Origin of the sequence: Streptomyces sp. NPDC002838 (assembly GCF_040295365.1) — a bacterium.
Lineage (GTDB): Bacteria > Actinomycetota > Actinomycetes > Streptomycetales > Streptomycetaceae > Streptomyces.
On sequence record NZ_JBEOVF010000009.1, the window covers coordinates 111,119 to 226,461 of the forward strand.

The window sequence follows — 115,343 nt, forward strand, 5'->3', positions numbered from 1 at the left end:
AGTCGGTGCACGAGCGCGGCCGTGCGCGGGTCGGCGAGCTGCTCGCAGGCCGCGTCGGCGGCCTCGGGCAGTCCGCCGAGGACGGGATCCGCGCCCCGCGCGACGAGGTCCAGCCGGGTCGGCTCGTACGGCGGAAGCTCGGCGTCGAGAGCGAAGATCCGGTGCAGGGGGTCCGGGTCGGGCACCTCGTCGCGGGTGACGAGGGTGGGGATCTGTGCCGCGTAGGCGCGCAGGTTGGCCAGCGGGCTGGCGTCGATCACCCGGACCACCGCCGTGTCCCGCTGGAGTTTCTGGAACAGCCCGCCGCCCGGCGCCTGTTCGCGCAGGACCGAGCGGGTGGCGAGCACGGTCGCGCAGCGCCGGACCAGTTCGTCGCTCGCCTCCGCCACCACGTGCTTGGCGGCCAGGGCCCACACACTGAACACCTCGGGTACGACGTGGACGCCCCGGGCGGCGGCCAGCGCGACCGCGTCCGCCGCCAGCAGCGCCGCCGAGGCGACGGCCAGTTCGCGGCGGGCGTGGGGGGTCTCGGCCAGGGGCGTGCCGGAGGTGCGGCGCCCTTCGGTGAGACGACGTTCGTGGGCGAAGCCCAGGGTGAGGCGCAGCGCGCTGTCCGCGATGCCCAGGCTGCCGGCCATGCTCATCAGACGGACGGCCTGCTGGGCGAGGATGGCCACTTCCAGGCCCTCGCCGACCTTGCCCACCAGAGCGTCCTCGGGCACCGGAAGTCCGGTGAAGCGCAGCCGCGCGGTGTCCACGCCGCGCATGCCTCCCGTGCGCGGGGCGGGTTCGCGGAGCAGCCCGTCCGCTTCGGGATCCAGAAGGTACGCCGAGAAGGCGCCCGGCCCGCGCTCACCGGTGCGGGCCACCACGTAGACGGCCTCGCAGCGCATGCCGTTGCCGACCATCCACTTCTCGCCGTGCAGCCGCCCGTCCTCGTCGAGACGCACCTCGCCCGCCAGCAGATCGCTGCCGTGCGCGGCCTCGGTCAGGGCGAACCCCACCGAGCCGCCACGGGTCAGGATCTGAGCCACCCGCCGACGCTGCTCCTCGCTGCCGTGCAGCTGGAGGCAGGTGGCGGCGATGATGCTGAACATCGTGCCCGGCATGACGTTCACGTCCCGGCGGGCCGCCGCACGCACCAGCGTCAGGCTGCGGTCGAACGAGTCGAACACCCCGCCCCACTCCTTGGGCAGGTAGTTGAGGTGGAAGCCCGCCGAGACCAGCGCGCGGCACAGGTCGTCGGGGTGGGCGTCGGCCTCGTCCCGGGCGACGGCGGCGGCGAAACCGTACGGGTTGCCCGGGTCCCCGGGATCCCCGAGCAGCCTCTCCACGTCCTGCGGTGTCAGCCCGCTCATCCGGCGGCCTCCATGAGGGCGGCCGGCTCCAGCGGCACCGGGCGGTAGTCCGCCGCGTACGCCGGGATGGTCACGCCCGCGGTGGCGAGCTGGGCGATCCGGGTGTGGAAGGCCGCGCCCCGCATCAGATGGTGCGCAACATCGGCCACCGTCCTGTTCCCGGGGGTCTTGAGGTAGCTGCCGGAGACCCAGGCATTGAAGCTGCCCATCGCCGGACCGCACCAGATCTGGTAGTCGGCCTTCCGGTCGGCCTGCCCGGTCACCGCCCAGCGCGAGGCCATGCCCAGGTACCAGCGGAACACCAGCGCCATCTTCCGTTTGGGGCTGTCGCCGGCCCGGCGCAGCTGGTCGGGGTCGCGCCGGCCGAAGTACTCGACGCACTCCTTCCAGACCTCCTCCAGTGGACGCCGGAAGACCTGGGACTCCAGCCGCTCGCGCTCCTCGCCGGGCAGTGCGTGCAGGCCGTCGTAGGTCTGGTACAGCCGGTACAGCTGCTGGGCCCGCATCGCGAACATCGAGCCCCGGCGCAGGACTTGGAGTTCCACGCCCATCTCGAACATGTCGGCCGCCGGCGCCATCACGCAGTCCGTGACGTCCGCCTGCGCGAGCAGCGCGCGGGCGGCCGGGGAGGTGCCGGACTCCAGACAGGACTGGTTGACGGAACCCGTCACCACGTAGGCGGCGCCCATCGCGAAGGCCGCGGCGATGGCGGTCGGAGTGCCGAGGCCGCCGGCCGCCCCGACCCGGATCGGGGTGGTGTAGCGGTGCTCGTGCTGGATGTGGTCGCGCAGCCGCAGGATCACCGGGAAGAGCGCCGGGAGCGGACGGCGGTCGGTGTGACCGCCGGAGTCCGCCTCCACGGTGATGTCGTCGGCGAGCGGCAGGTGGTGGGCGAGCCGCGCCTGCTCATGGGTGATCAGACCGTCCCGCAGCAGGGTGTCGACCAGCGCGGCCGGTGCCGGACGCATGAACCGCTCGGCGGTCTCGGCCCGGGACACCTTGGCGACGACCTTGTGGTCGGCCACGATCCGGCCCGAGGGGTCCCGCCTGAGCCCGGCCAGCCGGTAGCGGACCAGATGCGGGGTCAGACCGAGGAACGCGGAGGCCTCCACGCACCGCACGCCGTGCCGCAGGAACAGCTCGACCGCCTCCCGCTCCAGCCGTTCCTCGCTGGGGCTGTGGATCAGGTTGACGGCGTACGGCAGCCCGGGGATCTCGGCGGCGAACCGGGCCAGCGTCTTCTCGATGGTCCGCGGCAGCAGGCCGGCCGCGCCGAAGGAGGCGAGGAAGCCCTGCTCGGCCAGGGCGATCACCAGATCGGCGGAGGCGATACCGCCGGCCATCGCGCCGGCCATGTAGGACTGCCGTACTCCGTGCGCGGCGCGGAACTCGGCCGAGCCGAGCCGGTTCGGGGGCAGGGCCGGCGCGGCGGCCAGGACGCCCGGCCCTTCCCCGCCCGCGGCCGCCGTGCCTCCGGCGGCCGCGCCGATGCCCTGCGCCGTGGACACGATGAAGCAGGGCTGCTCGACCTGGGACAGGACCTGATGGATCCCGGCCGGATCGACGCTCGGGTACCCGTCTCCGTACCAGCGGAGCGGGGCCTGTGTCGTGCTCATGGGTAGACGATCTCCTCGGCTCTGCCGGACGTCAGTCGGCTTCGGGGCGGACTTCGATGGCCACGTCGGTGAGTTCGTAGATGCGCAGGCCCGGCTTCCACAGGTCCGCGTCGGCGATCAGCAGCAGCCGGTCCGCCTCCTTGCGGACCTCCTTGACGTGCACGTCGAAGAAGAGCTCGCGGTCGTCGCGCAGGATCTGCCCCCGGTACTTCCAGGACATCTCCACGTCGGTGGCCATGGCGAAGCGGGGCCGGGGCATGCCCTCGGCGAGGTTCTGCTCCAGGGCGAACAGGCGCAGCGCCTGCAGCACCGCCTCGACCCCCAGCGAGCCGGGCATCACCGGGTCGCGGTGGAAGTGGCAGTCGAAGTACCACTCGTCGGGGCGGATGCCGCGGTGCCCGTGCAGGTAGCCCGCGCCGTGGCGGCCTCCGTCCGCCACCAGGTCGACCCGGTCCACCAGGTCGAACCGGCCGCCGGGCAGGCGGAGTTCGCCGCCCTCGGTGTCCCGGAAGGCGGGGGAGTCCTGGGACAGGTCGATCCGCTTCACCCGGCCCGCCGCCGGCTGCTCCGCCTCGATCCACGGCTGGACATAGGTGCCGTTGTCGAGGCCCACCTGGTGGGACAGGGCGGCGGCGCTGAAGTACCCGAAGAGCGACTCGCCGGAGTAGAAGACCTCGCCGTCGGCGGACAGCTCGTAGGAGAAGTTCTGCAGCACCGCTCCGGACACCACGCTCGTCATCAGCAGCTTCGAGTGGTGGCGGATGGTCTTGCCGCGCAGGTCGATGTCCTTGACCAGCGCGGCGCGGCCGTCGAGGTTGCGGATGGAGTACTCCTCCTCGGGCTCGCGCAGGGTGGCGCCCAGGTAGTAGCCGAGGAAGATGGCGGCCTGCAGCGAGCTCTCCATGTACACGCAGTTCGGCATGTACGGCGAGGAGTTCTCGCGGTAGTACCAGGCGTCGTCCGGCGAGTCGTACTCGGTGACCATCTCCGAGCCGGGGCCCAGGTCGCCGCGCGTGCCCTTGAGGGACATGACCCGGTCGACGAACTGGAAGTCGCCGTTGGGGATGTAGGGGGCCCGGGTGGTGCGGTAGACCTCGAACTCCGGGCCCATCGCCATGTCCAGCAGGCCCTTGGCGGAGTGGGCCAGGTGGAGTTCGTTGATCATGGCGGGCTCGCCGTCGCGGTTGCGGCGGCCGAGGAACTCCGGGACGCCGCCGGTCTCCGGCCGGTACGGCGTGCCGGGCTTCTCCACGATCTGCAGGCCGAGGTTCTGCATCCGCACCACCGGCTTGTCCCCGAGGTAGACCAGGACGTCCGCGATCACCGTGGGCCGCGGCAGCAGGGTCAGCTCGGTGACCTCCACCTCGTAGCGGATCTCGGCGTCCTTCGGGGTGACCTGGCCGCGCACCTGGACGTCGATGCGCCGGTCGGTCACCGTCTGGAAGCGCGCGTCCGGCAGCGTGAGGTGCATGCCCTGGTGCATCAGGTAGATCTGCAGCAGCTGGACGGCTCCCTCGGCGATCAGGGAACCGGCGAGCACCGGGTCGTCCGGGAAGTGGCAGGTGAAGTACCAGCCGTCCGGCTGAAGGTGCTTCACGGCGCTGAGCGAGCCCAGCTCGCACGGTCCGCCCTTGCGGTCGATGGTGACCTCGTCGACCATGCGCAGCCGCTCGTCCGGCAGGCGCAGTGCCGGGTTGATCCCCGGGTCCTGCGCGTGGTCGGGGCCGAAGACCTCGCCGGGCTTGCCCTGCGCGAGCAACTCCAGGTCGGTGGCGTCGAGTTGGTGCTTGCGGGCGTAGGCGAGGGGCTTGAAGGTGCCCTTGGGCAGGGCTGCGCGGCGGGCCCGGTCCTTGTCGGTGAGGACGATGCCGAGCGGGGTGTCCAGCTCCTGCTTGCTGAAGAAGCCGGCGCAGGCGTCCCTCAGTTCGAGGATCAGCTCGTCGTCCGCGTAGCAGTCGTAGCTGAAGAAGAAGATCGTGGTGTCGCCCTGGTGGACGAACCGGTCGATCGAGATCTCGTAGCGCAGTGTCTGCCCGGTCGTGGGCAGCCCGCCGCGGAAGGTCAGCGAGCTGTCGAGCAGCCGGTAGACCCGCTCGCCCTTGTTGCGGAAGTCGATGCCCAGATAGCTGACGAGCAGCAGGTCGCACTGCCCGGACTCCACGGTCACGGCCGGCGGCACCCCGCCGTCGACGGCGTACCAGGCGTCCTCGGGCACGACGTACTCGGTGGTGATGCGGGAGGGTTCGAGGACACCGGGCTTGGCGTCCAGCTCGGTGACCCGGGTGACGAAGTGGTACGGCGGTGCCGGCAGCCGCACCCGGGCCCCGAAGGTGTCGATCTCGGCGAACTCGGGGCCGAACACCTTGGCCAAGGAACCGGTCGCGAACTCCAGCAGGTCCGCTTCGTCCCAGATGACGCCCTCGACCACGCCGTCGCGAGCCTCGCCCCGCGGAGGTGCGGCGGGCGGCGGGGGCGTCGTACCGGACCCGACGGGCAGCTCTGCGGGACGGTCGGCGGCCGCAGGGGGCACGGCTGCGGGGCGGTGCACGGTCACGGGCGGTGTGGCGGCGGGCCGGGCGTCGGCCGACTGCGCGTCGAGCAGGGCCTCGGCGCGATCGAGGGTCGCGGACTGCAGTACGCGGTGCGTCTCCATCACGACGCCGTGGGCGGCGAGCATGCCTTGGCGTAGCTCCCGCACCAGGTCGGCGGCGGGCCTTCGGCCAGGGCCGGCCGACGGCCCGGCGGCCGGGGCGGTTGCGGGCGGGGTGCTCGGGGACGGGCTGGTTGAGGTCGGGATGGCCGAGGTCGGGGTGGCCGAGGTCGGGGTGGCCGCAGGCAGGGCGCCGGCCACCGGTGGCTGCGGGCTGCCCCAGGGAAGCGCCGTGACGGGATCCCCGTCGAAGGTGATCACCTCGGAGACCTCTAGCGTCGGATCGGCGGGCATGGCGGGTGGCTCCTCCGGCGGAACGGACAGGGCGGGGACGGGGGTGGGGACGGGTGCGGGTGCGGCGGGATCGGCAGGCCCGGTGGGGCGGGTGGGCCCGGCAGGCCCGGTGGGCGGCGCCGTGGCCGACGTGCAGGCGACGGGCTGGGGAGTGGCTGGTTGGGGGTGCCGGGTGTCCGGGGGCGTGGCTGTTTCGTGGGGTGTGTGGGTGGGGGTGGCTGGTTGGGGGTGCCGGGTGGTTGGGGGCGTGGTGGTTTCGTGGGGTGTGTGGGTGGGGGTGGCTGGTTGGGGGTGGCCAGTGTCCGGGGGCGTGGTCGTTTCGTGGGGTGTGTGGGTGGGGGTGGCCGGTTGAGGGCGGCCGGTTGTCGGGGCGGCGGCCGTCTCGGGGGGCCTGTGGGCCCGGGCGGTCGTTTCGGGGCGCCCGGGGGCCAGGGCCGCGGCGGCCTCGCGGGCGATACGGTCCGGGATGGGCTCGCCCTGGCCCACCCGGGTCGTGGGCAGGCGACGGGCGGCCGGTACGGCGGCGGAACGCTCGCCCTGAGCCGTCCCGAGCAGGGCCGCCAGGTCGACCGGCAGCCCGTGCCCGACGAGCCGGGCCATCAGATGGGCGAGCGGTGTCGTCGCCGGGACGCCGCGGCGGTCCACGCAGGCGGCCACGTGCGGTGCGTCACCGAGCGTCTCCCGTATCCATCGGGAGCAGGTGGCGCCCGGCCCCACCTCGATGAAGTAGCGGTAGCCGCGCTCGTACGCCGCGTTTACCAGACGTGGGAAGTCGATCGTCGAGCGCAGGGTCGTCGCGATGCGCCGTGGGGACTCGCCGAGCCGCTCGGCGGGCAGCGGCAGGTAGTCGTAGGCGCTGAACAGCTCCAAGTCCCCGAAGGAACCGGTGGGGTAGTCGTTCAACCGGGCCAGGCCGTCGAACTCGGCGTCCACCACCGGGCAGTGCATGACCACGTCGACCGGTGAGCGGGCCGCGCGGCAGCCCAGTTCCCCGATCAGCGCCCGGCACTGGGCCGGGTCACCGGCGATCACCAGTTCCTGCGGCGTGTTCACATGGGTGAGGTGAACCCGGTCGTAGCGGGCGAGCGCCTCGCGCACGGGGTCGGCGGGCGAGAGGAGTACGTGGGAGGCCCACACCTCCTCGTCGGGGACCTCGTCGGCCAGCCCCCACAACTCCCGCACGGTGCGCCGCGGCCCGCACAACCGATCCTGGAAGACCGGACTGTCGCTGATCAGCGAGTCGCTGCGGCCGGCCGGGTCCCAGCCCCCGGAAGCGAACAGCATGCTGGACTCGCCCAGGCTGTAGCCGAACCCGCCGTGCGCCGTGATGCCCAGCACCTCCCGCACCAGCGCGGTGTACAGGATCGCGAAACTGGTGCCGGTGGCGAGCATGAACGGGACGTCGTCGCCGAGCCGCTCCTCCAGCCGCATCAGGCCACGCCGGTCGAGGGCCTCGCGGGTGCGCGGATACAGGTGGGCGGCGCGCAGCATCCGGGCCGGCTGGGCGGCCTGCCGCTCGAAGCGGTCGAGCAACCCGGGGAAGGCCCGGAAGAGGTCCGCGCCGAGTCCCGGATAGCTGTTGAAGGCCCCTGGGTAGACCAGGGCGACCCGTCCGTCGGGCCCGATGGGCCGTGGGGTGAAGAAGGAGCCGGCCGGGGTGGCCCACTCCTTGCCCTGGGCGTGCGCTCCGGGCACGTCCCGGGCCGCCAGCTCCAGTTGCCGTGCCAGCCCCTCGCGGTCCTGGCCGACCAGGACGGCGCGCAGGTGCTTGTCGCCGAGTTCACCGGCGGCTTCCCGAGCGAGGGCGTGCGGGTCGGCGCCGTCGTCGAGCAGCGCGCGGTACCGGTCGGCCTCCGCGGCCAGCCCGTCCGGCGTCCCGGCGCCGAGCGCCAGCAGCACGGGACCGCCCGCCCGGTACCAGTCGGCCTTGCGGCGGGGGCGCTCGGCGTCCGGTACGGAGGAGAGGACCACGTGGGCGTGGGAGCCTGAGGCGCCCAGCATGTCGACGGCGGCATGACGGCGGCTGTCCGCCTCCTCACGCAGCCAGGGGCGCGAGGCGTCCGGTACGTAGAGCGCGGAGGCGGCGAAGGCGTCGGCGAGATCGTCGGCGGGGCGCTTCCAGCCGGGGGTGCCGGGCAGGTACGCGTGCCGTACACACAGCACGGCCCTGATCAGGCCGGCCAGCCCGGCCGCGCAGCCGGTGTCGCCGATCTGCGCCGTAACGCTGCCCAGCGCCGTACTGCCGGTGGCCGGCGTCGCACTGCCGGCGCTCGCGGCGGTGGTGCCGGTGCGGAGGGCGGTGCCGGCGGCGTCCACTCGGCGGACCCCGGAGGCGGGACCGGTCGCGTTCGCCCGGCTGAGCCCGGTGGCGGTGGCGGTGGCGTCCGCCTGATAGACCCGCGCCAGGGCGGCGATCTCGGCCCGGTCCGCCTCGTCGGTACCGGCCGCGTGCGCCTCGACATAGCCCACGTCTTCGGCCGCGACGCCCGCCTCGTCCAAGGCCGCCCGCGCGGCCTCGGCCAGCTGTCCGGCGGCCGCGGCGGGCATCGAGCCGGTCGCCGGGGCGTAGCGCACGGCCACCCCGTCGAGGCGGGCGTACACCCGGCCCCGGGACGCGTCGGGACGGGTGACGACCAGGGCGCCGGCGCCCTCGCCCACCCGCCGACCGCGGGCCCCGTCGTTGAACGACAGCCCCGCCTCCGCCGCGAGCCCGGGCCCCACGAGGAGGTTCTCCGCAGAGCCGGCCAGATCGACGGCGGCGACCAGCACCGCCTCCAGATCCGGGTCGAGCAGCAGCAGCCGCGCGACCTGAAGAGCTTCGGCGGTGCCCGCGCCGTCGGCGGAGAGGGTGAACGACGGGCCGGTCAGGTTCCAGCGGGAGGAGATCCGCCCGGCCATCACATTGCCGATATAGCTGAGGACTTCGTTGGCGCCGATCGGGTCCACGACGGCGTCCCGGGACACCTTGGCGAGCGCCGCCCGCTGCTCCTCGGTCAGCTGGACGCCGGCCTTGTCGAACTCGCGGCGCAGGAACGCCCCCAGCCCGTACCGGCTCAGCCGGGCGTGCGTGTACGGCTCGATCTCGGTCACCGCCACCACCGCGACGCGCCGTGGGGCGGGGGTGTCGCGCGCCCCGGCGCCCAGCCGGTAACCGGCGTCGCGCAGCGCCTCATCGGCGACCTTGGTCACCAGCGCGTGCTGCGGGTTGTAGATCCGCAGGTCGGACGGTGGAACCCGGAGCTGGACGGGATCGACCTCCACGCCGTCGACGAACGCTCCGTGCGGCGCGCCGCCGGTCAGCCCGGCCTCCTCGAGGGTGCCGCCGTCGGTGCGGTCCAGGCCCCGCCACCGCCGCTCGGGCAGCGGCCGCAGGTCGGGCTCGCCCCGGTGGACGGCCCGCTCGAAGGCGTCCAGGGTGTCCAGCGACCCGAAGTGCGCGCCGAGCCCCACGACGTCCAGCGCGGGCAGTGCGACGGGGGCAGGTGCGGGGCCGGACGTGGTGGCCGTCTCCCGCGCGGAGGAGAGCACGACGTGTGCATTGGTCCCGCCGAAGCCGAAGGCGGAGACCGCCGCCCGCCGCGGCCCCGGCCCCTCGGGCCAGGCCCGGGCGGAGCGCACCAGGGCGTCGCTGCCGACCCGGCCGTCCGGGGAGGAGATCGGCTGATCCACGCCGATGGTCGGCGGAATCGCGCCGTCGTCCATGGCCAGTACGACCTTGAGCAGACTGCTCAGACCGGCCACGGTCAGCAGATGCCCGATGTTGCCCTTGACCGAGCCCAGCAACGGCACCTTGCCGTGCGGACCGAAGAACTCGGCAAGGGACTCGGCCTCGGTCGTGTCCCCGATCGGCGTGCCGGTGGAATGGCACTCCACGTAGTCGATGTCCGCCGGGTCCACACCGGCGTCGGCGTAGGCGCGGGCCAGCGCGTCCAGCTGTCCGCTCTTGCGCGGTACGAGCGGGTGGCGTCCGGCACCGTCGTTGGACAGCCCGACGCCGTCCACCACGGCGTGGATGCGGTCGCCGTCGCGCAGCGCGTCCGCCAGGCGCTTCACCGCGACCATGCCGGCGCCCTGGCCGGTGACGATCCCGCCGGAGCGGCTGTCGAAGGGCTGGCTGAACCTGTTCTCCGGATAGGCGTGCAGATCGGAGAACGACAGGTGGATCAGTGTCGGATCAGGGGCGCAGACCCCGCCCGCCAGTACCAGGTCCGCCTGTCCCGAGGCGAGGTGGCCGCACGCCAGGCCGAGCGCGTACAGCGCCGACGAGCAGGCCGCGTCCAGGCAGTAACGGGGGCCGCCCAGGCCCAGCGCGGCGGCGGTGACCGCGGCGGGCGATCCGCTCACCCGCAGGTTCTCCGGGACGACCGCCCGACGGTCGATCAGCGGGCGCGCACCCGGCAGTGCGGCGAGCTCGGGCAGGCCCGCGCGGCGCAGTCCGGCGAGCACGGCCTCCTGCGCCAGCGGAACGCTGACCTCGGCCGACGTCGGCGTCGGGAAGGAGTAGTTGCCCATCACCAGGCCGGTGCGGGCGAGTTTCTCGGGCCGGTTTGCCAGGCCGCAGTCCCGCAGCGCCTCCCGGGCCGCGTACATCGACCAGTGGAAGATCCGGTCAAGGCCAGCCAGGTAGCCGGCGTCCAGCCGGTAGCCGCCGGCGTCGAACTCGAAGTCGGTGACGAACCCGCCGCGCCGGGAGGTGATGCGGTGGCGGGGGTCGAGGTCGCGCTCGTCGAGCGCCGCCCCGAAGACCTCCTCACCGCCGTCACGGCGGCTGTCGATGCCGCTGCGCAGGTTCTGCCGGAACTGCTCGGGCGTCCGGGCGTCGGGGAACAGGCAGGAGATCCCGACGATCGCGAACTTGCTCATGGAACTTGGTCCCTCCAGGGTTCCGGGGACCCGGCGGGGCCTCAAGGAGGCCACCCGCCGGGCCCGCCAGTCCGGATGTCGGCTCAGCGGCTCGCGAACTTGGCGGCCAGCTGCGGGGTGGACACGAGGGACAGCCCCGCGAACCGGAGCAGCACCCTGCCGTCCGGGGCGCACGCCGAGACGTCGACCGTGGCGGACGTACCGTTCGCCGAGACCGGCTCCACGACCACGACGAACGGCTCGCCGTCCGGCAGCGCCTCGTACAGGTCGGCCCGCGCCACCGACATCGGCAGGCTCGCCGTGTCGCGGTGCCGGCGCATCCACACCAGCGCGGCCTGCAGCAGCAGGTCGGCGGTGCCGGGCGCGTACCGGCTGCTCGCGAACGCACCGCCCGCGGGCCGGTGTTCCGGCAGCGCGCACTCGACCACAAGGCGCGATTCGTCGTCCCGCAGCACCCGGCGCAGACCGCGCAGCGACTCGCCGTGGAAGAGGGTGCCGTCGGAGTAGAAGGCCTGCGCGTCGCTGCCGCCGCCCAGAGCGGGCAGCCCGGTCACGCGCTGCGGCTGCGGCCGTGCGCCGCCGCCGAGGAGCACTCGCGCCGCGTAGTGCGGACGGACCGTCCCGTCGGGGCCGGCCGAGCGGATCGCGACGTCGGCCTCGGCGCCGTCGGGCGTCGGGTCGAAGGAGAGCTGGAACCGGCTGCCGTCGAGAGAGTCGTCGAAGATCACACCCTTGTGGACCGCGAAGTCCCGGATCTCCGCGACGCCGCCGCCGGTCAGCCGCTCGACGGCGCCCGCCGCCCAGCCCAGGGCCGCCGCGGCGGGCAGCACGGGTGCGTCCCCGATGACATGGTCGGCGACGATCGGCTCGCCGACGAGGGACGCCAGGTCCCGCTCCAGGAGGACCGGCGACGCGGGCGCGGCCTGCTCGCGCTCGGACAGGGGCGTGGTCGGTCCGAGGACCGTGACCACGTCACCGCTCCGCTCGGGCGCGAACTGCTCGGTGAAGAGCCGGACTCCGGTGTCCTCAGGAATGAGGCTGATCCCGCGCTCCTCGAAGACCGCCTTGATCTGCGGCGACACCATGCCGCTGTCCCAGGCGCCCCAGTTGAGGGACGTCACGTGGGTCTGCGGGTGGCTCCGCTTCCAGGCGACCGCCCAGGAGTTGAGCACCTCGTTGGCCATGGCGTAGTCCGACTGGCCGCGGTTGCCGAAGAATCCGGCGACCGACGAGAACAGCACGACGTGCCGCAGCCGATCGGCGGGCAGCGCGGCGACGACCGAGCGCAGACCGCCCAGCTTGACGGAGAAGACACGCTCGATCTCGGCCGCCTTCTTCGCGGAGATCAGCTGGTCCGCGAGGACGCCGGCGCCGTGCACCACACCGGTGATCCGCTCCTGGTACGGCGCCAGGGCCGCGGCGGTCGCGGCGGCGTCGGTGATGTCCACCGCCAGGTACTCGACCTCGCTGCCCGCGGCCCGGACCGCCGCGAGGGTCTGACGCACCTCGCGCTCGCCGACGACCGCCTGGTAGAGCTGCTCCACACGCTTGGGGGTCGGCTTCTCTCCCGCCTGCTTCAGCTGCTCGACGGCGGCGGCCTTCAGAGCGCCCTGGTCGGTCAGCCCGCGGGCCCACTCCGGCTCCTCACCCGGTGCCGTACGGCCCAGGAGCAGCAGCCCCGGACGGTGCGCGGCGGCGAGAGCCTCGGCGCAGCGGGCGGTGATGCCGCGTCCGCCGCCGGTGACGACCAGCAGGTCGTCGGAGGTGAGCGGCACGGCGTCCGCGCTCGCGGCGGCCGGCTCCTCGCCGAGGGCCAGCGCGACCCGGCGGACCCCGTCACGGCCCACCTGCACCGGCCCGGCCGAGGCGTCGTACACCTCGTCCAGCACCAGATCGGCGGCCACCCCGGCACCGAGCGCGGGCGTCAGGTCCAGGGCCCGGCAGAAGAGCTCGGGCGCCTCCACCGCGAGGGTCTTCACCAGACCGCCGACGCCTCCGGCGGGCACCGCGTCCTCGGCGACCCCGCCGAGACCGAAGGTCCCGTCCAGCCGGGTGACCGTGACGAACGCGGCCCGCTCACCCGTCGCCGCGGCGGCCGTCAGCGGGCCCATCACGTGCTTGGCGATCAGCAGGGTGTGCGCGAGCCTGCGCACACCGTCGGCCCAGGCGAGAGAGTCCGCGGCGGCGAAACCGAGGACCAGGTGCACTCGGTCCGTGCCCAGCTCCTCGATGCGCGAGGCGAGTTCGTTGGCGCCCCAGCTCATGAGCGCGCCGTCCGCACCGCCGCTGATCCGCCGCCCCACGCCGGGCAGCCGCAGCACCCGCAGCTGCCAGCCGGCGGCGACGAGCCGGCCCGCCGTGGCCTCGGCGACCGCACTGCCGTCGTCGACGATGATCGCGGCCGCACCCTGCGGATACGCCGCCACCAGCCGGTCCGGCACGGGCAGGTCCACCAGCGTGGCCTGACCCCGGCCGAGCGCGGCGGTGGCGGGAGCCGCGGCGGAGGTCGGCTCGGTGGCGGTCGGCTCGGCGGCGGTCGCCTCAGGAGCACGCCGCTCCCCGGACGCGGCACCGGAGAGCCCCCTGACGAAGCCGACGATGTCGCTCAGGGTGCGGAGTTCGGCGAGTTGTTCGGGGCCGACGGGGGTGGGGCTGGGGAAGTTTTCCTGGAGGACGCCCATGATTTCGACGCGTTTGATGGAGTCGATGCCGAGGTCGGCTTCGACGTCCATGCCGAGGTCGAGCATGTCGGCGGGGTAGCCGGTCTTGGTGGCGACGACGTCGAGGAGGACGGCGCGTACGTCGTCGGCGGAGGGCGTGGGTGCCGACATCGGGCTGGGTGCGGCGGCGGACGTGGTGCTCTGGGCGGCTGCGGAGGCGGCGCCCGGCTCGCGGAGTTCGAGGACGAAGCCGACGATCTCGTTCAGGGTGCGGAGTTCGGCGAGTTGTTCGGGGCCGACGGGGGTGGGGCTGGGGAAGTTTTCCTGGAGGACGCCCATGATTTCGACGCGTTTGATGGAGTCGATGCCGAGGTCGGCCTCGACGTCCATCCCCAGGTCGAGCGTCTCGGCCGGGTAGCCGGTCTTCTCCGACACGATGCCGAGCAGAGCGGCGGCGACGTCCTCGGTGTTGACGACCTGGACCGGGGCGGTCCGCGTCGCCGTCGCGGTGGCCGAGGCCTGCGGACAGGCGCTCGCTCCGCCGAGGCTGAGGACGAAGCCGACGATCTCGTTCAGGGTGCGGAGTTCGGCGAGTTGTTCGGGGCCGACGGGGGTGGGGCTGGGGAAGTTTTCCTGGAGGACGCCCATGATTTCGACGCGCTTGATGGAGTCGATGCCCAAGTCCGCCTCCAGGTCCATGCCGAGGTCGAGCATTTCCGCCGGGTAGCCGGTCTTCTCCGAGACCACCGCGAGCAGCGCGGCCTCCACGTCGGCGGCCGATGCCCCGGACGACGCCGGCGGCGGCTCGGGGGCGGGGGCGGGAGACACGGCCGGAGCGGGATCGGCCGCGGGCATCCCGGCCGCGGTCTCCTCCGGGTGGGTCGGAGCGGGCGGCTCGACGGCCGGGGCCGCCGGAGCGGGCGGGACCGCCGGCGCGGTCAGAGCAGGAGGGGCAGCCGGAGCGGACGGAGCAGGAGGGGCAGCCGGAGCGGACGGAGCGGACGGAGCCACGGGCGACGCGGGAGCCGTCGGCGCGGTGGGAGTCACCGGCGTGGACGGTGCCGCCGGCGCCGACGTGCCCAGCTCCATGGCCGCCAGGTCCCGCAGGATCTCGTTGGCCCGCAGATGTGTGCGGCCGATGGCCAGCCCGTGCTCCTTGACGGTGGCCACGCCCGGGAACACCTCGTGGACACGGCCCTGCTCGTCGGCCCGCTCGAGAATTCCCATCAGGCGCTGCGCGCCGGCCAGTTGACCGTTGAGGTAGTCGTCGTGCAGAGCCAGGTGATCGGCGATCACCTCGGACAGCCGGTCGTTGCCGGGGGCGGGTGTCGTCTGGCGTTCTTCTTCCACGAGTTCGCTCTCCAGGACATCTTCGGGAACGGGCGGCGCCGCGGGCACCGCCTCCGGTACGGCGGGACGTACGGCGACAGCGGTCGCGGCGGGCACCGGGACCGGCACGGACGCCGCTGCCGCCGTCGGCGCGGACGACACCTCTGCCGCGGACGACACCTCTGCCGCGGCCACCGCCGCGGCGGGTACCGCCTCGACGGCCTCCGGTCGAGCCACCCGGTAGCCGTTCTCCAGCGCATCGCGGTACGCCGCCTTGCGCGCCTGAGGCACGTGGTTGATGCCGTTCAGCGGTACGGTCATGCCCTTGACCGGCTCGGTGACCGGCGGCGCGGCCACATAACGGTCCTCGGTGGTCAACGGCAGCCCCAGCACGGCCAGTTGGGCCACGGCACGCTTCAGCGAGAGGTCCGCGTCACCCTTGGGGCCCGGGTCGAGCTGCACCGCGAAGTGCTCGCGCTCGCCGAGGATGCGGCGGACCAGCTGGGTCAGCACCCCCTTCGGACCGAACTCCACGAACGTGCGGAAGCCCGCCGCGTACATCTCCTCGACCCGCTCGGCGAACTGCACCGGCTTGACGAGCTGGTCGACCAGGGTCCGCCGGTTGGCGTCGACGTCCGAACCGTACGAGGCGCCGGGCGAGTTGGCGTACACCGGCTGCCGCGGTTCGTGGATCTCCGCGTCGGCCACACGCTGCCCGAACGCCTCCACCGCGTGCGCGACGAACGGCGTGTGGAACGCCGCCGACACGGGCAGCCGCACCGCCCGTACGCCGGCCGCGCCCGCCGCCTGGACCAGCCGCTCCACCGCGTCGGTGGCCCCGCCGAGCACGACCTGGTCGGGGGCGTTGCGGTTGCAGACCGTCAACTCGGGGTGCTCGGTGAGCAGGTGCCCGACCCGCTCCGCGGAAGCGGTGACCGCGGCCATCGCCCCGGCGTCGAAGTCCGGGTCGGCGGGCGGTGCCATGGCGGCACCCCGCGCCCGGGCCAGAGTGACGTACGTGTCGTCGTCGATCGCGCCGGCGGCCCACAGGGCGGCCAGCTCACCGAAGCTGTGCCCGAGAAAACCGTCGGCGGCGAAGCCCAGTTCACTCAGGTAACGGAAGTGGCCGGCCGCCAGGGCGCCGATCGCGGGCTGTGCGTATTCGGTGCGGCGCAGCTCGCTCTCGTACGCCGTGCGCGTGGCCTCGTCGAAGGCGGGCGGCGGGAACGCGACGCGGGACAGCGGGAGTTCGTGGTCCGCGAAAGCCGCGTTCGCCCGGTCGAAGGCCGCCCGCAGCACAGGCAGCGCGAGCACCGCGGTCCGGCCGGGGTCGACGTACTGGCTGCCCTGACCCGCGAAGAGCGCGCCCACCTTGCCGGTGGGGGCGGCGCGGCGGCGGAAGAAGACGCCCTTGGGGTGGGACCAGGCTTCCTCGGCGGGCTTCGCGCGCAGTTCGGTCACGGCTAGGGCGCGCAGCTCGGCGAGCTCGGCGTCGGAACGGGCGACGAGAGCGAGCCGTGGATGGCCGGCCGGAGCGGGCTCGGTGCGCGGCTCCGCGCCGCCTTCGAGTGCCCGTACCAGGGCGTTTATGTCAGGTTCATGCCATACATATACCTGGCTCACAGGGGACATGACCCGCAGATCGTCCCCGTCGCCGTGCTCCTGAAGCACCACGTGGAAGTTGGTGCCGCCGAAGCCGAACGACGAGACGGCCGCGCGCCGGTGGGGCCTGTGCGGGTCGCGGATCCACGGGCGGGCCTGTGCGCTGACGTAGAACGGGCTCTGTGCCCAGTCGATCGCCGGGTTCGGCCGGTCCACGTTGATGGTGGGTGGCAGCACCTTGTGGTGCAGGGCCAGGGCCAGCTTGATCATGCCGGCCGCGCCCGCGGCCGCCTTGGTGTGGCCGATCTGCGACTTCACGCTGCCGACCGCGGCGAACTGCCGGTCCTCGGTGTACTCCGACACCACCTCCGTCAGCGCCGACAGCTCGGTCGCCTCGCCGACCGCTGTGCCGGTGCCGTGCGCCTCGAACAGCTCGATCGTGTCGGGGGAGACGTCCGCGTCCTCGTACGCGCGGCGCAGCGCCGCCATCTGCCCCTCCTTGCGCGGGGCGTAGATGGACTTGAACCGGCCGTCGCTGGAGGAGCCGATGCCGCGCAGCACCGCGTAGATCCGGTTGCCGTCCCGCTCGGCATCGGCGAGCCGACGCAGCGCCAGCATGCCGATGCCCTCACCGATGAGGGTGCCGTCGGCGTTCTCGTCGAAGGGGCGGATGCGGCCGGTCTTGGAGAAGGCGGGCGTCTTGCTGAAGCACAGGTACATGAAGATGGTGTTCTCGGCGTCGCAGCCGCCCACCAGCATCGTGTCGGAGCGCCCCTCCAGCAGATCGCTGACCGCCGACTTCACCGCGCCCAGCGAACTGGCGCAGGCCGCGTCGATGGTCATGTTGGTGCCGCCCAGGTCGAGGCGGTTGGCGATACGGCCGGCGACGACGTTGCCCAGCATGCCGGGGAAGGAGTTCTCCTCCCAGGGTGCGAAGGCCAGCTTGAACTTCTCCGCGATCTCCTCGGCGTCCCGCTGCGACAGGCCGCAGGAGCGCACGACCTCCTTCAGGACGGGTGTCTGCAGGCGGGCGGTCAGCGGCTGGGTGAGCTGGTTGGCGCCCGTCACACCGAGGACCACGCCGGTGCGGGAGGCGTCGTACCACTCCTGGTCGGCACCGGCGTCCTTCAGCAGGTCGCGGGCCACGACGAGGCTCAGCAACTGCAGGACGTCGGTGACTTCGAGGGTGTTCGGGGGCAGCCCGAACTCGAGCGGGTTGAAGGGGACGGTGGGGATGAAACCGCCGCGCTTGGAGTACGTCTTGTCGGGGGCGGCGGGGTCGGAGTCGTAGTGCTCCGAGACGTCCCAGTGGGTGGCGGGCACGTCCTCGATGCAGTCGGCGGCGGAGACCACGTTGGACCAGAACTCGCGCAGATCGCGCGACTTGGGGTAGAGGGCGGACAGCCCGACGATGGCGATGGGGTCTCGGGCGAGCCGGCGGTCGAGGTCGGATGGGGACGAAGCGTTCACGGCGAGGCTCTCTTGGTCGGACGGCGGGGCCTGGTGTCGGCCCGGGTCGGTTCGGGGCCCTTCGGGTGACGCGCAAGGGTGGGGAGTGGGCAATGGCCGTTCAGGCGACGCCCAGCAACGGGGCGATCACTCCGAGGGAGTCGGGGCGGCTGAGCATCGTGTAGTGGTCGCCGGGGCAGCTGTGCAGGGTCAGGCCCCGCGGGGCGAGCTGCCGCCAGCCGAGCGTGGGGTCGTCGGGGACCAGGCTCCGCTCGGCCTTGACCAGCACCAGGGGGAGTAGTGCGGGGCCGGGCCGGTGCGGGGCCGTCAGGCGGTTGTTGCGCAGCAGCCCGTCCACGTACGTGTCGTAGAGCTTGCGCAGGCCCGGCAGCGGGGTGTCCGGGTGCAGGGCCCCGGCCGCGATCGCCGCGTCGAGTACGACGGTCAGGCCGTCGTCGACCCCGCGCCCGGCGAGCCGGCCGGGGGCCAGTTCGATCGGGCGGCCCCGCTTCGCCCCCAGGTACATGGCGAACCAGCCGAGAAGCAGATCGGGTTCGAGGGCGTCATCGGGCTGCTGGTACTCCTCGGTGGGTCCGATGCTGTCGAGGAGCACAAAGCGCTCGGGACGCCGAACGGCGGGCGTCTTGCGGCTCATCGCGAGCGCCAGTACGCCGCCGAAGGACCAGCCGACGAGGGTGTACGGGCCTTTGACCGGCCCCATCGCGGTGAGCAGCCGGTCCGCCAGGGCCTCGACGGTCGTCGCCGCCCTGCCCCCGGTCAGCGCCGCCTCCGCGTACTCGGGGACGGCCCCCAGATCCAGCACGGTCAGTCCGTCGCCCTCCGGCAGCGCGTCGGCGAGACCCCGGTAGACCTGGGCCGGGAGTGCGCCGGGGTGGACGACGTAGACGGTCCGGCGGCCGGGCGCGGCGGCCCGGAACGGTCGGGCGACCGGCGGCCGCGCGTCACGCGGCGGCCGCACGCCGATCGCTTTCCTCGGCCAGGTAGGCCGCCAGGTCCTTGACCGTCGGGTGGTACCAGAGGGTCGTCGTGCTCAGTTCGAAGCCGAGCCAGTTCTCCAACTCGCCCGCGAGGATGAGCGCTTCGGTCGAGTCCAGGTCCAGCTCGTCGAAGTACACCTCGCGCGAGACCTCTCCGGTTGCCACGCCCAGGCGGTGGGCGATCTTCTCGATCAGCCAGTCCTCGGCGTCACGCGTGGTCACTTTGGGCATGGTGTGTCGTCCTTCCTCGAGGAGGGTGTGCGCAGGTCGTCGCAGCCCGGCCCGGGCAGGCGGGCAGCGGACATCTCGGCGCCGGTCTGTCCCGGCTGACGTGCGACATCGCACGGGGAATCAGGCCGGGTCGAAAGGGTGGGAGTGAGCGGGAGTCCGTTCTTGGTCATCGGCGCCGGGCGTGGCGCACGAACAACTGTCGATGAGCCGACGGGGCTCGGAGCCTGCCCAATGGTCCAGACGATTCGAGCCGTTGGCGTTGGTTGGTGCCTTCGGAGTGGCCGCCCGAAGCACGCGGGTCACAGTCTTGCCACGTGGAGTAATCCTGGACAACCGTTCTTTCGGAGAGTGGAAAGAAAACTGCGTTACAGGCGTTGGTCCATGTGGCGAAGGCGTCACGGAGCCGGCGAAGCCACCTCGCCGGCTCCGTGCTTTGCGGTCGCGTTACGGCTGATTACGTGCCTTTTCCGACTGCCGGAACGCGCCGGGTGACATATTGACGCGGCGTGTGAAGAACTTGCCGAAGTTGGTGGCCTCGGAGAATCCCAGCTGACGGGCGATCGCGCTGATGGGCAGGTCGGTGTGGACGAGCAGGCGGCGGGCCTCGAGCGCGACCCGGGCGTCGATCAGGTCCTTGGCGGAGGTGTCGGCGACGGCGCGGCATGCGCGAGACAGGGCGCGAGGACTGCAGTTCAGCGCGGCGGCGTAGTCCTCCACCAGCCGGGTGGAGGGGAATGAGCGGTCCAGTTCGCGGCGGAACCGCAGGAAGAGCTCGCCGTTCTTGTCGCTGAGGGCGGGGGCCGTGTCGTCCTTGTGGCGCAGACGGCACATCTGGTCGATGCGCAGGAGTGTCACAGCCAGCAGATGCTTGAGCAGTTCCTCGCCCCGACCGTCGTCGGGCTGCTGGAACTCCACGTGCAGCAGATCGACGACCCGCCGGAACGAGCGCAGTTCATGGAGGGAGAGCTGCCAGTGGGAAGGGCGCAGCACATCGTCCAGCATCCCCATGTGGGCGCTCATCCGCAGGGGAAACGCCTCGGTGAACATAATGATCTCGGCGTCCATGTTGGGCCGGGGGAATGACTGGACCACCTGATTGGGCCGGGTCCACACCAGCGTGCCCGAACGGCACGGGAAGGGGCTGGAGTCGACCGAATATCTGCCGGTTCCCTTCGTGACCAGCATGATCTGATGGAAGTCGAGCCGGTGGGGCGAGGCAAGGGCGTCCGAGGAGACGCCCTCGATCAGTTCCCTCAGGGTCGCCATCGCCATGCCGATGCCCGGCCTACAGATGGGTCTGTAGGGGACGACGGGGATCGGTAACGATGCGAAATCGACCATGAGCGTTCCGGAACTAACCTTTCAGTTGCCACTTGAGGCTTCAATCATAGAGGTGGCCGCCCGTCACCAGAGTGCCTCTGGTGCATGCACGAGACCCCATGCCCCCGCATCGAAGGGATCCGACGGGATGACCACCCCCCACTCCGCCGCTCCGGAGCGCTCTGTCGTCGACCGGACGCTCAGCATCCTCGGCGTCTTCGACCGGGACAGCCCCACGCTGACGCTGAGCGACATCAGCCGGCGCTCAGGGCTGCCCGTCGCCACTGTTCACCGCATCGTCACCAAACTGCACGGCTGGGGAGCCCTGGAGCGGTCCGCCGACGGCGGCTACAGCATCGGGCTGCGTCTGTGGCAGACGGCCGTCCTGGCACCGCGCATCGCGCTGACCGAGGCCGCGCAGCCGCACCTGCTCGAACTGCACCGGCAGACGGGGGCCGCGGCGATCCTCGCGATCCGTGACGGTGTCGAGAGCGTCTGCCTGTCCTACGTCCCCAACGACGCGCAACCGGAGCCCCGCACCGGCGATCCGGGCTGCCGGCTGCCGTTGCACGTCACCTCGTTGGGCCTGGTCCTGCTCGCCTACGCGAGCGAGCGCGTGCGGAACGAGGTCTGCTCGGGTCCACTGCGTGCCTACACGCCTGACACGATCACGGACGCCGGCATGCTCAAGCGTGCCCTCGCCAGGATCAGACGGGAGGGGTGCACGCGCGTCCACGGAACACTGAACCCCGGAATAGGCGCGGTGGCGTGCCCCGTGCGTGACAGCCGCGGCGTCGTGGTCGCCGCCCTGGGCGTCGCGGCGCCCGGCGAGGCCACCCAGCCGACGCGGCTGATGCCTCAGGTGCGCGTGGCGGCCGACGCCGTCTCCCGGTGCATCCGGACGGACGGATGGCGACTGACGGAGGTCGGCGCGTGACCGGCGGGGCCGGTGGATAACCGATCGGTTTCCGAGCGCAAGGCTGAGGTTGCCATTCGCGGCAATAGGGTCAGTGCGCAGAAGAGGCGCGAGAGTGTCATCCGCCAGCGGTCGCCGAGTTGGCACTCAAGGGCTGGCTACTACGGCACGTCTAAACGCTCCAGCTGCAGGTGTAGGGCTATGCCGCCGTGACAGCCGCCGAGGCCCAGGGTGATGCGGCGAAGTGGTCCGGGCCGGCTGGATGAGGCTCTGGGGGACCGCGCACCCGCCGTTGGGTGCTGATGTCGACGAGACGACGGCCTTCCTCGCGCGCGGCATGCTCGTCAACACCCCTACGGCCACCGGGCTCCCCTCCGATTGCGGGGAATCAGGGGCGGGGAGCCATCAGCCCGGGGAGCGCACGGTCACAGCGCCTGCTCGGAAGGGGATGCGTCAGCGCATGCCTGCCGCATCGAGCAAGGTGGTCACCGTGGGCGTGACGAGCCCGGTCAGCTTGTCGGCTCCGATCCCCGCGCGGGCACTGGCGCCGTCGAAGACCAGGCTGAGCTGCCGGGCCAGCAGGTCGGGATGGCTTGCCCCGCCCTGTTCGGCCTCGGAGCGGAAGAAGGCTGTCAGGTTCTCCTTGACGCGGTGAGCGTGGCCGCCGCCTCCAGCAGCCGCTCTTTGGTACTTGGCTTCACTACGGTGGTCATACCGTGAGGTTAACTCGAAGTGAACAAAATGAAAACCGATCGGTTTACAGTGCTTTACCGGGGCGATCTCGCGCCGCCCACGGCCGGGCGGGCATGTGAGTACGGTTCCGCTACGCCGGCGCGGCGGTCTTCTGAGGCTTCGTCCGGGCGGGGACGCGGTGCAGCCCCTGGCGCCGCCCGTCACCCCCCGAAGCCGGAGAGTACGAGCGCGATGAGGCCGACGGCCATCCTCACCCAGCCCCTGGCCAGGCTCGCGCCCACTGGGCGCCGTTGTAGAGGATCTCTGCCGCGGCGGCTTCGAACTCTGAGAGGGCGTTGCGTGACTTGAGTGGGGGATATCGGCTGGTTACGGGCCCTCTGCCGGCCGCGCGCGAAGGGTCGTGGCCGACCTACCCGTGCCGGACCCCGCAGGCCGGGACAGTCGGGAAGCGGCCGTCGCCTCGGCCGGCGCGACGGACCTCCCTTGGGCCTGGTAAGTACAGTGCCCGTGGCGATGAAAGGAACAGGCCCCGGCCGGACAGGTGGGGGTGTGGAATCCATGCTGGAGCAGGAACTTGCCCGGGCCCGAGAAGCCCGCTTCGATGCGCTGGCGCGCGCGGTGGCAAAGCCGCTGCACCGATATCTGCTGCGCCGGGCGGACGCCGACGCGGTAGACGACATCCTCGCGGAGACGATGCTCGTGCTCTGGCGCCGCCTCGAGGACGTGCCCGGGCTCGGAAAGGGCCCTGTGACCGACCTCGACGGCGTGCTGCCCTGGTGTTACGGCGTCGCACGCGGCTGCCTGTCCAACGCCCGCCGGGCGGACGCGCGCCGGCTCCGGCTGGTGGAGCGGCTGACCCGTACCGCACCGCCGCCAAAGCCCGGGGAAGCCGACCACCCCGAACTGCAGGCCGCACTTGGCACACTCGGCGCCCTGGATCGTGAGGTGGTGCTGCTCTGGGCATGGGAGGGGCTGACACCGCGCGAGATCGCGGAAGTGACCGGACTGACCGCCAACGCCGTCAGCATCCGCCTACACAGGGCAAAGAAGAAACTCGCCGCTCTGCTTGACCGAAAGAATGACGACAAGGCCGGACATGAGATGGGTGAAGGAAGGAGCAACCGGTGAACGACGAGGAACTGCTGGCCCGGCTGAGGGCCATCGACCCGGCGCGGACCTCTGATGCTCCCCAGCCCGACATCAACCGTCTCCTGGAGGCCACCATGACCGCCGACACCACAGTCCGCACCTCCCCCCGCACATCGGACCGCCCCCGCCGCCCCCTGCTGCTGGCCGCAGCAGCCGCCGCTGTGCTCACGGTGGGAGCCGGCATCACCTGGGGAGTCACGGCGACCCACGATACTCCTCCGGCCGCGGCCGCCCCGCTGGTCCTGACCGTCCAGCAGGACACAGGTGGCGGCCCTGCCACAGCGTGTGCCGAGCTCGACGCCAACACCCTGCGCCAGTACACGACCGCCTTCGAGGGCACCGCGACCTCCATCGACGGCGACCAGGTCACCCTCCGGGTGGACCACTGGTACCGCGGCGAAGACGCCTCCACCGTCCGGCTCGACAACACCCACGAAGGACAACTGGAGTACTTCGGCCAGGAGTTCGCTGTCGGCCAGACCTACCTCGTCTACGCCAAGGACGGCAAGGTCCCGGTGTGCTACGGCAACGCCGAGGCCACCCCGAAGCTGCGGAGCCTCTACGACCGAGCGTACGGGCAGTGAACGTACCGGGTCGGCGGCTGTTGCCTCTCGCGAGACCTTGGCGTCGCCTCTGACCACCTCATCGCGTACCGGACGGGTGCATGCTGCTCTCCTCATGCTTTGTCCTCCGGATGCACCGCAAGCCTGTTGAGCAGGGCTTGTCCTTGGCGGCGTGCTGCGGTCGCTGAGGGCTGTCTGGCGGTCAGGAACGTGTACGGCATCGGTTCCTCTGGCGCGGAGCTCGCCGAGGTTCCGCCGCATCTGTGCAGGTCACTCCTATCGTACGGGCGTGGCCGGTCTGAGAGGGCGGTACAAGGGTTGATGTCTGATTTGCCGCTTCGTCGAGGGTGAGCGGGCTGGTCGCTGCTGGTAGGCCGGATGGTCTGGCAGCTTCGGGGGTGGCGGCGCGGGCGAGGCCGGCTCGGGGAGCTCCAGCAGCGTCTTGCGGGTGATCCGGATCTCTTCGGCGGTGCGGTGGAACTCCTCCAGCTGCGCGGAAAGCTCCGCGATCCGCTCCTTGGCCGCGTCGGCCTGCGCGGTGATCTCCCGCTCCCGTTCCTCCAGTCGTGCCAGCACCGCGCCGAGGGTGAGCTGATCGCCCCTCATGCGGTGTGCCAGGACGGCGCGGTCGCTCCGGTCAGCCGACGCAGTATCACCGCGGTCATCGCCCAGTACACCCGCGACTCGGAGGTGCGGGGCTGGTGTTCGTAGTCGCGTGCCAGCCTGCGGTGCAGCATCAAGATCCCGTAGGCGCGCATCCTCATCCACTACATGATGGACGAAGACATTCCAAGATCACGATCATCGAGTTACGCGAAGAGCTCGCTGCCCACGGCCACCCGGTGCCCTACAGCAGCCTGGCCCGGTCCAGGGCTCAGCCCGGATGCTGTGGCTCCTCGCTGTGGCCCCCGGGTTCGGCCGCCGTGCGGGGGTGGTCCGGGGTTCGCTCCGGGGTGGTCGTGGTGTCGGGGTGGGGGACGGTCGCGGGGGTGTCGGGAGGTGCGGGCTGCCGGAGCTTCTTGCGGAGGCTGAGGAGGGGTACGGCGACCGTGAAGACGACGACGAAGGCGAGCAGCGTGGCGGAGACGGGGCGGCCCAGGAAGCCGGTCACGTCGCCGTCGAACATCCGCATCGAGCGCCGGAAGTCTGTCTCCAGCAGGTTGCCGAGCACGAAGGCGAGGACGAGCGGGCCGGGCGGCAATCCGACCTTCTTCATCAGGTAGCCGACGACGCCGAGCACGACCACGGCGATCATGTCGAACATGCTGGAGCGGATCGTGTAGACGCCGATCATGGTGATGAGCACGGTCAGCGGCGCCAGGACGCTGGCCCGGACGCGCAGCACGCGGACGAACAGCCCGATCAGCGGCATGCTGAGGATGATCAGGAACAGGTTCCCGATGTACATGGAGTCGATGACGCCCCAGAACACCTCGGGATGTTCGTCGATCATCTGCGGGCCCGGGGTCACGCCCGCCAGCAGCAGGGCGCCGAACATGACGGCCATCGTCGCGTTGGCCGGGATACCGAGGGTGAGCAGTGGGATGAACGAGGAGGTGGCGGCGGTGTTGTTGGCCGCCTCCGGGCCCGCGACCCCCTCGATCGCGCCCTTGCCGAACCGCTCGGGCGTCCTGGAGGAGCGCTTCTCGACCGTGTACGCGACCATCGAGGACATCGTGGCGCCGCCGCCGGGAAGGATGCCGAGGAAGAAGCCCACCACTGTCCCCCGGGCGATCGCCCACCTGGACTGCAGGAACTCCGCCCGGCTGGGCCGGGCCCGGCCGACGCGGGGCTTCGGCGGGGCGCCCTGGCGGAGGCGTTCGAGGCTGTGCAGGATCTCGCCGATGCCGAACAGGCCCATGGCGAGGATGACGAAGTCGAGCCCGTCGGCGAGTTGGTCGCTGCCGAAGGTGTAGCGAGCGCTGCCCAGGAGCGGGTCGCGGCCCACGGTGGCGAGCAGCAGCCCGATGCTGCCCGCAAGGAGGCTGCGGCGCAGGGATCCGGTACTCAGGGTGGAGATCATCAGGATGCCGAGTAGCGCGAGCGCGGCGTACTCCGGCGGGCCGAAGGCCAGAGCCCAGCCCGCCACCAACGGGGCCGCCACGGTCAGTCCGAGGATGCCTACGGTGCCGCCGATGAAGGAGGCGATCGCGGCGATGCCGAGCGCGGATCCGGCCCGGCCCGTGCGGGCCATCTCGTAGCCGTCGATGGCGGTCACCACCGTCGAGGCCTCTCCGGGCAGGCGGAGCAGCACCGAGGTGACCGTGCCGCCGTACTGGGCGCCGTAGAAGATGCCGGCGAGCAGGATGATCGCCGAGGCCGGTTCGAGGGTGTAGGTGACCGGCAGCAGGATGGCGATGGTGGCGGCCGGGCCGAGGCCGGGCAGCACGCCGACCAGCATGCCGAGGGTCACCCCGATCAGGCAGTACAGCAGGTTCTGCGGCTCGAAGACCACGCCGAAGCCGTCCAGAGCGGGAGCGAGGAAGTCCATCGGGTTCTCACAGGTGTCGAGGGATCAGAACGCGACGAGATGAGGCAGCGAGACGCCCAGCGCGACGATGAAGAGCAGATAGGACGCCGCACACGCGGCCAGCGCCACGGCCAGGCTGAGCCGCCAGCTGTCCCGGCCGAAGCCGCGCATCCACAGCACCAGAAGGAGCACCGTCATGACCTCGAAGCCCACCCGCTCGATGAGCAGGGCGTACGCGACCAGCGACAGAGCTCCCAGGGCCACCACGGCGGTTTGCCGGCTGAATGGTTCCTGCTCGGTGTCCGCGCCGGGATTGAGGAGCAGCGAGGCGGACAGCGTCACCATGGCGAGGCTCACGATCAGGGGCCACAGCCCGGGGCCGGGGTCGGCAGGCGAACCCAGCCCCATCGATACGGCCGCCAGGGCGGCGAGGGCGCCGATACCGAGCGGCACCAGCGCCCCCAGTCGTGCCTGGGTCCTCATGCCTCAGCCCTCGCTCTTCAGGTCCAGATCGAACTTGTCGATGAGCTCGCCGTAGCGCTTCTTGGCGGTCTCGACCTGCTTGACGACGGCGTCCGGCGAGGCCTCCCAGCGGCCGATGTAGTTGTTCTCCAGGAACTTGCCGTACTCCGGGTCCTTGAAGGCCTTCTTCAGCGCCGCTCGCAGCTCGGAGACGACGTTGTCCGGCAGTCCTGCCGGGCCGGCGACCCAGCGGCGCTGGTCCACGACAACGTCGTGGCCGGACTCGACAGCGGTGGGCACGTCGGGCAGGAAGTCGATGCGCTCCTTGGCGAAAACCGCCAGTGGACGCAGCTTTTCGGACGTGAGATGGGGAGCGGCCTCGGCCACATGGACGGCGCCGACGTCCACCTGGCTGCCCAGCAGCGCGGTCACTGTGGGCGCGCCGCCGTCGAACGGGATGCCGCTGGCTTTGACGCCGGCGTCGCCGAAGAGGAGGGCCTGGGCCAGCTCACTGCCGGTGCCGGCGCCTGTGGTGCCGTACTTGACCGACTTCTTCGCGAGCAGGTCGTCGAGGGTCTCGATGTCCGACTGCGCCGGGACGACGAGGACGTAGTCCTCCACGGTCAGCCCGGAGATGACGTCCATGTCGGACATCTTGATCGGGTCATCGTCGACGACGGTGTGCGGGCCGATCGACATGAGCGACTGGAAGAGCATGACCAGGCTGTAGCCGTCGGGCTCGCGGCCCAGGATCTCCTTGCCGCCCACGGCGCCGTTGGCGCCGGGCTTGTTCTCCACCACAACGGACTGTCCCAGGGGGTCCTCCAACGCCTTGGCGGCGGCGCGCGATATCAGGTCGGTGCTGCCGCCCGGGTCGGAAGGCGCGGTCCACTCCACGGTCTTGGTGGGATAGTTCTCGGCGTCTTCGCCGCTGCCCCCGCCGCCCTGGACCCCTCCGCACGAGGTGAGGGTGAAAAGCGCAGCGGCGCAGACAGCCACGCCGGCGAGGTGCCGGCCCTGGCGCAGTCGGGCCTGGAACATCATTGTTCTCCTTCATGGGTGGGGTTCTGGCCGGCCGGGGTCACCACCGCGGGAGCGGTGGCTGCGTCCAGTCGGGGTGCTTGCGCCGCATGGCCGCGACGTCGTCGCAGTCGTGGCACTGCGGCGTCCGGTCGAACCGTTCGTGCAGGCGGGCTGGTCTCGTGCAGGCGGGCTGGCACCAGGGCGTGGACGGCCGCGATCTCCTCGTCGGGGTGGTCGCGGCTGCCGTAGGTCTCACCGATGCTGACGACGCCGTCGGAGGCCTCTGTCTCGACGATGCTGCCGGGTGTGTACAGCTGATGCGCACCAAGGAAGTTGAACAGCGGCGGGTCACTGATGAGGATGGGGGTGACGGTCACCTTGACGATGCGAGGCGCGCTGCTGAGCACGACGGTCCCTCACTTCCTCACCTGTCCGTTGCGAGCGCCAGGCCGGTGTGCAGGAGGGCCTCGAGTTGCCCCAGGTGGTCAGGGGCCGGTTCCATAAGGGGCGCGCGGACCGGGCCGACCGGGGCTCCGCGGAGCCGGGCCGCCGCCTTGACCAGGGACACCGCATAACCCGTGCCCTGGTCGCGCAGTTCGACGAGGGGCAGGTAGAACTCCCTCAGCAGGTGTTCCATTCTTGGGTGGTCTCCGGCCCGGTGCGCCGCGTAGAAGGCGCCCGCGATCTCGGGTGCGAAGGCGTGGACCGCCGAGGAGTAGGCGGGGATGCCGATGCTCGCGTACGCCCGTACCTGCATCTCGGCGGTGGCCACGCCGTTGAAGAACAGCCAGTCGCCGGGCGCCACCAGCCGCAGCCGCTGCATCTGGTCGAGGTCGCCGTGCCCGTCCTTGAGGCCGACGACGCCGTCGACCGTGGCCAGTTCCCTGGCCGCGGCGGTGCTCAGCTTGACCTGCCCGCGCTGGTAGACGATCAGGGGAAGGGGCGAGCCGCCCGCCACCGCGCGGACATGGTCCACATATCCGCGCTGCGGGGCGGAGACGAGGTAGTGCGGCATGAGCAGCCCGGCGTCCGCGCCGGCTCCCTCCGCGAGCCGGGCGAACTGCAGCCCGAGCGACCAGCCGTACCCGACGCCGGCCACCACCGGGACCTGTCCCGCCGCGACCTCGACGGCGGTGCGTACGACGGCGTGGTACTCCTCGGCGGACAGCGAGAAGAACTCACCGGTTCCGCAGGCGACGAAGACGGCACCCGGGCCGGCGGCGAGCTGCGCAGCCAGGTGGGTTCGGAAGCCGTCGAGGTCGAGGCCGCCTTCGGCGTTGAAGGATGTCAGTGGGAAGGACAGGACACCCTGCGCCATCCCTTTGCGCAGCCGATCCGCCGTCTCGCGGTCGCGCTCGATATCCCGAGTCGTCTCCATGCGTGCCACCTGTCTCCGTATGTAGACGGTCGTCTCGTGATGGAGAGCATGGCTACATGGCTGATAACCGTCAAGCATCGGTGCAAGAATTCTTCGAGTGCGTTCGGAAGGGATGGCGATGAGTGAGCCTGAGGCGGTCAGTGGCGTACGGGGCGTGAAGTCGGCAGCCCGTACGGTCGAGTTGCTCGAGCTCCTGGCCGCGCGGCAGAACCGGCCCGCCCGGCTGCGAGAACTCAGCGAGGCCCTCGGCGCCCCACGCAGCAGCGTCTACGCTCTGCTGCGGACACTGACGGAGCACGGCTGGGTCCGCACCGATCCCTCCGGCACGCTCTACAGCGTCGGCATCCGCGCCCTCCTCGCGGGGACGACCTACCTGGACGCGGACCCTTATCTGCGCATCGTCCAGCCGCTGATCAACGACCTGAGCGCCAGGCTCGACGAGACCATCCACTACGGGCGACTGGACCGCACGGACATCGTCTATCTGGCGACGCACGAATCCAGCCAGTACCTCCGCCCCTTCAGCCGCGTCGGCCGCCGGCTCCCGGCCTTCAGCACCGCACTGGGCAAGGCGCTGCTCGCCGAGCGGCTGGACACCGACCTGGCCGACCATGTCCCCCACACGCTGAAGCCCCTCACACCGAAGACCCACACCGACCACGACGCTCTGATCAAGGACCTGCGGGCCACCGCCGAGCGCGGATACGCCATCGACAACGAGGAGAACTTCATCGGCGTCGTCTGCTACGGATTCTCACTCCGGTTCACCACACCCCCGATCGACGCGATCAGCTGCTCGATCCCCATCGACCGGCTCAACCCCGCGAGGACCGAGGAACTCATCGAGGCCATGCGGCTCACCCGGCTGTCGATCGAGCGGATGGCGCCGATCGACCACACGATGCCGTAGGGCGTCCACCCGACGGGACAGCCGCTGTCCGAACCGTTGACCAGGCCGGCTGTGACGATCGCGTCCGTGCCGTCGCCGCACTTGGCCAGTTCGGGCAGTGCTGGGACTGTGAGACCGGCGCCGAATCGACCGGCACACCACCGATCACCAGGAAGTACCCTCGGTCACGCTTGCGGCCTGATCAACCCCGACGGCCTTCCGAACTCGACCAATGAGTGTGCAGCTGACGAGATGGCCACTGTCCGTCCCCCGCCTCACGTAGGCAGCCACCCAGGCCACCAGGGTGGGACATTGTCCAGGGTGCAGTTGCCATTGGTGTCGTTCCCCACCCCGAGCGGGGTCCCCAGCCAGGCGAAGTGCACCAAAGTCAGCGCGATCAGTGCTGCCAGGAAGACCGCAGGTGGTATCAACAAATTCAGGTACCGGCGCTTCTGATGCCGCAGCATGCCCGCGGGCAGCGCCCACGCAGCCAAGCCTGTGAATCCCGCCGCGAGGACCGTCAGCGGTGCTTCCCAAGTCCACAGATCGAACAGGCTCGGGTGTTCCCGCAGGATGACGGCGCAGGTCCGGCGCGCCGCGCGGGATAGCCGGTAGGCGCCGTAGCCCGTGAGCGCCCCTGCGAGCAATGTCAAGCAGCCTGCCATCCAGGGCGGATTGGTCTGTCTTTCCATGTCAGAGCTTGACGCACCGCAATGCTGAGAGGTTCCTCCACCTACCCGGCCGGACCCGGGAAGTGACGGCTTCCCGCCCGCCTCAGCCCTGTATCGCCACAGATCAGGCCCGGTGCTGACGGTTCAGCCCTTCGACACCGAGGAAGAGGCGATCGCGCTGGCGAACAGCACGCCGTACGGACTCGCAGCCGGTCTGCAGACCTCCGACCTGGCGCGCGCCCATCGGGTCGCCGCGCGACTGGACGCCGGCATCGTCTGGGTCAACGACTGGGCCATGCGCGATCCCGCCGTGCCCTTCGGCGGCGTCAAGCAGTCCGGCTACGGACGCGAATCCGGGCCGGAGGCGCTGCAGGCGTACACGAGGACCAAGTCGGTCGTTATTTCCCTGGTCTGACCCCTCGACAGGGCCGGCTCCGAGCGCCCGGCCGCCGCCGGCGGGCCCTCCCGGCCGGATCGGCCGGGTGAACTCCGTCCCCGGCTCTTAAGAGCCGGAGGTGAGCCGGGGGCATGGCGGCCTGGCAGTAGGCGTTGTCGCCCGGGCCGTGGACGCCACCGTTGAAGGCGACCCGGTACGGGCGGTTCGGCGCGAAACGGCGGGCGGTGGCGAAGCCGACCGCGTCCTCGTTGTGCATGCCGTTGATGACCCGGGCGCTCAGGTGCCAGCTCAGACCGTGGTCGGCGCTCAGGTCTGAAGAGGGAATGGGCGGTGAGGTCGGCACGGGACCAAGGCGGTGGACTGCGGCGGTGGACCGCCCTCGACGGCCTCAGCTCCTGCCTGAGCGGCGTCACTTTGCAGGAAGGTGAGCTCGCAGCTATCCTCATATTCAACAATGCGACTAAGTGCCTAGTTGTTTAGCAATGGCCGTGTGCCACTTCCATCAGCAGCGTTGACGAGAGGCGGTCGGCCCCGTGTCGAGCAGTGGGTATCTGCGCTATGTCGCCCTGGGTGACAGTCACACCGAGGGGCTCGGGGACGGCGACGACGTCTGTGGTCTTCGGGGCTGGGCGGACCGGCTCGCCGAGCAGGTCGCCCGCCACAGCCCCGGCCTGCTCTACGCCAACCTCGCGGTGCGCGGCCGTAAGGCCGGTCAGGTGCGCGCCGAGCAGCTGGCCCCGGCTCTCGCGATGCGGCCCGACCTCGCCACCGTGGTGGCTGGGGTCAACGATGCGTTGCGCCCGGGCTGCGACCTCGACGAGGTGGCCGGCCATGTTGAGGCGATGTTCGCCGCCCTCACGGCGCAGGGCGCCACCGTCGCGACCCTCATGTTTCCCGATGTCGGGCGTATCACGCCGTTGGCCCGCCCGATCGGTCACCGTGTTCTCGCACTCAACGCGCGCATCCGGGAGGCCGCCGACCGCCACGGCGTGGTGGTGGCGGAGACGGCCGCGCACGCGGCGGCGACCGATCCGCGGTTGTGGAGTGCTGACCGGCTGCACGCCGGCCCGCTGGGACACACGCGCATCGCGGCTGCCGTGGCCCAGGCGCTCGGTCTGCCGGGCAGCGACGACAAGTGGACCCTTCCCCTTCCGGCCGAGGGGACAGACATCTCTGTCTGGAGGACCGTGGGTGCCGAACTGCGCTGGGCCGGCACCTTCCTCGGCCCTTGGGTCGGCCGCCGCCTGCGTGGCCGCTCCTCTGGCGACGGCCGCCAGGCCAAGCGGCCGGCGCTGCTTCCGGTGGCCGCGTCCGCTGGGGACACCTCCCCATCGGTGTGATGCTCTGGCTTGCGACGACGCCGGCGGCTCCTCGTGCTGAACTGCTCTTCACCGGACGGGAGCTGGAAATGAGTGACATCCATCCCTTCGCGTACTGCGCGCGAAGCGTCTGCGGATCGTCAGCGACGTGGTCGTAGGCGTCGTGGCACTGCTGTTCCCCGTGTTCTGCGTCAGTCCAACATCGACCCCGCCAGTCACCTCCACAAGCTGCTCATCGGCTGGCCAGCGAGATGACGGAGGAGCTCGGCAAGGGCAAGCTGTTCGGCGCGCTCGTCGCCCCGCGACACTTTCACCGTCGCCGCACTCACCAGCCCCGAGGCGGCGCGCAACGCCGTCCGCCCGACACTCACCGTGCTGGCCAGTCGGCCTAGCGCAGGTGGGCAGGGAGCTGACCGCTCAGGCAGAGCCGGCCGTTGCCGTGCTCCTGCCGCTGACCGACCCGACCGTGGCACAGGTCGGGGACGGGCATCCGCTCTCCCACAGCGGCCTGGGCCTGAGGGCCTTCTCCTACTCGCTCGTCCTCGTCGTCTGCGGCATGCTCGCCGCCAATGTCATCAGCGGCCAGGTGGACCACGCCCTCGGCTACACCCACAGCGACATGGGCACGCTGCGGATCCACAGCCCGCTACTGCGGGCGACCCGGGTACAGACCCTGGCCCTCAGCAGCACGCTCATGCCGGGGATGGCTGTTCATCACGATCTTCTACATCGCCATGGCGGTACCGACGTCCGGCGCCACGGTCCCCCTCCAGGCACTCCCCGGCCGCCGGTGATCTGACGCAGGGGCTGGAACTCATCCTCTACTACGACGCCCAGGGCGACGCCGGACTGCCCCGAGGCTGGGTGATCCTGGGCTTGGGACTCGCGGTCGCGTGCCTCTTCGGCTTCGGCGTGACCCGGTTCTACGACCGCAAGGGACTGCATCGCAATCCCGCCGACAAGGAACCGCAGCCGGTCCTCGCTCGGACACAGACCGACGACCCCTGAGAGGCCGGGCTGCTCACAACCGTCCAGCTACTAACTTTGTTGACTAACTGTGTGGGTGGGACCGCCGCACTCAGCCGTCGGCCCGGAGCGCGGCCGTGCGCCGTTCGAGCCTGCGCAGCGCCATGTCCCCCCACTGGAGGTTCTCCCGCTCGAACGACATCCCGCGCAGCAGGGTGAGATACGGGCCGATGCGCTCGGCCTCGGCGAAGTACGCCTCCTCAGAGCGCCCGTCGAGCAGGCGCTGCCGGAGCCGCTCGTAGCGGGCCAGCTTGGCGGTGGCCCACTCCATGCGCTCGGTGATGGCGGTCCGGACCGCTTCCATGTCGCCCGCGTCCAGGCACTGCACCTTGACAAGCAACTCGTCCCGGATCACCGCCGGTTTACCCAAGGGCTCGGCGGTGTAGGCGTGGACGGCCTTCCGCCCGGCCTCCGTCAAGGAGAACAGTCGCTTGTTGGGGCGGCGCTTCTGCTCGACGACGCGGGCCGTGACGAGTCCTTCGGCCTCCATGCGATCCAGCTCCCGGTAGAGCTGCTGAGGCGTCGACATCCAGAAGTTGGCGACCGTCGCGTCGAACGCCTTCGCGAGGTCGTACCCGGACGCCTCGCCCTCCAACAGCGCGGCCATCACCGCGTTCCGCAAAGCCATGGATGCACGCTAGCAGATTAATCAACAACGTGACTAATAGTCACCCATTCCCTGTAGACAAGCCCTAACGGGGCCCTCTATTCTCCACCACACCTATTCACATTTCTGAGTATCAGAGGTGGGCTCATGCATCCCTTCCGCAAGGCCGTCGAGAGCGGCGACCTGGAGGCCGTGGCCGCTCTGCTGGCCGACGACGTCGTCTTCACCAGCCCCGTCACCTTCAAGCCGTACCCGGGCAAGGCGATCACCGCGGCGATCCTGCGCGGCGTGCTCCGGGTCTTCGAGGACTTCACCTACATCCGTGAGATCGCCAATTCCGACGGCCGCGATCACGCCTTCGTCTTCACCGCCACTGTCGCCGGCAAGCAGATCCAGGGATGCGACTTCCTGCACTTCGACGACGACGGGAAGATCGACGAGTTCACGGTGATGGTGCGCCCGCTCTCCGCCGCCCAGGCGCTCGGCGAGGCCATGGGCGCCCAGTTCGAGCAGATCGCCCGAGAGGCCGCCGAACAGTAACCACGACGACGGGCTTCGACGGACTGCGCACCCCTCCTGGCGGAGCGCCACAACGTCCCCGGCGGCTGCGCCACCTCCTTTCGACGAGGCCACTTCGAGTTCGAGACGGCGCTGCACCAGCTGTCCGGAGTCGGCCTGGAAGTCCAGCCGTACACGCTGCGCGGGCTGTTCGAGAAGCTGGGCGTCGCTGACTCGCTGTAGTTCGTCCAGGAGCACGACCTGTATCGCGCCGTGGTACCCGGCCGGCACGATGTGACCCTGCCCGCCGACTGGGCCGGCGCCGTGGACGCCCTGGGGGACGCCTTCCCCGGCAACCGCGCCCGCGTCGAGCGTTTCTTCGCGCTCGCCAGGGACGTGACGGAGCCGTCACGGCACACGACCTCGACGCCCGGATGCTCGCGCAGCCAAGCTTCCAGCGTGTCGGCGGTGCGGTCGGGCAGCACGTCGATCCGCTCATAGGTCTCGGCGTCGATCACCACGGTGGCATAGCGGTGCCGCCGGCGCAGAGCGAAGTCGTCGACGCCGATCACGCGGGGCGTCCGCCCGGTGGGCAACGGGATGCGCAGCAGGGCGCGCAGGGCCGTGTGGCGAGCAGGCCCGCCGCGAGTATCGCCAGCAAACGAGATCCCGCCCGGCCCGCCAATTCCTTCACCACAGCCTTGACTTACCTGGTCAGACGGGCCGTGCGTCGCTGGTGACGCTCAAACACTCCGGGCATCTGCTCGCGGAAGGGCTGCCGGCAGCCGCGCGTGGGACACACCAAGCGCCGCACCCGCACACGGACGTCGAGGACGGCTGCCCGTCCGCCGCCTCTGCTCGACGAGATCGGGCGCTGCGCGGACGAGACCAGGCGGACGTTCACCGACGGTGTGCTGGTCGTCATGGGCGACATCGCCGCCCGCCTGACGCCTGACGATCCGCCCTCCGCGAGCGAAGGCGCTCAGCGTCTTCGTCATGATGGTTGGGACATTCCATGGCCCGTGAGCGCCGGCGCCGAGCCGGTCGGCCACGTCCGCCTCGGCTACGCCCGAGCCTCGACCGCCCGGCAGTCCCTGGACGCACAGCTGGACTCCCTCGCCGAGGCCGGCGTGACCCGGGTCTTCTCCGAGAGGATCTCCACCCGCGCCACCACGCGCCCCGAACTGGAGGCCGCCGTCAAACTCGCCGGAGAGATCCGCTCCTCCGGTGTACGCGTCACCCTCCCGAGGAGTTGAAGGCCAGCGACGTCGGTCTGGAGTTCCTCACCGGGGAGCTTAAGGGCTGCCACGATCCCTCCGGCAATCGTGTTCACCGTGCTGGCGGCCATGTCCGATATGGAGCGCGAGTACATCCGCGACCGAACCCTGGAGGGCCACGAGAGGAGTCCTCGGAAGGGGCTTCGCCGCGCGGCGGGCACTCGCGGCAGCGCCGCCCCCCGGCGTGGACTCTTTGCGGGCAGGCGCCGCGGAGTCCTGAGCTCCTGGAACGCTCAGGAGCTCAGGGGCCTGCGAAGCCGTATGGGCAGGATCGAATCCTGCCAGGGGCACACTGCCGATGTACCTCAGCCGAAGTTCGCAGTGATCCGGTCGGCATACGTGCGGTACGCCTTGCGCCCGGCCGGGCTGGGCGCCCTCGCCGGCGAGGGCGGCGCCCTGCTGACACACAGCAGTGTCCAGCCAACTCCTAGTCAGTCCGCCCAACTGAACACAAGGACTTGACAGGGAATGTGAAGGCGGCGATGTCCCAGTCGCTGCTCGACCACGGCCGGGCCGGCCGGTTCGCCTTCCCACCGCCGATCGGGTCGCTGCTGGACGTGGACCTCGAAGACGGCGTCACGTTGCGCGTCTATATGGACGGCTCAGTGCCGGCCGACTGGTCCGGCGGCCGCACACCTGTTCTGGGCCCCGGCGTGGTGCCGGAACCGGGGGTGCTCTCCAGCTGCCCGTACGTGTACCGGGGGCGGTGCGAGAGCAGCGGAGCAAGCCGCCAGGTCTGGATCGGCACGCGGAGCGTGGCCCGCCCCACCGAATGGGTCCCCCTCGCCGACTGCACCTGGACCGACAACGGCCTGATCACCCCGGCTGCCGGCGAGATCCTGCGACAACACCCCCCTACCTCCGGCCCTTCACCGGCCGGGACGGCAGATCGCACGGGAGCCCTGCCGGAGAACGTCATCCGGTTCATCCGCGGCCTGGAGGCAGCCCAGCGCACCGGGACCGTCGAACACGTGCGCCGCCTGTGCGCCGGCAGCGGCCCGTTCCTTGAAACCCTGACGGGCGCAGTCCGCGCCGAAGCACAGCAAGCCCTCGACGAAGCCCGCGACTGGCTCACCGGGCACGAGGACTATCAGCAGCGCGTCTTCGCCGACCTCGCCAAAGCTGTCACCGAGAGGCGGGCCTGGGACGTCCGCTCCCAGCTGCAGACCGCAACGACCCACGTGTACCGTCGGTGATGCCCCAGACCGTGACCCCGCTCGCCCGTCACCCGTCGGCGATCGACTGACCGCACGCCATTGCGGGCGGCGTCATCCGCCACCATCGAGGTCGGCGCGCCGACGGAGCACCCGCAGCTCGTCACCGAGGAGCCGCATCTCGTACAGCTTCCCCCGCGCGTTGTCGAAGGGGCGGTGGAGGACCATCATCAGCCGGCCGTCGAAGGTGTGGAACAGCATGCCGTGACCGCTGTCGTCGCGGACCAGCGGCCGGCGCTGCTGCCACGGTCCCGTGATGTCCCCTGACTGCGAGACGGCGTAGGTCTGTACGTAGCCGCCGCCGATGGTGCCGTCCTGGCCGATCATGTTCATTTCGTACGTCGACCACAGCATGAGCAGCGTGCCGTCAGGGGCGCGGTACAGCTGAGGGCCGTCGGTGACATAGGGCGGGAGCTGGTTCGGGACGCCGCCCGGGATCTGCTCGCTGGCCCAGGGCGCGTCCGAGGCCTTGAACAGGAAGACCGGATCTCCGATCGTCCGGGACAGGTCCGGAGCCAGCCGGATCGCTTCCATGGTTCCGTCGATGGTCTGCAGCCACTCGTGCGCGTACACCATCCAGGGCTGCCCGGACGGGTCGACGTAGAGCGTGCCGTCGAGGGTCATGAGGTGCTCGGGCGGGGTGGGTCGTGAGGGGTCGACGACGGTGAAGGGACCCAGCAGCGAGTCGGAAACGGCCGTGATGGTGCCGCGCATGTAGTTCGGGATCTGGAACGGCGTGCCCCATCGGTTGGGTGGTGGCACCGGAAGCGGCTTGTCCTGGTTGTGCAGGGTGGTGAACAGGTAGTACCTGCCGCCCCGTTCGTGCACCTCCGGCGCCCACCCGCCGTCGGTCGCCCAGATTCCCTGCTGTCCGGCGGCCAGGAAGACCACGACGGGGCGCATCCAGTCGCGCAGGTCGTGGCTGCGGTAGACCATCGTGCCGGTGCCGTTCACGCCCGATACGGACGGGTCGTTGGAGGTGTAGAGGTAGTAGGCGCGGGTCTTCTCGTCGGCGACGATGAACGGATCGTGCAGCGGCATGCCGGGAAGCCGCATCGGTTCGGTATCGGCCACGGTCGAAGAATACGGTGGCGCGGTGTCGGCGGAAGCCGACGCGGATGACGCACTGCCTCGCTCTGGTTGCTGTCGCTCTCCGGTCGGCTGTGTCACTCGTCGTCCGGGGTGGCTGTCGGGTGTGTGAGTGTCGCGACCGCGGCGGCCAGTTGCTTCTGTACGGGCTCCGGCAGCGCGTCGCCCCTGACGGTGTTCACCAGATCCCGGGCCAGGTGGTGCACCTTGATGTTGGTGTTCTGGGAGGTCCTGACCAGAGTGGTCCAGGCGTCCTCCGGACTGAGGCCGAAGCTCGCCATCAGGATGCCGCGGGCCAGGTCGATCGTCGGCCGGGTCTGCATCGCTCGGCGCAGCTGCACCAGCTCTATGCGCGGGTCGGGCCGCTGCTCCGGATCGTCCGCGCCGGAAGCGGTGAACAGGGAACGGGCGTCGGTGAGATCGAGTACCCGCTCGACAGCGGGTCCGGCGGCACGCAGGGTGACGGTCTTGGACTCTTCCAGGGCCTGTTGGCGGATGCCCAGCAGGACGTTGAGGGTGGCGCAATCGAAGAACTCGACCCCGCTGAGGTCCAGGTCGATCCCTCGGGTCGAGTCGGCGAGTGCCGAGCGCAGCGCATGACGCAACCAAGGCTCCGCTTGAAGACCGAGTTCCCCCCACACGGTCACGACCATACGATCGCCCTCCTGGTCGACGAGCGCGGTCACCTCGGAGGCTCGGGGTGCCCCGCTACGGTCAACCGATCCCGCACTGGGGTCGCCGCCCCCCGACCCGGAGTGCGCTGAGTACGCCGACTGCGGCATGACGCTCTCCCACGACCTCTCGTCCACTTGCTTCTCCCAAGCTCGCGCCTACGCACCAGACACGTCAACAGATACACGAAATAAATTTCGGGTATTTGTGTGCGCGAAACCTTGAACGTATGATGCGTGCATGGGTGTAGTGCCTGAGCCGCACACTGGCTGGACGTTCATTACCAACCACGCACGCGTGCTGGCGGTCATCGCCGACGATCCGAACGCGCGCATCCGGGACATCGCGGCGCACTGCCGGCTTACGGAGCGTGCCGTCCAAAAGATCATTTCCGACCTGGAGCAGGCCGACTACCTGTCACACACCCGGGAGGGGCGTGGCAACACCTACCGGATCGAGCCCGGCAAGGTTCTGCGCCACCCCGCCGAAGCCGGCCTCAGCGTGGCCTCCCTGCTCTCCCTACTGGTGCAGGACGAGGTCGATCGCACGGCTCACAGCCGCGTCGGCCCCGATGGAAACCGGCCCCGTTAGGGCGTTTCCTCCCGGTCGTCGAGGCCACGCCGGAGCATCACGCGTCCGCCGGTTGCGGGGCGAGCAGGTCTGCGAGGTCGACGCGGGTGAGGAACTCGCGTCGGATGCGGTCGGCGACGTCCGAGACCTCCTCGGAGCCGTCGTCGGCGGGATCGATGTGGACCCGATACGGGCGCTGCCCGGCGGGGAGCGCGCCGACGCGGGCCATCTCGTCGGACACGGGCGAGGCGTCCGCGCCTTCGGGGGCCGGCGCGGCGAGTTTCTCGGCGACCCGTTCCATGAGACCGGGAGACCGGCGTACTTGGTCTCGTACTGTGCCTCGCCGGTGTGGTCGGCCGGGCGGCCGGAGTGGGCGAAGTGGTTGGTGCCGCTCGTGAACGAGCCGGGCACCACGATCGAGGTCTCGACGCTCCGGGCGAGCTCGGCGGAGTAGCTGACGGCCAGGGATCCATGGCGGCCTTGGCGGCGAAGCAGGGCGCCAGGTAGGGGCGGGGTACCGCCCTTGACGCTCGTGCTCGACACCCAGATCACCAGGCCCCGGCCCGCCGCGCGCAGGTGCGGCAGGACCGCCCGGTTGACGCGCCGGGTGGACAGTACGTTGACGTCGTAGAGCTCGGCGAGCTGCTCGGGGGTGAACGCCTCCGCGGGGCCGGTGACTGCTCGGGGGCTACGCGCAGAGCCCGGCGATCAGCGACGACGGACAGCGTGCCGCTTACACCTTCACCACACCCGTCCCCAAAGGGCCCCACGTCGGCCATGTGTTCCTGCAGGACCGCGCCGCCGGCACGGAGCAGGTGGTCGACGTGGCGCACGACGGGACGACACCGCTGCGGGTCCTGGGGCCCCCGTCGATCAGTGGCGACGGCCGACGGGTGCTCTTCTCGAAATTCAACAGCGGGGCCGTCACCCCCGACGACCGGTCCAGCAGCACGTTTGTCAGGGACGTGGAGACCGGCAGCACGATCGCGGTCCCGGGCAACCCGGACCGGCCCGGCACCAGCGGCGGCACCCTGAGCGCCGACGGCCGCCATGTGGCGTACGAGCTGGGAGCCGACGACCCCGCCGCCGAACTCGGCTGGGCCTGGCCGGCCGTGGTCCTCGACCTGAAGACCGGGGAGTCCCGGCGCGTGAGCTCGGGCACGGACGGCGGTCCTGCGAACGGGTCGCTCGGGCGGGGGGCCATCTCGGGCGACGGCCGGCTCGTGGTGTTCAACTCGAACGACACCGACCTCGTGCCCGAGGACACCAACGCGGTGAGCGACGTCTTCGTGCACCGCGTCCGGTGACCGCCGACGCCGTGGCGGTCCGGCGTCAGTGCCGCGCGGCCGGGTCGCGCGTCGTCGTCCCGGAGGACGGCCGCGCGCGAACCCAACGGAACAGCACCACTGAGCAGAGGGCCGCGAACGCGCACCAGGTCGAGACGAACTCCAGCCGCCACAGAGCCCAACAGGCCAACGCCCCCACGGCGACCAGCATCCCCAGCACCAGCAGCGGCCGGTCACCGGACAGCAGCAACGAGCCCACGGTCACCACGAGGTAGCCCGTGACGAGCAGAGGCGTGTGGGAAAGGTCGAACGTGTAGCCGATCGTGCGACCGCGGATCTCGGCGGTGACCGGGCCGGTGGCAAGCCCGTACGCGAGCATCGCGGCCGTCGCGGCTCCGGCTGCGAGCAGCAGGCTCAGTCGGCGCCGGCTGTGCGGTGGGGCGGCACACAGCACTCCCGCCGGCACCCAGACCGCGAGCAGGGGCAGTGCGATGACGGCCCACAGGGTGGTGGCAGGTCCGCTGCCACCACCCGATTCCCAGACGACCGACTCGACGATCTGATGGGCCCCGAGCAGCAACGGCAGCGCGGCGAGCGGCAGATCCCGGCTCCATCCCACCCGCGCCACACACGCCACTCCGACGCCCGCGACAGCGGTGCCCGCCACGAGATCGGCCGTCGCACTCCAACACATCACGCCACCATGGGGTTCGCCGTCGTGCGTATCCGCCTACGCCGCAGACCAAGCTACGTCCGGCCCCGCCGACGATCCGGGTGACACGACGGCCGAGCCCTGCCTGTCACGGCCACAACGGCTGAGCCCCCACGGCTTTCCGGGCTCGCTCACGCCCACGGGTGGTCCTGCCCGCGCAGGAGCTAGAGGCGGATGGTCATCTCCACGGTCACGTCGTCACCTTCCGAGAGCCCCTGCGGCTTGCGCACGGCGTTCTTGAGCGGCAGCAGGTAGCCGCCGTCCCTGGGGAAGAGCGACGTCTCGAAGGCGACCTCGCCGATCCGGGCCTCGACCGGGATCACGCCCCAGCCGTACGTGGCCATCGCGGCCACCTCGCGGATGTCGGCGCACTCCTGCTCCGGCACGGGGACGAAGTAGTACGGCGCCGGCCCGCGCCATTCGATCAGCCGGCCCGGTGATCACGTGCTGTCTCCCGCCAACTCGCCGACGATCCACGGGGGGTGAGACTACCTGCCGTACGGCGGTGCGACATGGCGTGGTCGGAGGACGTCACCCTCCCCCGAAGGTGACGTCCTCCGACCGCTTCCCCCGGCGCCGGACAGTGGTCCGAGCATCGTCCGTGTGCGGCCTGCTCGTGCTGTCACCAGCACATGACGGCTGTTTCCCCCGAACCCCAGCCGGAGTACAGGCGCACACGGACGAAGTAGCGGCGGCCCTTGACGAGATGGGCCTTGATCGTGGCGTTGCGCGGTGTTCCCCCGTCGTCCTGGCCGGTGAGGTAGCGGGGCTCGCCGTCCCGCTCCTCGAAGACCACGACGACCGTGTCGCTGTCGCCGAACGTGCCCACGGTGTACTCGCGGGTCTCCGGCGGCTCGACGACGAAGTCGGCCTGTTCGCCGGGGCCGAGGCTGAGCGGCGCCGAGCGGAAGGGCACCAGGGCGGGTGGCCCCGGCGGACCGGCCGGCGGGTACCAGCGCAGCACGAACTCCTTGTCGGCGGCCGAGAGCGTGCCCGGCGAGTTCAGACCCGCGCGGTACTGCTCGGGCTCCAGGATCAGCCCCGCCGAGAAGGGGTACTGCATGATCGAGTGCGGGTCCCAGACGGAACCGTTGACCTCGTCGCGGTCGAGCTTGCGCAGGATGTTGAAGAAGGTCCTGTCCCGGTTCCAGAAGTTCGGCGGGCCCGCCAGATCGGCGTAGACGGCCTCGTCGTCCCAGTGGATGCCGGCGAACGGGCTCTGGTGCTCGTGGAGCATGCCGAGCGCGTGCCCGATCTCGTGCAGGGCCGTCCCGCGCTCCCCGGGCGCGGTCAGGTCCCAGCCGAAGTTCATGGTGCGTTCGTGCAGGCCGACCCGCAGCGCGTCCTTGCCCACGGTCGACCAGGAGCCGTCGCCGAGCTGGAACCCGATGCGCAGTTCGGCCTCCGAGCGGTCGCCGACCTCGGCGAACGACACGCCCATGCCTAGGTCCTGCCACTCCTGGAAGCACTCGCGTACGACGTCCTGCTGTTCCTTGGCGCCGGCCCACGACACCCGCCGGGTCGCCCCGGTGCCGGGCACGGGAATGACCGAGCCGTCGGTGTCGTCGTCGAAGAAGTAGTAGTGCAGCACGGTGTTGTTGACCCACATACGGCTTCCGCCGATGAGCGCACTGAGCCGCTCGGCGGCCAGCCCTGCCGCGAAGGCGGGGGCGGGCTGCTGCGCGAGGGAGCAGTAGCGTGCGGTCATGGCGATGAGCATGCCGTCGACCGTCCCGGGAGCGCCTGAGTCGGGGCCTACTCAAGTCACCCTGTATCAGGCTTGAGTACGGCGGCTCTAGCTTCCGTGATGACTTTGGAACGGGGCGCGAAGACCCTGGAGCTGCCCTGGCCCTTCACCGGCCGGGACGACGAACTGGAACTGGTCCGCCGGTCCGTGACCTCCGCACGCAGCGGCATCGTGGTGACCGGCCCGGCCGGCAGCGGCAGGACCCGCCTCGTGACGGAGGCCGTCCGCGGGTCCGACTGCGCCAAGGTGGCCGGAACCCCCGAGACCCGGCAGATCCCCTTCGCCGCGTTCGCGCACCTCCTGCCCGAGAACGTCTCGCTGCACCGCGCGGTCCAGCTGCTGTCCGGGACCCGGCTGTTGCTGGTCGACGACGCCCATCTGCTCGACGACGCCTCGGCCGGCCTGGTCCACCAACTTGCCGTGCACGGACGCACCCGCCTGCTCGTCGTCGCCACCGACGGCGCCCCGGCGCCCGGCGCGATCTCCCGGCTGTGGACCGGGGAACTGCTGCCGCGCCTCGCCCTGGAGCCGCTGCCCCAAGAGGAGACGGCCCACCTGCTGACGGCGGGCGCCGCCGGCGGCCTGGAGCCGCTCACCGTCGACCGGCTGTACCGCCTGTGCCAGGGGGACCTGCGGCTGCTGCGCGACCTCGTGGGCGCGGTGCGCGAGGGCGGGCTGCTCACCCGGGTGCCGGGCACGGACGAGTGGGCGTGGCGCGGCCCGGTGCCGATGACCGCGACCGTACGCGAACGCAGCGCGCCCGTCCTCGACCGCGGCTGCCCCGAGGAGAGCGAGACCCTCGAACGACTGGCCTTCGCCGAGCCCCTGCCGCTGCCTCTGGACGACCTCCACCTGATGAGCCTCGAACGCCTGGAGGCCGACGACCTGGTCCACGTCGACGACCACGGCACCGTCCGCCTCGCCCACCCCCTGCACGGCCCGGTGCTGCGGGCCGCCGCCGGACGGCTGCGGGCCAGGCGACTGGCCCGCACGCCGGACAGCTGCACAGCCGCCCTGGAGACGGAGGCGGCCACGCTGACACGGGGGATCGAGAGCGCCGACGTACGGACGATTCCCGCGCCCGTGGGGGAGTGGCTGGTGGCGGAGGGCGCACCGGTGCCGGCCGGCTACGCGGCCGTACGAGCGCGGTTCTCACGGCTGCGGGGGGAACTGCGGGAGGCGGCCGCCTGGGCGAGGGAGGGGCTGCTGGGCGCGTCCGACGACCGGTCCTGCCGCGCCGAACTCGCCCTGGCCGTAGCCCAGTCGGGCGAGCTGTCCCAGGAGGGCCTCGGGGACGGGACGGCGGCCTGGCAGGCGGCCGCCCGCGGCGACCTCGACGGAGCCGTGGAGACGATCGATCCCTACGACGCCGTCCGCCTCGGCGCACCCGAGCGGGCCCTCGGCCTTCTGACCGGCGTCTTCGCCGCCCACGCCGACGCGCTCGCCCGCGGCGACGGACCGGCCCTGGACCGGGCCGCCGTACGGCTGGAGGAGCGCGGCTTCCTGCTCTTCGCGGCCGAGGCGCACGCCCAGGCCGTACGGGCACACCGCGACCCGCGTGCCGCCCGCACCTCACGCACCCGCGCCGTCGCACTCGCCCGACGCTGCCAGGGCGCCCGCACCCCGGCACTGTCCGGGCTGGTCCTGGGCGAACTGACCGCCAGGCAGCGGCAGATCGTGACCCTCGCGGCCGCCGGCCTCAGCAACCGGCAGATCGCGGAGAAGCTCACCCTGTCGATCCGTACCGTCGGCAACCACCTCTACAGCGCCTACGCCCGGCTCGGCGCGAGTGACCGCGGCGCCCTGCCGTGGCTGGTGGAACTGCCGGCAGCGCAGTCGGCCTGAACTGCGCCCATTGGACCGGCGGTCTGACCCCCGTGATCGGGGGAGGGGTCAGGCCGCCCCCCGACGTCAAGGGCACGGGTGGGTCAGGCCGCGCCGAACGCCGAGAACGCCCACCCCGTCGCCTGGTGCGTCGCGTCGCCCGGCAGTGTGGCCCGCGCGTCGCGCAGCGCCTCCGCCAGGGACAGACCGGCGCTCAGCCCCTTGTGCAGCGCGAGCATCAGCGGCACCACCGCCGCGTCGTTGACGGGTGCGCTGCACGCCACCACCCCGGCCGTGCCCAGCGGCAGCAGCGCGGTGACCAGGCCGAGCAGCTCGTCGGCGCCGACGGACGCGAACCGGGCGGTGTCGCAGCAGGACAGGATGATCCGGTACGGGCTGCGGTCCAGGCGCTCGAAGTCGTGGACGATGAGCGGGCCGTCGGCCATCCGCAGCGACGAGAACAGCGGGCTGTCCGCGCGGAACGTGCCGTGCGCGGCGATGTGGGCCAGAGCCGAGCCGTCGAGCTCCTCCAACACCCGTGGAACACGTGCCTCTTCGTGCTCCAGCACGATCGAACCGCCGTACCGGTCGGCCAGTTCGGACACCTCCGCGCCGCCCGTCGCCAGCCCCGGGCCGCGCACCAGCACCTGCCGTCCGCCGGGCGGCGGCGCCGTCTCCCGGGCCCGCAGCCAGCTGCTCGCCGACGGCGACACGCTGAACACCCGGTCCCGCAGCGAGGGCAGGAGCGCCCACGGCACCCGGTGCAGCCGGCCCGGCGGCACCACCACGACCGGCCCGGAGCCCAACTGCGCCGCCGCCGGACCGAGCAGCAGCTCCTCCAGCCGACGGCCCGCCGCCTCCACCACCGGAAGCCTTGCCTCCGCCCCCGGATGGGCCAGCCGCCGCAGCCCGGCCTGCACATGCTCGGCCTCGGTCTCCGCCTCGGCGAGCAGCCCCGCCTCGAACCGCCGCACCCGCCCCTGCCCGCACAGCAGCACGTGCACACGCCCGTCGAGCACGGCCAGCTCCACCAGCCGCACGCCGTCACCCAACCGTTCCAGCAACCGGGCAGGGTCGAACCGGTCTCCGTCGCCGGGCGCGTCGCCGCGCATGTGCAGGGTCCGGGAGCGGATCTCCCGCTCGAGCCGCCGCTGTTCGCGCTCCAGGGCCGGAACCGAGCGGCCGTCCCTGCGGGCCTCCTCCGCGCGGGCGGCGATCTCGCGGAACGCGGTGAGGTCACCGAGCAGCGCCGCGTCGGCGGGCGGCCGGGTCGGCGGCGCGGACAGGACGGTCGCCCGCCAGCGCTCGCTCCACCTCAGCAGCCGCCGAGGCCCGCCCGAGTCGAGACTGGCCCGCTGGGCCAGCGCGGCGAGCTCCGCGCCCTGCGCGGTGGCCCGGGCCCGCAGCTCCGAGGCGCCGAGCGTCATCCGGTGGTCGTCGAGCACGTCCAGGCCACGCCGGCAGGCCTCCAGGACACCCCGGCCGGAACCGGCCGCCCGGGCCCGCAGCGCCTGGGCCGCCCAGCCGGTCATCCGGGCCAGCGGCGGCCCGCTGTGCCTGCTGCGCGCGGCGACGGCCAGGTGCCGCTCCGCGTCCGCCGTCCAGCCCAGGCCGAGCGCCATCCGGCCGGCGAGCAGCGAGGCCTCCGGCGCGGCCGGCGCACCGAAGGCGGCCAGCCGTTCGGCCACCGCGGCGGCGTCCGCGACCAGTCGTCCGGAGCCGCGCCCGGCGGCGACCCGGGCCTCGATCAGCACCAGCCGGGCGTGCGTCTCCCACCAGGTGCGCCGCTGCCCGGCGAACAGCCGTACGGCCATGTCCGCGCGCGCGATCGCCGTATGCGGATCGCCCACCAGCCGGGCCGCCCGCGCGGCGGCCAGCAGCAGTTCCGCCTTGCGGGTGGACTGCCCGCCGATACCGTCGAGGACGGCGATCGCCGCGTCCGCCTCGGCCAGCGCCTCCGGGGCGAGCCCGGCGGCCATCAGGACCTCGCAGCGCCGGATGTTCAGCATGAACGTCGGCGTCCCCAGCTTGGCGTACCGCTCCTCGGCCTCGTCAAGGAGCCGCAGCGCGGCAGGCACGTCCCCCGACCGGAACGCGGCAAGGCCCCGGCTCTCCACCGCGTCGGCCTTGTCGTGCTCCTGGCCCGTGGTGTCCCACAGCGCCTCGGCCGCGGTGAAGTCGGCGTCCGCGCGGTCCACCGCGCCGAGCGCGAGATGCACGGTCGCGCGCAGGGTCAGCGCACGCGCCGTCCAGATGACGTCGTCCACCTGCCGCAGCACGGGGATCGACCGGCGCACGTCGTCCAGCGCCTCCCGGTGACGGCCCAGCACCCACGAGGCGTAGGCCCGGCGGTACAGCACCCGCGCGCGGGTGTGCCCGCCGCTCACCGCGACACCCCGCTCCAGCGCCTCCAGGCCCTGCCGGGTGCGTCCCGCGTGCACCAGCGCCACACCGAGGGCGGCCAGGACGTCCGCCTCCCGGTCGGCCGACTCCGCGCGCGCCGCCAGATCGCGGGCGCGGCGCAGATGGTGCAGCGCGAGCCTGAGGTCGCCCCAGTCCCGCTGCCAGATCCCGATCACCTGGTGGGCGACGGAGGCATGCAGCAGTGGAGGATCGGCGTCGAGCACCTCTTCCGCCCTCGCCAGCGCCTCGTTCGGGGCGGCGAACACCATCGGCAGCAGTTCGAGAACCGAGTCGCTTCCCGCTGTCACCTCATGGATGGTAGTGGCCCCGGACGCACCCGAAACAGGTTTGGCGCTGTATCAATCGCCGGTCACGCCGCTCTGACTGACGACCATCGCCTCAACGGGAGGACACGCCATGGCACCTCAGCGATTCCACGAGCAGTTCGACCAGATCCAGCGTTCGATGCCCGACGTCTCCCTGGCCATGGGACCCGACGACGCGGCTGAGTTCATCTACGAGAAGGGCGTGGTCCTCGCCCGCGACGGCGAGGAGGCGCGGCTCGTCGAGGACACCGTGCGCACCCGCTTCACCGAGGCACCCGGCCTGACGCCCGACTACGTGCGCCGGGCGAGCCCGGAGACCAACCGCTCGGGCATCACCCGCATCCAGGTCGGCGACCCCGGCGAGGGCGAACCGGCCGTCGCGCACGCCCTGCGCGCCCTGCGCGAGCACGAGGGACGCGCCGGACGCCGCCTGGTCAGCCGCAATCACGTGGTGTCGATCGCGGTCAACTCCTGCCCCGGCGACGAGCCCGTGCCCGCCCCGCCCACCCAGGGCACCAACCCGGCCCCGGCCGAGGCCGGCTACGACCGGGACACCGCTGTCGGCGTCCTCGTCATCGACAACGGACTCACCCACGACTACGCGTCCGCCGCGCTGCTCGCCCACGTCCAGGGCGACCTCCACGGCACCGAGACCGACAGCCAGGGCAACCTCCTGCAGTACATCGGCCACGGCACGTTCATCGCCGGGCTCGTCGCCGCGGTCGCGCCCAACACGAACGTCACCGTCCGCAACACCCTGACCGACGCCGGCGCCATCCTGGAGTCCGAGTTCGGGGAGAAGCTCTTCGAGGCCGTCGACCAGAACGGCTGGCCCGACGTCATCAGCCTCTCCGCCGGCACCTCCAACGGCCGTACCGACGGTCTGCTCGGCGTGGACGCCTTCATGCGGGAACTGCGCACCCAGCGGACCCTGTTGGTCGCCGCGGCCGGCAACAACGCCAGCGCCACTCCCTTCTGGCCCGCCGCATACGCCTCGCTGCCCGACTACGAGAACGTCGTGCTGTCGGTCGGCGCGCTGCGCGGCGACGGCGAGTTCGGCGCCTGCTTCAGCAACCACGGCCCCTGGGTGCGGGCCTACGCGCCCGGCGAGCGCCTGACCAGCGCCCTCACCGGCTTCGACGTGCCGGTCCCGTACGTGTACCAGCACTCCACGTACGACGCCTGCCGGTACGGCTTCACCTACCAGTGCACCTGCCAGTCGCCCCGCCACACCGGCGTGTTGAGCGAGGCGAACGCCGCCACCAAGCCCGACCAGGTGATGTTCGAGGGGTTCGCGCACTGGAGCGGCACCTCCTTCGCCACCCCCGTGGTCGCCGGGATGATCGCCGCCCACATGGTCGCGCACAAGGAGACCGACCCGCGCGCCGCCCGGCAGCAACTGCTCGCCGCGAACACCGAGCTGGCGGAGGTGCGCGGGGCGCACGTACCGGCGCTGCGCCCGCCCACCTGGCGCCCGGTCCCGGTCGTGCAGCGCTCCGTCGGCGCATGAAGGCCGGAACCGCCCCCTCCACGGCGTACGATGACTTGCCGTACACGAGGGGTGGGGCCGTGGACCGTACAGATGTCGGCGCACTCGTCCAGTCCGCCGTCGACGGTGACGCGGCGGCCTGGAAGGCGCTGGTGGAGGGGCTGAGCCCACTGGTGTGGTCCGTGGTGCGGGCGCACCGGCTCTCCGACGCCGACGCGCACGAGGTGTACCAGACGGTGTGGTTCCGCTTCGCCCAGCACCTGGGGCGGATCCGCGAACCGCAGAAGGCCGGATCGTGGCTGGCGAGCACCGCACGGCACGAGTGCCTGAAGGTGCTCAAGAACTTGAGGCGGACGACGCCGACGGACGATCCGCACGTCCTGGACCGGGTCAGCGAGGACCGTACGCCCGAGCAGTCGTTCCTGGACTCGGAGGAGGCGGCCGCCGAGACCGAGCGGATCCGCCGCGTGTGGCAGGAGTTCGAGGAACTCGGCGAGCGGTGCAGGCAGTTGCTGCGCGTGCTGATGGCCTCGCCGCCGCCCAGCTACCAGGACGTGTCCGCCGCGCTGGGTATCGCGGTGGGCAGCATCGGGCCGCTGCGCCAGCGCTGTCTGCGCCGCCTCCGGGCCCGACTCGACGCACGGGGAGCGCTGTGAACGACATGAGCGACATGTTCGACCTGAACGACGACCCGTTCGCCGAAGAAGGCATCGGCGACGAGGAGTTCGACGACGGAACCGGCGCGGAACTCGACGACGGCCTGCTGGGGGAGCTGCGCCAGGCGGCCGGCATCCTGGACCCGGTGCCGCCCGCACTGCGCCAGATCGCCGTGGAGGCCTACGCCCTGCACGATCTCGACGCCCGGATCGCCGAGCTGACCTTCGACTCGCTGGTCGACGCGATCCCGGTGAGAGGAGCGACGGACCCGCCCCGGATGCTGACCTTCCACACCGGGGACGTGACCGTCGACGTCGAAGTGACCGCGCAGGGCCTGATGGGACAGGTGCTGCCCCCGCAGCCGGCCCGCATCGAGGTGCTCGGCGGCCCGCAGACGAGCCTGCCGCTCATGGCCGACGCGATGGGCCGCTTCACCTCCGAGGAGGCTCCCACCGGCCCCTTCGCCCTGCGGTTGCGGGCCGGCGGGGAGGTAGTGGTCACGGAGTGGCTGCGGGCCTGACCTGCCCCGGCGGGGACCGCGAGCCGCAGCCCGGGGCCGGTCCCCGCCAGGTCCGGCGCGGTCAGCCGGTCACGGCGTCGACGAGGGTGGCGAGCGCCGCCGCGAGGCGCCCGAGGCCCGGCCCGGCGGGCCCGCCCGGCTCGGTCATGTACGTGTCCCGGCGGATCTCCACCATCAGGGCCAAGACGCGGGGCTCCTTGCCGTAGAAGTCGAGCGGTACGTACGTCCCGCTGAACGGACTGTCGAGCCCGATCTCCCCGCACCCTGCGAACGCCGCCCGCGCCGCGGCGAGCAGCGCTGGCGGGGTGTGGAAGGAGTCGGTGCCCAGACAGACGGGCGGCCGCGGCCCCTCGCCGTGCAGTTCGTAGGGCAGCGCGGCGGTGGGATAGGAGTGCACATCGACGACCACGGCCCGCCCGGCGACGGCGAGCCGCTCGGCCACGGCGTCCGTCATGGCCCGCGCGTACGGCCGGAAGTACCGCTCGATCAGCGGCTCGGGATCGGCGTCGGCGGGCCGCAGCGCCGCGCGGTGAGTGGTCCGCGTGTACACGGCGCCCATCCCCACCGCGAGCATCTCCTCCCGTTCGTCCGGAAACCGCTCCGGATCGACGACCAGCCTGGACAGCCGGTTGACGAACCGCCAGGGAGCGACCGCCGACAGCCCGACGGCTTCGGCGGCGAGCTCAGCGGTATGAGCGTCGGTGATGTGGTCCAGCTCCCGCTCCAGCCCCTCGTCGTCCAGCACGATGCCGCCGCGCACCGACGCCGGTATCTCCCGCGCGGAGTGCGGCACATGAAGGATCACGGGGGAGCGGTCCGCGCCGGCGAGGAGCTCGAAGGACGGTGCGGCTGGGGTCATGAAGCTGCTCCCGGGGCGTTGTCAGTGGTGTGATACGTGATCAAGTGCCCTGTCGAACCGGGTCCGGCCTAGGGCCTGTCCGGCGGATCATGCCGCAGATGCAGGGGGTCTGGCACGTCCACCTGCGGCGTTGCCGTCGGTCGCCGACTCCCCCACGCTCGAATGCGCTCGCGCGGGGGACCCCCATCGCGTCGACGCCCTCCTCCGCCTTGCAGCTGCACGCACCAGACCCCGCTCACCTGCGTTGATGGGTCGCCGCCGATTTCCTGCGACCTGATCCGCCGGACAGGCCCTGGTTGCGCGAGCGACCGGAAACCGCTCCGCCCCGGCCGGGCACATGCCGACCGGGGCGGAGTCACGGAATCAGGCGCGGCCGCGAGGCCTACCGCGTCAGCTCAGAGACGTCAGCGCCTCGTTCCACGTGGTCGACGGGCGCATGATCTTGGCGGCCTTGGCCGGGTCGGGCTGGTAGTAGCCGCCGATGTCGGCCGGCTTGCCCTGGACGGCGTTCAGCTCGTCGACGATCTTCTGCTCGTTCGCGGAGAGCGTCTCGGCGAGCGGGGCGAAGGCCTTCGCCAGGTCCGCGTCGTCGGTCTGCTGGGCCAGCTCCTGCGCCCAGTACAGGGACAGGTAGAAGTGGCTGCCGCGGTTGTCGATGCCGCCGACGCGACGGGTCGGGGACTTGTCCTCGTTGAGGAAGGTCGCCGTGGCGCGGTCGAGGGTGTCGGCGAGGACCTTCGCGCGGGAGTTGCCGGTGAAGTCGGCGTACTGCTCCAGGGACGGCACCAGCGCGAAGAACTCGCCGAGGGAGTCCCAGCGCAGGTAGTTCTCCTTGACCAGCTGCTGCACGTGCTTCGGCGCGGAGCCGCCGGCGCCCGTCTCGAACAGACCGCCGCCCGCCATCAGCGGGACCACCGACAGCATCTTGGCGCTGGTGCCCAGCTCCAGGATCGGGAACAGGTCGGTCAGGTAGTCGCGGAGGACGTTGCCGGTCACCGAGATCGTGTTCTCGCCGCGGCGGATGCGCTCCACCGACAGCTTCGTGGCCTCGACCGGGTTCAGGATCCGGATGTCCAGGCCCTCGGTGTCGTGCTCCGGCAGGTACGCCTTGACCTTGGCGATCAGGTTGGCGTCGTGCGCGCGGGTCTCGTCGAGCCAGAACACCGCCGGGTCGCCGGTGGCGCGGGCCCGGGTGACGGCCAGCTTCACCCAGTCCTTGATCGGGGCGTCCTTGGTCTGGCAGGCGCGGAAGATGTCACCGGCGGAGACCGTCTGCTCGATGACGGCGTTGCCGTTCTGGTCGACCAGGCGGACCGTGCCCGTGGTCGGGATCTCGAACGTCTTGTCGTGGCTGCCGTACTCCTCGGCCTTCTGCGCCATGAGGCCGACGTTCGGGACCGAGCCCATCGTCGACGGGTCGTAGGCGCCGTGGGCGCGGCAGTCGTCGATCACGGCCTGGTAGACGCCGGAGTAGCTGGAGTCCGGCAGAACAGCCAGGGTGTCGGCCTCCTGGCCGTCCGGGCCCCACATGTGGCCGGAGGTGCGGATCATGGCCGGCATCGAGGCGTCCACGATCACGTCGGACGGCACGTGCAGATTGGTGATGCCCTTGTCGGAGTCGACCATCGCCAGGTCCGGGCCCTCGGCGAGCTCGGCGTCGAAGGAGGCCTTGATCTCGGCGCCCTCCGGCAGGGACTCCAGGCCCTTGTAGATGCCGCCCAGACCGTCGTTCGGGGTCAGACCGGCCGCGGCGAGGGTCTCGCCGTACTTCGCGAACGTCTTCGGGAAGAAGGCGCGCACCACGTGACCGAAGATGATCGGGTCGGAGACCTTCATCATCGTGGCCTTGAGGTGCACGGAGAACAGCACGCCGTCGGCCTTGGCCTTGGCGATCTGCGCGGTGAGGAACTCGCGCAGCGGCGCGACGTGCATGACGGAGGCGTCGACGACCTCGTCCTTGAGAACGGGTACCGACTCGCGCAGCACGGTGGTCGTGCCGTCGTCGCCCACGAGCTCGATGCGCAGGGCACCGTCCTCGGCGATGACCGCGGACTTCTCGGTGGAGCGGAAGTCGTCGACGCCCATGGTGGCCACGTTGGTCTTGGACTGAGGGGTCCAGGCGCCCATGCGGTGCGGGTGGGTCTTGGCGTAGTTCTTGACCGACGCGGGGGCGCGGCGGTCGGAGTTGCCCTCACGCAGAACCGGGTTGACCGCGGAGCCCTTGACCTTGTCGTAGCGGGCCCGGATGTCCCGCTCCTCGTCGGTCTTCGGATCGTCCGGGTAGTTCGGCAGCGCGTAGCCCTGGCTCTGCAGCTCGGCGATCGCGGCCTTGAGCTGCGGGATCGACGCCGAGATGTTCGGCAGCTTGATGATGTTGGCCTCGGGCGTCTTGGCCAGCTCGCCGAGCTCCGCGAGGGCGTCCGGGATGCGCTGTCCCTCCTCCAGGTACTCCGGGAACAGCGCGATGATGCGCCCGGCCAGCGAGATGTCGCGCGTCTCCACGGCGACACCCGCCTGCGAGGCATACGCCTGGACCACCGGCAGGAAGGAATACGTCGCCAGGGCCGGGGCCTCGTCAGTGTGCGTATAGATGATGGTCGAGTCAGTCACCGGGTGCTCCGCTCCACGTCTGCAACATTGCTCGACATCAAGATATCTCCTGACCGGCCCCGACTCGACAGGGGTCCTTACATGGGTCAGTCGAAGCGGCCCGACGGCACCCCCTCCGCCTCCTCGACGCCCCGCTGCTGCGGGATCATCACGGCACCCTGCTGCAACGCCACCGTCCGCGCCGGCGCCGGAATCCGGATGCCCTCGGTGCGGTAGCGCCTGTGCAGGCGCTTGATGAACTCGTGCTTGATCCGGTACTGGTCGCTGAACTCGCCCACGCCCAGGATCACCGTGAAGCCGATCCGCGAGTCGCCGAAGGTGTGGAAGCGGACCAGCGGCTCGTGCTCCGGGACCGCGCCGGTGATCTCGGTCATCACCTCGGCGACGACCTCGCAGGTGACCCGCTCGACCTGGTCCAGATCGCTGTCGTAGGCGACCCCCGCCTGGACCAGGATGGTCAGCTGCTGCTCGGGACGCATGAAGTTGGTCATGTTCGTCTTGGCGAGCTCCCCGTTGGGGATGACGACCAGGTTGTTGGAGAGCGAGCGGACCGTCGTCTGGCGCCAGTTGATGTCCTCGACGTAGCCCTCCTCGCCGCTGCTCAGCCGGATGTAGTCGCCGGGCTGGACGGTCTTGGAGGCGAGGATGTGGATGCCCGCGAAGAGGTTCGCGAGGGTGTCCTGGAGGGCCAGGGCGACCGCCAGACCGCCGACACCCAGAGCGGTGAGCAGGGGCGCTATGGAGATGCCCAGCGTCTGGAGCACCACCAGGAAGCCGATCGCCAGGACCAGCACCCGGGTGATGTTGACGAAGATCGTGGCCGACCCGGCGACCCCGGAGCGGGACTGGGTGACCGTCCGCACCAGACCCGCGACGACCCGGGCGGCCGCCACCGTCGCGACGAAGATCAGCAGCACGGTCAGGACCTGGTTGATGTTGTGCTGGACCGTCGCGGTCAGCGGCAGCACCGCCGCCGCGGCGGCCGCACCGCCCGCGATCGCCGCCGCCGGCACCATCGTCCGCAGGGCGGCCACGATGACGTCGTCGCCGCTCCAGCGGGTGCGGTCGGCGTGCTTGCCCAGCCAGCGCAGCAGCATGCGGAGCAGGAACGCGGCCAACAGGCCCGCGAGCACGGCGATCCCGGCGATGACCAGGTCGTCCATGGTGAGATCTCGCTTCACCGGTCACCTCTGGGAAGAAGAAGCGCGGCGAAGGCGGTCGCCGACGGCCGGATGTGAAGTTGCGTCACGTTGTCACCTGTTCGATTCCGAGACGAGAGGTCGCGCCGGCCAGGAGGCCCCCCTCTGGTCGGCGCAACCGCTCATCCTGCCGTATCCGGTACATGGGTTCGTACCTGGACCGGCGCCGGATCGCGGTGTTTCAGACGATGCCCTCGGCCAGTTCGGCCTGCTCCCGGTCGGAGTACGCGGCCGTCGTGGGCGTTCCGTACGAACGACGGGCGACGAACCACCACACCGTGGCCAGGACCAGGACGACAGCCAGGGCGACGGACGCGTAGTTCATCGTGTCCACCGTCACCGGCGACGACTGGGGCAGGCAGAACAGGACCGTCACACACGCCACCCACACCACTGCTGTCCAGCCGATCGGCTTGCTCCACTTGCCCAGGTTCCACGGACCTGGCTGGAAACGGTCCCCCGCGCGCAGTCGCAACAGCACGGGAATGGCGTACGCGGGCGTGATGCCGATGACGTTGATGGCGGTGACCGCCCCGTACGCCGTAGCCGAGTACAGGGACGGCAGAGCGAGCACGCAGGCGACCGCCACCGACAGCCAGACGGCCGCGACCGGGGTCTGGGTGCGGTCGCTGACCTTGCGCCACAGTGCGGAGCCCGGCAGGGCCTTGTCCCGGCTGAACGCGAACACCATCCGGCTGGCCGCGGCCACCTCGGCGTTGCCGCAGAACAGTTGGGCCACGATCACCACGAGCATCAGCGCGCTCGCCCCGTCCGTGCCCAGCCCGTCGAGCAGGATCTGAGCGGGCGGCACACCCGTCTCGCTGGCCAGCGTGGCGTCGTAGTCCTGGATGGCGAAGGTGAGACCCGCCAGCAGCACGAAGCCCGCGAGCCACGACACCCAGATGGAGCGCACGATGCCCCGTGCCGCCGACACCGAGGCGTTGGAGGTCTCCTCGGACAGGTGCGCCGAGGCGTCGTAGCCGGAGAACGTGTACTGCGCGAGCAGCAGTCCGATCGCGGCCACGTAGAGGGGGTTGTCCCAGCCGGTGTCGTTGACGAACTCGGTGAAGACGAAGGACGGGGACTGGTGGTGGTCGGGGACGATCGCCAGCGTCCCGACGATGAGCGCGACACCGGCCAGGTGCCACCACACGCTGATCGAGTTGAGCAGGCTCACCAGCCGGACGCCGAACAGGTTGAGCACGGCGTGCAGCAGCAGGATCACGCAGAAGATGATCATCGTCTTGCCGGGCGTGGGCTCGAAGCCCCACTGGAGGTTCATGAACGCGCCGGTGAACAGGGCGGCCCCGTAGTCGATGCCGGCGATCGCGCCGAGCAGACCGAGCAGGTTCAGCCAGCCCGTGTACCAGCCCCAGCGGCGCCCGCCGAGCCGGTCGGCCATGTAGTACAGGGCGCCGGACGTCGGATACGCGCTGGTGACCTCGGCCAGCGCGAGTCCCACGCACAGCACGAACAGACCGACGCCCGCCCAGCCCCACAGCATCACGGCCGGGCCGCCCGCGCCCATGCCGAAGCCGTACAGGGTCATGCAGCCGGACAGGATCGAGATCACCGAGAAGCTGATCGCGAAGTTGCCGAAGCCGCCCATACGGCGGGCCAGCACCGGCCGGTAACCGAGTTCGCGCAGGCGCTTCTCCTCGTCCTGCTGCGGCACTCCCGGGGATGTCACGGGATCGGGGCTGGGGGACATGCGGAAACCTCCGATGAAAACGGGACGAGGTCGGGCGAACAGGACAGGGCAGTGTCAGGCGTCGGGGCCGCCGCCCGCCGACCGGCTGCGCGCACGGGCCTGGCGGAAGATCCGTACGGCCCGGGAGCGGTCGCCCGGGTCGGCGCTGCGGTAGGCCCAGGGCAGGGGCGTGTAGTACGGCCCGATCGCCTCGAACACCCGGGCCGCTTCCTCGAACCGCAGCGCTCCCCACAGGGCGTGGGCCAGGTGGTTGAGGTCGAGCGGGGAGCGTTCGGCGGGGCGGGAGTGCTCGAACCAGACGTCGTACGCCCGGCGCGCCTCGCGGGTGGCGTCCTCGGCCACCCAGTGCAGATCGAGGGAGGCGGAGTGTCCGTCGCCGCGCCGGTAACGCTCGACGCGTACGTAGAGCGGCAGGGTGTGCAGCGGTGAGCCCGGCGGGGCGGAGGCCGACACCCAGTACGCGTAGCCGGCCGCCTCGGCCGGCCGCCCCGAGGTCGCCTGCGCGTACAGGAACTGCAGCATGCGGTGGTGGGCCTCGCGGTTGTGCGGGTCCCGCTTGTCGGCCTCGGCCAGCAGGCCCCACGGGCCGGGCGGCAGCATCGGATCCGGCGGAGGCGCCCGGTGCTCGTCCCAGCGCTGCCCGTGGTCCAGCTGGGCGAGCGCCAGCAGACACACCCAGGGCACCGGATCCTCCGGTGCGGCCCGGGCGGCGGCCTCGCTCACGTCCCAGGCCTCGATCCACAGTTCGTGCGTACGGCGGTGCCGCTCACGGCGTGCCCGCAGCGCGCGCTCCACGGCGACCCGGGCCCGCATCACCGCGGCCGGAACGCTGTGCGGCTCCTCGGCGAGCCAGGCCCGCACCACGTCGGTACCGGCGGCCGCCGCGGCCAGCACCTGGGTGCGCTGCGTCCACTGCCACCAGACCGTGGTCCGCTCCAGCAGGCTGCGCATCGACATCCAGCGCCCGGCGCGCACCTCCTGGAGCGCCGCGCGCAGTTCGGCGTCGTGGCCGGCGGGGTCGTAGACGGGGCGTGCTCCTGCTCTGGCCATCAGCAGCCCGCCTCTTGGTGCGGGTCGTGCGGGACGGCGAGGTGGAGTAACAACAGCCCTCCTCTGGGCGGCGGTTGAGGAGATCGCGTGGGCTGGCGGTCACTATAGAGGCGCGGATTCCGCTTCACCTCCGGTTCCCGGATCATTTCCAACTTCTTTGTGATCGGAGTGAGTTGACTGGTGATCGGCCAGTGTGTGACCTCGATCGATAGATGGCCAGTGGCGCTTCCAGTCCCGCCGTCGGTGGGGGAGTGGGTGCGGATTGACCGGATGTTGCCTCCGTTTTATGCTCGACCTCGTGCGGAGGCAGCCTCCGTTTGCCGGAACCGCAGGATTGTATGAGGCGGGAGGGCGTATGAGCGCAAGGGGGCAGCAGGGGCGTCGACCCCGTGCGGACGTCCAGCGCAACCGTGCGGCCCTCCTGGAAGCGGCGCAGCGCCACTTCCTGAGATTTGGCGTCGGCACTTCCCTGGAGGCGGTGGCCAAGGAGGCGGGCGTGGGCCCGGGCACGTTGTACCGGCACTTCCCCACCCGGGAGGCGTTGCTGGCGGCCGTGTTGCAGACGCGCTCCGAGGAACTGGTGGCGCGCCGGGCGGGCATCGCGCAGCTCTCGGACACCTCCGAGGCGCTGCGGCAGTGGTTGCGGGCGATGGAGGAGTACTTCAGCGCTTTCAGTGGACTGCCGGAACCGCTCATGGCTGCGGTCAGGGAGCAGGAGCCGGGCAACCCGCTGACCCTTCCCTGTGACACTCTCATCGCCACCACCGATGAATACGTGCGGGCCGCGCAGCTGGCGGGGCACGTGCGCGCCTCGGTGAAGGGGTACGACCTGTTCCTCGCGGCCATTTCCGTTGCCTGGATCAGGGGCACCGGCGCCACCGACGAGGAGTCGCTCGGCCGTCTCCGCGCACTCGTTGAGAGCGGATACCGCGAGCGGGACGACGAGGCGTAGACCACCGGCCGCTCCCTCATAGTCGGCTGCCGGGACCCCTGCGAGCCGTGGGGGGAGTCCCGGCGGCGGCCTCATCCGCATCGTCATCACATTGCGCCACCTCTGGGTGGCGCAACATGTGAGCGCAACATATGTAGGGACAAATCATGGGAATTGGTGTTATCGGTACGGGGTCGATCGGAAAGACGCTGGCGCGCAGGTTCAGCGCGGGTGGACACGACGTCCAGGTGGCGAACTCCCGGGGCCCCGAGACCGTCGATGCCGACGCGCTGGAGTTCGGGGCGCGTGCGGCGACGGCGGCCGATGCCGTGCAGGGCAAGGACGTGGTCATCCTGTCCGTTCCCTTCGGGCGGATCCCGACGGTGGCGGCTCTCTTCGCCTCCGTGCCAGGCGAGACCGTGGTCATCGACACGTCCAACTACTTCCCCCAGCTCAACGGCGCCATCGAGGCCGTGGACAACGGCCAGGTGGAAAGCCTGTGGGTTGCCGAGCAGTTGGGGCGGCCCGTCGTCAAGGCGTGGAACGCCGTCCTGGCAGGCACCTTGCAGACCAAGGGCGTTCCGACGGGAACTTTGGGTCGCATCGCGATCCCGGTTGCCGCCGACTCGGACGAGGCACGGCGTGTGGGCATGCGCCTCGTGGATGAGAGCGGCTTCGATCCCTACGACGCCGGGGTGCTGGCCGACTCCTGGCGCCAGCAGCCGATGAGCCCCGCCTACTGCACCGAGCTGGGTCTGGAGGACCTGGAGCCGGCCCTGGAGGCGGCCGACCGGGCCGAGGCCCCACACAACCGTGACCGCATGATGGAGCGCCTCGCCGCCTTCACGTCCACCCCCACACTGGACGAGATCGTCGAACTCAACCGCTCCCTCCACCGCTGACCAACCGACGCCGCCGCGCTCGTGCACGGGACGACACGAGGGTTGCGGTCTCGGCGGCACGTCACGGACACGAAGAGCGCACAGCCCCACCCGTGCTGCGGCCTGCAGCTTCGGCGCGACCCTGCCTGCAAGCACCCGGCCGAAGGGGCGTCCGCCTGAGCCGCTGAGCGGTCCGGAGCAGAGCAATGACGGCACACCCCTCACGGTTGACTGGCGATCGGCCGGCGAACGGAAGTGTCGTCGCCCCTGGTCGGGGCCGCTTGACGCGGTGCGGGCGGCGACGGCAGGCTGTCTGGCGGTGATCACTAGGGGAGGGACGTGATGACAGGTCCGGTGCTCGCCGTCGACCAGGGCACGTCCGGCACCAAGGCCCTGGTGGTCTGCCCCGAACGCGGTGTCATCGGCACCGGTTTCGCCGCCGTACAGCCCCGCCACCTGCCCGGCGGCCTGGTGGAGGTCGGCCCCACCGAGCTGTACGACTCGGTGGTCGAGGCCGGGACGCTCGCCCTGGCCGCGGCGCGGGAACCCGTCGTCGCGCTGGGCCTGGCCAACCAGGGTGAGACCGTGCTCGCCTGGGATCCGGCGACCGGCCGCCCGCTCACCGACGCGCTGGTCTGGCAGGACCGCCGGGCCGAGAGCGTGTGTGCCGAACTGGCCGAGCACGCCGACGAGTTGCGGCACCTGACCGGTCTGCCGCTCGACCCGTACTTCGCCGCCCCCAAGATGGCCTGGATACGACGGCACCGCACCGCCGACGGAGTCGTCACCACCAGCGACGCCTGGCTCGTCCACCGCCTCACAGGCGCCTACGTCACCGACGCCGCCACCGCCGGGCGCACCCAGCTCCTCGACCTCGACCGCGCCGAGTGGTCGCCGCGCGCCCTCGACCTGTACGGCCTGTCCGGTGAACGCCTCCCGGAGGTCGTCGACAACGCCGCCGCCGTCGGCACCACCACCGCCTTCGGCGCCGAGATCCCGCTCACCGGGCTGGTCGTCGACCAGCAGGCCGCCCTGCTGGCCCAGCGCATCACCGCACCCGGCGGCGCCAAGTGCACTTACGGCACCGGCGCGTTCCTCCTCGCCCACACCGGCGACACGCCGAGACGTGGCACCTCCGGGCTGGTCAGCTGCGTCGCCTGGCGGCTCGCCGGACGTACCGCCTACTGCCTCGACGGCCAGGTGTACACCGCCGCCTCCGCCGTCCGCTGGCTCACCGACCTCGGCGTCATCCAGGGCGCCGCCGACCTCGACACCGTCGGCGGCACCGTGCCCGACAGCGGCGGAGTCACCTTCGTCCCGGCTCTCGCCGGGCTCGCCGCCCCCTGGTGGCGCGGCGACCTGCGCGGCTCGCTCACCGGGCTCGGCCTGGACACCACCGCCGGCCACCTGGTGCGCGCCCTGTGCGAGGGCCTGGCCGCCCAGGTGGTGGAACTCGCCGACGCCGCGGCGACGGACCTCGACTCACCCCTGGACGTGCTGCGCGTCGACGGCGGCCTGACCCGCTCGGCCCTGCTCATGCAGACCCAGGCCGACCTGCTGCAACGCCCCGTCGAGGTGTCCGCGCTGCCCGACGCGACCGCGCTCGGCGTGGGCGCCCTGGCCCGGCTCGGCACCGAACCCGGCCTGAGCGTCGCCGACGCGCTCCCCGACTGGAAGCCCGCCGCCGTGTACGAGCCGCGCATCCCGGCCGACGAGGCCGCCGAACGCCTGGGTGTCTTCCGGGCCGCCGTGACCGCGCTGCTCGACGGGACGCCCGGATGACGGACGACGCGCGGACGGCGGTCACTCGTCGAGGGGCGCTGCCTTCCGTGACGTACGACGTGGCGGTGGTCGGCGCCGGAGTCGTCGGCTCGGCGATCGCCCGGGCCCTGGCCCGCCACCCCCGGCTGCGCGTCGCCCTCGTCGAGGCGCAGGACGACGTCGGCCAGGGCACCTCGAAGGCCAACACCGCGATTCTCCACACCGGTTTCGACGCGGTGCCCGGTTCCCTGGAGGCCCGGTTGGTCCGCGAGGGCGCGCGGCTGCTGGGCGCGTACGCCGCCGAGTCGGGCATCCCGGTCGAGGAGGTCGGCGCGCTCCTCGTCGCCTGGGACGAGGAACAACTCGCCGCGCTGCCCCGCCTGGCGGAGAAGGCCGAGCGCAACGACCACCACGCCACGCGCCTGATCGGGCCCGCCGAACTGTACGAGCGCGAGCCCCGCCTCGGCCCGGGCGCGCTCGCCGCCCTGCACGTGCCCGGCGAGGGCGTCATCTGCCCCTGGACGACGACCCTGGCGTACGCCACGCAGGCCGTCCGCCACGGAGTCGACCTCCACCTCAACTCCCCTGTGGAGCGGGTGAGTCGGCAGGACGGCACGCACGTCCTCGCCACCGGCCGGGGCACCCTGCGCGCCCGCTGGCTGGTGAACGCGGCCGGCCTGTACGCCGACACGCTCGACCGGCATCTCGGCCACCGCGACTTCTCCGTCACCCCGCGCCGGGGCCAGCTCCTCGTCTTCGACAAGCTCGCCCGCGATCTCGTCCGCCACATCCTCCTGCCCGTCCCCACGGCCCTCGGCAAGGGCGTCCTGGTCGCCCCCACCGTCTACGGCAACGTCCTGCTCGGCCCCACCGCCGAGGACCTGGACGACAAACGGGCCACCGGCTCCACCGCCGACGGCCTGGCCCTGCTGCGCGAGAAGGGCCGCCGTATCCTCCCCGGCCTGCTCGACGAGGAGGTCACCGCCGTCTACGCGGGCCTGCGCGCCGCCACCGGGCAGGACGACTACCGCATCTCGGCCCACCCCGAGCAGGCGTACGTCACCGTCGGCGGCATCCGCTCCACCGGCCTGACGGCGTCCCTCGCCGTCGCCGAGCACGTGACGGGGCTGCTCGCCGAAGCAGGGTTGGACGCGGGCCCGGCGCGGGAGCTGGAGGCCGTGCCCATGCCCAACCTCGGTGAGGCCTTCCCGCGCCCGTACCAGCGGCCCGAACTCATCGCCGCCGACCCCGAGTACGGTGCCCTCGTCTGCCACTGCGAGCGCGTCTCGCGCGGGGAGATCCGGGACGCCCTCGCCAGTACGATCCCGCCGGCCGGCCTCGACGGACTGCGCCGCCGGACCAGGGCCCGGGCGGGGCGCTGCCAGGGGTTCTACTGCGGGGCGGCGGTGCGGGCGCTGTTCGAGGGGGCCGGTGGTGCGGCCGTGTCGGAACCGGTCGAGAGGCGTCGGGCATGAGGGCGGCACGCGAGGTCGACGTCCTCGTCGTCGGAGCAGGCCCCGCGGGGCTTGCCGCCGCCGCGCGCCTGGCCGCCGCCGGCGTGGGCCGGGTCGAGGTGCTGGACCGGGAACAGGAGGCCGGGGGAGTGCCACGGCACTGCGCGCACGGCGGGTACGGCACCTGGCTGCACCCGCTGACCGGCCCCGCGTACGCCCGCCTGCTCGTCACCGCCGCCGCGCGCGCCGGAGCGGTCGTACGCACCGGGGTGACCGCCCTCGACTGGGCCGGCCCCCTCTCGCTGCGCACGGTCGGCCCGCACGGACCGGAGACGATCGGCGCACGGGCCGTCGTCCTGGCCACCGGAGCGCGCGAACGACCCCGCGCCGCACGGCTGGTGCCCGGCACCCGCCCGGCCGGGGTGTACACCACGGGCGAACTGCAGCAGTCCGTGCATCTGTACCGGCAGCGCATCGGCACCCGGGCGGTGGTGGTCGGGGCGGAGGACGTCTCGTACAGGGCCGCCGACACCGTACGGGCCGCCGGAGCCACGATCGTCGCCATGACCACCGACTTGCCCCGCGCCCAGACCGCACCCGCGCGCACCCTCGACACCCGCCTCCGCCGGGGCGTCCCGCTCCTCACCGGCACCACGGTCACCGAACTCGTCGGCCACGGGCGGCTGTCGGGCGTGCGCGTACGGCACCACGACGGCCGGACGGCCACGCTGCCCTGCGACACCGTCGTGTTCACCGGCGACTTCGTGCCTGACCACGAACTCGCCCGGCGCGGCGGACTCACCCTCGACGCCGGCACCCGCGGACCGGCCGTCGACGGCTCGCTGCACACCTCCCGTCCCGGCGTGTTCGCCGTCGGCAGCGTGCTGCACCCCGTGGAGAGTGCGGCGACGGCGGCCCGGGAGGGCGTCCACACCGCCGGCGCCGTCCTGGAGACGCTCGCCGGAGCCGAACCGCGGCCCGACAGCGCCCCCCTGCTCGTGGAGCGGCCCCTGCGCTGGATCGCCCCGAACCGCGTCACCCCGGGCGACCGCCTGCCGTACGTCCTGCGCACGGCCACCCCGCTGCCGCGCCCTGTCCTACGGGTCACCCAGAGCGGCCGCCTCCTGCACCGGGAGCGCCTGTGGACGCCCACGGCCCTGCCGAACCGCACCCTGACCCTGACGGCACGCTGGACCGGGAGGGTGGATCCGAAGGGCGGGCCGGTACGGGTGACGATCAGCTGAGTACCGGTCGGGCTGTCGGCGGCTCAGATCACCTTCAGACGCACCAGCGCGCCGAGCGTCAACGCCCCCGGCACCAGCGGGAGCCACACGGTGATGATCCGGTAGGCGAGGACCACGGCCGTGGCCACGGCCACCGGGCCGCCAGCCGCCACCAGTGCCACGACCAGCGCGGTCTCGACCGAACCGAGCCCACCCGGTGTGGGCACGAGCGCGACGGCGACCGTCGCCGCCAGATAGGCGAGCGCCATGTGCGCCGGCGGCACGGACAGCCCCAGCGCCCGCCCGACCAGAACCAGTCCGGCGGCCTGCAACGCGGGGAAGGCGAGCGAACCGCCCCACAGGGCGAGCGCCCGGGACGGGCGGGTGTGCACCGAACGTGCCTCGCTCAGCGCGGTCCGCAGGAAGGAGGACACCGCCGTCCGCAGTCGGCGTACGAGCGCCAGCGCGCCCGCGGCGACGGCCAGGGCCACGCCGAGCCCCCACAGCAGCGGGCCGACCGCTCCGTCGGGCAGGAGCGTGCCGATCTGCAGCGCGTGCGGGAAGGCGATCAACAGCACGGCCAGCAGGCCCAGCCGGCCGATCGACTCCGCCAGCAGATACAGCGCGAGCGCGGCGGAGGAGCGGGCCAGCGGCAGCCCGCACACCGTCATGAACCGCAGGTTGACCGCACCCGCGCCCAGACCCGTCGGCAGCAGGTGGTTGGCCGCGCCCGCCGCGAACTGCGTGGCCAGCAGCCGCCGTTTGGGCAGCGGCTCCACGACGGCACCCTGCCGGGTGACGGCGGCGGCCACCCAGGTCAGACACGTGGCGCCGGCCGCGGCCACCAGCCATGGCCACTGGGCGTGTGCGAGGTGGCGAAAGCCCTCGGCGAGCACGGGCCGGTGCCGTACCGCGACCACGGCGACGAGCACGAGCGGAAGCAGACACAGGACCTGGCGTATCCGGCGGATCGGGACGCGACGGGGGACTCGTCGCTCGGGGAGTTGTACCGCTGTCACACCGGCAGAGGCTTCCCAGCCCGCGCCAACTGCGGGTTGCGGAAGCGGGGCCAGGGGCTTACGTACGGTCATCGGGTCCTTTTCGGAGTCGACCTCGAGGGTGACGTCACAGTTGACCTCAATATTGCTTGAGGTTCTACGGTCCTTCCCATGAGCATGGAGACCACAGCCTGGACCCAGCTGCACAGCGTCATGAACGCAGAGCAGGACAGCCGCCCCTTCGCCCGCGCCACACTGCGCCGCATCGGCGCGTTCGCCCGCCCGCACCGCCGCCGCATCGCGTACTTCGTGGCGCTCGGCGTGGCGACCGCGCTGCTCGCCGTCGCCACCCCCGTCCTCGCCGGACGAGTCGTGAACGCGATCGTGTCGGGCGGCGACGAGAGCACGGTCGTACGGCTGGCCCTGCTCATCGCGCTCATCGCGGTCGCGGAGGCGGCCCTCGGCATCCTCGGCAGACGGCTGTCGGCGTCGCTCGGCGAGGAGCTCATCCTCGACCTGCGGACAGCGGTGTTCGATCATGTGCAGCGCATGCCGGTCGCGTTCTTCACACGTACTCGTACGGGAGCGCTCGTCTCCCGTCTCAACAACGACGTCATCGGCGCCCAGCGGGCCTTCAGCAACACCCTGTCCGGAGTGGTCAGCAACCTGGTCACCCTGGTCCTCACCCTCGCCGTCATGCTCACGCTCTCCTGGCAGATCACCCTGCTCGCGCTGGTGCTGCTGCCGGTGTTCGTGATCCCGGCCCGGCGCATGGGCAGCCGGATGGCCCGTATGCAGCGGGAGGCGGCGGCGCTGAACGCGGCGATGGGCACCCGGATGACCGAGCGTTTCTCCGCCCCCGGCGCCACCCTGGTCAAGCTCTTCGGCCGCCCGGAGGAGGAGTCCGAGGAGTTCGCGGCCCGCGCCCGCCGCGTGCGGGACATCGGCGTACGCACGGCCGTGGCCCAGTCCGTGTTCATCACCGCCCTCACCCTGGTGTCGGCCCTCGCGCTGGCCCTGGTCTACGGCCTGGGCGGCTGGTTCGCCCTGCGCGGCACCCTGGACCCGGGCGCGGTCGTGGCCCTGGCACTGCTCCTGACCCGCCTGTACGCCCCGCTGACCGCCCTCGCCGGCGCCCGCGTCGAGGTGATGAGCGCCCTGGTCAGCTTCGAGCGGGTATTCGAGGTGCTGGACCTCGAACCGCTCATCGAGGAGAAACCGGACGCCCGCGAGGTCCCCGACGGCCCGGTCTCCGTCGAGTTCGACCACGTCCGCTTCGGCTACCCGTCCGCCGACAAGGTCTCCCTGGCCTCCCTGGAGGAGGTGGCGTCCCTCGACACGCGGGGCGGCGCCGAGGTCCTGCACGGCGTCTCCTTCCGCGCCGAACCCGGCCAGACCGTCGCGCTCGTCGGCTCGTCCGGCGCCGGCAAGTCGACGGTCGCGCAGCTGCTGCCGCGGCTGTACGACGTCGACGAGGGCGCCGTCCGCGTCGGCGGCGTCGACGTCCGCGATCTGAGCGCCGACTCACTGCGCGGCACCCTCGGCATGGTCACCCAGGACGGCCACCTCTTCCACGACACCGTCCGCGCGAACCTCCTCCTGGCCCGCCCCACCGCGACCGAGGACGACCTGTGGGACGCCCTGCGCCGCTCCCGCCTGGACGATCTCGTACGGTCCCTGCCCGACGGCCTCGACACCGTGGTCGGCGAGCGCGGCTACCGGCTCTCCGGCGGCGAACGCCAGCGCATGACCATCGCCCGCCTGCTGCTGGCCCGCCAGCGCGTCGTCATCCTTGACGAGGCCACCGCCCACCTGGACAACACCTCGGAGGCCGCCGTCCAGGAGGCGCTCACCGAGGCCCTGCAGGGCCGGACGGCGATCGTGATCGCACACCGGCTGTCCACGGTCCGCGCGGCGGACCTGATCCTGGTGGTCGAGTCCGGCCGCATCGTGGAACGCGGCACGCACGAGGAACTGCTGGCCCTCGGCGGACGGTACGCGCAGCTGTACCGGACGCAGTTCGCGCAGCGGCCCGGGGAGATGCCGGGTCAGGCGAAGGTCACGGGTGAGGTGACGAAGATCGCGGCGGTGGCGGCCAGGCCGTGCGAGCGGCGGTCAGGCGTGCGCTGACCAGGGCGCGCAGCCCGTGGCCGGCTTCGGCGGCCTGTGCCGATGACGGTTCCTTGACGTCGACCGGCATGCAGACCCCGATGAACATTGCCGGAAAGCGGCAATGCGCGGCCTGCTGCCGAACAGGCACCATGGCTCGCGGGGAGCACGCCGGATGGTTCCGGTGCCGGACACCCGCAGGTGCCGGCATCGGAACCCGGGGCGGGGGGTGAACTTCGGCCTGCGGTTCGCCGAGAGCGGCCGCGGCCCGCGAAGACTTCGGAGCACCCGCCCCGGAGCCCCGCGGGGCCGAGTCTCACCGACGGCAGGGGCGGACAGGTCCGTGCGCCGCGCCAGCGACTGGCGCTCCAAGGGTCCCCCGTCCGGCCCACCCAGCCCGGGTCGCGGGCAGCCTCTGACCGCGGTGGTCCGTGGCCCCGTTCACCTCCCGCGACCCGACCGAGCACGCGAAGACCGCCGTCTCGCTGCGGCGTCGCGGGCGTTCCTTGCCCACTCGTCGCTCTCGGGCCAGGCCGCCCGGCGCAGCCGGTCCGTCAGGACGCGCAGCCGTTCCACCAGCTCCTCGGGCTCGTGCACCACGAAGTCGAAACCGAACGCGGCCACCCACACGGCCAGATGGTCCAGGCTGTCCGATCCGATGCGCAGCAGGCACGACTCGTCATCGAGGGGCTCGATCGTGGCCAGCGTGGTCGGCACTTCGTCGGCGACCTCCACCGCCGAGCCGCGCATCGTCAGCACGGCCCGGTAGCGGTACTGGGCGGTGGTGCGGCCCGCCGCCAGATAGCTGACGAGGTCCTCGGCGGGCAGGGGGCGCGGGGTGAAGCGGGGCCCGGTGGGGATCCGCAGCTCCAGTCGGTCGACGCGGAATCTGCGCCAGTCCTCCCGCTGGGTGTCCCACGCGAAGAGGTACCAGCGCCGCGCGTCGTGGACGAGCCGGTAGGGCTCCACGTCGCGCACGGAGCGCTCCCCGTCGTACGAGACGTAGTCGAACCGGAGCCGTTCGCGGTCGCGCACGGCCGAGGCGATCGCGCTCAGCGCCGACGCGTCGATCGTGCGGCCCGGCACGGGCACGGTGACCACCGCGGAGCTGAGCGTGTTGATCTGGTGGCGCAGCCTGGACGGCAGCACCTGGTCGAGCTTCGCCAGCGCCCGCACGGACGTCTCCGTGATGCCCCGTGACCGCACCCGACGCCGCCGTACGCAGCCCCACCGCGACGGCGACCGCCTTCTCGTCGTCGAGCAGCAGGGGCGGCAATGAGGCACCGGCGCCCAACTGGTAGCCCCCGCCCACGCCCCCGATCAGCCCGAGCAGACCCAGCAACCGGGCCGAGGTTTCCAACATGGCGGGAGCTTCCCACCGATCGCGGTCAAGAGGTGACCGCGAAGGCTCCCAACGTCGTCGCACGACCGAAGGAGACCACCCATGACCATTCTTGTCGCCGGTGCCACGGGCAACGTCGGACGCCCCCTCGTGGAGCAGCTGCTCGCGTCCGGACACCAGGTCCGCGCCCTCACCCGCAACCCGCGGAAGGCCGACCTCCCGGCAGGCGCGGAGTCCGTCGCCGGAAACCTGGCGGACACCGCGAGCCTGGCCCAGGCCTTCGACGGCGTGACCGCCGCGCATCTGATCAGCTTCAACGGCGAGGACTTCTCCCCGCTCACCAACGGCACCGAGATCGTCGACCTGGTGCGCAGGGCCGGGGTGTGCCGGGTGACGGTACTCAAGGGCGAGGTGGAGAAGAGCCCGCTGGAACAGGAGGCGGGCGGCCTGGAGTGGACCCATCTCCCACCGGTGGAGTTCATGTCCAACGCGCTGGAGTGGACCGAGTCGGTGCAGTCGCGGGGCGTGGTCCGCGAGGCCTTCCCCGAGGCCAAGAGCGCCATGGTGCACGAGGCGGACATCGCCGCGGTCGCCGCCGCGGCCCTGACCACGGAAGGCCACGCGGGCCAGGAGTACTGGCTCACCGGCCCCGAGGTGCGCTACGTGGAGCTCACCCGGGACGAGATCGTCGCGCAGTGGCGGCAGCAGGGCTACTCGGAGGAGGACATCGAGTTCTTCGTCATGATGCGCACCAACCCGCCCGAGGCCGGCTGCACGGTGCTGCCGACGGTGGAGAAGGTGACGGGCAAGCCGGCCCGCCCCTTCGCCCAATGGGTGCGGGAGAACGCGGCCGCCTTCGGCGGCTGACCGGCGGCGCGCAGCCTGGTGGGCGATCCGGTCGTGTTGGCGCACTGAGCGGGATCGGATCGTGCCGCGTGAGCGGCCGGTTTTCCCCGACTTCCTTCGCGGTGTCAGTGATGGTCCGTACGCTCGGCAGCGTGGAGGGGAAAGAAAGAAGCGCACCACCAGGGGAGGAAACCGGCGCGGAGGCGTGGCAGCGGCTGAGCGCGTACGCCTACCTCAGCGTGCCCGAGCGCCTCGAGTACGTCGCGGTGATGCGGGTGTTCTGCGGCACACTGCTCGCCGACCTGTCCGTACCCGACCTCCTCGCCAAGCTGGCCGAGCAGGGCGGCCCGGGGGCGACGCTGGACGCGGAAACGCTCACACGCAGGCTCGAAGAGCTCGTGCGCTGGGGCAATCTGCTGCGCAGCACGCACACCGTCAAAGCGACGAGCATTGCCGAATACCAGCGCTCGCGATCCCGCTACCAGCTGTCGAAGCTGGGGGAGCGCGTGCAGCGGGACGCGGACGAGGTACTGGCCGGGGCGGACGCGGCACGCGAGGTGAGCAGCGAGCTGCTGGCCCTCGTCGACCGCGGCCTGCGCGAGATCGCCGCCATGGCCGCGGCCCCGGGCGGCGCTGATCCGCAGCAGGCGCTGGAGCGGATCAGCACGCTCTTCGTGCAGTTCGCCGAATTCGCCGAGTCCGTCCGGGACTTCTACGCCTATCTGGGCCAGGTGCTGGCGCGCTACGACCTCGACTCGGCCGAGTACCAGGGGTTCAAGGAACTGCTGCTCGACTACGTGGAGGCCATCACCGAGGACGTTTCCTTCCGGGCCCCGCGCATCGCGGCTCACCTGGACGCCGTCCGGCCGCACCTGCCCGCGCTGCTCGCCCGTATCGACGCGCATGCGGCGGGCATCGGGGCACTCGCCGACGGGCTGCCCGAGACGCGCGTGCAGCGCAGCCGCGGGCGGGACCTGGCGGACTGGGAGGGGCTGCGCGAGTGGTTCACCGTTCCCGGAGGGCACTCCAGCCAGGTGGATCAGCTCCGGGACGCCACCCTGCGCGCCCTGCAGTCGCTGCTCGCCAATGCCAAGCGGATGCTTCGTTCGGCCTCCGGTGAGATGTCCCGTCGCAAGGACCTGCTGCGGCTCGCGGCCTGGTTCGACGCCGCGGAACCGGAAGAGGCCCACGACCTGGCGGTCGCCGCCTTCGGGCTCTACGGCGCGCGCCATCTGGGGGTGGCACCGGACCCTGACCGGTCCGTGCCGGCGTACGTGAGCTGGTGGACCGGACCCGTGGTGGACGTGCCGGTGGCGCTGCGCGAGCGCGGCAGCAGGGCTCCGCGCGGACGTGCCGCGGCGGCCGAGGACCACTCCGAGCAGAAGCGCCGCCTCATGGAGCAGGCGCGGCAGCAGGCCGAGGCCCGGCAGGCGGCGGCCGACGAACTGCGCAGCGCCTCGGGCAGGTTCGAGCAGGTGCGCCTCAGTGCCCCGGCCATGCGACTGCTGCTGGAGCTCCTCGCGACCGCCCTCGGCAACGCTCAGCTGCACAAGGACGCCCGCGACTTCCAGTTCGACGGCGCGCAGGCGCACGACGCGGATCTCGGCATCCGGCTGACAGCGTGGCGCACACCCGGCCGGTCCACGGTCCTGCGGTCCGTGGACGGCGACCTGACGGCTGACGATCTCACCGTGGCCGTCGAGAGCCCGTCCGCGCCCACGGTGGGGGAGGCAAGCGCCTGATGCCCCTGCCCTCCGCACACGATGTCGCACTCGCGGCCGAGCGCCGCACCGCCGCCCGGCTCCTGCTGGCCCACCCGCTGGTCACCAGCACCGGACCGCACAGTGACGCCTTCCCGCTGATCCGGCGCCACGCCGACTGGCTCGCCCAGCGCTTCCAGCAGGTGTTCGGATACCGCCTAATGGTGGAGGCCTCGTACGCCCGGCTGTTCAAGGCGGGCCTCGGCCCGGGCTCGGGCCACCGCCTGGAACGGCCGTCGACCGGAACCCCGTTCACCCCGCGGACGTACGCCTGCCTTGCCCTCGCCCTGTCCGTCCTCGTCACCGCCCCGGAACAGCTCCTGCTCTCCCAACTCGTCGCCGACCTGCGGGCCGCCGCCGTCGACGCCGGCATCGAGATCGCCGACACCGGGCGGCAGGCCGAGCGGCGGACCCTCGCGGCCGCACTGCGCCAACTCGTCGACTGGGGCGTTCTGGTGGAGACCGAGGGGCAGGTCGCGGCCATCGCGGAGGAACGGGCCGGGGAGGCGCTGCTGACCGTGGACCGCGAAATCGCGCGAGTCATTGTCGCCGGCCCGCTCGCCCAGAGTCGCGATGGCACGGACCTCGTGCGCCGGGCCGCCGACCCCGGTTTCGGAGGGCCACGTACGTACGTCCGCAGGCGTCTCGTCGAAACCCCCGTCGTCCACCTCGACGACCTCACGGACGCCGAGCGCGAATGGCTGCGTACGCGGCAGCGGCGCGAGGCGCAGGCGTTCTCCGAACTGCTCGGCCTGGAGGCCGAGATCCGCGCCGAGGGCATCGCCCTGGTCGACACCGAGGACGAACTCACCGACCTGCACCTGCCGGGCACCGGGACGGTGGCTCAAGCCGCGCTGCTCCTTGTGGAGCGGCTGGTCGACCGGCTGCGCCCCGAACACCCGGGCCATCCGGCAGTCGGCGGACGGCTGGTCATCGGCGTACCCGTCCCGGACGGGCTGCTGCTCGACCTGCTCGACGAACTGATCGAGGAGTACGGCAGGCGCAGCAACTGGCAGCGCGGTCACCTGGAGGACCGGGACGGATTCCTCGCGGCCGTACTCGACCTCCTCGTCCGGATGCGTCTGATGGCTCCCGCCGGGCCCGTGCGCGCGGATGGCCATGGCCTGCCCGAGGGATACGAGGAGACGGTGGTCGACGGCCGCCCCGTCACCGATGTCTCACAGGCGCGCGGCCGGGGCCCTGCGGACGGCGGCTGGATCCTGCTCGCCGCAGCAGCGCGATACGCCACCACGGTGGCGGTCAAGCCCCGTACCGACCAGTCCCCAGTGGACGACGTCTCCAAGGAGCCGCCCCGATGAACCGCCCGCCCACCCAGCACCGCTACCGACTGCACCGCGCGGGCATCCGGAACGTCTGGCAGTACGACGAGCAGGAGTTCGCGTTCGGCGAGGGGCGCCTGCTGCTGCGCGGCAAGAACGGTGCCGGCAAGTCCAAGGCCCTGGAGATGCTGCTGCCCTACCTCCTCGACGGCGACGCCCGTGCGCTGGACGCCACGGGAACCGGGCGCACGACCCTGGCCTGGCTGATGCTCGACGGCTTCGAGCAGACCAACCGCCTGGGCCACCTCTGGCTGGAGTTCGCGCGGACGGACGAGGAGGGGAACGACCACCATCTGACCATCGGCGCGGCCATCCGCGCGTCCCAGTCGACCAAGACGGCGAAGCCCTTCTTCTTCACCACGCGGCTACGGGTCGGCGACGGGCTCGATCTCGCCCCCGCCGGGCGGCCACTCCCCGTCGACCAGCTCAAGTCGCTCGTCGGCTCGGAGAACGTCACCGACCGCGCCGTCGAGCACCGGGCCAAGGTCGCCCGCGTACTGTTCGGCCTCGCCGACCCGGCGCGCTACCGCAACCTGCTCCACCTGCTGCACCGCTTGCGCCGTCCCACCATCGGCGACCGCATCGACTCCGGCGGACTGGTCTCCGTCCTCGCCGAGACCCTGCCCGCCCTCGACGACGAGGTCGTGGAGAAGGTGGCCCGCAGCCTGGACGACCTCGACTCCGTACGGGCCTACCTCGGGCGCCTCGAACGCACCGACCAAGCGCTGCGCACCTTCCTCACCAACTACCGCGGCTATCTGCACGGGGCGCTGCGCCGCCGGACGGACCACGCGAGCGGTGAGCTCGAGCAGCTCATGGAGCACCGCAAGTCCGCGGATGACGCCGCGCGCAGGGCGGAGGGGCTCCGTGAGCGCGAGCGGGAACTCGATGCCCGCGTCGAAGCCCTCGAGGGCGAGGCGAGTACCGCCGAGACGGACCTGGCCGCGCTGCACGCCGGCGCCGGATACCGCAGCCTGAAGGAACTCGGGGAGAAGCGCGCCACCGTCGCCGCCCTGCACAGCGCGGCTGCCGCCGCCTTCAAGGCCGTCCGCCAGGCGCACGGCAACCAGGAGGAGGCAGGGCGGCGCCTCACCGCCGAGGCCGGGAGGCTCGGCGAAGAGCTGGTAGAACTGAGCACCGCACACGGCGAGTCGGTGCGGGAAGCCGAGCGGTCCGGGATCGACGCCGTGCACCTGGGAGAGCCCTTGGCGACCCCCACCGCGCCGGTCGCGGCCGCCACTACCGCCGAACTGACCGCACCGGAAGGCGACTTCCACCTGGTACGGCACAGTGAGGTGCTGGCGATCGACACCGAGACCTGCACGACCGCGCTGCACGCCTGGGACGCCCGGCTCGACGCCGCACAGCCGGTGATCAGGAACCGCTCCCGGTTCGTCACCGAACTGGGCGCCCTCATCGAACGGTCGGACCAGGCCCAGCGGGAGGCGGACGAGGCCGACGCCGCCCGTGAGCGCCTGGAGGAACAGACGGACCACGCGCGCTCCGAGGCCGAGCGGCGCCGACAGGAAACCGTGCGCGAGGGAGAGGCGTACGCCATCGCGGCCAGAGCCTGGAGCGAGCAGCTGCGGAACTCCACCGGGGTGCCCTTCGACGCCGTACTCGCCCTGCTGGTGCATGATCCGGCAGATGGTCCGCTGACCGCGCGGGCCCCGGACGAGGTGGTCGAAGCGGCCCGGTCGGCCGTCGACCCGTGGTTGGCGGAACTGGGCGCGGAGCGCGACGATCTCTCCCTGACCGTCCGCGAACTGGAGGCCGAACACGACCGCCTCCGGCACCGGCGCGAGGAATGGGAGCGCCGCACCGACCCAGAGCCTCCGCCCCCGCCGCACCGCGCGGCTCCCCGCGCACCCGGCACCGGAGCGCCCCTGTACCGGCTGGTGGACTTCGTCCACGACCTGGAGCCCGACGCGCGGGCAGGGCTGGAAGCCGCGCTGGAGGCGAGCGGCCTGCTCGACGCCTGGGTACGCGCCGACGGCACCGTCCTGGACCCGGCCACGCGGGACACCCTCCTGGTTCCAGGGGCACCCGTGCCCGGGGCGACGCTCGCCCGGGTGCTGCGGCCGGTTGCCGCGCCGGACAGTGGAGTGACGGCGGAGCAGGTCGAGCGCGTGCTGGGGGCGGTGGCCCTGGCCGGGGGCAGGGTCCTCACCAGCGATGCCGACACCGTGGACACGGCAGAGGCGGGGCCGCACACCGCGATCGGCACCGACGGCTCCTGGAGGCTCGGCATCGCCCACGGCCGCCACGCCAAGCAGGCCGCCGAGTACGTGGGCGCGGAGGTGCGTGCGGAGACCCGCCGCCGGACGCTGGCGGAACTCGACCGCCGACTGGCCGAAGCGGAGGGCGAGTTGGCGGAACGCCGGCACAGTCTGCGGATCCTCACCGAGCACCGCGACCAGATCGGCGACACACTGCGCCGCCCGCCCCCGGCACGTGGGCTGACGGATGCGTGGGCCCGTACGGCCGAGGCCGAGCGTGCCGCCGAATCCCTCGCCTCACAGGCGTCCACGGCCGCCCGCGAGGCGGAGCGGGCACGCGCCCGCGCGGTCGCCGCCCGGCGCGAAACCGAGGCGACGGCGAGTGCCCAGGACCTCCCGGCGGACCCGGCCGCACTGGAAACGGTCCGGCTGGCCCTGGATCGCCTCGCGCAGGGTACGCAGGGGCTGCGGCGGCGGGTGCGCGTGGTCCTGTCCGCGGCCGAGGGCCACCGCGGCGGCCGGACGGACTACGAGCGTGCCGAGTCGGCCCGCCGGGAGGCCGAGTCGGACTACGCCGAGCCGCTCGGCCGCCTGGAGGCCGCCCGCCGTACCGTCCGGGGCCTGGAAGAGGCCCTCGGTGCCACGGAGCAGGAGATCCTCGCCCTCGAGGCTGAGGCGAAGCGCCGCCTGGACGCCGTCGGACGCCAACTCCCTCCCGCGCGACGGGACCGGGCTGACCTGCACGACCTGCGCGTACGGGCGGAAGAGGACGAGAGGGTGCGGCGCGAGACACTCGCCGCCCAGGAGACCGAGGTGCTGGCCTGCGGCAGGAGACTGCGTACGGCCCTTTCGTTGCCGGGTGTGATGAGGGGAGCGGGGCTCGACGCCGACGCGGACGAACGGGCCCTTGCGTCCCCGGACCCTGTCCACCTTGCCATGAGGGAGCGCATCGCAGCGCTGCGCCTGCTGGTCGACGCCGTGCGCCGCGGCCTGGATGCCGAACGCCGTGACATTTCGGACACCACGCTCCTCAACCGCCATACCGAACTGCGCGACCAGCTCTCCGGAGGCTACGACGCGACGATGGAGGAACACGACGGCATCAAGCTGTGCCGACTCGTCGACGACCACGGCCCGCACGACATCGCCCACGTCGGCGAGCGCATTGCCGCCGAGGCCGCCGAGGCACGCGACCGTCTGACGGAGCGCGAACGCGAGGTCTTCCAGCGCTTCCTGACAGGAGAGCTGGGCGACCACCTGTCCTCGCAGGTGCTGGCCGCCGGCGCCCTGGTCGCCGCCCTCAACACCACCCTCGCCACGGTCCGTACGTCACACGGCCTGGGCGTCATCCTCGACTGGAAGCTGGCCGACGGTGTCGAGGCGGACGTCAAAGCGGCCGTCGACCTCCTGCGCAGCCCCTCCGGTCTGCGCACCCGTGAGCAGTCCGAGCAACTTCGCGACGTCCTCCAGCGCCGTATCGAGGACGCCCGCCGCGCCGATCCGGCCGCCGGCTACGCGGCGCACCTGCGCACCGCCCTGGACTACCGCGACTGGTTCACCTTCACCCCCTGGGTCGTGAACGACGCGGCACCGGGCAGCCGCCGCAAACTCTCCGGCCGTACGGGCCTGAGCCAGGGCGAACAGCGGGTCCTCTCCTACCTGGTCCTGTTCGCCGCGGCGGCAGCGCATTTCACCAGCCTCGCCGACGCCGCCCCGCACGCACCCCGCCTGATCCTCCTCGACGACGCGTTCGCCAAGGTGGACGAGCCCACACACGCCCGCCTCGGCCGCATTCTGGTCGACCTGGACCTCGACTTCGTCCTCACCAGCGAGCGACTGATCGGCAACTGGCCCGACGTACCGTCCCTCCACATCTACGAGTGCCTGCGCGACCCGCACGTGCGGGGCGTGGCCACGCTCCATTACACGTGGAACGGGCGACAGCGGAGGCTGATGTCGGTATGAGAGGACCAGAGCGACCCGACGAACAACCCCCGGACGCCAACGCTCTCGCGTTTCTCACCCGGCCGGGCCTCACCCGCCTCTGGACGGCGGCACGCACCCGTCTCGAACGCAACGGCCTCCAACCAGTCGGCACCGTCAAGCTCGAGCACCTGGACGCACAGGAGCGCGAGGCACTGTCCCTCCTCCTGGCCAGACCGATCACCGGCTTCACCGCCACGATCCGCCTGCCGGACCTGGACACGCGCCTGCGCGCCAGCGCGGTCGGACAGGGCTTGGCCTCGACGCTGGAGGTACTGGGCCCACCCCTGACGGACCGCCGGGCGGTCCGCGACGCGGCGGCGGCCGAACGGGCCCGTGTGTGGTCGACGGCTCGGGCCGAGCGGGAAGCCACGTCGCTGGCCGCCCAGCCCTGGGCGGCACAGTGGCTGGAGGAGATTCGCCGTGGCGGCACACTCGCCCGCCAGGATCCGCACACCGCGACCACCGTCGTCACTCAGGCCGTCCAGACCCTGGCGGCGCTCTTCCCCGGCACGGACCCGCGCCCCACCCGGGCCACCTGGGGCCGCGGCGAACTGGCCACCCGCGCCACCGGCTCGGCCCACGGCCTGGACGACGGCACGCTGCTGTCGCGGCTGGTCCTCCGCGGCATCGCGCTGGCGCACGGCGTCGAGTTCCCCGCCGACGCGCCGGCCCGCCGGGCCCTGTGGCGCATGGCCTCGGTCATCCCCGACGAGGTCTCCAGCACCGTGCTCACGTACGCCCTGCGCCCCACCGGTGACACCTGGCGCGAGGCGGCCCTGTGCGAGCGCGCCGACCACCACATGGAAACCCACCTGACCTTGCGCGAACTACGCGAACTGCGCCTGGAGATGCTGCCTCGCACCCGAGTCCACGTCTGCGAGAACCCCCGCGTGGTCGAGGCCGCGGCCGACGCCGGCGACAGTACGGCGCCCCTGGTCTGCACCTCGGGGAGCGCGACGACGGTCGTCCTCACCCTCCTGGACACGTTGGCGGCGGCCGGCTGCACGTTCGCCTACCACGGTGACTTCGACTGGCCCGGCATCGCGCTGGCCAACCGGATCACGCGGCGGTACGGAGCCGAGCCGTGGCGTATGCGAGCGGCCGACTACGAGTACCTCGCGACACGCACACAGGTGCACGGCACACCGCAGATCGCCCTCACGGGAACGCCCGCCGAGGCCGTGTGGGACGCGGAACTGGCCCCCACCATGAAGGCCCTGGGAATCGCCCTGCACGAGGAGGCGGCGCTTGATCTGCTTTTGGAGGACCTCGGGTGAAGCCCCGGTCGGACGGCGAACCGGAGCGGCGGATGGCTCCGCGCATCAGCCGGGATGCGGCTCGTCCACCACGTACCCTCGCCGCTTGTCGACGACGTTGCGCAGTGGGCGGCCCTCGCTGTGGCGGGTGAGGTTGTCGAGGAACACTTCCATGAGCGCCTCCCGCTCACCGGTGGTCTCGCCCGCCGTGTGCGGGGAGACGATCACACCGGGCATGTCCCACAGCGGTGACTGGACGGGCAGCGGCTCCTGGTCGAAGACGTCCAGGGCGGCACCGGCGAGTCGGCCGTCGGCGAGGTGGCCGACGAGCGCCTTCTCGTCGACGAGAGCGCCTCGGCCGACGTTGATCAGCCGTGCCCCGGGCTTCATCGCCGCCAGCACGGACGCGTCGACCATGCCCCGGGTGTCCTTGGTGAGGGGCGCGGCGAGGACGACGTAGTCCGCCTCGGCCAGGGCGGAAGCCAGCGTGGCGGGGCCGTGCACCCTTCCGAAGTCGGGGTGCTCGGTGCGGGCCGAGCGCCCGGCGCCGCTGACCCGCATGCCGATCGCGCGCAACAGTCCGGCGATGGCGCGGCCGATGGGCCCCGTGCCCCAGACCAGGACGGTGCGCTCGGTGATGGTGTCGCAGGGACGTGGCCGCCATTCGCGCCGCCGCTGGTGTTCCCAGGTGCCGGGGAAGTCCTTGGCGAGGGCGAGGATCAGTCCGAGTACGTATTCGGCGGCCGCCCGGTCGTAGACGCCGCGCGAGTTGGTCAACGTGACGCCCGGGTCGTCGACGAGGGCGGGGAAGAGGAAGGAGTCCACGCCCGCTGCGGCCGCGTGGACCCAGCGGGGCGCCTTCTGCGGGTCGTCGGGCCACGACTCGCGGACGGCCGGGGTGATCGTGACCCAGGCCAGGAGGGCCTCCGCGCCCGGGAGGAGCATGGGCAGCTCCTCCTCGGTCGCGTACACCGTGTCCGTGAGCCGCTCGATGAGTCCTGTTGCGGGAGGCGGATTGCCGCGGTACAGGACGACGAGTCGGTCGCGCATGTCAGGCTCCGGTCGGGATGGCGAGGTACTTGTACTCCAGGAATCCGTCGATGCCCACGCGGCCGCCCTCCCGGCCCAGGCCGGACTGCTTGACGCCGCCGAAGGGCGCGGCCGGGTTGGAGACGAGTCCGGTGTTGAGGCCGACCATGCCGGTCTCCAGTCGCTCGCCGACCCGCAGGGCGCGGTCGAAGTCGCGGGTGAAGACGTAACTGACCAGCCCCCAGTCGGTGTCGTTGGCGGCGGCGACGACTTCGTCCTCGTCCTCGAAGGTCAGGATGGCGGCCACCGGCCCGAAGATCTCGGTGCGCACGAGGGCGGAATCGGCGGAGACCCCGCTGAGCACGGTGGGCGGGTAGAAGTGGCCCGGCCCGTCCGGGAGTTCGCCGCCGACGAGGACCTTGGCGCCGTGTTCCACGGCGTCGCGTACCAGGCTGTCGGCCTTGTCCCGGCCCGCGGTGTCGATGAGCGGACCGACGTCGGTGCCGGGTTCGGTGCCGGGGCCGACGGTGAGGGCGGCCATGCGGGCGGTGAGGCGGGCGGTGAACTCCTCGGCGAGCGAGCTGTGGACGAAGAACCGGTTGGCGGCGGTGCAGGCCTCACCCATGTTGCGCATCTTCGCGACCATCGCGCCGTCCACCGCCGCGTCGAGATCGGCGTCCTCGAAGACGATGAAAGGGGCGTTGCCGCCCAGCTCCAGGGAGGTGCGTACGACGGTGTCGGCGCACTGGGCGAGGAGGATCCGGCCGACCTGGGTGGAGCCGGTGAAGCTGAGCTTGCGGATCTGTCCGCCGCGCAGCAGCGGTTCGACGACCCCGGCCGCGTCCGAGGTGGTGGCGACGTTGAGGACGCCCTCCGGCAGCCCGGCCTCGGTGAGGATCGGGGCGAGGGCGAGGGTGGACAGCGGGGTCTGCGGGGCGGGCTTGAGGACCATGGTGCAGCCGGCGGCGACGGCCGGGCCGATCTTGCGGGTGCCCATGGCCAGCGGGAAGTTCCAGGGGGTGATCAGCAGGCAGGGGCCGACGGGCCGGCGCGTCACCATGATGCGGGTTCTGCCGTCGGGCGCGATCGCCATACCGCCGTCGACGCGTACTGCTTCCTCGGAGAACCAGCGGAAGAACTCGGCGGCGTAGGCGACCTCTGCGCGGGCCTCGGCCAGGGGCTTGCCCATTTCCAGGGTCATGAGCAGGGCGAGTTCGTCGGTGCGGGAGACGATGATCTCGTAGGCACGGCGCAGGATCTCGCCGCGTTCTCGGGGCGGTGTCGCGGCCCAGGCCGGCTGTGCGGCGACCGCCGCCTGCGCCGCCCGCAGACCGTCGGCGGGGGTGGCGTCGGCGACCTGGCACAACTCCTCTCCGGTCGCCGGGTTGTCGACGGGCAGCGTGCGGCCGGACTCCGCGTCCTGCCAGGTTCCGCCGATGCAGAGCTGCTTGGGGACGTCCTGGATGACGGTGGCGGTCATGGTGGGTGCCTCCTGGGCATCAGGATTCGGGTGGTGCTCGCGACGGTCACCGCAGCCGCCCGGGCCGCAGGCGCCGGCGGCTGAGGCGCCTGGGGTATGGGTCGGCGGGGCCCGTGTGCCACGACGACCTGCGCGGTGCCGACTGCCGATTGCCCGGCGTGGAGTGCCGCCGCTCGCGGCTGACGGCCGCCATGGGACTCGCGGTGTGCGGCGGGCTCGGTGGTGTGCCGGCCCCGGCCGGTCGACGGCGCAGGGAGCGTGCGTGTCAGCGGATACGGTCCAGCGTCCGGTAGTAGGCACCGGCGAAGGGCAGGAACCAGGCGGTGCCGTTGTAGAGGGGGATGCGGGGCGCGGCCAGCCCGCGGACCGGGTTGACCTCGGGGTGGCCGTCCATCACCTCTGCCATGACGCGCCCCATGTACGTGGCCATCTGCACGCCGTGGCCGGCGTAACCCATGGAGTAGTACACGCCGTCGTCCGTCTGCCCGGCGTGCGGAACGCGGTCCATCGCGAAGCCGACGGAGCCGCCCCACACGTACTCCACCTCGGTCCGCGCGAGCTGCGGGAAGACCTCGCGCATCTCACGGGCCAGGACGGCTCCGCTCTTCTTGTCCGACGTGGGGTCGGAGGGTGCGAAGCGGGCACGGCCGCCGAACATCAGCCGGTTGTCCGGGGTGAGCCGGAAGTAGTGGCCGATGTTCTTGGAGTCGACGACGAGGCGGCCCCGCGGGATGATCTCGCGGGCGAGTTCCTCACCGAGAGGCTCGGTGACGATGATGAAGCTGCCCACGCAGACCTGCTTGCGGCGCAGCCAGGGGAAGGACGTGTCGGTGTAGGCGTCGGTGGCCATCATGACCTGACCGGCGTCGATCACGCCCCGCTCGGTCAGGACCTGGAACCGGCCGCCCGGGCCGCGCCGCACTCCGGTCGCCGCGTTGCGCTCGTGGATCTCGACACCGGTGCGCTCGGCCGCGTCGGCCAGGCCGCGGACATAGCGGCCGACGTGGAGTCCAGCACTGAGCGGGTCGAGGAGGGCACCGTGGTAGGCGTCGGAGCCGATCTCGGACCGCAGCTCGGCCTTGCCGATCAGTTCGGTCTCGTGCCCGAAGTAGCGGGCCAGATCGCGCTGCTGGGCCTGCTTGTGGGCGAAGTGCGCGGGGCGGTAGGCGACGCCCAGGCGCCCGACGCGGCGGAACTGGCAGTCGATGGACTCCTCGGCCACCAGCTGCTCGACGCTGTCCACGGCCTTCCCGTAGGAGTTGTAGATCTCGCGGGCCCGCTCAAGTCCGTAGCGGCGGATGGCCTGGCGCACACCGATGGTGAAGCCCAGGTTGCACATGCTGCCGTTGCGCGCGGAGGCGCCGGATCCGACCTGGCCCTTCTCCACGAGGGTGACGCGGGCGCCCTTGCGTGCGGCGTGCAGGGCGGTGGACAGGCCGGTGAGGCCGCCACCGACCACCACCAGGTCGGTGTCCTCGGGCAGCGGCTTGCCGGAGCGGTCGGGGAACGGATCGGCGGTGTCGATCCAGAACGGGATCGTCTTCATGCTCGGTCTCCTGCTGGATGCGGTGTAGGGGGTACTGCCGGCCGGGCACCGGGGGGCCCGGCCGGCGGCGTCAGCAGCCCAGCAGCTCGGGCAGCCCGGTCATGTCGCCGAGCTCGTCGTACTGGTAGGCGGGGGACCCCGGGAGGCCGTTGCGGTTGATCCACACCACACGCTTCAGGCCCAGGTCGCCTGCCGGGATGATGTCGTACTCCCAGCCCTGGGCGACGTGGATGACCTGCGCCGGGTCGATGTCCATCGTCTTGTACGCGTACTCGAACGTCTGGCGGTCCGGCTTGTACGCACGGGCCTGTTCGGCGGTGATGACGTGGTCGAACTCGACGCCGATCAGCTCGATGTTCTTCTTGATCAGGTGGTCCTGGGTGTTGGAGATGATCGCGAGCTCGTAGCGGGACTTCAGCCGTCGCAGCGCCTCGGGCACCTCGGGGAACGGTCCGAAGGTGGGGATCAGGGCGACGATGGCGTCACCGTCGGAGTCCTGGTAGCGCAGTCCGTGCCTGCGCATGGACTTCTCCATGCTGGAGCGCAGCACCTCGTCGTAGGGCCGGTAGTCCTCCAGCACCGCCTGGAAGCGCATGACGTTGAAGGTGCTGAGGAACTCCTGGGTGTCTACGCCGACTTCCGCGATGCGGTCCCGCAGCAGCTCTTCGGTGGGGGCATTGAGGCGGAAGGCGACGAGTGTGCCGTAGGCGTCGAACGTGACGATCTCTCGCATGGGAGTCTCCGTTTCCGTTGGGGGTGGTGAGGTAGTGGGCGACAGGGCAGGAGGAGGGTCCGCCCGGGTCAGGGGGTGACGGTCTCGACGGGCAGCGCGCCCTGGCTGTCCCGGGTGCCGCCGAGCCGTCGTGCTGTCGCGACCAGGGCGAGCGCCAGCACCGAGAGGCCGATGAGGACGGAGCTGATCGCCGTGACCGTCGGATCCACGTCGAACTGCAGGGCGTTGAAGACCTCGATCGGCAGTGTTCGGGTGTCGGCCGTCGACAGGAACTGGGCGATGAAGAACTCGTCGAAGCTGGTGATGAAGGAGAACACGGTGGCGGCGAAGAGGCCGGGCATCGCCAGCGGGAGGGTGATCTGCCGGGCGATGGTCAGCCGGGTGGCGCCCATGCTGGCCGCCGCGTCCTCGAGCCGTTCGTCGATACCGCGCAACGTCGCCACCAGGATGAGTACGGCGACGGGTGCGGCCAGAACCGTGTGGCCCAGGGCGATCGCGAGCGGGCTGCCGAGCATCCCCAGGGGCTCGAAGAGCAGGAACAGGCCGAGCGCGATCACCACGTGGGGGATGAGCAGCGGGGCGAGCACCAGCCCGTACACCGCGGAGCGCAGCGGCAGCCGGCCGCGGGCGAGCGCCAGCGCGGTCGTCACTCCGAGCACGAGGGAGAAGGCCGTGGTGAGGGCCGCGACCAGGCAGCTCAGTCCGATCGCGGTCGCCCAGTCGCTGCCGGGCGCCCCGATCTCCTCGTACCAGCGGGTGCTGAGCTGCTTCGGCGGGAAGTCGCCGAGCCCGTCGGCGCCGAAGGACGTGACCACGATGACGATGATGGGCAGCGCCAGGAAGAGCAGGATGAGGGTGGCGCTGACCGAGCGGGCGACGCGCCCGGCCCGGGTGGCGGGCAGTTCCATCACGAGGCGCTCCCCCCTCCGGTGGCCCGGCCGCGGCGGAGCCGGAACAGCCCGACGAGTCCCAGGCCGGCGAAGGTGAGCAGCAGCAGGATGACGCCGAACGCGGCCGCCGAGTTCCACTGGTTCTGCTTCATCACCTGCTGGTCGATGAGGGCCGCGACGACCGTCTGCCGCTCACCACCCATGAGGGCGGGGGTGATGTAGTAGCCGAGGCAGAGGATGAAGCTGAGCAGCCCCGCGGTGGCGACCCCGCCCGCGACGAGCGGGAAGTACACCCGGCGGAAGATGGTGAACCGTCCGGCGCCGAAGGAGGCGGCGGCCGCCAGCAGCCTGCCGTCGACGCCACGCATCACGCTCTGCAGGACCAGCACCGTGTACGGGAGCATCACCGAGGTGGTGCCGATGATGACTCCGGTCTCGTTGTAGAGCAGCGAGTACGGCGCGCCGGGCGCGTGCACGGCGGTCATCAGGGTGTTCACCATGCCGTGTTCGCCGAGCAGGATGATCCATCCGTAGGTGCGGACCAGTGCGCTGATGAAGTGCGGTACCACCACGATCAGCATGGCCAGCGTGGCGAACACCGGCCGCATCCGGGCGATGGCATGGGCGAGGGCGAAGCCCACCAGCAGGCTGGCGAGGGCCGTCTCCGCGGAGATCCGCAGCGTGGTGAGCAGCACCGACCGGTTCACGCCGCTCAGCGCGTCGGCGTACCAGTGCAGCGTGAACCCGCCCGCGTCACCCTCCAGGCTGAGCGAGAGGATGCCGATGATCGGATAGACGAAGAGGACGAGCAGGAAGACGGTCACCGGGAGGGCGTTGAGCAGTCCGACGCGTACCCGTTGTCCGCGCAGGGAAGTTGGTGTACGGCGAGCCGGGGCCGGGGCGAGAGTGGTGCCGGCCATGGTCATCCCCCTTCCGTGTCCGTGAAGACACTGACGTCGTCGCGGTCCGCGGTCAGGGAGACCCGCTCCCCGGTGCGCGGGGGGTTGGCCGAGGTCGTTTCCACGCGCAGCGGTGGCGTGCCGGGGGCCGCTCCGTCCGGCCGTACGGTGATACGGACCAGGGTGCCGACGTAGACGACCGTCTCGACGGTGCCGGTGCAACAGTTCTCGTCGGAGGGGCCCAGCCGGAACTTGCCGGGCCGGACGGCGACACGGACCGGCTGTCCGGGGACGCACGGTCGGTGGCGGGCGGTCAGCAGGCCGCCGGTGTCGAGCCGGATGCCGGCGCACCCGTCGTCACCGGGCGCCTCGACCTTTCCGGTGAGGAAGTTGGCGGCCCCGAGGAAGTCCGCGACGAACGGGGTGCGGGGTCGCTCGAAGAGTCCGCGGGGGGTGTCGAACTGCTCGATACCCCCGTCCTTCATGACGGCGATGCGGTCGGACAGGACCAGGGCCTCTTCCTGGTCATGGGTGACGTACACCACGGTCAGGCCCAACTCGCGCTGGATGGACTTGATCTCGGTCTGCATCTGGTCGCGGAGCTTCTTGTCGAGCGCGCCGAGCGGTTCGTCCATCAGGACGACCGGCGGCCGGTAGACGAGGACCCGGCACAGGGCGACGCGCTGCTGCTGCCCGCCGGACAGTTCGCGGGGGCGGCGCCGGGCGAAGCCCGACAGCCCGGCCGCCTCCAGGGTTTCGCCGACCCGGCGCCGTATCTCGGCCTTGGGCACGCCGCGCAGCTGGAGCGGGAAGGCGACGTTCTCGTCGACCGTCATGTGAGGGAAGAGCAGGTACTGCTGGAAGACGAAGCCGAAGTCGCGTTTGGCCGGGTTGAGCCGGGTCACGTCACGGCCGTCCACCGTGACGGTGCCGGAGTCGGGCTCGGTGAAGCCGGCCAGCATCATCAAGGTGGTGGTCTTGCCGGAGCCCGAGGGGCCCAGGAAGGTGACGAACTCGCCCGCCGCGATGTCCATGTCGATGCCGTCGACGACGGTCGTGCCGCCGTAGGCCTTGCGCAGCGCGGCGACGGACAGGGACTGCCCGGTCCGCCGGGTCTGCGGCGTCCCGGCGGCGGTGGGGTTGAGAAGTCCTGTGTGCTCACTCATGGGCCCACTCCTGCCAGCGCTTGGCGACGGAGTCCTGGTTCTTGTCCCACCACTCGACATCGAGGTCGAACCCGGTCTTCAGATGCTCGGGCGATGTGGGCAGCCCGGCCCGGACGTCTTCCGAGAGGGCCTTCACGGCGGCCGGAACGACGGGACCGTGCGGGAAGATCTTGGAGAACGCGGCCTGGACTTCGGGCCGGAGGGAGAAGTCGATCAGCTGGTACGCCGCATCGGTCTTGTCCGTACCCTTGGGGATGGCCCACCCGTTGGTGTGCCGGCGGGCCCCGTTCCACTCATAGGCGATCGGTTGGCCCTGTTGGATCAGGTCATCGGCGCGGCCGGTCCACAGACTGGTCATGACGACCTCCTTGCGGCCGAGCATGACGGCCGGCAGAGCGCCGGTGTTCCAGAACTTCTTGATGTCGCCGCGCACCCGGGACAGCGAGGCGAAGGCCCTGTCCACGTCGATGGGGTACAGGTCGTCGAGTGCCACGCCGTCGGCGAGCAGGGCGAATTCCAGCTCGGGGATGTCGGCGTCCAGGCTCTGCAGAGAACGCGGGCCGCTGAAGGACGTCGTGTTCCAGAAGTCCGCCCAACTCTTCGGCCTGCGCTGCAGACTGTCGGTGCGGTAGGCCATCAGGCTGGCCCACACGTTCTTGCCGACGGCGTGTTCGGTGAGCAGATGACCGGGGATGCCCGCACCCTTGGTGTGCTTCAGCCTGTCGTAGTCCAGGGTCTGCAGGGTGTTCGCGCGGACCATCTTCGGGAAGACGAGCATGGAGTTGTCGATCAGGTCGAACTGCGGCCGGCCCTGTTTGATCTGTGCCATGAGCTGCGCGGACTGGTAGTTGACCGTGCTGACCGAGATGCCGGTCTCCTTGGTGAACGGTTCGTAGACCGCCTTCGCCAGGGCTTCGTGGTAGGAGCCGCCGCTGTTGCTGACGACGAGCGACTTCTTACTGCCGCCCGACGAGCCGCGGCTTTCGCCTGTACCCATGAGGGTGCCGCAGCCGGCCACTGTCGTGGCGGCGGCCAGAGCACCCGCGGTGCGGAGTATGGTCCTGCGTCCTATCCGGCTGCCTTCCATGGCGGGGCCTCCTGGAGATCGGTGTGGATACGGGGAAATCCGGGGTGCGGGGACGTGCGGGTCCGGGGACATGGGTGTCTTGGGGCATGGGTGTTCGCGGACGGGGTCCGTGGATGGGGTGTCCGCGGACGGGGGGCCGGACCGGATCGGGAACCGCGAGTCTCAGGCCACGCCGAGTCCGGCCGGTGCGAGGAAGCCGACGGGGTGCTCCGTGGTGCCGCCCAGCGCCAGGTCGGCCGCGATCTCGCCCATGGCGGGGGAGAGTTTGAAGCCGCTGCCGGAGAATCCGGCCATGACGACGATGTCGTCCTCGCCGGGAAGATGACCGACGAGCGGGTTTCCGGACTCGGTGTAGCCCTCCATGTAGACCGACAGCCTTATGGGGTCGGGGTTCAGATCGGGCATCAGTTCACGGATGAGTTGGCGGAAGGTGTCGAGTTCTGCCGGGCGGACCGTACGGTCGAGCCGTTCGGGGTCGGGAACCGGCAGATAGCGCGCGAGGGAGAGGCCGAGCTTGACGGAGATGCCGTCGGGCGACGGCAGTCCGTAGCAGTCGTGGGGTGTGCTGCGTACGAACGCGGGGGCGCCGTCCGCGAACCAGTCGTGGCGGGTGGGGATGTGCCACGAGCTGATCAGCCGGCGGATGTCGACCGTCCGCGGAAGGTCCGGGAGCAGGGTGTTGATCCAGGGGCCCGCGGTCACCACCGCGGCGTCCACATGGTCGGTGCCGTGGTCGGTGGCGATGTCCACGCCGCCGCCCGCCGCGGGCGCCACCTCCCGGACCGTGGTGTAGCGGTGCAGACGGGCGCCCAGTTGCTCGGCGCGCCCGGCGGCGGCCTGGACCGACGCCTCGGGCCTGATGATGCAGCCCATCCGGTCGAGGACGGCGGTGTGTCCCTCCGGGAGGCGGTGCTGCGGGTAGCGCCGGGCGAGGCCCTCCTGGTCCAGCACCTCGTGATCCAGCCGATGGGTGGCGCTGGAGGAGAGGAGGAGACGCATGGAGGATGAGGCGGTTTCACCCATCACCAGGCAGCCGCTGCGGCGTCGCAGCGAACGGCCCGTCTCCTGCTGGAGCCGGTCCCACATCCGGTCCGCGAGGCGCAGCAGCGGAATGTACGCGGGTTCACCGAGGTGGGCGGCGCGGAAGATGCGGGTCTCGCCTCCTGCCGCGCCGCGGTCGTGACCAGGCGCGTACCGGTCGTAACCGATGACCTCGGCGCCGCGGGCGGCCAGTCGCCACATGGCCTGGCTGCCCATGCTGCCGACGCCGATCACGGCGACGCGCTTCGGGGTGCTCATGGGCGCTCCTTCTGGCGAGGGCGGCTGGGGTGGGAGTCGTGCATCCAGCTCTCGTGCGGCCGGTGCGATCCGGGCCCGCTGGGATGACGTTCACTCTCGTCGCGGCCGACATCGCAGGTCAACACACACTCTGTTCCACCACGGGGCGTCCTCGGGACGGTCTGTCGCGGTGGAAGGACCGCCTTTGGGAATTAACATCGCCCCCTTGCCACGGAAACGACCTGGTGCGAAGGTGGGCCCTCGATGCCACGGAATATGCCCCCGAAACGCCTTGTAACGAGGCGTTTCATCACCATCAGGGACGTCCTGGGCCTCCCTGTGCTCGTCGAAGGGCTGCCACGTGTCCTGGCCGGTGAGTCGCGGCTGGACCGTGCGGTGCGGTGGGTGCACGTCACCGAACTGCTCAATCCCGCCGACTTCCTCGAAGGCGGCGAGCTCGTGCTGACGACCGGCATGCCGTATCCCGAGGACACCTCGAAGCTGCGTGACTACGTCGACCAACTCGCCGACGTCGGAGCGGCCGGCCTGATCGTGGAACTCGGCTACCGCTACCGGAGGGTGCCCGACGAACTGGTCGCGGCCTGCCGTGCCCGCGAGGTGCCGCTGGTCGAACTCGCCCGCGGCGTCCGGTTCATCGACGTCACCCAGACAGTGCACGCCCTCATCCTCGACGCCCAGGGCGCACTGCTGCGCCGCGGCAGGGACGTCCAGGACACCTTCACCGCCCTGACCCTGCGTGGCGCGACTCCCGAGGAAGTGGTGCACACCACCGCGGAGCTCACCGGAGCTCCCGTGGTGCTCGAGGACCTCACCCACCGGGTCCTGATGTGTGAACTGCTCGGCCGGCCGTACGAGCCGGTGGTGTCGGCCTGGTCCCGGCGCTCCCGAGTGGCGCCGACTCTTGAGAAGACCGAGCCGAGCGGCCCGGAGGGCTGGCTGATAGCCCCCGTGCAGGACCACCAGGGCCTGTGGGGACGGCTGATCCTGCTGGACAGCCGGCAGAGCCCGGAACCCGACCCGGAACACGTGCTGATACTGGAACGTGCGGCGGTCGCCCTGACGATGGCACGCCTGGCCGGACCGGCCTGGTGGGAGCGCCGGGCCCACCGCTCCGTGCTGCGGGACCTGTACGAACGGCGCTTCCGCTCCCCCGCGGACGCCCGCGCCCGAGCCGAGGCACTGGGCCTGCCGGCCTTCGGGCACCGGCTGTTCCCCGTACTGATCCGCCACACGAGACCCGATGGGGAGAGTGAGCATCTCGACGAGCGGATCGCGAAGGAACTGGAGCGGACCGGCGTCCGCGCACTGGTCGGCGAGACGGCCCCGGGCCGGATCGGCGTACTCCTCGCGCTGGCGCAGGCCAGCGCCTGGCAGCCGGTCGCCGAGCGGATCGGCCGTCTCGCCCGCGAGGAGCTCGGCCCGGACGTCATCGTCGCGGTCGGACCCGGCGTGACCGACCTCTCCGGGATCGCCCGGTCATGGCAGGAGGCGGAGCAGACCGCACAGGCCATCACGTCGGCATCCCCGGACCGGTGGTTCTATGTCCCGTCCGACGTCGGGCTGCCGGAACTGCTGGGCGTACTGCGGGAGGACACCCGTCTCCAGCGGTACGCGGAGCGGCAGCTGACCCGCCTCATCGAGCACGACGACCGCAACGGCGGCGACCTGCTCCCCGCGCTGCGTGCCTATCTGGCGTCAGCCGGAAACAAGTCGGTCGCGGCGAAGCGGGCCGGCATGTCCCGGCAGGCGTTCTACCAGCGTCTCCACACGATCGAACGGCTCCTGGGATGTGACCTGGAATCGGGCCTGCAACGCACATCCCTGCACGTCGCGGTGCTTGTCCTGGACTCACGGGAAGAAGCGGCTCCCGGCGTGTGACGAGGGCTCCCGCCCGGCCGCACCGGCCTGGCCCGGTCTGGGGCCCGCTGCCCCCACAAGACCGCAGTGGCGAAGGTCACGGAGGCCGGCGAAGGCCGGTGCGTAGGCTGGAGACACGACTCGTCGTAAGGTAAGGAAACAGCCCTTGACCTGCAAAAACGCGGGCAGGGAGCCTAGATTCCGGGAGTATCCTCCATGCTGCGCACCATGTTCAAATCAAAGATCCATCGAGCCACCGTCACCCAGGCCGATCTGCACTACGTGGGATCGGTGACCATCGACGCCGACCTGCTCGACGCCGCCGACCTGCTGCCCGGCGAGCTCGTGCACATCGTGGACATCACCAACGGCGCCCGCCTGGAGACGTACGTCATCGAGGGCGAGCGCGGCTCGGGTGTCGTCGGGATCAACGGCGCTGCCGCCCACCTCGTCCACCCCGGAGATCTGGTGATCATCATCAGTTATGCGCAGGTGACCGACGCCGAGGCGCGGGCACTCGAACCGCGGGTCGTGCACGTGGACCGGGCCAACCGCGTGGTGGCCCTGGGGGCCGACGCGTCCGAGCCGGTGCCGGGCTCGGATCAGGAGCGCAGCCCGCAGTCGGTGTCCGCCTGACTCCTGACTCCTGACTCCTGACCTCTGACCCCTGACCACCGACTCCGTACGTACGGACCAGGAGCGTGCCCATGAGTGACAGCGACATCGAGATCCGCGACGACCGGGCGGCGGGCCGCTTGGAGGCGGTCGGCGGCGGCGAAGTCGTCGGCCGCATCGAGTACTTCGTCCTCGCGTCACCCGAGGGCGCGCTCGTCCCGGTGCACACGATCGTCGAACCGGCCCACGAGGGAAAGGGCATCGCGGGCTCGCTGGCGCGCGAGCTGTACGCCACGGCCGAGCGCGAGGGCATCGCCGTGGCACCGCTGTGCCCGTACGTCGTCAAGTGGGCCGAGCGCCATCCCGACCAGGCTCCGGCGGCCGACCCGGAGCTGCTGCGGGCGGCGAAGGACTGGCTCGCGGAGCATCCCGGCCGGTTCTGACAGCCGTACGACTGCCGAGGGCTGCCGGCGCGGGCCCGCGACGAGCCCCCGAAGCCGTCGCGGGCGGCGTGCCCGCCGCGCTGGATGGCGTCCTGGGGCCGACCGTGTTCCTGATCGAGGGGGCGGCCCCACATCGGCCGCCCCTCGCCGTGCGGACCCGTCTCGTCGACGGCGCCCGGCCGCGCTTCGGGGCGAGCGACACCGACTGGTACCTACACTTCTGAGGGTGGACGCCGGAGCACGGCCTGCCCGAGCGGCCCGAGTCGGGGCGGTGGCGGGTGCGCCGGTGCCCTTCACGGGTGCCGAGCGAATCCGGCAGAGAGCCGAAGACGACAACCCGTCTGCTGGTCCTCTCCAGCCCCCGCACGGGGCTGGAGGCGGGGGGCCGGACGCGGCACACCGACAGAGGCCCACCCGGGCCAGGCCGTTCACGCGGGGGAGTGAGTGCTGAGGCCGCCGTCGGGTACGCGGGGGAGTAGTCCAGAGCCTACGTCGACCGACTGGCCGGAGGACGTCATGACGAACCCCTACCCCGACCCCGTTCAGCCCGGACCCACGCCGGGCCCCGGGCCGGGGCCCGCACCGGACCCGGATCCGCAGCGCCCGCAGCCGCACCCCGACCCGGTCCCGACCCCGGAACCTCCACCGGAGCCGACACCGCCGCCGCCGCCGCAGCCGACGCCGCCCCCGCCTCCGGGTCCGCGCCCGACCCCCGAGCCCTCTCCGTCCCCGATCCCACCGGGCCCGGAGCCGGTACCGAATCCGGAGCCGGGACCGCCGCTGTCCTGAGGCGGGCGCCGACCCCGGCCCGAAGAGCGGCGGCCCGGCCCTCGGGCCGCCGCTCTTCGGGCCGTGATCGGCGTGGCTGCCATTCCCCCGGGGGCCCCGATCGGGTCCGCCCTCCGGGGGCCGGCGCGTGCCGCCCACCGGTCCGCTCGGCCGACGCCCTCGCCATCGCAGTCCTCACGTCCGCGCCGCCCCCGCCGTAACACAACGGCGGTGGACGACCCCAGCCGCCCACCGCCGCGCCAAGCCTTGACCGCGCTGTACCTCGCCTACGCGGAGACCTCCGACCGATCCCCACCCCACAGCGTGTGGAACGAGCCGTCCCGGTCGGTCCGCCGATAGGTGTGCGCGCCGAAGAAGTCCCGCTGTCCCTGCGTCAGCGCGGCCGGCAGGCGCTCGGCGCGCAGCGCGTCGTAGTACGCGAGGGCCGCGGCGAAGCCCGGAGTCGGGACGCCCTGGCGGGTGGCCGCGATCAGAACCTCGCGCCAGTCGTCCTGCGCCGCCGCGATCTCCTGCGCGAACGTCTCGTCGGACAGCAGGCTCGGCAGGTCCGGCCGGGTGTCGTACGCGGCGCGGATGCGGTCCAGGAAGGCCGCGCGGATGATGCAGCCGCCGCGCCAGAGCGCGGAGACGGCACCCAGGTCGATGTCCCAGCCGTACTCTTCGCTGCCCGCGGCGATCTCGTGGAAGCCCTGCGTGTACGACACGATCTTCGAGGCGTACAGCGCCTGCTCCACCCGGTCGGCGAAGGCACCCGCCTCGGAGTCGCTCAGCGGCAGGGCCTTCGGCCCGGCCAGCCCGCGCGAGGCCTCCCGCAGCGCCGCGTGCCCGGACAGGGAGCGGGCGAAGACCGCCTCCGCGATGCCGGACACCGGGACGCCCAGGTCGAGGGCGATCTGGACCGTCCACCGGCCCGTGCCCTTCTGCTCCGCCTGGTCCACCACCACGTCCACGAACGGCTTGCCGGTCGCCGCGTCCACGTGCGACAGCACCTCGGCGGTGATCTCGATCAGGTACGAGTCGAGCCTGCCCGTGTTCCAGGTGCGGAAGATGTCCGCGATCTGGGCGGGGGTGTATCCGGCGACGTCCCGCAGCAGCTGGTACGCCTCGCCGATCAGCTGCATGTCGGCGTACTCGATGCCGTTGTGCACCATCTTCACGAAGTGCCCGGCGCCGTCCGGACCGACGTGCGTCACACAGGGCGCCCCGTCCGCCGCCTTCGCGGAGATCCTCTCCAGCATCGGACCGAGAGAGTCGTACGACTCCTTCGGCCCGCCCGGCATGATGCTCGGCCCGTGCAGCGCGCCCTCCTCACCGCCGGAGACGCCCATGCCGACGAAGTGGATGCCCTGCTCGCGCAGTTCGCGCTCGCGGCGCCGGGTGTCCGCGAAGTGCGCGTTGCCCCCGTCGATGATCATGTCGCCGGGCTCCAGCAGCGGCGCGAACTCCTCGATCACCGCGTCGGTCGGCTCACCGGCCTTCACCATGACGACCAGACGGCGCGGCCGCTCAAGCGCCGCGACGAAGTCCTTGGCCGTCTCGGCCGCGATGAAGTCGCCCTCGCTCCCGAACTCCTCCACCAGGGCGCGCGTCCGCGACGCCGTCCGGTTGTGCACCGCGACCGTGTAGCCGTTGCGCGCGAAGTTGCGGGCGAGGTTGCGGCCCATGACCGCGAGCCCCGTGACGCCGATCTGGGCTGTTGTGCTCATACCGCCTGCTCCTAAAGATCCAGAAGATCCGGTAGATCGCGTAGGTCCTGCATAACGTCGTGCTGCCCGCCAGTATTGCTCCCCGGACTCCCCGGACCATCCTGACGTGCCGGTACGCCCGTCGTACACCGGACCCGACGGGGGTGAGTACGCACGGAAGGGGCCGTGCGCCTCAGCGCGAGCGCCGCCGATCGGGCCGAGGAGCGCCGTCGATCAGGCCAAGGAGCGCTCCATACGCGCCACTTGGCGTGACCAAGCGGCCGATTGCTGTCTTGTCATGGCCTGTTCGCGGCGCTTACTTTTGCCCCTCCTGACGCATGTCGAGGGGGGCTTTTCATGGCCGTGCGCGGCCGGCACCGCCGGTATCAGCCGAACAGGATCAACCGCGCCTCACTCACCGTCACGGCGGGCGGCGCCGGGATGGCGATCCCGCTCATCGGTACCGGCGTGGCCCAGGCCGCCGACGTGGAGACCTGGAACAAGGTCGCCGCGTGCGAGTCGACCAACGACTGGAACATCAATACCGGCAACGGCTACTACGGCGGACTGCAGTTCAGCCAGTCCACCTGGGAGGCGTACGGCGGCACGCGGTACGCGCCGCGGGCGGACCTGGCCACCAAGGACCAGCAGATCGCCGTGGCGGAGAAGGTGCTGGACGGGCAGGGACCCGGCGCCTGGCCGGTGTGCTCGGTGCGGGCCGGGCTGACCCGGGGCGGCGACACCCCGGACATCCAGCCCGCCGGCGCCTCCGAGGACACCGCCAAGAAGAGCACCAAGAAGACGGGCGGCACCTCCGTACAGGACGTGCAGCCGCAGACCACACCGCAGTCCCGGGCCGGGACGGCCGAGATGTACACCGTGGTGCGCGGCGACTCGCTGTCCGGTATCGCCGACGCCGAGCGCGTCCGGGGCGGTTGGCGGGGGCTGTACGCGGCCAACCGGAAGACCATCGGCCCGGACCCCGACCTGATCCTGCCCGGCCAGCGGCTGAAGCTGCGCGCCCAGGACGCCACCGCCACGACGACCACACCGGCCACCGGCAAGTCCGCGACCAAGAAGCCCGCTTCGGGCACCGACACCGAAGAGGCCGAAGAAAAGGCGACGAAAAGCAGCACCCTGGTCGCCCCGGTCGCCGCCGGCACCGGCACGCCGTACCGCAAGGCGGGTTCCTCCTGGTCGAAGGGCTACCACACCGGGGTCGACTTCCCCGTGCCCACCGGTACCTCCGTGAAGTCCGTCGCGGCGGGCAAGGTCGTCACCGCCGGGTGGGGCGGCTCCTTCGGCTATCAGGTGGTGGTCCGGCACTCCGACGGCCGCTACACCCAGTACGCCCACCTGTCGGCGATCTCGGTGAAGTCCGGCCAGACGGTGGGCGCCGGGCAGCGCATCGGCCGCTCGGGAAGCACCGGCAACAGTTCGGGCCCGCATCTGCACTTCGAGGTGCGGACGGGGCCCGGCTTCGGTACGGACATCGACCCGGTGGGCTACCTGAGGGCCGGCGGCGTCAGGATCTGACGCGCGTGCGGTGCCGGCCGACGACCGGCGGCAACGGGACGTACAGGCCGCCGTAGAGGAGGCCGTAGTGGTGCGCAGACGCGTCGGCCTCCGGCGGCTCCCTGTCCTCGGGGACGCCTTCCTGGACCGGCGGCGCGGGCGGGACGAGGGCGCTCTCCTGGACCGGTACCGCCGACGGGGCCGGCACGAGGGCCCCGCCCCCCTGGACCGGTACGGCCGACGGAGCCGGCACGAGGACCTCCTGGATCGCCGCCGGCGTCGGGGCCGGGACGAGGACCTCCTCCCGCAGGGCGCCCACCGGCCGCTCGGGCAGCGGCGCGAGCAGCTCCGCCTCAGGCACCGGCTCGGCGTCCGTGCGCCCGATCCGCTCCGTGGTCAGCAGGATCAGACCGCCCGCCGCGACCACGCCGCAGCTCAGCGCGAGCGCGGTGCCGGCGCTGCCGTAGCGGAAGGTTTCGCCGAACATCGTGAGGCCGACCGCGGCCGCCACCACGGGGTTCACGACCGTGAGCGTGGCCAGCGGCGCCGCGAGCCCGGCACCGCGGTAGGCGGCCTGCGACAGCAGCATGCCGGCCGTGGCCAGCACACCTATCACGGCCAGGGACGGCAGGTCGGACGCGGAGAGCCCGCCGGTCCAGTCGACGGCGACCGTCTTCGTGAACACCGAGGACATGCCGAAGGCTATGCCGGACGCGGTCGCGAGCAGGATGCTGCGCACGGCCGGGTGCCGGTGCGCGGCCCGGCCCGCGATCATCAGGGTGACGACCGCACCGGCGGTGACCAGGGCGACGAGCACCCGCTGCGCGGTGTCCAGCGACTGCGCGTCGGACGCGCCGACCAGGGACAGCAGACCGGCGAGGCCCACCGTCGCCATGACCGCGCCCCGCCATGCGGTCGCTCCGGCCTTGCGGCCCACGAACAGCGCCGCCATGGGCAGGGCGAACACGATGGTCAGCGCGCCCAGCGGCTGGACCAGGCTCAACGGGCCGTAGGCGAGCGCCACCACGTGCAGCAGTCCGCCGAGACCGTTCAGCGCCACTGCCGCCCACCAGATCGGCCGACGCAGCGGCGCGTACTGCTGACCGGGGGAGGACACCGCGACCCGCTCCTGCACGATCGCTCCGGCCGCATAGGCGACGGCGGAGACGAGCGACAGCAGCACGGACAACGCGAGGGCACTCATCAACTGCTCCTCTGCGTGGGGCGGGGGCGGTGACCCCGGTGCGACGAACGGTCGGCTTCCATAGCCAACACGATGCCGTGAAAAGTTCTTCCCGTCGTCGTACCTGAGCAGGCAATGGGTCCTACTGCCGATGGAGTACGACCGCCCCGCCGTCCTCCCCAAGGTGGGTGACGGCGGGGTGGATCCCCTGGGGGACAGGCCTCCTGACCTTGGTACTACTGCTCTTCGTGGACCTCGACTCCGAACTTGCCGCGCTCCGGCCGCTCGGCGGCTTCTTCGTACTACGTACGGGAGCGGCGCCGTGCTCATCGCCGCCGCTCGCCGACGTCTACGAGGGAGAGGCATCGCATCCTTACGGAGACGCCCTGGCATTCCGCGTCCACAAGGTCGCGGGCGCCCTCCACGCCCCCGAGGTGCGAGTCGCGGCCTCGGTGGCCCAACAGGGCCTCGCCGCCCGCCTGTGGTCGGTGGCGCTCGGCTGCGCCGCCCTCTACGACGCGCTGCCCGACCTCGACCCGAGCCTGCTGCACTGGGACCCCGACGGCAGCGCCCCCGACGACCTGTGGCTGTCCGCCGTACGACCGCTGCCCGCCGACGCCACGACCCTCGCGGACGTCGTGCTGCACGGTCACCTCCGGCCGCTGACGGAGGCGCTGCGCGGCTCGTACCGCATCGCGCCGGGCCTGCTGTGGGGCAACGCGGCCTCCGCGCTGGCCGGAGCCGCCCGGCAGTTGGACGTCTGGGCACGGGCGAGCGGCCGTACGGACGCCGCCGCGCGGGCCCGCGACCTCGCGACGGAACTCCTCGCCCACCCCTTCCTCGCCGGCACCGGAATCCTCACCGGCACCGCCTTCCGGCGCCGCAGCTGCTGCCTCTACTACCGTGTGCCCGGCGCAGGCGTCTGTGGTGACTGTTGCTTCACACGCCCCCCGCGCTCTTCCCCGCGCGCCGCATCTGGGTGACCATGAAGACAAGCAGCCGCTGAGACAGGGGGTTCCGGGTGCGAGTGGGACTGCTGACCCGGGAGTACCCGCCGGACGTGTACGGCGGTGCGGGTGTCCATGTCGAGTTCCTCGCCCGGGAGTTGAGGTCCCTCGTCGACCTGGACGTGCACTGCTGGGGCGAGGGGCGCGCGGAGGGCGTGATCCGCCACCGCCCCTGGTCGGCGATGGACACCGCCAACGACGCGCTGCGCACCTTCTCCGTGGACCTCGCCATGACCGCCGGCCTCGAAGGCCGCGAACTGGTCCACTCCCACACCTGGTACGCCAACCTCGCCGGCCACCTCGGCAAGCTCCTGTACGGCGTCCCGCACGTGATGACCGCCCACTCCCTGGAGCCCCTGCGCCCCTGGAAGGCCGAGCAACTCGGCGGCGGATACGCCCTGTCGAGCTGGGCCGAGCGCACCGCCATCGAGGCCGCCGACGCGGTGATCGCCGTCTCCGGGGCCATGCGCGAGGACATCCTCACCTGCTACCCGGCGCTGGACCCGGCCAGGGTCCACGTCGTGCACAACGGCATCGACACCAGCCTGTACCGACCCGACCACGGCACCGACGTCCTCGACCGGATCGGCCTCGACCGGGCCCGCCCGTACGTGCTGTTCGTCGGCCGCATCACCCGCCAGAAGGGCGTGCCCCATCTGCTGCGCGCGGCCCGGGACATCGATCCCGCGGCGCAGGTCGTGCTGTGTGCGGGCGCCCCCGACACCCCCGAGATCGACCAGGAGTTCCGCGACCTCTTCCAGGAGCTCAGCCGCGTCCGTGAGGGCGTGCACTGGATCCCGCAGATGCTGCCGCGCCCCGAGGTGATCCAACTCCTCACGCATGCGGCCGTGTTTGTCTGCCCGTCGGTGTACGAACCCCTCGGCATCGTCAACCTGGAGGCGATGGCGTGCGGAACTCCCGTCGTGGCCTCCCGGGTCGGCGGCATCCCCGAGGTCGTGGACGACGGCAAGACCGGGCTGCTCGTCGCGGCGGACCGCGATGACGATGTTTTCGAGACGGGCCTCGCGCGGGCGCTGGACTCGGTCCTCGGTGATCCGGAGGCCGCCCGGCGGATGGGCGAGGCCGGACGGGAGCGCGCGGTGGGCGAGTTCGGCTGGGACGCGGTCGCCCGGCGCACGGTCCGGCTGTACGAGGAGATCCTCAAGCAGGCCTAGAAACAGGACGGATACGGCAAGGTAGATCCTCGGACAGGCTTAGTACGACCTGCTCAGGGGCAGAGGGCAGGCATGGATCAACCTGGGTGATAGGAGCGGCCATGCGTCGTGGCGGACCTTCGGTGCTCGGAATCGTACTGGCGGGCGGGGAAGGCAAGCGCCTGATGCCCCTGACCACAGACCGCGCGAAACCCGCGGTCACTTTCGGAGGAACGTATCGCCTGGTCGACTTCGTGCTGTCCAACCTCGTCAACGCCGACGTCCTGCGCATCTGCGTCCTCACGCAGTACAAGTCGCACTCACTGGACCGGCACATCACCACCACCTGGCGGATGTCCAGTCTGCTCGGCAACTACGTGACCCCGGTTCCGGCCCAGCAGCGGCTCGGCCCGCGCTGGTACCTGGGCAGCGCGGACGCGATCCTGCAGTCGCTGAACCTCATCTACGACGAACGGCCCGAGTACGTCGCCGTGTTCGGCGCCGACCACGTCTACCGCATGGACCCGCGCCAGATGCTCGCCCAGCACATCGAGAGCGGCGTGGGCGTGACGGTGGCGGGGATCCGTGTCCCGCGTGGCGAGTCGTCGTCCTTCGGTGTGATCAGCCCCGGCTCCGACGGCCTGACCGTCGACACCTTCCTGGAGAAGCCCGCCGACCCGCCCGGCCTGCCCGACGACCCCGAGTGCGTCTTCGCCTCGATGGGCAACTACATCTTCACCACCAAGGCCCTCATCGAGGCGCTGCAACGGGACGCCGAGGACGAGAACTCCGTGCACGACATGGGCGGTTCGATCCTGCCCCAGCTCACCGAACGCGGCGAGGCCCAGCTGTACGACTTCAGCGCCAACCACGTCCCCGGGGAGACCACCCGTGACCGGGGCTACTGGCGTGACGTCGGCACGCTCGACGCGTACTACGACGCCCACATGGACCTGATCGCCGAGCGCCCCGCCTTCAATCTCTACAACCGCAGTTGGCCCATCTACACCCACTCGGGCCAGCTCTCGCCGGCCCGCTTCAACGCAGGCGGCATGGCGAGCGAGTCCATCATCAGCGCGGGCTGCCTGATCCGGGGCCAGGTCACGCGGTCGGTGCTCTCGCCGGGTGTCGTGGTCGACCCGGGAGCCGTCGTACAGGGTTCGGTGCTGCACGACAACGTCCACATCGGGCGGGGCGCGGTGGTGCGCGGTGCCGTCCTCGACAAGAACGTCGAGGTGCCGCCGGGCGCGACGATCGGCGTCAACCCGGAGCGGGACTCGGCGCTGTACACGGTCTCCAAGGGCGGGGTGATCGCGCTGGGGAAGGGGCAGGTGGTCTCGTAGGGGCGGCTCGGGCATATCTGGACTTAGCCGGACATGTCAGAATGCTGGTATTTTCGTCTTATGGGTACCCGGGGGTTCACAGAGCGCCGATAGCCCCAGGAGGTGATGGGAGTGACCACCACTCCCCGGTCGACGATGGAAACCCATCCCGACATCGTCGAAATGCGAAGTCGTCATGAGAGGGCGGAGCGCGCCACGACCACTGTGGGTGTGCAGGCCATCGAAACGCTGGCCCTGCTCACAGGTACGTTTCTCGCCATCTCTCCCTGGGTCGTCGGGTTCAACGACCTTCAGACCCTGACCGTCAACAACCTGATCGTAGGTATCGCCTACGCGCTGCTCATGAGCGGCGGCTTCGGCCGGGCTTACGAACGGACGCACAGCATGGCGTGGGCCAGCTGCGCACTGGGCGTCTGGACGATCATTTCGGCGTGGGTGATCTCGGGGGACGTCGACACGACGAGGACCGTGGTCAACAACGTCCTCGTGGGCGTGATCGCCCTCGTGCTGGGCATTGCCGCCAGCGTCGTCGCGGCCGTCGGTGCGCGTAGCGAGCGCGGCCAGCGCGGTCAGCACGCCGCGCCGTACGAGGGTGGTGAGCAGCGGGCCGCGCCGTACGAAGGAACCACCGGTTCCTGAGATCCGGCAACCCGTTTCGTTCATACGGCGGCACCGAGCTGACGCCTCGGTGCCGCCGCACGAATCGGTCCAGACCTGGACGCGCAGTCGAATCCGTGTTGTCATGCCAACTGCTGTCCATGACAACGTTGTTATGGAGGACCTGTGCGCATCGGACGACTCAGAAACCGACTCGGGTTACTCTTCGCCGCGCTCCTCGGCCTCACCGGGCTGACCGCGGCACCCGCACTGGCCGACGACCCCGTCGAGGCCCGCGGCCTGAAGGGCGAGTACTACAGCCAGTCCGCCCCCGGCGCCTTCGACTTCCACGAGCTCAAGGCCACCACCTTCGACCCCACGCTCGACTTCGACAACCTGGAGCCGCGCCTGGCCGCCGCCACCGGCCGCGCGGACGACGTCAGCGTCCGCTGGACCGGCAGGATCGTGCCGGAGCGGACCGGTCCTCACACCTTCTCGGTCATCGGCGACAACGGTTTCCGCCTCTGGATCGGTGGACGGCTCGTCATCGACCACTGGGTCGACGACTGGGACCGCGAACAGACCGCCGAACCCGTCGACCTGACCGCCGGCACGGCCTACGACATCAAGCTCGAGTACTTCGAGCACTACGGCGGCTCCAACCTCCACCTGCGCTGGACCGAGCCCGGCGGCAGCAAGGAGCCCGTCCCGCAGTCGGCGTTCCGCCTCCCCGAGGGATTCGACTACGACGGACCGATCGCGGCCACGGTCCTCGTCGACGGCCGCACCCTGAAACTCGCCTTCGCCCAGCGCCTCGCCCCGCCCCCGGCCGGTCTCACCGACCACCTGGAAGCGGTGATCGGCGGCGCCAAGTGGCCCCTGGGCGCGGCCAGGCCGGACCCCGCCGACCCCAGGGCCCTCCTCGTCGCCCTCGACGAACCCGTCGTAGGAAACAAGAACGGCACCGCACGCGGCACCGCCGACATCCGCTACGACGGCAGGGGCGGCCTCACCGGCGCGGATGGCAACGTTGTCAAAGCCTTCTGGAGCAGCGGTCCCAACCGCTCCACATACCAGCTGCGCACCCCCTGGGCTGACGAGGTGGGCCCGGACAACGCCCACCCCGAGTACCCGCGCCCGCAGTTGACCCGCGACGCCTGGCACAACCTCAACGGCCGCTGGCAGTTCGCCGCGGCCGAGGCGGGCGAGCAGCCGCCCGTGGGGAAGACCCTGGCCGAACGCATCCTCGTGCCGTACCCGGTCGAGTCCCAGCTCTCCGGCATCGAGCGGCACGAGGACCGCATGTGGTACCGCCGCACCTTCACCGTCCCCGCCGACTGGCGCATCGGCGCCGGCCAGCGGCTGCGGCTGAACTTCGGCGCCGTCGACTGGCGGACCGAGGTGTACGTCAACGGCACCAAGGTGGTCGAACACAAGGGCGGCTACGACAAGTTCGGCGCCGACATCACCGACGCACTCAAGCCCGGCCGCACCCAGGAACTGATCGTCGGCGTCTACGACCCGACGGACGCGGCGAACGGCGAGAACCCGCCGCTGGGCAAGCAGCGCCTGGACCCGAGCGGCATCTGGTACACGCCCTCCTCCGGCATCTGGCAGACGGTCTGGATGGAACCGGTCGCCCGCGACCACGTCGACTCGCTCAAGCTGACCCCGGACCTCTCGAAGAACCAACTGAGCGTCGAGGCAAGGGGAGTCCGCGCCGGCGTACCGATCACGGCGACGGCGTACGACGGAAAGCGGAAGGTCGCCACGGCACGCGGCCGCACCGGCGGGCCGCTGACACTGACCATCGACGACCCACACCTGTGGTCGCCCGACGATCCCTTCCTCTACGGCCTGAAAGTGACCGTCGGCGCCGACCGCGTCGGCAGCTACTTCGGTATGCGTTCCATCGCCGTCGAACAGGTGAACGGCGTCCCGCGTACGGTCCTCAACGGCGAGCCCGTCTTCCTGATGGCCACCCTCGACCAGGGCTTCTGGCCCGACGGCCTGCACACCGCGCCGACCGACGAGGCCCTCGCGTACGACCTGAAGGCGCACAAGAAGCTGGGCTTCAACTCCGTGCGCAAGCACATCAAGGTCGAGCCCGACCGCTGGTTCCACTGGGCCGACCGGCTGGGTCTGCTGGTGTGGCAGGACATGCCCGCCATGACCGCGGGGGTGAACCCGAGCGCCGCCGCCCGTACGGAGTACGAGCGCGAGATGAAGGAGATGATCGACGAGCACATCAGCAGCCCGTCGGTGGTCATGTGGGTCACCTTCAACGAGGGCTGGGGCCAGTACGACGTGGGCCGCGTCGCCGAGCAGGCCAAGGCGTGGGACCCGACCCGCCTGGTCAACAACCAGTCGGGCCTCAACCTCGGCGCCGACGGCAACGCGGGCGACCTCATGGACGAGCACGGCTACCCCAGTCCCGCCCTGCCGCCCCGGCCGGACGGCAGGCGCGCCCTGGTCAGCGGCGAGTACGGCGGCCTCGGGCTGGCCGTCCCGGGACACGCCTGGTCCGTGCAGCAGTCGTACGTGGACGTCGATCCGGCGACCTACACAGACGATTACCTGACGAAGCTCGACGAGGTGCGGGCGCTGGTCTGCCGGGGCAGCAACGGTGCCGTCTACACCCAGATCTCGGACGTGGAAGGTGAGCTGAACGGGCTGCTGACCTACGACCGCAAGATCCTCAAACCGGACGTGCGGCGGCTGAAGGCCGCACACGAGGCGCTGATCCGGGACGCCTCCCAGGTGACCCCCGCCGGCTGCCCGGCGGGCCTGCGCGACCACTGATTTGACCTCTGTTGCCCCATGTGTCCCGCCCCTTTCGACGGGGGCGGGACTTAATCTGGTGTTAACTGTGCGTAGCTTGATCGTACTTGACCGTAATCGCTTACGGGCGATTGACTGCTGACCCACCCTTCGTCGACGCGAGGCAAGCCCTTGACTGCTGACCTGCTGGCACCTCTCGACCTGGCGTTCTGGAACATGGAATCCGCCGAGCACCCCATGCACCTGGGCGCGCTCGGCGTCTTCGCGGCACACTCGCCCACCGCGGGCGCCCACGCGGCCGACCTGCTCGCCGCACGGGCCGCCGCGGTGCCCGGACTGCGGATGCGGGTCCGGAGCGTGTGGCAGCCGCTCGGCCTTCCACCGGTCCTCGGCGGCGCCGCTCGGGAGCCCGACCCCGGCTTCGATCCCCTGAACCACGTCCGGCTGCACGCCCCGACCGCGGACTTCCACGCCGAGGCGGGCCGGCTCATGCAGCGCCCGCTGGACCGCGGCCGGCCGCCGTGGGAGGCCCATGTGCTGCCCGGGGAGGACGGCGTCTCGTTCGCCGTGCTGTTCAAGTTCCACCACGCCCTGGCCGACGGGCTGCGGGCGCTGACGCTCGCCGCCGGCGTCCTGGACCCGATGGATCTGCCGGCCCGCCGTCCCCGCCCCGCCGAACCGTCGCGCGGCCTCCTGCCGGACGTGCGGAAACTGCCCGGGAGGGTGCGCGGCGCCCTGACCGACGTGGGCCGGGCCCTGGACATCGGCGCCTCCCTCGCCGTGTCCAACCTGGGCGTGCGCTCCACCTCGGCCCTCACCGCCTGGCCCACCGGCACCCGCCGCACCGCCGGAGTGGTCGTCGACCTCGACGACGTGCACCGCGTCCGCAAGGCAGAGGGCGGCACCGTCAACGACGTCCTCATCGCAGTCGTCGCGGGCGCCCTGCGCCGCTGGCTCGACGAGCGCGGCGACGGCAGCGAGGGCGTCGCGCCCCGCGCGCTGATCCCGGTCTCCACGCGCCGCCCGCGCACCGCCCACCCACAGGGCAACCGGCTCTCCGGGTACCTGATACGGCTTCCCGTCGCCGATCCGGACCCGCTCGGCCGACTCGCCACGGTCCGTACGGCCATGGACCGCAACAAGGACGCCGGACCCAACCGGGGCGCCGGTGCCGTCGCCCTGCTCGCCGACCATGTGCCGGCGCTCGGTCACCGGCTCGGCGGGGCGCTGGCGAGCCAGGCCGCGCGGCTCTGGTTCGACATCCTCGTCACCAGCGTGCCGCTGCCGAGCATCGGCCTGAAGCTCGGCGGCAACCCGGTCACCGCGGTGTTTCCCTTCGCCCCGCTGGCCCGTGGCCAGTCCCTCGCGGTCGCCATCTCGACGTACCGGGGGAGCGTCCACTACGGGCTCGTGGCCGACGCGCACGCCGTACCGGATCTCGACCGGCTGGCCCACGCTCTGTCCAAGGAGGTGGAGACGCTCATCGCCGCCTGCGAGCCATGATCGTCGCGCCTTCTGGCTCGTTCACCTCCGGCGCGCCCCTGCGGCTCACTCGCGAGCGGGTTTGGCGTGCGGCCCGGCGCTCCGTAAAATTCCCCGTTCGAAAGCGGCCGCCGTCGGAGCGCCGCGCGAGGGACCCAGGGAACGGCAGCGGCCATGACGGTGACAGACAACGGCTCGGCGACCATGGACGAGGTGGCTGAGTCCTCGTATGGACCCGGCATCGACCCGGAACGGCTCTCCGTCTGCCTCAGCGTGCTGGAGGAACTCGACAAGCTGGAGGTCGACCACCCGGACGCGATCGCGGTGCGCCGGGCCACCGCCGGCGTCTACCGCACCGTCAAGCAGCGCCGCCGCCAGGAGCGCCGGGCCGCCAAGACCGCGCACGACAAAGCGGTGACCGAATCGACGGCCACCGGCTCCGCCCGGCGCATCGACGACGAGACGGAGGGCGTCCTGCCGTCGTCGGTCACGGAGGAGGGACAGATCGCGGGGATACTCCAGCGCCCGCGCTCCTGCTACACCTGCAAGACCCGATACGTCGAGGTCGACTACTTCTACCACCAGCTCTGCCAGAAGTGCGCCGCCGAGAACCGGGCCCGCCGCGACGCCCGCGCCGACCTGACCGGCAAGCGCGCGCTGCTCACCGGCGGCCGCGCCAAGATCGGCATGTACATCGCACTGCGCCTGCTGCGCGACGGCGCCCACACGACGATCACCACCCGCTTCCCGAACGACGCGATCCGCCGCTTCAAGGCCCAGCCCGACAGCGCCGACTGGATCCACCGCCTCAAGATCGTCGGCATCGACCTGCGCGACCCCGCCCAGGTGGTGGCCCTGGCCGACTCGGTGGCCGCCGAGGGTCCGCTCGACATCCTGATCAACAACGCGGCGCAGACCGTACGGCGTTCCCCGCAGGCCTACAGCGAGCTGCTCGCCGCCGAGGCCGCCCCGCTGCCCGCCGGTGAACTGCCCGCCGCCGAGGTGATCGGCACCTTCGGCTCCGGCGCGGTGGCCGCGCTCCCGGTCGCGGGCGGCGGCGCGCTCACCGCCCAGGACGTGACGGACCTGGCCCTCGTGTCGGGCTCGGCGTCCCTGGAGCGCATCGCCGCCGGTACGGCGATCGACGCGGGCGGGCTCGTCCCCGACCTGCACGACACCAACAGCTGGATCCAGACGGTCGAGGAAGTCACGCCGATCGAGCTGCTCGAGGTCCAGCTCTGCAACTCCACGGCGCCCTTCATCCTGATCAGCCGCCTGCGCCCGGCGATGGCCGCCTCGGCGTCCCGCCGGACGTACATCGTCAACGTCTCCGCCATGGAGGGCGTCTTCGCCCGCGGCTACAAGGGCGCCGGCCATCCGCACACCAACATGGCCAAGGCCGCCCTCAACATGCTCACGCGCACCAGCGCCCAGGAGATGTTCGAAAAGGACGGCATCCTGATGACGGCCGTCGACACCGGCTGGATCACCGACGAACGCCCGCACCCCGACAAGGTCCGCCTCGCCGAGGCCGGCTTCCACGCCCCGCTCGACCTGGTCGACGGCGCGGCCCGCGTGTACGACCCGATCGTGCGCGGCGAGGAGGGCGAGGACCTGTACGGGGTCTTCCTGAAGGACTACGCGCCGGGCAAATGGTGAGGTCCGCCCGCGGTTATCCGGTGGCCCGTGCGGGGGCCGCTGTCCTACTGTGAGGGTGCCCGGTGCGCCGGTCACGCGTTCTTCGTGGTTCGACTCCATGCGGGCCCTCCCACGGGCCTGTCGCCCTGTCGGGGGCGATCGCGTAGCCGCCTGGATCCCGGGCACCCTCCGCACGCTGGGTCGTGCTCAGCGGTGTCAGGACGCGCTGCCGCCGGCATCCGGCGGTGCCTGTGACCGCAGGCGTTCGTGCACCGCGTACGCCGCCGGCGGGGCCGCCGCCCGCACCCGCGTGCCCCCGTCCACCACCAGGTCCGCCCCGGTCACCCACTGCGCCGCGTCCGAGGCCAGCCACACGACGGCCCGCGCGATGTCCCCGGGCTCGCCGATCCGGCCCAGGGGCAGCCCCGCGGCCACCTCGTCCTCACCCCGCTCCCACACGAACCGCGCCATCTCGGTGCGGACGAGACCGGGGGAGACGGAGTTGACCCGTACCCGCGGCGCGAGTTCGCCCGCCAGCTGCCGCGTCAGGTGCAGCAGCGCCGCCTTGCTGGTCCCGTACGCGCCGACGTTGGGCCCGACATGCTCCGCGCCCTCCGTGCAGATGTTGACCACCGAGCCCCCGTGCTCCCTCATCCACGCCCGCCACGCCTCCCGCACCAGCCGCAGCGGTGCCTCGACGTTGACGGTGAACGCCGTGCGCCACAGATCCGGGTCGGCGTCCATGAGTGGTCCGTACGGCTGGTTGGTCGCAGCGTTGTTGACCACGACGTCGACGCGGCCGAACTCGCGCAGCGTCAATTCCGTGACCTGCCGCAGATGTGCCGGATCGGCGACGCTGCCGGCCAGCCCGATGCCGCCCAGCCGCGCCGCGGTCCGCCGCACCTCCTCGGCGTGCCGCGCGGTCACGCACACCAGCGCGCCCGCCGCGGCCAGCTCCCGGGCCACGGCGTACCCGATCCCGCGCGTGGCCCCGGTGACCACGGCGACCCTGCCCTCAAGCCCGTACGGCGACGTCATCGCCGTACCGTCTCATGACGGACCGTCAGTCGACAGCCCCGAGGCGGGAGTTCCGCGCAGCCACCAGCTCCAGCACCGTGCGCCAGTCCTCCAGGACGCCCGCGTCGAACCCGGCGACCCAGCCCTCCTCGTCGGCCTGGCGCAGCCGCAGCAGGTCGTCGTCGGCGGGGCCGGCGCCCGGGACGTGCCCGCGGACGAGGCGCGAGACCCGCTCGCCGAGCAGGGAACGGACCGCGTCGGCCGCGCAGTCCGCGTGCGCGGTCTCGTCCCCGGGGCGCAGCAGCGGACCGATCGCGTGCACCAGTCCCGCCACCTGGAGCTCCTTGTCGGCGGGACGGCCGCGGCGCAGCAGCGCGGCGGTCCGCAGCGCGTGCTGGTGCAGATCGACCCGGCCCCTCCCGGGCCCGGGCGCGCCCCAGGCGCCCCGGCAGGCGTACAGCAGATCCATCAGCTCCTCGACACTGCGCAGCTCCATGCGTCAGTCCTCCCGCCGGACAAGCCGTTGCCGTCCGGCAGCAGATCATGGCCGGCTTGCGATTCGGCCAACGGGAACTGAACTGCGTCGACTGTTCGCCGGTGTAGGCCGAACGGGCTACTCCCAAAGCGGAACAGTACGTAATAAAGAGGCGCATACCCTACCGGGCCGAATACGCGCCGACTTCAGATAGTTACCCCTTGTTTTCAGCCCCATCGAGCGGACCCCCGCTCATTTGGTTAGTCTGTAACGGACGGACAGCAGTACGGGGTCCTACCCACACCCACGGTCCGTTATGGGACACGCCGGTTCACAACGGCCTGCTCTCGTCAGAGTAACCGGCGCCACCGCGTCCGAACTGCCTCAAGCCAGACACCAGCGGGCGTCGGGAACCAGGCCGCAGACTGGGCCGGTACGCCCCGAGGGTGACCCGACACATAAGGAGTGCGCGGTGACACCGGAGAAGACGAATCGCGAGCAGCGCCCCAAGGAACGCACGGAGCGCGCGGGCCGCCGGCCCGGCGAGATCGGAAGCCTGGACGTGTGGGCCCGGTCCGCACCGATCCGCCTGGCGGGCTACGAGGACGACCTCGCAGAGCCCCACATCCTGCCCAGCGTGGACTGATCCAGCAGGCAGGACCCGTCGCGATCGCCGACCGCATGGGCGTGCGAGACTCACGCCCATGCAGATCAGAGAAGCCGTGGCCGAGGACTGGCCACGGATCTGGCCTTTCTGGCACCGGATCGTCGCCGCCGCCGAGACCTACGCCTGGGACCCGGACACCTCCGAGGAAGCGGCCCGAGCCCTGTGGATGGCCCCGGCCAAGACCGTCTACGTCGTCGAGGACGACACCGGAGCCGTCGTAGCCTCCGCCTACCTCACCCCCAACTACGGCGGCCCCGCCTCCCGCATCGCCAACGCGGGCTTCATGGTCGACCCCGACCACGCCGGCCGCGGCATCGGCCGCGCCCTCGCCGAACACCTCCTGACCGCCGCCGAGGCCGCCGGCTACCGGGGCATGGTCTTCAACGCCGTCGTCGAGACCAACCCGGCGGTGAAGCTCTGGATGTCCCTCGGCTTCACGATCGTGGGAACGGTCCCGGAGGCGTACGACCATCCCCGGCACGGCCGCGTGGGCCTGCACATCATGTACAAGGCCCTCTAGCCTTCTGATGGATCTCCGCGCGGCACGCCGAGAGCACGCACCGGACGCCGCTCCTTCTCCCACGGAGATCCATCAGAAGGGCCCTGGCCCGCTCCTAGTCCAGCGGCGCCGTCCGCTGCCACGGATGCCGCCGCTCCAACTGCTCCGCCACCTCCAGCAGGTCCGCCTCCGACCCCGGCAGCCCCACCAGCTGTACGGCGCAGGGCGCGCCGGAGGGCAGTGTGCCGAAGGGCACCGACATCGCGGGCCAGCCGGTCAGGTTCCACGGCGGGGTCATGGGCGAGTAGTTCGTGTTGGCCAGCACGTTGCTCAGCCAGCCCCGCTCGTGCCAGGGCCCGGACTTGGGGGAGCGGCGGGCGAGCGCCGGGGTGAGCAGCACGTCGTACTCGGCGAAGAACGGCTCCAGGCGCCGGCGCAGTGCCTCCCGCGCCTTGCCGGTGCGGGCTGTGCCGACGAATGACCGCCCGATGGCCGCATGGACACGGGTGCGCCGCGCGAGCTGCCCTCTGTCGAGACCCCGCGCGTCCACGAAGGTGCCCGCCGTCCAGTGCGCGAGCGAGGTGAGGCTCAGCGACACCGGATACGGCGGGTCGGCGCGCCGTACCGGGTGACCTGCCTTGATGAGCAGCTCGGCGGCCTCCCGGACCGCGGTCGTATACGGCTTGGTGATGGCGACGCCGGCGATCGGGCTGCGCAGGGAGACGGCGACCTTGTGCGTGGCGGGCCCGTCCCGCCGTACGAACTCGGTGTCCGCGATGACCGACAGCATCAGGCGGGCGTCCTCGACGGTCGTCGCGAGGGGCCCGTTCTCGGACATGCCGAACCAGTCGCCGTCGCTGATGCCGGCCGGGACCACGCCGGCGCCCGGCTTCAGGGTGAGCAGACCGCAGTTGGCCGCCGGTATGCGCAAGGAGCCCATGCCGTCGTTGCCGAGGGCGATTGGCACCAGGCCGGCGGCGACCGCGGCCGCGCTGCCGCCGGAGGAGCCGCCCGCCGTGCGGGAGGTGTCCCACGGGTTGCGGGCGGTGCCGTGGACGCCCTCCGTGGTACCGAAGACGCACAGTTCCGGCACGTTGGTCAGGCCCACGACCACCGCTCCCGCCGCTCGCAGCCGGGCCACGGTGACATGGTCGTCGGCGGCGGGCGTGTCCGGGGTCGCGGCGCTGCCGAGACGCCGGGACTCGCCCCGCACGGCCAGGTTGTCCTTGACGGCCACGGGCACGCCGGCCAGGGGCAGTTCGGCGAGATCGCTCCGCGCGGCCACCTCGTCGGCCTCGGCGAGCGCCGCCTCGGCGCGGACCGCCCGGAAGGCTCCGATGCGACCGTCCAGCCGTTCGATCCGGGTGAGGTGCTCGGCCACCACTTCGCGGGGCGTGGCTCGCTTCTCGCGTACGGCGGCGGCGATCTCGGTGGCGGTCCGGCCGACCCAGCTGGTCACAGGCGCTCCTCGGAGGTGGACGGGGTGCGAATGCGGTGAGCGTACTGGCGAGTCCTGGATATGCGGACCGGTCTTCCTGGACTTTTCGGGAAGTGACGGCACGCGGGAATCCGCTGAACCGCAGGTCATCCGATCAATGGCCCAACTCCCATGCGATCGGGTCCCATTGACAGGCTCTGGAGCTCGCTCAATGATCAGTCATCCGATGAATGGAGGCCGCTCTTGAGTGACGGCAGAAGAGGATGGCTGCGGTTGATCTGGCTTGCGGCGCTGCTGGCGCTGGTCGTGGCGCCGACGCCGGCGCTCGCGCGGGAGGAGCCGAAGCCGCCGGTCACGGTTCCCGCACTGTCCGACTGGACCGCGGAATCCGGACGTTACGTCTACGGCGACGCCACCCGCATCGTCGCCGACAGCCGTACGGAACGCCGGGTCGCCGACACCCTCGCCGCCGACCTCCGGGCGGCCGGCCACGGCACGGTGCCGGTGGTGCGCGGCACGGACCGCGCCGGTGACATCGTGATCGACGTCGAGTCCTCCAGGACCACCTTGGGCACCGAGGGCTACGAACTCCGCGCCGACCGGCGGCTGTCCGTGACCGGTGCCACCGAAACCGGCGCCTTCTACGGCACCCGAACCGTCCTCCAGCTCCTCGCGCAGGGCGACCGGATCCCCGCCGGACGCACCGTCGACGTGCCGCGCCACAAGGAGCGGGGGGTCGGTGTCTGCGCCTGCTACATCCACGTCTCGCTGCCCTGGCTGGAGAACCTCGTCCGTGAGATGGCGTACCACAAACTCAACCAGCTGCTCCTCGAACTGAAGGTGAAGAGCGACGCCCACCCCGAGGCCAACACCTGGGGCTACTACACCAAGGACGAGATCCGCCGCCTCGTCGCCCTCGGCGAGAAGTACCACGTCGAGATCATCCCGGAGATCAACTCTCCGGGACACATGGACCCGTGGATCGAGAACCGCCCGGACCTCCAGCTGACCGACTCCGAGGGCGCCAAGCAGCCCTCGCGCCTCGACATCACCAGGCCCGAGGCCTTCGACTACTACGCCGGCCTGATCGACGAGTACGCCCAGGTCTTCACCTCCACCTCCTGGCACATGGGAGCCGACGAGTACATGCTCGGCTCCGACTTCGCCAAGTATCCGCAGATCCTGCGGTACGCCCAGGAGAGGTACGGCCCGGAGGCCACACCCCAGGACGCGTTCATCGACTTCGTCAACCGCGTCCACGCCCACGCGGAGGCCAAGGGCAAGAAGCTCCGCATCTGGAACGACGGGCTCACGGGCGCCAACACCGTGCCGGTCGCCGCGGGTACGACGGTCGAGCACTGGCTGAACGTGGCGACGAAACCGAGCCGGCTCCTCGCCCAGGGCCATCCGCTGATGAACGCGGCCTATGCCCTGTACCTCGTCCGCGGCGGCTTCCACAGCGACACCAAGGCGCTGTACGACCAGAGCTGGGACCCGCGCAGCTTCGAGGGCGAGAAACTCGCCTCCAGCGACGGCATCACCGGCGCGAAGATCAGTCTCTGGCCCGACAACGGCCGCGGCGAGACCGAGCACGAGGTAGCCGTCGCCCTGTGGCCCGCGCTGCGGCACATCGCCCAGGCCACCTGGGGAGACCCGCGCCCCGACGCCGGCTACGCCGAGTTCACCGCGCGCGGCACCGCAGTGGGACACGCGCCCGGACGGCGGGACCTGACCAGGGTCCCGGTGGCGGACGGGACGTACACCTTCCATGCGGACGACGGGTCCTTCGACGCCGAGGTGCGGCGGACGGCGGACGGTTACGTGACCTTGCGGAACGCGGACGGCTGCCTGGAGGTGCGCGGCGGGAAGCTCACGCTCAACGTGCCGCTGCAGCCGGGCGTCGAGGTGACCGGGCAGACCTGCGACGCCGGGAACACCTTGCAGCGCTGGGAGTTGGTGCCCGCCGCGGGCGGCTACCGGCTCGTCAACGCCATCACACAGATGACGGTGAGCCTGGACGACGGCCGGCTCGTCCAGTACCCACCGGACCGGCGCCCGCCCGCCGTCTGGCACCTGACGTGAGGAGAGTCCCCCCCCATGACTGTCTTCAGGCGGGCAGCGCGCTTCAGCGCAGGTGCCGTTCGAAGAAGGCCATCGTGGCGTCCATCGAACGCGGCCACTGCGGTCCGAACGTATGCCCCTCACCGTCGTAGGTCCGCAGCTCGACGTCCTTGCCCGCCGCCTCGAACGCGGCGACCGTCTGCCTCGACCAGGTGAGGGGACACGTGTCGTCCGCCGTGCCGTGGTGGATCAGCAGCGGCTCGGTCACGCGGTCGACGTAGGTGACGGGCGAGACCTCCCGCCAGAAGGTCGGGTTCTCCTCCGGGGTGCCGTGCTCGGCCTCGATCTCGGCGACGATCGGGTCGTTCTCGGGGCGCTGGAACTGGTCGATGTTCTCCTCCGGGCGGGAGCTGACCGGCGCGAAGACCACCGCCGCGTCGACCAGGCCCGGGGCCACCACCAGCGTGTTGTACACGACACCGCCGCCCATCGACCGCCCCAGCAGACCGATCCGGTCGCCGTCGATCTCCGCGCGGCCGGAGGAGCGCAGGGCCATCACCGCGGCGATGACGTCCTCGGTGTAGCCGAGACGGAGGTTCACGTCGTTGTCGGGGTCGTCGTCCGAGCCCGCGTGGTTGCGGTAGTCGGTGTGCAGGACCACGTAGCCGTCGCGGGCGAGGAGGTCCTGTTCGCGTGCCAGACCGCGGCCGGTGGTGTAGACGGCGGGGTCGATGTAGCCGTGGGCCAGGACCAGCGCCGGGAACGGCCCCTTGCCGGCCGGGATGTTCATGAGACCCGAGATCGTCAGCCCGTTCGCCTCGTACGTCACCCGGTGGCTGGTGTAGGCGGCGGTCCGGGCGAGCACGGCGCCGAGGCGCAGGCCGGAGCCGTGGTGCTCGCGCTGGATCAGGCCTGGGATCGACACCGGGTTGACGGGCGTGCGGGTCGGGGAAGGCGTCGCGGAGGGGGCCTGGCTTGCGGCGCTGGTCCGTGCCGGCGGGCTGCCGCGTGCCGCGTCGTCGCCGTCACCGCCGTCGCCTCCGGTGCAGCCGACCGCGGCCACCAGCAGCAGTGCGGCGGTGGCGCAGGCCGTTCCCCATGACCGCATACGGCCCATTGTCCACGACGACAACGGTCCCTGGGAGGACCCGGTGCGACCGGGCCCTCCCGCGCCGGTCACGCGTAGAACGGACCCGGCGTGCTCCAGGTCGTGTGGCCGAAGACGTTGTCGTCGGCGATCGAGATCCTGACGTTGGTGACTTTCAGGCCGCGCTGGGTCGGGGTCATGCCCTGAGGGCAGTTCACCTCGACGGCCGGGAAGTTCATGTAGAAGTGCGGACCGGTGTCCTGGTCGGTGTACCGGCGCTGTTCGGAGATGACCCAGTTGGCCTCCGCGTAGTAGTACGTCCGCGTCAGGGACTGCTGCTCGGTGCGGACGACGAAGCCGGTGCTGTGGTCGAAGCTGCCGTCGGGGCGCAGGCAGCCGAAGGTGCGTGCGGTGTCGGCGTATGCCTTGAACCAGTAGTCGGTGCTGTAGAGCCCGGCGGCGAAGCCCGGCTGGGTGCGGACGTTGTGCAGTGAGACGCCCAGCTTGAAGCCGCCGCAGCCGGGCGTCGGGTCGTAGTCGTGGTACGTGTTCTGACACTTGCGGTCCCCGAAGTACGCGGTCGGGTCCGGGTTGTAGTGCCGCGGGACGACGGTGCCGTAGAACTTCACCGTCGCCGAGACGCCGCCGGCGGTGGGCGCCGGGATCGCGACCGTGGTCGTGGCCTGAGCGGCGCCCGGTCCGGCCAGGATGAGACCGGCCCCGGCCAGGAGCGCGATGGTCAGTCGCGCCGGCGTTCTGCGCATGCTCCGCATGTAAGGACAACCCCCCTCGTGCACAAGGTGCACGTTCACGTGAACAGTGACATGGGCACGCTATCCGGGCGTTGATCAGCCATCCGGCAAACGCGTCAACTCTCACAAATGGAAGGTTCCGGTCGAGCGCCTGATCTACCGCGCGAGTTGACTGCGCAGCCACTCCTCCACTTCCCCCACGTGCGCGGCCGCCGCCGCCCGGGCCGCCTCCGGGTCGCGGGCGACCAGGGCGCGGTGGATGGCGGCGTGTTCGCGGCGGGTGCGGGCGAAGGCGCCCTCCTCCTGGTAGCCGCGCCAGACGCGGGCGCGGAAGGTGCGGGAGGACAGGCCCTCCAGGATCGCGGCCATGGTCTCGTTGCCGGCGGCCGTCGCGATCTCGCGGTGGAAGGCCAGGTCGTGGGCGAGGATCTCCTCGGGGTCGTCCGTGGCGTTCATCGCCGTCAGGTGCTTCTCGACCTCGGCGAGCTGGTCCGGGGTGATGCGGGCGGCGGCCAGCGCGGTCGCCGTCGACTCCAGGATGCGGCGGACCTCCAGCAGCTCCACCAGACGCGGGCCACGCGAGAGGTCGGCCACCACGCCGAAGGTCTCCAGCAGATCGCCGGCCTCCAACTGCGTGACGTAGATGCCCGAACCGTGCCGGGCCTCCAGCACGCCCAGGACGGTGAGCGCGCGGATCGCCTCACGCATCGAGCTGCGGGAGATGCCGAGTCGGGCGGCCAGATCACGCTCGGTGGGCAGCCGCTGGCCCGGCTCCAGCCGCCCCTCGCCGATCATCGCCTTGATCTGCTCGATGGCGCGCTGTGTCACGGTGCCCTTCTGCGGGGCTGTCTCGTCCACGCCATTCCTCCACTCACCGGGTGCGCCGCAGTCTAATCATCGCTGTGGTCCGACCACTATGGCTGAAAACTGCGAAAATCTGCCCCGAGAGGGTGTTGTTCTGGGGAAGTGGTCTGATAAATATGCGGGCATCTGCTCGAACACGCTCAATGAGGAGCCGCCAGATGACCGGCAGGACAGTGGGGAAGCGGAACAGATTTCGGAGCGCCGGCACGGTGGCCACGGCCGTCGGCGCCTCGCTCGTGCTCGCCGCGTGCGGCAGCACCAAGGACACGGGCGGCGCCTCCAGTGCGGGAGGCGACGGCACTGGCAAGGTCGGGGTGATCCTGCCCTTGCTGACCTCGCCGTTCTGGCAGTCGTACAACGACTACGTGCCCAAGATGGCGAAGTCCGAGAAGGTCGACGCGCTGAAGACGGTCAACTCCAACAGCGACCCCTCCCAGCAGATCACCGATATCAACAACCAGCTCAACCAGGGCGTGAAGGGCCTGGTCGTCGCCCCGCTGGACAGCGCCGCCA

Annotated in this window: 89 protein-coding genes and 3 pseudogenes (2 of these 92 running past the window's edge); 43 read left to right on the top strand and 49 right to left on the bottom strand. The window is 71.5% G+C overall.

Features of this window, described 5'->3' with window-relative positions:
* The 7 genes from ABT063_RS14720 to ABT063_RS14750 all read right to left on the bottom strand — a co-directional run.
* Window positions 1-1,358 carry the 5' portion of an acyl-CoA dehydrogenase family protein gene (locus ABT063_RS14720; RefSeq protein ID WP_351057665.1) on the bottom strand. Its footprint begins 346 nt before the window's first position, so only the first 1,358 of its 1,704 coding nucleotides appear in the window; its start codon is at window positions 1,356-1,358; its stop codon lies beyond the left edge, outside the window.
* A complete protein-coding gene (locus tag ABT063_RS14725) occupies window positions 1,355-2,974 on the bottom strand; it encodes a PfaD family polyunsaturated fatty acid/polyketide biosynthesis protein (protein WP_351057666.1) in 1,620 nt (539 codons plus the stop codon). The genes ABT063_RS14720 and ABT063_RS14725 overlap by 4 nt, the downstream gene beginning before the upstream one ends.
* A 31-nt stretch (window positions 2,975-3,005) precedes the next feature.
* A complete protein-coding gene (locus ABT063_RS14730; protein WP_351057667.1) occupies window positions 3,006-10,781 on the bottom strand; it encodes a beta-ketoacyl synthase N-terminal-like domain-containing protein in 7,776 nt (2,591 codons plus the stop codon).
* A gap of 83 nt (window positions 10,782-10,864) precedes the next feature.
* The gene (locus ABT063_RS14735; protein ID WP_351057668.1) at window positions 10,865-17,842 is read right to left on the bottom strand and encodes an SDR family NAD(P)-dependent oxidoreductase; all 6,978 of its coding nucleotides are present in this window, start codon (window positions 17,840-17,842) and stop codon (window positions 10,865-10,867) included.
* A 100-nt stretch (window positions 17,843-17,942) separates the two neighbouring features.
* Window positions 17,943-18,800 carry a thioesterase domain-containing protein gene (locus tag ABT063_RS14740; protein ID WP_351057669.1) on the bottom strand — a complete coding sequence of 286 codons (858 nt, stop codon included), beginning with the start codon at window positions 18,798-18,800 and terminating at the stop codon, window positions 17,943-17,945.
* Complete coding sequence (locus ABT063_RS14745; protein ID WP_351057670.1) at window positions 18,784-19,050, bottom strand: acyl carrier protein; 267 nt, start codon at window positions 19,048-19,050, stop codon at window positions 18,784-18,786. Before ABT063_RS14745 ends, ABT063_RS14740 begins: the two co-directional genes overlap by 17 nt.
* Window positions 19,051-19,494: 444 nt before the next feature.
* A complete protein-coding gene (locus tag ABT063_RS14750) occupies window positions 19,495-20,322 on the bottom strand; it encodes an AraC family transcriptional regulator (protein ID WP_351057671.1) in 828 nt (275 codons plus the stop codon).
* Between the two features lie 196 nt (window positions 20,323-20,518).
* Between ABT063_RS14750 and ABT063_RS14755 the strand changes: the two genes are divergently transcribed.
* A complete protein-coding gene (locus tag ABT063_RS14755) occupies window positions 20,519-21,307 on the top strand; it encodes an IclR family transcriptional regulator (protein WP_351057672.1) in 789 nt (262 codons plus the stop codon).
* A 432-nt stretch (window positions 21,308-21,739) separates the two neighbouring features.
* Here the strand turns inward: ABT063_RS14755 and ABT063_RS14765 are convergent, their stop codons facing one another.
* Window positions 21,740-22,183 carry a hypothetical protein gene (locus ABT063_RS14765; protein ID WP_351057673.1) on the bottom strand — a complete coding sequence of 148 codons (444 nt, stop codon included), beginning with the start codon at window positions 22,181-22,183 and terminating at the stop codon, window positions 21,740-21,742.
* A gap of 354 nt (window positions 22,184-22,537) precedes the next feature.
* Between ABT063_RS14765 and ABT063_RS14770 the strand changes: the two genes are divergently transcribed.
* Both ABT063_RS14770 and ABT063_RS14775 read left to right on the top strand, forming a co-directional pair.
* The gene (locus tag ABT063_RS14770) at window positions 22,538-23,107 is read left to right on the top strand and encodes an RNA polymerase sigma factor (protein WP_351057675.1); all 570 of its coding nucleotides are present in this window, start codon (window positions 22,538-22,540) and stop codon (window positions 23,105-23,107) included.
* Window positions 23,104-23,712 (top strand): hypothetical protein, encoded by a 609-nt coding sequence (locus ABT063_RS14775; RefSeq protein WP_351057676.1) that lies wholly within the window; start codon window positions 23,104-23,106, stop codon window positions 23,710-23,712. The genes ABT063_RS14770 and ABT063_RS14775 overlap by 4 nt, the downstream gene beginning before the upstream one ends.
* 255 nt (window positions 23,713-23,967) lie before the next feature.
* Here ABT063_RS14775 and ABT063_RS14780 read toward each other — a convergent pair whose 3' ends face one another.
* The 7 genes from ABT063_RS14780 to ABT063_RS14810 all read right to left on the bottom strand — a co-directional run bounded on the left by ABT063_RS14780 (window position 23,968) and on the right by ABT063_RS14810 (window position 29,024).
* The gene (locus ABT063_RS14780) at window positions 23,968-24,297 is read right to left on the bottom strand and encodes a hypothetical protein (protein ID WP_351057677.1); all 330 of its coding nucleotides are present in this window, start codon (window positions 24,295-24,297) and stop codon (window positions 23,968-23,970) included.
* Window positions 24,294-24,455, bottom strand: a complete 162-nt coding sequence (locus ABT063_RS14785) for a hypothetical protein (RefSeq protein ID WP_502990811.1) — start codon at window positions 24,453-24,455, stop codon at window positions 24,294-24,296. Before ABT063_RS14785 ends, ABT063_RS14780 begins: the two co-directional genes overlap by 4 nt.
* A gap of 110 nt (window positions 24,456-24,565) precedes the next feature.
* A complete protein-coding gene (locus ABT063_RS14790) occupies window positions 24,566-26,182 on the bottom strand; it encodes a tripartite tricarboxylate transporter permease (RefSeq protein WP_351057678.1) in 1,617 nt (538 codons plus the stop codon).
* Between the two features lie 24 nt (window positions 26,183-26,206).
* A complete protein-coding gene (locus tag ABT063_RS14795; protein WP_351057679.1) occupies window positions 26,207-26,644 on the bottom strand; it encodes a tripartite tricarboxylate transporter TctB family protein in 438 nt (145 codons plus the stop codon).
* A 3-nt stretch (window positions 26,645-26,647) separates the two neighbouring features.
* The gene (locus ABT063_RS14800; RefSeq protein ID WP_351057680.1) at window positions 26,648-27,664 is read right to left on the bottom strand and encodes a tripartite tricarboxylate transporter substrate binding protein; all 1,017 of its coding nucleotides are present in this window, start codon (window positions 27,662-27,664) and stop codon (window positions 26,648-26,650) included.
* Complete coding sequence (locus tag ABT063_RS52180; protein WP_502990812.1) at window positions 27,664-28,053, bottom strand: hypothetical protein; 390 nt, start codon at window positions 28,051-28,053, stop codon at window positions 27,664-27,666. The genes ABT063_RS14800 and ABT063_RS52180 overlap by 1 nt, the downstream gene beginning before the upstream one ends.
* A gap of 17 nt (window positions 28,054-28,070) precedes the next feature.
* Entirely contained in the window at window positions 28,071-29,024 is a 954-nt protein-coding gene (locus tag ABT063_RS14810) for a 5-dehydro-4-deoxyglucarate dehydratase (protein WP_351057681.1), read from the bottom strand.
* Window positions 29,025-29,142: 118 nt separating this feature from the next.
* On the opposite strand from ABT063_RS14810, the gene ABT063_RS14815 reads away from it, so the two are divergent.
* Window positions 29,143-29,934: an IclR family transcriptional regulator gene (locus ABT063_RS14815; protein WP_351057682.1), complete on the top strand. Its 792-nt coding sequence runs from the start codon at window positions 29,143-29,145 to the stop codon at window positions 29,932-29,934.
* A gap of 254 nt (window positions 29,935-30,188) precedes the next feature.
* On the opposite strand, the gene ABT063_RS14820 is transcribed toward ABT063_RS14815, so the two are convergent.
* Complete coding sequence (locus ABT063_RS14820) at window positions 30,189-30,605, bottom strand: hypothetical protein (RefSeq protein WP_351057683.1); 417 nt, start codon at window positions 30,603-30,605, stop codon at window positions 30,189-30,191.
* Window positions 30,606-30,711: 106 nt separating this feature from the next.
* On the opposite strand from ABT063_RS14820, the pseudogene ABT063_RS14825 reads away from it, so the two are divergent.
* The 4 genes and pseudogenes from ABT063_RS14825 to ABT063_RS14840 form a co-directional block, all read left to right on the top strand.
* Window positions 30,712-30,999: pseudogene (locus ABT063_RS14825) on the top strand (aldehyde dehydrogenase family protein); the annotation flags it as partial.
* 515 nt (window positions 31,000-31,514) lie between these two features.
* Window positions 31,515-32,321 carry an SGNH/GDSL hydrolase family protein gene (locus ABT063_RS14830; RefSeq protein WP_351057684.1) on the top strand — a complete coding sequence of 269 codons (807 nt, stop codon included), beginning with the start codon at window positions 31,515-31,517 and terminating at the stop codon, window positions 32,319-32,321.
* A 376-nt stretch (window positions 32,322-32,697) separates the two neighbouring features.
* Window positions 32,698-33,099 carry a hypothetical protein gene (locus tag ABT063_RS14835; protein WP_351057685.1) on the top strand — a complete coding sequence of 134 codons (402 nt, stop codon included), beginning with the start codon at window positions 32,698-32,700 and terminating at the stop codon, window positions 33,097-33,099.
* A 77-nt stretch (window positions 33,100-33,176) separates the two neighbouring features.
* Entirely contained in the window at window positions 33,177-33,308 is a 132-nt protein-coding gene (locus ABT063_RS14840) for a hypothetical protein (protein WP_351057686.1), read from the top strand.
* A gap of 70 nt (window positions 33,309-33,378) precedes the next feature.
* Here the strand turns inward: ABT063_RS14840 and ABT063_RS14845 are convergent, their stop codons facing one another.
* Window positions 33,379-33,954, bottom strand: coding sequence for a PadR family transcriptional regulator (locus ABT063_RS14845; RefSeq protein ID WP_351057687.1), 576 nt, complete (start codon window positions 33,952-33,954; stop codon window positions 33,379-33,381).
* A 126-nt stretch (window positions 33,955-34,080) separates the two neighbouring features.
* Here ABT063_RS14845 and ABT063_RS14850 point away from each other — a divergent pair, with 126 nt between their 5' ends.
* A complete protein-coding gene (locus ABT063_RS14850; RefSeq protein WP_351057688.1) occupies window positions 34,081-34,473 on the top strand; it encodes a nuclear transport factor 2 family protein in 393 nt (130 codons plus the stop codon).
* Between the two features lie 353 nt (window positions 34,474-34,826).
* Here the strand turns inward: ABT063_RS14850 and ABT063_RS14860 are convergent.
* Window positions 34,827-35,278: pseudogene (locus ABT063_RS14860) on the bottom strand (transposase); the annotation flags it as partial.
* Window positions 35,279-35,354: 76 nt separating this feature from the next.
* On the opposite strand from ABT063_RS14860, the gene ABT063_RS14865 reads away from it, so the two are divergent.
* Both ABT063_RS14865 and ABT063_RS14870 read left to right on the top strand, forming a co-directional pair.
* Window positions 35,355-35,687, top strand: a complete 333-nt coding sequence (locus tag ABT063_RS14865) for a recombinase family protein (RefSeq protein WP_351057689.1) — start codon at window positions 35,355-35,357, stop codon at window positions 35,685-35,687.
* A gap of 479 nt (window positions 35,688-36,166) precedes the next feature.
* Window positions 36,167-36,904 carry a hypothetical protein gene (locus ABT063_RS14870; protein ID WP_351057690.1) on the top strand — a complete coding sequence of 246 codons (738 nt, stop codon included), beginning with the start codon at window positions 36,167-36,169 and terminating at the stop codon, window positions 36,902-36,904.
* Window positions 36,905-36,976: 72 nt separating this feature from the next.
* Here ABT063_RS14870 and ABT063_RS14875 read toward each other — a convergent pair whose 3' ends face one another.
* Window positions 36,977-37,978, bottom strand: a complete 1,002-nt coding sequence (locus ABT063_RS14875; protein ID WP_351057796.1) for a glycoside hydrolase family 43 protein — start codon at window positions 37,976-37,978, stop codon at window positions 36,977-36,979.
* 110 nt (window positions 37,979-38,088) lie between these two features.
* Window positions 38,089-38,793, bottom strand: coding sequence for an ANTAR domain-containing protein (locus ABT063_RS14880; RefSeq protein WP_351057797.1), 705 nt, complete (start codon window positions 38,791-38,793; stop codon window positions 38,089-38,091).
* Between the two features lie 130 nt (window positions 38,794-38,923).
* Between ABT063_RS14880 and ABT063_RS14885 the strand changes: the two genes are divergently transcribed.
* Window positions 38,924-39,274, top strand: a complete 351-nt coding sequence (locus ABT063_RS14885) for a MarR family transcriptional regulator (RefSeq protein ID WP_351057691.1) — start codon at window positions 38,924-38,926, stop codon at window positions 39,272-39,274.
* A gap of 37 nt (window positions 39,275-39,311) precedes the next feature.
* On the opposite strand, the gene ABT063_RS14890 is transcribed toward ABT063_RS14885, so the two are convergent.
* On the bottom strand, window positions 39,312-39,554 hold the full coding sequence (locus tag ABT063_RS14890) for a hypothetical protein (protein ID WP_351057692.1): 243 nt from the start codon (window positions 39,552-39,554) through the stop codon (window positions 39,312-39,314).
* A gap of 478 nt (window positions 39,555-40,032) precedes the next feature.
* Between ABT063_RS14890 and ABT063_RS14895 the strand changes: the two genes are divergently transcribed.
* Window positions 40,033-40,560, top strand: coding sequence for a TolB-like translocation protein (locus ABT063_RS14895; RefSeq protein ID WP_351057693.1), 528 nt, complete (start codon window positions 40,033-40,035; stop codon window positions 40,558-40,560).
* Window positions 40,561-40,585: 25 nt separating this feature from the next.
* Here ABT063_RS14895 and ABT063_RS14900 read toward each other — a convergent pair whose 3' ends face one another.
* From ABT063_RS14900 to absR1, 3 genes are all read right to left on the bottom strand, one after another.
* On the bottom strand, window positions 40,586-41,233 hold the full coding sequence (locus tag ABT063_RS14900) for a DUF6629 family protein (protein WP_351057694.1): 648 nt from the start codon (window positions 41,231-41,233) through the stop codon (window positions 40,586-40,588).
* Window positions 41,234-41,415: 182 nt separating this feature from the next.
* Window positions 41,416-41,679 (bottom strand): DUF1905 domain-containing protein, encoded by a 264-nt coding sequence (locus ABT063_RS14905; protein ID WP_351057798.1) that lies wholly within the window; start codon window positions 41,677-41,679, stop codon window positions 41,416-41,418.
* A gap of 194 nt (window positions 41,680-41,873) precedes the next feature.
* Window positions 41,874-42,959, bottom strand: a complete 1,086-nt coding sequence (gene absR1 / locus ABT063_RS14910) for a beta-glucuronidase AbsR1 (protein WP_351057800.1) — start codon at window positions 42,957-42,959, stop codon at window positions 41,874-41,876.
* Window positions 42,960-43,058: 99 nt separating this feature from the next.
* On the opposite strand from absR1, the gene ABT063_RS14915 reads away from it, so the two are divergent.
* On the top strand, window positions 43,059-44,843 hold the full coding sequence (locus ABT063_RS14915) for a LuxR family transcriptional regulator AbsR2 (protein ID WP_351057696.1): 1,785 nt from the start codon (window positions 43,059-43,061) through the stop codon (window positions 44,841-44,843).
* 83 nt (window positions 44,844-44,926) lie between these two features.
* Here the strand turns inward: ABT063_RS14915 and ABT063_RS14920 are convergent, their stop codons facing one another.
* Window positions 44,927-47,494 carry a CHAT domain-containing protein gene (locus ABT063_RS14920; RefSeq protein WP_351057802.1) on the bottom strand — a complete coding sequence of 856 codons (2,568 nt, stop codon included), beginning with the start codon at window positions 47,492-47,494 and terminating at the stop codon, window positions 44,927-44,929.
* 148 nt (window positions 47,495-47,642) lie between these two features.
* Between ABT063_RS14920 and ABT063_RS14925 the strand changes: the two genes are divergently transcribed.
* The 3 genes from ABT063_RS14925 to ABT063_RS14935 are packed head-to-tail and all read left to right on the top strand — an operon-like array spanning window position 47,643 to window position 50,217.
* Complete coding sequence (locus ABT063_RS14925; RefSeq protein WP_351057697.1) at window positions 47,643-49,061, top strand: S8/S53 family peptidase; 1,419 nt, start codon at window positions 47,643-47,645, stop codon at window positions 49,059-49,061.
* 59 nt (window positions 49,062-49,120) lie between these two features.
* Window positions 49,121-49,696 carry an RNA polymerase sigma factor gene (locus tag ABT063_RS14930; RefSeq protein WP_351057699.1) on the top strand — a complete coding sequence of 192 codons (576 nt, stop codon included), beginning with the start codon at window positions 49,121-49,123 and terminating at the stop codon, window positions 49,694-49,696.
* A gap of 14 nt (window positions 49,697-49,710) precedes the next feature.
* Window positions 49,711-50,217 carry a hypothetical protein gene (locus ABT063_RS14935; protein ID WP_351057803.1) on the top strand — a complete coding sequence of 169 codons (507 nt, stop codon included), beginning with the start codon at window positions 49,711-49,713 and terminating at the stop codon, window positions 50,215-50,217.
* Between the two features lie 61 nt (window positions 50,218-50,278).
* Here ABT063_RS14935 and ABT063_RS14940 read toward each other — a convergent pair whose 3' ends face one another.
* The 5 genes from ABT063_RS14940 to ABT063_RS14960 all read right to left on the bottom strand — a co-directional run bounded on the left by ABT063_RS14940 (window position 50,279) and on the right by ABT063_RS14960 (window position 57,646).
* Window positions 50,279-51,076 carry an N-formylglutamate amidohydrolase gene (locus ABT063_RS14940; protein WP_351057700.1) on the bottom strand — a complete coding sequence of 266 codons (798 nt, stop codon included), beginning with the start codon at window positions 51,074-51,076 and terminating at the stop codon, window positions 50,279-50,281.
* Window positions 51,077-51,466: 390 nt separating this feature from the next.
* The gene (locus ABT063_RS14945) at window positions 51,467-53,686 is read right to left on the bottom strand and encodes an NADP-dependent isocitrate dehydrogenase (protein ID WP_351057701.1); all 2,220 of its coding nucleotides are present in this window, start codon (window positions 53,684-53,686) and stop codon (window positions 51,467-51,469) included.
* Between the two features lie 86 nt (window positions 53,687-53,772).
* Window positions 53,773-54,849, bottom strand: coding sequence for a mechanosensitive ion channel family protein (locus ABT063_RS14950; RefSeq protein WP_502990815.1), 1,077 nt, complete (start codon window positions 54,847-54,849; stop codon window positions 53,773-53,775).
* A gap of 217 nt (window positions 54,850-55,066) precedes the next feature.
* Window positions 55,067-56,596, bottom strand: a complete 1,530-nt coding sequence (locus ABT063_RS14955; protein WP_351057703.1) for an amino acid permease — start codon at window positions 56,594-56,596, stop codon at window positions 55,067-55,069.
* Between the two features lie 54 nt (window positions 56,597-56,650).
* Window positions 56,651-57,646 (bottom strand): hypothetical protein, encoded by a 996-nt coding sequence (locus tag ABT063_RS14960; RefSeq protein WP_351057704.1) that lies wholly within the window; start codon window positions 57,644-57,646, stop codon window positions 56,651-56,653.
* A 355-nt stretch (window positions 57,647-58,001) separates the two neighbouring features.
* Between ABT063_RS14960 and ABT063_RS14965 the strand changes: the two genes are divergently transcribed.
* From ABT063_RS14965 to ABT063_RS14985, 5 genes are all read left to right on the top strand, one after another.
* On the top strand, window positions 58,002-58,598 hold the full coding sequence (locus tag ABT063_RS14965) for a TetR/AcrR family transcriptional regulator (RefSeq protein ID WP_351057705.1): 597 nt from the start codon (window positions 58,002-58,004) through the stop codon (window positions 58,596-58,598).
* A 146-nt stretch (window positions 58,599-58,744) separates the two neighbouring features.
* The gene (locus tag ABT063_RS14970) at window positions 58,745-59,479 is read left to right on the top strand and encodes an NADPH-dependent F420 reductase (protein ID WP_351057706.1); all 735 of its coding nucleotides are present in this window, start codon (window positions 58,745-58,747) and stop codon (window positions 59,477-59,479) included.
* Window positions 59,480-59,800: 321 nt separating this feature from the next.
* On the top strand, window positions 59,801-61,240 hold the full coding sequence (locus ABT063_RS14975) for an FGGY family carbohydrate kinase (RefSeq protein WP_351057707.1): 1,440 nt from the start codon (window positions 59,801-59,803) through the stop codon (window positions 61,238-61,240).
* Window positions 61,237-62,694 (top strand): FAD-dependent oxidoreductase, encoded by a 1,458-nt coding sequence (locus ABT063_RS14980; protein WP_351057709.1) that lies wholly within the window; start codon window positions 61,237-61,239, stop codon window positions 62,692-62,694. The genes ABT063_RS14975 and ABT063_RS14980 overlap by 4 nt, the downstream gene beginning before the upstream one ends.
* Window positions 62,691-63,917 (top strand): NAD(P)/FAD-dependent oxidoreductase, encoded by a 1,227-nt coding sequence (locus ABT063_RS14985; RefSeq protein WP_351057710.1) that lies wholly within the window; start codon window positions 62,691-62,693, stop codon window positions 63,915-63,917. The genes ABT063_RS14980 and ABT063_RS14985 overlap by 4 nt, the downstream gene beginning before the upstream one ends.
* A gap of 23 nt (window positions 63,918-63,940) precedes the next feature.
* Here the strand turns inward: ABT063_RS14985 and ABT063_RS14990 are convergent, their stop codons facing one another.
* Window positions 63,941-64,915: a lysylphosphatidylglycerol synthase transmembrane domain-containing protein gene (locus ABT063_RS14990; RefSeq protein ID WP_502990813.1), complete on the bottom strand. Its 975-nt coding sequence runs from the start codon at window positions 64,913-64,915 to the stop codon at window positions 63,941-63,943.
* 156 nt (window positions 64,916-65,071) lie between these two features.
* On the opposite strand from ABT063_RS14990, the gene ABT063_RS14995 reads away from it, so the two are divergent.
* Window positions 65,072-67,024 carry an ABC transporter ATP-binding protein gene (locus ABT063_RS14995; protein WP_351057806.1) on the top strand — a complete coding sequence of 651 codons (1,953 nt, stop codon included), beginning with the start codon at window positions 65,072-65,074 and terminating at the stop codon, window positions 67,022-67,024.
* A 420-nt stretch (window positions 67,025-67,444) separates the two neighbouring features.
* Here ABT063_RS14995 and ABT063_RS15000 read toward each other — a convergent pair.
* Window positions 67,445-68,366 (bottom strand): annotated as a pseudogene (locus ABT063_RS15000) (helix-turn-helix transcriptional regulator).
* A gap of 81 nt (window positions 68,367-68,447) precedes the next feature.
* Here ABT063_RS15000 and ABT063_RS15005 point away from each other — a divergent pair.
* The 5 genes from ABT063_RS15005 (at window position 68,448) to ABT063_RS15025 (ending at window position 77,773) form a co-directional block, all read left to right on the top strand.
* Window positions 68,448-69,212 carry an SDR family oxidoreductase gene (locus tag ABT063_RS15005; protein WP_351057711.1) on the top strand — a complete coding sequence of 255 codons (765 nt, stop codon included), beginning with the start codon at window positions 68,448-68,450 and terminating at the stop codon, window positions 69,210-69,212.
* 131 nt (window positions 69,213-69,343) lie between these two features.
* Complete coding sequence (locus tag ABT063_RS15010; RefSeq protein ID WP_351057712.1) at window positions 69,344-70,933, top strand: TIGR02677 family protein; 1,590 nt, start codon at window positions 69,344-69,346, stop codon at window positions 70,931-70,933.
* Complete coding sequence (locus tag ABT063_RS15015) at window positions 70,933-72,270, top strand: TIGR02678 family protein (RefSeq protein ID WP_351057713.1); 1,338 nt, start codon at window positions 70,933-70,935, stop codon at window positions 72,268-72,270. The genes ABT063_RS15010 and ABT063_RS15015 overlap by 1 nt, the downstream gene beginning before the upstream one ends.
* A complete protein-coding gene (locus tag ABT063_RS15020; RefSeq protein ID WP_351057714.1) occupies window positions 72,267-76,475 on the top strand; it encodes a TIGR02680 family protein in 4,209 nt (1,402 codons plus the stop codon). Before ABT063_RS15015 ends, ABT063_RS15020 begins: the two co-directional genes overlap by 4 nt.
* A complete protein-coding gene (locus ABT063_RS15025; RefSeq protein WP_351057715.1) occupies window positions 76,472-77,773 on the top strand; it encodes a TIGR02679 family protein in 1,302 nt (433 codons plus the stop codon). Before ABT063_RS15020 ends, ABT063_RS15025 begins: the two co-directional genes overlap by 4 nt.
* A 45-nt stretch (window positions 77,774-77,818) precedes the next feature.
* On the opposite strand, the gene ABT063_RS15030 is transcribed toward ABT063_RS15025, so the two are convergent.
* The 9 genes from ABT063_RS15030 to solA all read right to left on the bottom strand — a co-directional run bounded on the left by ABT063_RS15030 (window position 77,819) and on the right by solA (window position 87,881).
* Window positions 77,819-78,802, bottom strand: coding sequence for a D-2-hydroxyacid dehydrogenase (locus ABT063_RS15030; protein ID WP_351057717.1), 984 nt, complete (start codon window positions 78,800-78,802; stop codon window positions 77,819-77,821).
* A 1-nt stretch (window position 78,803) separates the two neighbouring features.
* Window positions 78,804-80,261 (bottom strand): NAD-dependent succinate-semialdehyde dehydrogenase, encoded by a 1,458-nt coding sequence (locus ABT063_RS15035; protein WP_351057718.1) that lies wholly within the window; start codon window positions 80,259-80,261, stop codon window positions 78,804-78,806.
* A 265-nt stretch (window positions 80,262-80,526) separates the two neighbouring features.
* A complete protein-coding gene (locus ABT063_RS15040) occupies window positions 80,527-81,807 on the bottom strand; it encodes an NAD(P)/FAD-dependent oxidoreductase (protein WP_351057719.1) in 1,281 nt (426 codons plus the stop codon).
* A 70-nt stretch (window positions 81,808-81,877) separates the two neighbouring features.
* Window positions 81,878-82,540: a haloacid dehalogenase type II gene (locus ABT063_RS15045; protein WP_351057720.1), complete on the bottom strand. Its 663-nt coding sequence runs from the start codon at window positions 82,538-82,540 to the stop codon at window positions 81,878-81,880.
* Between the two features lie 68 nt (window positions 82,541-82,608).
* A complete protein-coding gene (locus ABT063_RS15050; RefSeq protein WP_351057721.1) occupies window positions 82,609-83,448 on the bottom strand; it encodes an ABC transporter permease in 840 nt (279 codons plus the stop codon).
* On the bottom strand, window positions 83,448-84,350 hold the full coding sequence (locus ABT063_RS15055) for an ABC transporter permease (RefSeq protein WP_351057722.1): 903 nt from the start codon (window positions 84,348-84,350) through the stop codon (window positions 83,448-83,450). The genes ABT063_RS15050 and ABT063_RS15055 overlap by 1 nt, the downstream gene beginning before the upstream one ends.
* A 2-nt stretch (window positions 84,351-84,352) precedes the next feature.
* On the bottom strand, window positions 84,353-85,495 hold the full coding sequence (locus tag ABT063_RS15060; protein ID WP_351057723.1) for an ABC transporter ATP-binding protein: 1,143 nt from the start codon (window positions 85,493-85,495) through the stop codon (window positions 84,353-84,355).
* On the bottom strand, window positions 85,488-86,582 hold the full coding sequence (locus ABT063_RS15065; RefSeq protein ID WP_351057724.1) for an ABC transporter substrate-binding protein: 1,095 nt from the start codon (window positions 86,580-86,582) through the stop codon (window positions 85,488-85,490). The genes ABT063_RS15060 and ABT063_RS15065 overlap by 8 nt, the downstream gene beginning before the upstream one ends.
* A 162-nt stretch (window positions 86,583-86,744) precedes the next feature.
* The gene (gene solA / locus ABT063_RS15070) at window positions 86,745-87,881 is read right to left on the bottom strand and encodes an N-methyl-L-tryptophan oxidase (RefSeq protein ID WP_351057725.1); all 1,137 of its coding nucleotides are present in this window, start codon (window positions 87,879-87,881) and stop codon (window positions 86,745-86,747) included.
* A 255-nt stretch (window positions 87,882-88,136) separates the two neighbouring features.
* Between solA and ABT063_RS15075 the strand changes: the two genes are divergently transcribed.
* The 3 genes from ABT063_RS15075 to ABT063_RS15085 all read left to right on the top strand — a co-directional run bounded on the left by ABT063_RS15075 (window position 88,137) and on the right by ABT063_RS15085 (window position 90,796).
* Window positions 88,137-89,759, top strand: coding sequence for a PucR family transcriptional regulator (locus tag ABT063_RS15075; RefSeq protein ID WP_351057726.1), 1,623 nt, complete (start codon window positions 88,137-88,139; stop codon window positions 89,757-89,759).
* Between the two features lie 195 nt (window positions 89,760-89,954).
* Window positions 89,955-90,374 carry an aspartate 1-decarboxylase gene (gene panD / locus ABT063_RS15080; protein ID WP_351057727.1) on the top strand — a complete coding sequence of 140 codons (420 nt, stop codon included), beginning with the start codon at window positions 89,955-89,957 and terminating at the stop codon, window positions 90,372-90,374.
* Window positions 90,375-90,445: 71 nt separating this feature from the next.
* Window positions 90,446-90,796, top strand: a complete 351-nt coding sequence (locus ABT063_RS15085) for a GNAT family N-acetyltransferase (protein WP_351057728.1) — start codon at window positions 90,446-90,448, stop codon at window positions 90,794-90,796.
* A gap of 1,055 nt (window positions 90,797-91,851) precedes the next feature.
* On the opposite strand, the gene gnd is transcribed toward ABT063_RS15085, so the two are convergent.
* A complete protein-coding gene (gnd, locus tag ABT063_RS15090) occupies window positions 91,852-93,291 on the bottom strand; it encodes an NADP-dependent phosphogluconate dehydrogenase (RefSeq protein ID WP_351057729.1) in 1,440 nt (479 codons plus the stop codon).
* A 336-nt stretch (window positions 93,292-93,627) separates the two neighbouring features.
* Here gnd and ABT063_RS15095 point away from each other — a divergent pair, with 336 nt between their 5' ends.
* Window positions 93,628-94,806 carry a transglycosylase family protein gene (locus ABT063_RS15095; protein ID WP_351057730.1) on the top strand — a complete coding sequence of 393 codons (1,179 nt, stop codon included), beginning with the start codon at window positions 93,628-93,630 and terminating at the stop codon, window positions 94,804-94,806.
* On the opposite strand, the gene ABT063_RS15100 is transcribed toward ABT063_RS15095, so the two are convergent.
* Window positions 94,796-95,989, bottom strand: coding sequence for a DMT family transporter (locus ABT063_RS15100; RefSeq protein ID WP_351057731.1), 1,194 nt, complete (start codon window positions 95,987-95,989; stop codon window positions 94,796-94,798). The genes ABT063_RS15095 and ABT063_RS15100 overlap by 11 nt on opposite strands.
* 227 nt (window positions 95,990-96,216) lie before the next feature.
* Between ABT063_RS15100 and ABT063_RS15105 the strand changes: the two genes are divergently transcribed.
* From ABT063_RS15105 to ABT063_RS15135, 7 genes are all read left to right on the top strand, one after another.
* On the top strand, window positions 96,217-96,951 hold the full coding sequence (locus ABT063_RS15105; protein WP_351057732.1) for a (2Fe-2S)-binding protein: 735 nt from the start codon (window positions 96,217-96,219) through the stop codon (window positions 96,949-96,951).
* 38 nt (window positions 96,952-96,989) lie between these two features.
* A complete protein-coding gene (glgA, locus tag ABT063_RS15110; RefSeq protein ID WP_351057733.1) occupies window positions 96,990-98,150 on the top strand; it encodes a glycogen synthase in 1,161 nt (386 codons plus the stop codon).
* A 101-nt stretch (window positions 98,151-98,251) separates the two neighbouring features.
* Window positions 98,252-99,472, top strand: a complete 1,221-nt coding sequence (glgC, locus tag ABT063_RS15115) for a glucose-1-phosphate adenylyltransferase (RefSeq protein ID WP_351057734.1) — start codon at window positions 98,252-98,254, stop codon at window positions 99,470-99,472.
* A 135-nt stretch (window positions 99,473-99,607) separates the two neighbouring features.
* Entirely contained in the window at window positions 99,608-100,111 is a 504-nt protein-coding gene (locus tag ABT063_RS15120; protein ID WP_351057807.1) for an SPW repeat protein, read from the top strand.
* A 144-nt stretch (window positions 100,112-100,255) separates the two neighbouring features.
* Window positions 100,256-102,871 (top strand): PA14 domain-containing protein, encoded by a 2,616-nt coding sequence (locus ABT063_RS15125; RefSeq protein WP_351057735.1) that lies wholly within the window; start codon window positions 100,256-100,258, stop codon window positions 102,869-102,871.
* 150 nt (window positions 102,872-103,021) lie between these two features.
* Window positions 103,022-104,353, top strand: coding sequence for a wax ester/triacylglycerol synthase family O-acyltransferase (locus ABT063_RS15130; protein WP_351057736.1), 1,332 nt, complete (start codon window positions 103,022-103,024; stop codon window positions 104,351-104,353).
* A 153-nt stretch (window positions 104,354-104,506) separates the two neighbouring features.
* Window positions 104,507-105,991, top strand: coding sequence for an SDR family NAD(P)-dependent oxidoreductase (locus tag ABT063_RS15135; RefSeq protein ID WP_351057738.1), 1,485 nt, complete (start codon window positions 104,507-104,509; stop codon window positions 105,989-105,991).
* A gap of 195 nt (window positions 105,992-106,186) precedes the next feature.
* Here the strand turns inward: ABT063_RS15135 and ABT063_RS15140 are convergent, their stop codons facing one another.
* Both ABT063_RS15140 and ABT063_RS15145 read right to left on the bottom strand, forming a co-directional pair.
* Entirely contained in the window at window positions 106,187-107,008 is an 822-nt protein-coding gene (locus ABT063_RS15140; RefSeq protein WP_351057739.1) for an SDR family oxidoreductase, read from the bottom strand.
* Between the two features lie 25 nt (window positions 107,009-107,033).
* On the bottom strand, window positions 107,034-107,483 hold the full coding sequence (locus ABT063_RS15145) for a hypothetical protein (protein ID WP_351057740.1): 450 nt from the start codon (window positions 107,481-107,483) through the stop codon (window positions 107,034-107,036).
* A gap of 451 nt (window positions 107,484-107,934) precedes the next feature.
* On the opposite strand from ABT063_RS15145, the gene ABT063_RS15150 reads away from it, so the two are divergent.
* Both ABT063_RS15150 and ABT063_RS15155 read left to right on the top strand, forming a co-directional pair.
* Window positions 107,935-108,108 (top strand): hypothetical protein, encoded by a 174-nt coding sequence (locus ABT063_RS15150; protein ID WP_107082809.1) that lies wholly within the window; start codon window positions 107,935-107,937, stop codon window positions 108,106-108,108.
* Between the two features lie 58 nt (window positions 108,109-108,166).
* Window positions 108,167-108,649 (top strand): GNAT family N-acetyltransferase, encoded by a 483-nt coding sequence (locus tag ABT063_RS15155; RefSeq protein WP_351057741.1) that lies wholly within the window; start codon window positions 108,167-108,169, stop codon window positions 108,647-108,649.
* A 94-nt stretch (window positions 108,650-108,743) separates the two neighbouring features.
* On the opposite strand, the gene ABT063_RS15160 is transcribed toward ABT063_RS15155, so the two are convergent.
* Entirely contained in the window at window positions 108,744-110,087 is a 1,344-nt protein-coding gene (locus ABT063_RS15160) for an amidase (RefSeq protein ID WP_351057742.1), read from the bottom strand.
* A gap of 222 nt (window positions 110,088-110,309) precedes the next feature.
* On the opposite strand from ABT063_RS15160, the gene ABT063_RS15165 reads away from it, so the two are divergent.
* Window positions 110,310-112,148, top strand: a complete 1,839-nt coding sequence (locus ABT063_RS15165; protein WP_351057744.1) for a glycoside hydrolase family 20 protein — start codon at window positions 110,310-110,312, stop codon at window positions 112,146-112,148.
* A 43-nt stretch (window positions 112,149-112,191) separates the two neighbouring features.
* Here the strand turns inward: ABT063_RS15165 and ABT063_RS15170 are convergent, their stop codons facing one another.
* The 3 genes from ABT063_RS15170 to ABT063_RS15180 form a co-directional block, all read right to left on the bottom strand.
* Window positions 112,192-113,235: an alpha/beta hydrolase family protein gene (locus ABT063_RS15170; RefSeq protein ID WP_351057745.1), complete on the bottom strand. Its 1,044-nt coding sequence runs from the start codon at window positions 113,233-113,235 to the stop codon at window positions 112,192-112,194.
* A 68-nt stretch (window positions 113,236-113,303) separates the two neighbouring features.
* Window positions 113,304-113,978, bottom strand: coding sequence for a hypothetical protein (locus ABT063_RS15175; protein WP_351057746.1), 675 nt, complete (start codon window positions 113,976-113,978; stop codon window positions 113,304-113,306).
* Window positions 113,979-114,122: 144 nt separating this feature from the next.
* Window positions 114,123-114,824: a FadR/GntR family transcriptional regulator gene (locus tag ABT063_RS15180; protein WP_351057747.1), complete on the bottom strand. Its 702-nt coding sequence runs from the start codon at window positions 114,822-114,824 to the stop codon at window positions 114,123-114,125.
* A gap of 164 nt (window positions 114,825-114,988) precedes the next feature.
* Between ABT063_RS15180 and ABT063_RS15185 the strand changes: the two genes are divergently transcribed.
* Window positions 114,989-115,343 carry the 5' portion of a sugar ABC transporter substrate-binding protein gene (locus ABT063_RS15185; RefSeq protein WP_351057748.1) on the top strand. It continues 719 nt past the right edge of the window, so only the first 355 of its 1,074 coding nucleotides appear in the window; its start codon is at window positions 114,989-114,991; the stop codon falls past the right edge of the window.

What these genes read in the sequence shown, in the direction of transcription:
- ABT063_RS14725 (WP_351057666.1), bottom strand. Translation starts at nt 2,974, where the DNA reads ATGAGCACGACACAGGCCCCGCTCCGCTGGTACGGAGACGGGTACCCG.
- ABT063_RS14730 (WP_351057667.1), bottom strand. Translation starts at nt 10,781, where the DNA reads ATGAGCAAGTTCGCGATCGTCGGGATCTCCTGCCTGTTCCCCGACGCC.
- ABT063_RS14745 (WP_351057670.1), bottom strand. Translation starts at nt 19,050, where the DNA reads ATGCCCAAAGTGACCACGCGTGACGCCGAGGACTGGCTGATCGAGAAG.
- ABT063_RS14750 (WP_351057671.1), bottom strand. Translation starts at nt 20,322, where the DNA reads ATGGCGATGGCGACCCTGAGGGAACTGATCGAGGGCGTCTCCTCGGAC.
- ABT063_RS14755 (WP_351057672.1), top strand. Translation starts at nt 20,519, where the DNA reads ATGACCACCCCCCACTCCGCCGCTCCGGAGCGCTCTGTCGTCGACCGG.
- ABT063_RS14770 (WP_351057675.1), top strand. Translation starts at nt 22,538, where the DNA reads ATGCTGGAGCAGGAACTTGCCCGGGCCCGAGAAGCCCGCTTCGATGCG.
- ABT063_RS14780 (WP_351057677.1), bottom strand. Translation starts at nt 24,297, where the DNA reads ATGAGGGGCGATCAGCTCACCCTCGGCGCGGTGCTGGCACGACTGGAG.
- ABT063_RS14785 (WP_502990811.1), bottom strand. Translation starts at nt 24,455, where the DNA reads ATGAGGATGCGCGCCTACGGGATCTTGATGCTGCACCGCAGGCTGGCA.
- ABT063_RS14790 (WP_351057678.1), bottom strand. Translation starts at nt 26,182, where the DNA reads ATGGACTTCCTCGCTCCCGCTCTGGACGGCTTCGGCGTGGTCTTCGAG.
- ABT063_RS14795 (WP_351057679.1), bottom strand. Translation starts at nt 26,644, where the DNA reads ATGAGGACCCAGGCACGACTGGGGGCGCTGGTGCCGCTCGGTATCGGC.
- ABT063_RS14800 (WP_351057680.1), bottom strand. Translation starts at nt 27,664, where the DNA reads ATGTTCCAGGCCCGACTGCGCCAGGGCCGGCACCTCGCCGGCGTGGCT.
- ABT063_RS14810 (WP_351057681.1), bottom strand. Translation starts at nt 29,024, where the DNA reads ATGGAGACGACTCGGGATATCGAGCGCGACCGCGAGACGGCGGATCGG.
- ABT063_RS14815 (WP_351057682.1), top strand. Translation starts at nt 29,143, where the DNA reads ATGAGTGAGCCTGAGGCGGTCAGTGGCGTACGGGGCGTGAAGTCGGCA.
- ABT063_RS14820 (WP_351057683.1), bottom strand. Translation starts at nt 30,605, where the DNA reads ATGGAAAGACAGACCAATCCGCCCTGGATGGCAGGCTGCTTGACATTG.
- ABT063_RS14845 (WP_351057687.1), bottom strand. Translation starts at nt 33,954, where the DNA reads ATGGCTTTGCGGAACGCGGTGATGGCCGCGCTGTTGGAGGGCGAGGCG.
- ABT063_RS14850 (WP_351057688.1), top strand. Translation starts at nt 34,081, where the DNA reads ATGCATCCCTTCCGCAAGGCCGTCGAGAGCGGCGACCTGGAGGCCGTG.
- ABT063_RS14865 (WP_351057689.1), top strand. Translation starts at nt 35,355, where the DNA reads ATGGGCGACATCGCCGCCCGCCTGACGCCTGACGATCCGCCCTCCGCG.
- ABT063_RS14875 (WP_351057796.1), bottom strand. Translation starts at nt 37,978, where the DNA reads ATGCGGCTTCCCGGCATGCCGCTGCACGATCCGTTCATCGTCGCCGAC.
- ABT063_RS14880 (WP_351057797.1), bottom strand. Translation starts at nt 38,793, where the DNA reads ATGCCGCAGTCGGCGTACTCAGCGCACTCCGGGTCGGGGGGCGGCGAC.
- ABT063_RS14885 (WP_351057691.1), top strand. Translation starts at nt 38,924, where the DNA reads ATGGGTGTAGTGCCTGAGCCGCACACTGGCTGGACGTTCATTACCAAC.
- ABT063_RS14890 (WP_351057692.1), bottom strand. Translation starts at nt 39,554, where the DNA reads ATGGAACGGGTCGCCGAGAAACTCGCCGCGCCGGCCCCCGAAGGCGCG.
- ABT063_RS14900 (WP_351057694.1), bottom strand. Translation starts at nt 41,233, where the DNA reads ATGTGTTGGAGTGCGACGGCCGATCTCGTGGCGGGCACCGCTGTCGCG.
- absR1 (WP_351057800.1), bottom strand. Translation starts at nt 42,959, where the DNA reads ATGACCGCACGCTACTGCTCCCTCGCGCAGCAGCCCGCCCCCGCCTTC.
- ABT063_RS14915 (WP_351057696.1), top strand. Translation starts at nt 43,059, where the DNA reads ATGACTTTGGAACGGGGCGCGAAGACCCTGGAGCTGCCCTGGCCCTTC.
- ABT063_RS14920 (WP_351057802.1), bottom strand. Translation starts at nt 47,494, where the DNA reads ATGGTGTTCGCCGCCCCGAACGAGGCGCTGGCGAGGGCGGAAGAGGTG.
- ABT063_RS14925 (WP_351057697.1), top strand. Translation starts at nt 47,643, where the DNA reads ATGGCACCTCAGCGATTCCACGAGCAGTTCGACCAGATCCAGCGTTCG.
- ABT063_RS14935 (WP_351057803.1), top strand. Translation starts at nt 49,711, where the DNA reads ATGTTCGACCTGAACGACGACCCGTTCGCCGAAGAAGGCATCGGCGAC.
- ABT063_RS14940 (WP_351057700.1), bottom strand. Translation starts at nt 51,076, where the DNA reads ATGACCCCAGCCGCACCGTCCTTCGAGCTCCTCGCCGGCGCGGACCGC.
- ABT063_RS14950 (WP_502990815.1), bottom strand. Translation starts at nt 54,849, where the DNA reads ATGGACGACCTGGTCATCGCCGGGATCGCCGTGCTCGCGGGCCTGTTG.
- ABT063_RS14955 (WP_351057703.1), bottom strand. Translation starts at nt 56,596, where the DNA reads ATGTCCCCCAGCCCCGATCCCGTGACATCCCCGGGAGTGCCGCAGCAG.
- ABT063_RS14960 (WP_351057704.1), bottom strand. Translation starts at nt 57,646, where the DNA reads ATGGCCAGAGCAGGAGCACGCCCCGTCTACGACCCCGCCGGCCACGAC.
- ABT063_RS14965 (WP_351057705.1), top strand. Translation starts at nt 58,002, where the DNA reads ATGAGCGCAAGGGGGCAGCAGGGGCGTCGACCCCGTGCGGACGTCCAG.
- ABT063_RS14970 (WP_351057706.1), top strand. Translation starts at nt 58,745, where the DNA reads ATGGGAATTGGTGTTATCGGTACGGGGTCGATCGGAAAGACGCTGGCG.
- ABT063_RS14975 (WP_351057707.1), top strand. Translation starts at nt 59,801, where the DNA reads ATGACAGGTCCGGTGCTCGCCGTCGACCAGGGCACGTCCGGCACCAAG.
- ABT063_RS14980 (WP_351057709.1), top strand. Translation starts at nt 61,237, where the DNA reads ATGACGGACGACGCGCGGACGGCGGTCACTCGTCGAGGGGCGCTGCCT.
- ABT063_RS14985 (WP_351057710.1), top strand. Translation starts at nt 62,691, where the DNA reads ATGAGGGCGGCACGCGAGGTCGACGTCCTCGTCGTCGGAGCAGGCCCC.
- ABT063_RS14995 (WP_351057806.1), top strand. Translation starts at nt 65,072, where the DNA reads ATGGAGACCACAGCCTGGACCCAGCTGCACAGCGTCATGAACGCAGAG.
- ABT063_RS15005 (WP_351057711.1), top strand. Translation starts at nt 68,448, where the DNA reads ATGACCATTCTTGTCGCCGGTGCCACGGGCAACGTCGGACGCCCCCTC.
- ABT063_RS15015 (WP_351057713.1), top strand. Translation starts at nt 70,933, where the DNA reads ATGCCCCTGCCCTCCGCACACGATGTCGCACTCGCGGCCGAGCGCCGC.
- ABT063_RS15020 (WP_351057714.1), top strand. Translation starts at nt 72,267, where the DNA reads ATGAACCGCCCGCCCACCCAGCACCGCTACCGACTGCACCGCGCGGGC.
- ABT063_RS15025 (WP_351057715.1), top strand. Translation starts at nt 76,472, where the DNA reads ATGAGAGGACCAGAGCGACCCGACGAACAACCCCCGGACGCCAACGCT.
- ABT063_RS15030 (WP_351057717.1), bottom strand. Translation starts at nt 78,802, where the DNA reads ATGCGCGACCGACTCGTCGTCCTGTACCGCGGCAATCCGCCTCCCGCA.
- ABT063_RS15035 (WP_351057718.1), bottom strand. Translation starts at nt 80,261, where the DNA reads ATGACCGCCACCGTCATCCAGGACGTCCCCAAGCAGCTCTGCATCGGC.
- ABT063_RS15040 (WP_351057719.1), bottom strand. Translation starts at nt 81,807, where the DNA reads ATGAAGACGATCCCGTTCTGGATCGACACCGCCGATCCGTTCCCCGAC.
- ABT063_RS15045 (WP_351057720.1), bottom strand. Translation starts at nt 82,540, where the DNA reads ATGCGAGAGATCGTCACGTTCGACGCCTACGGCACACTCGTCGCCTTC.
- ABT063_RS15050 (WP_351057721.1), bottom strand. Translation starts at nt 83,448, where the DNA reads ATGGAACTGCCCGCCACCCGGGCCGGGCGCGTCGCCCGCTCGGTCAGC.
- ABT063_RS15055 (WP_351057722.1), bottom strand. Translation starts at nt 84,350, where the DNA reads ATGGCCGGCACCACTCTCGCCCCGGCCCCGGCTCGCCGTACACCAACT.
- ABT063_RS15060 (WP_351057723.1), bottom strand. Translation starts at nt 85,495, where the DNA reads ATGAGTGAGCACACAGGACTTCTCAACCCCACCGCCGCCGGGACGCCG.
- ABT063_RS15065 (WP_351057724.1), bottom strand. Translation starts at nt 86,582, where the DNA reads ATGGAAGGCAGCCGGATAGGACGCAGGACCATACTCCGCACCGCGGGT.
- solA (WP_351057725.1), bottom strand. Translation starts at nt 87,881, where the DNA reads ATGAGCACCCCGAAGCGCGTCGCCGTGATCGGCGTCGGCAGCATGGGC.
- ABT063_RS15075 (WP_351057726.1), top strand. Translation starts at nt 88,137, where the DNA reads ATGCCCCCGAAACGCCTTGTAACGAGGCGTTTCATCACCATCAGGGAC.
- panD (WP_351057727.1), top strand. Translation starts at nt 89,955, where the DNA reads ATGCTGCGCACCATGTTCAAATCAAAGATCCATCGAGCCACCGTCACC.
- ABT063_RS15085 (WP_351057728.1), top strand. Translation starts at nt 90,446, where the DNA reads ATGAGTGACAGCGACATCGAGATCCGCGACGACCGGGCGGCGGGCCGC.
- gnd (WP_351057729.1), bottom strand. Translation starts at nt 93,291, where the DNA reads ATGAGCACAACAGCCCAGATCGGCGTCACGGGGCTCGCGGTCATGGGC.
- ABT063_RS15095 (WP_351057730.1), top strand. Translation starts at nt 93,628, where the DNA reads ATGGCCGTGCGCGGCCGGCACCGCCGGTATCAGCCGAACAGGATCAAC.
- ABT063_RS15100 (WP_351057731.1), bottom strand. Translation starts at nt 95,989, where the DNA reads ATGAGTGCCCTCGCGTTGTCCGTGCTGCTGTCGCTCGTCTCCGCCGTC.
- glgC (WP_351057734.1), top strand. Translation starts at nt 98,252, where the DNA reads ATGCGTCGTGGCGGACCTTCGGTGCTCGGAATCGTACTGGCGGGCGGG.
- ABT063_RS15120 (WP_351057807.1), top strand. Translation starts at nt 99,608, where the DNA reads ATGGAAACCCATCCCGACATCGTCGAAATGCGAAGTCGTCATGAGAGG.
- ABT063_RS15135 (WP_351057738.1), top strand. Translation starts at nt 104,507, where the DNA reads ATGACGGTGACAGACAACGGCTCGGCGACCATGGACGAGGTGGCTGAG.
- ABT063_RS15140 (WP_351057739.1), bottom strand. Translation starts at nt 107,008, where the DNA reads ATGACGTCGCCGTACGGGCTTGAGGGCAGGGTCGCCGTGGTCACCGGG.
- ABT063_RS15145 (WP_351057740.1), bottom strand. Translation starts at nt 107,483, where the DNA reads ATGGAGCTGCGCAGTGTCGAGGAGCTGATGGATCTGCTGTACGCCTGC.
- ABT063_RS15155 (WP_351057741.1), top strand. Translation starts at nt 108,167, where the DNA reads ATGCAGATCAGAGAAGCCGTGGCCGAGGACTGGCCACGGATCTGGCCT.
- ABT063_RS15170 (WP_351057745.1), bottom strand. Translation starts at nt 113,235, where the DNA reads ATGCGGTCATGGGGAACGGCCTGCGCCACCGCCGCACTGCTGCTGGTG.
- ABT063_RS15175 (WP_351057746.1), bottom strand. Translation starts at nt 113,978, where the DNA reads ATGCGCAGAACGCCGGCGCGACTGACCATCGCGCTCCTGGCCGGGGCC.